This is a genomic window from Prauserella aidingensis, assembly GCF_024171865.1.
Classification (GTDB): Bacteria; Actinomycetota; Actinomycetes; order Mycobacteriales; family Pseudonocardiaceae; genus Prauserella; species Prauserella aidingensis.
Map to the genome: position 1 here is coordinate 1 of NZ_JAMTCN010000003.1, position 114,067 is coordinate 114,067.

General features: G+C 71.7%; 110 protein-coding genes, 2 tRNA genes and 1 riboswitch (1 of these 113 cut by a window edge). Of the genes, 53 read left to right on the forward strand and 59 right to left on the reverse strand.

Going from position 1 to position 114,067, the window contains the following annotated elements:
* The first annotated feature begins 27 nt into the window (after window positions 1–27).
* Together LY13_RS26130 and LY13_RS04100 are read left to right on the forward strand one after the other, a co-directional pair.
* Window positions 28–1,047, forward strand: a complete 1,020-nt coding sequence (locus LY13_RS26130) for a DUF222 domain-containing protein (protein ID WP_372493759.1) — start codon at window positions 28–30, stop codon at window positions 1,045–1,047.
* A 70-nt stretch (window positions 1,048–1,117) separates the two neighbouring features.
* Window positions 1,118–2,173 (forward strand): class I mannose-6-phosphate isomerase, encoded by a 1,056-nt coding sequence (locus tag LY13_RS04100; RefSeq protein WP_253826806.1) that lies wholly within the window; start codon window positions 1,118–1,120, stop codon window positions 2,171–2,173.
* Between the two features lie 40 nt (window positions 2,174–2,213).
* Here the strand turns inward: LY13_RS04100 and LY13_RS04105 are convergent, their stop codons facing one another.
* Window positions 2,214–3,662: an MFS transporter gene (locus tag LY13_RS04105; RefSeq protein ID WP_253826807.1), complete on the reverse strand. Its 1,449-nt coding sequence runs from the start codon at window positions 3,660–3,662 to the stop codon at window positions 2,214–2,216.
* An 81-nt stretch (window positions 3,663–3,743) separates the two neighbouring features.
* On the opposite strand from LY13_RS04105, the gene LY13_RS04110 reads away from it, so the two are divergent.
* The gene (locus LY13_RS04110) at window positions 3,744–4,673 is read left to right on the forward strand and encodes a LysR family transcriptional regulator (protein ID WP_253826808.1); all 930 of its coding nucleotides are present in this window, start codon (window positions 3,744–3,746) and stop codon (window positions 4,671–4,673) included.
* 98 nt (window positions 4,674–4,771) lie between these two features.
* Here LY13_RS04110 and LY13_RS04115 read toward each other — a convergent pair whose 3' ends face one another.
* Window positions 4,772–5,956, reverse strand: a complete 1,185-nt coding sequence (locus LY13_RS04115) for an acetyl-CoA C-acetyltransferase (RefSeq protein ID WP_253826809.1) — start codon at window positions 5,954–5,956, stop codon at window positions 4,772–4,774.
* A gap of 189 nt (window positions 5,957–6,145) precedes the next feature.
* On the opposite strand from LY13_RS04115, the gene mce reads away from it, so the two are divergent.
* Entirely contained in the window at window positions 6,146–6,592 is a 447-nt protein-coding gene (gene mce / locus LY13_RS04120; protein WP_253826810.1) for a methylmalonyl-CoA epimerase, read from the forward strand.
* Between the two features lie 65 nt (window positions 6,593–6,657).
* On the opposite strand, the gene LY13_RS04125 is transcribed toward mce, so the two are convergent.
* On the reverse strand, window positions 6,658–7,035 hold the full coding sequence (locus tag LY13_RS04125; RefSeq protein ID WP_253826811.1) for an SPW repeat protein: 378 nt from the start codon (window positions 7,033–7,035) through the stop codon (window positions 6,658–6,660).
* 332 nt (window positions 7,036–7,367) lie between these two features.
* Between LY13_RS04125 and LY13_RS04130 the strand changes: the two genes are divergently transcribed.
* From LY13_RS04130 to LY13_RS04140, 3 genes are all read left to right on the forward strand, one after another.
* Entirely contained in the window at window positions 7,368–8,486 is a 1,119-nt protein-coding gene (locus LY13_RS04130) for a chromosome segregation protein (protein ID WP_253826812.1), read from the forward strand.
* Between the two features lie 90 nt (window positions 8,487–8,576).
* Window positions 8,577–9,026, forward strand: a complete 450-nt coding sequence (locus LY13_RS04135) for a universal stress protein (RefSeq protein WP_183654502.1) — start codon at window positions 8,577–8,579, stop codon at window positions 9,024–9,026.
* A 7-nt stretch (window positions 9,027–9,033) separates the two neighbouring features.
* The gene (locus LY13_RS04140) at window positions 9,034–10,149 is read left to right on the forward strand and encodes an adenylate/guanylate cyclase domain-containing protein (RefSeq protein WP_253826813.1); all 1,116 of its coding nucleotides are present in this window, start codon (window positions 9,034–9,036) and stop codon (window positions 10,147–10,149) included.
* A gap of 74 nt (window positions 10,150–10,223) precedes the next feature.
* Here LY13_RS04140 and LY13_RS04145 read toward each other — a convergent pair whose 3' ends face one another.
* The 4 genes from LY13_RS04145 to LY13_RS04160 all read right to left on the reverse strand — a co-directional run bounded on the left by LY13_RS04145 (window position 10,224) and on the right by LY13_RS04160 (window position 15,493).
* The gene (locus tag LY13_RS04145) at window positions 10,224–11,945 is read right to left on the reverse strand and encodes a DEAD/DEAH box helicase (protein ID WP_253827235.1); all 1,722 of its coding nucleotides are present in this window, start codon (window positions 11,943–11,945) and stop codon (window positions 10,224–10,226) included.
* Window positions 11,946–12,305: 360 nt separating this feature from the next.
* A complete protein-coding gene (locus LY13_RS04150; RefSeq protein WP_253826814.1) occupies window positions 12,306–13,547 on the reverse strand; it encodes an aldehyde dehydrogenase family protein in 1,242 nt (413 codons plus the stop codon).
* A gap of 141 nt (window positions 13,548–13,688) precedes the next feature.
* The gene (locus LY13_RS04155) at window positions 13,689–14,414 is read right to left on the reverse strand and encodes a M50 family metallopeptidase (RefSeq protein ID WP_253826815.1); all 726 of its coding nucleotides are present in this window, start codon (window positions 14,412–14,414) and stop codon (window positions 13,689–13,691) included.
* Between the two features lie 29 nt (window positions 14,415–14,443).
* The gene (locus LY13_RS04160) at window positions 14,444–15,493 is read right to left on the reverse strand and encodes a DNA-3-methyladenine glycosylase family protein (RefSeq protein ID WP_253826816.1); all 1,050 of its coding nucleotides are present in this window, start codon (window positions 15,491–15,493) and stop codon (window positions 14,444–14,446) included.
* A 275-nt stretch (window positions 15,494–15,768) separates the two neighbouring features.
* On the opposite strand from LY13_RS04160, the gene orn reads away from it, so the two are divergent.
* On the forward strand, window positions 15,769–16,371 hold the full coding sequence (orn, locus tag LY13_RS04165) for an oligoribonuclease (RefSeq protein WP_253826817.1): 603 nt from the start codon (window positions 15,769–15,771) through the stop codon (window positions 16,369–16,371).
* A gap of 97 nt (window positions 16,372–16,468) precedes the next feature.
* Window positions 16,469–16,544: transfer RNA gene (locus tag LY13_RS04170), tRNA-His, on the forward strand.
* Window positions 16,545–16,733: 189 nt separating this feature from the next.
* On the opposite strand, the gene LY13_RS04175 is transcribed toward LY13_RS04170, so the two are convergent.
* Window positions 16,734–17,939 (reverse strand): L,D-transpeptidase, encoded by a 1,206-nt coding sequence (locus tag LY13_RS04175; RefSeq protein ID WP_253826818.1) that lies wholly within the window; start codon window positions 17,937–17,939, stop codon window positions 16,734–16,736.
* A gap of 282 nt (window positions 17,940–18,221) precedes the next feature.
* Here LY13_RS04175 and LY13_RS04180 point away from each other — a divergent pair.
* Window positions 18,222–18,297: transfer RNA gene (locus LY13_RS04180), tRNA-Lys, on the forward strand.
* 345 nt (window positions 18,298–18,642) lie between these two features.
* On the opposite strand, the gene LY13_RS04185 is transcribed toward LY13_RS04180, so the two are convergent.
* Together LY13_RS04185 and LY13_RS04190 are read right to left on the reverse strand one after the other, a co-directional pair.
* Window positions 18,643–20,007: a dicarboxylate/amino acid:cation symporter gene (locus LY13_RS04185; RefSeq protein ID WP_253826819.1), complete on the reverse strand. Its 1,365-nt coding sequence runs from the start codon at window positions 20,005–20,007 to the stop codon at window positions 18,643–18,645.
* A 233-nt stretch (window positions 20,008–20,240) separates the two neighbouring features.
* Window positions 20,241–21,920, reverse strand: coding sequence for a PucR family transcriptional regulator (locus LY13_RS04190; RefSeq protein WP_253826820.1), 1,680 nt, complete (start codon window positions 21,918–21,920; stop codon window positions 20,241–20,243).
* A 183-nt stretch (window positions 21,921–22,103) separates the two neighbouring features.
* On the opposite strand from LY13_RS04190, the gene pruA reads away from it, so the two are divergent.
* From pruA to LY13_RS04205, 3 genes are all read left to right on the forward strand, one after another.
* Window positions 22,104–23,741 (forward strand): L-glutamate gamma-semialdehyde dehydrogenase, encoded by a 1,638-nt coding sequence (pruA, locus tag LY13_RS04195; RefSeq protein ID WP_253826821.1) that lies wholly within the window; start codon window positions 22,104–22,106, stop codon window positions 23,739–23,741.
* Window positions 23,742–23,746: 5 nt separating this feature from the next.
* Window positions 23,747–24,703, forward strand: a complete 957-nt coding sequence (locus tag LY13_RS04200) for a proline dehydrogenase family protein (RefSeq protein WP_253826822.1) — start codon at window positions 23,747–23,749, stop codon at window positions 24,701–24,703.
* Window positions 24,704–24,881: 178 nt separating this feature from the next.
* A complete protein-coding gene (locus tag LY13_RS04205) occupies window positions 24,882–25,853 on the forward strand; it encodes an NADPH:quinone oxidoreductase family protein (RefSeq protein WP_253826823.1) in 972 nt (323 codons plus the stop codon).
* On the opposite strand, the gene LY13_RS04210 is transcribed toward LY13_RS04205, so the two are convergent.
* The 9 genes from LY13_RS04210 to LY13_RS04250 form a co-directional block, all read right to left on the reverse strand.
* Complete coding sequence (locus LY13_RS04210; RefSeq protein ID WP_253826824.1) at window positions 25,766–26,950, reverse strand: MSMEG_0565 family glycosyltransferase; 1,185 nt, start codon at window positions 26,948–26,950, stop codon at window positions 25,766–25,768. The two genes, LY13_RS04205 and LY13_RS04210, sit on opposite strands and share 88 nt — an antisense overlap.
* A complete protein-coding gene (locus LY13_RS04215; protein WP_253826825.1) occupies window positions 26,947–27,780 on the reverse strand; it encodes a carbon-nitrogen hydrolase family protein in 834 nt (277 codons plus the stop codon). Before LY13_RS04215 ends, LY13_RS04210 begins: the two co-directional genes overlap by 4 nt.
* Before the next feature lie 7 nt (window positions 27,781–27,787).
* On the reverse strand, window positions 27,788–28,627 hold the full coding sequence (locus tag LY13_RS04220; protein ID WP_253826826.1) for a carbon-nitrogen hydrolase family protein: 840 nt from the start codon (window positions 28,625–28,627) through the stop codon (window positions 27,788–27,790).
* Window positions 28,624–30,012 (reverse strand): MSMEG_0567/sll0787 family protein, encoded by a 1,389-nt coding sequence (locus LY13_RS04225; protein ID WP_253827237.1) that lies wholly within the window; start codon window positions 30,010–30,012, stop codon window positions 28,624–28,626. The genes LY13_RS04220 and LY13_RS04225 overlap by 4 nt, the downstream gene beginning before the upstream one ends.
* Window positions 30,013–30,014: 2 nt before the next feature.
* Window positions 30,015–31,088, reverse strand: a complete 1,074-nt coding sequence (locus LY13_RS04230; protein WP_253826827.1) for an MSMEG_0568 family radical SAM protein — start codon at window positions 31,086–31,088, stop codon at window positions 30,015–30,017.
* Window positions 31,089–31,125: 37 nt separating this feature from the next.
* A complete protein-coding gene (locus LY13_RS04235) occupies window positions 31,126–31,638 on the reverse strand; it encodes an MSMEG_0572/Sll0783 family nitrogen starvation response protein (RefSeq protein ID WP_253826828.1) in 513 nt (170 codons plus the stop codon).
* A 51-nt stretch (window positions 31,639–31,689) separates the two neighbouring features.
* Window positions 31,690–32,517 (reverse strand): amidohydrolase family protein, encoded by an 828-nt coding sequence (locus LY13_RS04240; RefSeq protein ID WP_253826829.1) that lies wholly within the window; start codon window positions 32,515–32,517, stop codon window positions 31,690–31,692.
* Between the two features lie 79 nt (window positions 32,518–32,596).
* Window positions 32,597–33,925 (reverse strand): MSMEG_0569 family flavin-dependent oxidoreductase, encoded by a 1,329-nt coding sequence (locus tag LY13_RS04245; protein ID WP_253826830.1) that lies wholly within the window; start codon window positions 33,923–33,925, stop codon window positions 32,597–32,599.
* Entirely contained in the window at window positions 33,922–34,203 is a 282-nt protein-coding gene (locus LY13_RS04250; RefSeq protein ID WP_253826831.1) for an MSMEG_0570 family nitrogen starvation response protein, read from the reverse strand. Before LY13_RS04250 ends, LY13_RS04245 begins: the two co-directional genes overlap by 4 nt.
* A 250-nt stretch (window positions 34,204–34,453) precedes the next feature.
* Between LY13_RS04250 and LY13_RS04255 the strand changes: the two genes are divergently transcribed.
* The 4 genes from LY13_RS04255 to LY13_RS04270 all read left to right on the forward strand — a co-directional run bounded on the left by LY13_RS04255 (window position 34,454) and on the right by LY13_RS04270 (window position 39,272).
* Window positions 34,454–35,974, forward strand: a complete 1,521-nt coding sequence (locus LY13_RS04255) for a methyltransferase domain-containing protein (protein WP_253826832.1) — start codon at window positions 34,454–34,456, stop codon at window positions 35,972–35,974.
* Between the two features lie 403 nt (window positions 35,975–36,377).
* Window positions 36,378–37,409, forward strand: coding sequence for a sensor histidine kinase (locus LY13_RS04260; protein ID WP_253826833.1), 1,032 nt, complete (start codon window positions 36,378–36,380; stop codon window positions 37,407–37,409).
* On the forward strand, window positions 37,402–38,640 hold the full coding sequence (locus LY13_RS04265) for a hypothetical protein (RefSeq protein WP_253826834.1): 1,239 nt from the start codon (window positions 37,402–37,404) through the stop codon (window positions 38,638–38,640). Before LY13_RS04260 ends, LY13_RS04265 begins: the two co-directional genes overlap by 8 nt.
* Window positions 38,619–39,272 carry a response regulator transcription factor gene (locus LY13_RS04270; protein WP_253826835.1) on the forward strand — a complete coding sequence of 218 codons (654 nt, stop codon included), beginning with the start codon at window positions 38,619–38,621 and terminating at the stop codon, window positions 39,270–39,272. Before LY13_RS04265 ends, LY13_RS04270 begins: the two co-directional genes overlap by 22 nt.
* Window positions 39,273–39,340: 68 nt before the next feature.
* Here LY13_RS04270 and LY13_RS04275 read toward each other — a convergent pair whose 3' ends face one another.
* The 6 genes from LY13_RS04275 to LY13_RS04300 all read right to left on the reverse strand — a co-directional run bounded on the left by LY13_RS04275 (window position 39,341) and on the right by LY13_RS04300 (window position 45,628).
* Window positions 39,341–41,320 carry an AfsR/SARP family transcriptional regulator gene (locus LY13_RS04275; RefSeq protein WP_253826836.1) on the reverse strand — a complete coding sequence of 660 codons (1,980 nt, stop codon included), beginning with the start codon at window positions 41,318–41,320 and terminating at the stop codon, window positions 39,341–39,343.
* Between the two features lie 112 nt (window positions 41,321–41,432).
* A complete protein-coding gene (locus tag LY13_RS04280; protein ID WP_253826837.1) occupies window positions 41,433–41,930 on the reverse strand; it encodes a YbaB/EbfC family nucleoid-associated protein in 498 nt (165 codons plus the stop codon).
* A gap of 137 nt (window positions 41,931–42,067) precedes the next feature.
* Window positions 42,068–42,853, reverse strand: coding sequence for a hypothetical protein (locus LY13_RS04285; protein ID WP_253826838.1), 786 nt, complete (start codon window positions 42,851–42,853; stop codon window positions 42,068–42,070).
* A 2-nt stretch (window positions 42,854–42,855) separates the two neighbouring features.
* Window positions 42,856–44,091, reverse strand: a complete 1,236-nt coding sequence (locus LY13_RS04290; protein ID WP_253826839.1) for a putative T7SS-secreted protein — start codon at window positions 44,089–44,091, stop codon at window positions 42,856–42,858.
* The gene (locus LY13_RS04295) at window positions 44,091–44,486 is read right to left on the reverse strand and encodes a hypothetical protein (protein WP_253826840.1); all 396 of its coding nucleotides are present in this window, start codon (window positions 44,484–44,486) and stop codon (window positions 44,091–44,093) included. The genes LY13_RS04290 and LY13_RS04295 overlap by 1 nt, the downstream gene beginning before the upstream one ends.
* A 131-nt stretch (window positions 44,487–44,617) precedes the next feature.
* Window positions 44,618–45,628 carry a LacI family DNA-binding transcriptional regulator gene (locus LY13_RS04300; RefSeq protein ID WP_253826841.1) on the reverse strand — a complete coding sequence of 337 codons (1,011 nt, stop codon included), beginning with the start codon at window positions 45,626–45,628 and terminating at the stop codon, window positions 44,618–44,620.
* A 262-nt stretch (window positions 45,629–45,890) separates the two neighbouring features.
* On the opposite strand from LY13_RS04300, the gene LY13_RS04305 reads away from it, so the two are divergent.
* The 8 genes from LY13_RS04305 (at window position 45,891) to LY13_RS04340 (ending at window position 52,966) form a co-directional block, all read left to right on the forward strand.
* On the forward strand, window positions 45,891–46,745 hold the full coding sequence (locus LY13_RS04305) for a BtpA/SgcQ family protein (RefSeq protein ID WP_253826842.1): 855 nt from the start codon (window positions 45,891–45,893) through the stop codon (window positions 46,743–46,745).
* Window positions 46,742–47,659 carry a carbohydrate kinase family protein gene (locus tag LY13_RS04310; RefSeq protein ID WP_253826843.1) on the forward strand — a complete coding sequence of 306 codons (918 nt, stop codon included), beginning with the start codon at window positions 46,742–46,744 and terminating at the stop codon, window positions 47,657–47,659. Before LY13_RS04305 ends, LY13_RS04310 begins: the two co-directional genes overlap by 4 nt.
* Window positions 47,644–48,657: a substrate-binding domain-containing protein gene (locus LY13_RS04315; RefSeq protein ID WP_253826844.1), complete on the forward strand. Its 1,014-nt coding sequence runs from the start codon at window positions 47,644–47,646 to the stop codon at window positions 48,655–48,657. The genes LY13_RS04310 and LY13_RS04315 overlap by 16 nt, the downstream gene beginning before the upstream one ends.
* Window positions 48,654–49,445 carry an ATP-binding cassette domain-containing protein gene (locus tag LY13_RS04320; protein ID WP_253826845.1) on the forward strand — a complete coding sequence of 264 codons (792 nt, stop codon included), beginning with the start codon at window positions 48,654–48,656 and terminating at the stop codon, window positions 49,443–49,445. The genes LY13_RS04315 and LY13_RS04320 overlap by 4 nt, the downstream gene beginning before the upstream one ends.
* A complete protein-coding gene (locus LY13_RS04325; protein WP_253826846.1) occupies window positions 49,442–50,467 on the forward strand; it encodes an ABC transporter permease in 1,026 nt (341 codons plus the stop codon). The genes LY13_RS04320 and LY13_RS04325 overlap by 4 nt, the downstream gene beginning before the upstream one ends.
* Window positions 50,464–51,504 (forward strand): phosphotriesterase family protein, encoded by a 1,041-nt coding sequence (locus LY13_RS04330; RefSeq protein WP_253826847.1) that lies wholly within the window; start codon window positions 50,464–50,466, stop codon window positions 51,502–51,504. The genes LY13_RS04325 and LY13_RS04330 overlap by 4 nt, the downstream gene beginning before the upstream one ends.
* Before the next feature lie 89 nt (window positions 51,505–51,593).
* Window positions 51,594–52,337 (forward strand): glutamine amidotransferase, encoded by a 744-nt coding sequence (locus tag LY13_RS04335; RefSeq protein WP_253826848.1) that lies wholly within the window; start codon window positions 51,594–51,596, stop codon window positions 52,335–52,337.
* Window positions 52,334–52,966: a TenA family protein gene (locus tag LY13_RS04340; RefSeq protein ID WP_253826849.1), complete on the forward strand. Its 633-nt coding sequence runs from the start codon at window positions 52,334–52,336 to the stop codon at window positions 52,964–52,966. Before LY13_RS04335 ends, LY13_RS04340 begins: the two co-directional genes overlap by 4 nt.
* 71 nt (window positions 52,967–53,037) lie before the next feature.
* Here the strand turns inward: LY13_RS04340 and LY13_RS04345 are convergent, their stop codons facing one another.
* On the reverse strand, window positions 53,038–53,502 hold the full coding sequence (locus LY13_RS04345; protein ID WP_253826850.1) for a PPOX class F420-dependent oxidoreductase: 465 nt from the start codon (window positions 53,500–53,502) through the stop codon (window positions 53,038–53,040).
* A gap of 926 nt (window positions 53,503–54,428) precedes the next feature.
* Here LY13_RS04345 and LY13_RS04350 point away from each other — a divergent pair.
* The gene (locus LY13_RS04350) at window positions 54,429–55,295 is read left to right on the forward strand and encodes a transglycosylase SLT domain-containing protein (RefSeq protein ID WP_253826851.1); all 867 of its coding nucleotides are present in this window, start codon (window positions 54,429–54,431) and stop codon (window positions 55,293–55,295) included.
* A gap of 150 nt (window positions 55,296–55,445) precedes the next feature.
* Here the strand turns inward: LY13_RS04350 and LY13_RS04355 are convergent, their stop codons facing one another.
* Together LY13_RS04355 and LY13_RS04360 are read right to left on the reverse strand one after the other, a co-directional pair.
* Complete coding sequence (locus LY13_RS04355; RefSeq protein WP_253826852.1) at window positions 55,446–56,294, reverse strand: SAM-dependent methyltransferase; 849 nt, start codon at window positions 56,292–56,294, stop codon at window positions 55,446–55,448.
* A 165-nt stretch (window positions 56,295–56,459) separates the two neighbouring features.
* Entirely contained in the window at window positions 56,460–58,166 is a 1,707-nt protein-coding gene (locus LY13_RS04360) for a CYTH and CHAD domain-containing protein (protein WP_253826853.1), read from the reverse strand.
* Window positions 58,167–58,384: 218 nt separating this feature from the next.
* Between LY13_RS04360 and LY13_RS04365 the strand changes: the two genes are divergently transcribed.
* A complete protein-coding gene (locus LY13_RS04365) occupies window positions 58,385–59,176 on the forward strand; it encodes an aldo/keto reductase (protein WP_253827239.1) in 792 nt (263 codons plus the stop codon).
* On the opposite strand, the gene LY13_RS04370 is transcribed toward LY13_RS04365, so the two are convergent.
* From LY13_RS04370 to LY13_RS04390, 5 genes are read right to left on the reverse strand one after another with little or no spacing between them, the layout of a single operon-like run.
* Window positions 59,163–60,395 carry an acyl-CoA dehydrogenase family protein gene (locus LY13_RS04370; protein WP_253826854.1) on the reverse strand — a complete coding sequence of 411 codons (1,233 nt, stop codon included), beginning with the start codon at window positions 60,393–60,395 and terminating at the stop codon, window positions 59,163–59,165. The two genes, LY13_RS04365 and LY13_RS04370, sit on opposite strands and share 14 nt — an antisense overlap.
* Entirely contained in the window at window positions 60,385–61,401 is a 1,017-nt protein-coding gene (locus LY13_RS04375; RefSeq protein WP_253826855.1) for an acyl-CoA dehydrogenase family protein, read from the reverse strand. The genes LY13_RS04370 and LY13_RS04375 overlap by 11 nt, the downstream gene beginning before the upstream one ends.
* A complete protein-coding gene (locus LY13_RS04380) occupies window positions 61,398–62,534 on the reverse strand; it encodes an acyl-CoA dehydrogenase family protein (RefSeq protein ID WP_253826856.1) in 1,137 nt (378 codons plus the stop codon). Before LY13_RS04380 ends, LY13_RS04375 begins: the two co-directional genes overlap by 4 nt.
* Before the next feature lies 1 nt (window position 62,535).
* Window positions 62,536–63,462, reverse strand: a complete 927-nt coding sequence (locus LY13_RS04385; RefSeq protein WP_301298432.1) for an enoyl-CoA hydratase — start codon at window positions 63,460–63,462, stop codon at window positions 62,536–62,538.
* On the reverse strand, window positions 63,459–65,033 hold the full coding sequence (locus LY13_RS04390) for a FadD3 family acyl-CoA ligase (protein WP_253826857.1): 1,575 nt from the start codon (window positions 65,031–65,033) through the stop codon (window positions 63,459–63,461). The genes LY13_RS04385 and LY13_RS04390 overlap by 4 nt, the downstream gene beginning before the upstream one ends.
* A 72-nt stretch (window positions 65,034–65,105) precedes the next feature.
* Between LY13_RS04390 and LY13_RS04395 the strand changes: the two genes are divergently transcribed.
* From LY13_RS04395 to LY13_RS04415, 5 genes are all read left to right on the forward strand, one after another.
* The gene (locus LY13_RS04395; protein WP_253826858.1) at window positions 65,106–66,290 is read left to right on the forward strand and encodes an acyl-CoA dehydrogenase family protein; all 1,185 of its coding nucleotides are present in this window, start codon (window positions 65,106–65,108) and stop codon (window positions 66,288–66,290) included.
* On the forward strand, window positions 66,287–67,111 hold the full coding sequence (locus LY13_RS04400; RefSeq protein WP_253826859.1) for an SDR family oxidoreductase: 825 nt from the start codon (window positions 66,287–66,289) through the stop codon (window positions 67,109–67,111). The genes LY13_RS04395 and LY13_RS04400 overlap by 4 nt, the downstream gene beginning before the upstream one ends.
* Before the next feature lie 9 nt (window positions 67,112–67,120).
* The gene (locus tag LY13_RS04405) at window positions 67,121–68,275 is read left to right on the forward strand and encodes an acetyl-CoA C-acetyltransferase (protein ID WP_253826860.1); all 1,155 of its coding nucleotides are present in this window, start codon (window positions 67,121–67,123) and stop codon (window positions 68,273–68,275) included.
* Between the two features lie 543 nt (window positions 68,276–68,818).
* Complete coding sequence (locus LY13_RS04410) at window positions 68,819–69,793, forward strand: 2-hydroxyacid dehydrogenase (protein ID WP_253826861.1); 975 nt, start codon at window positions 68,819–68,821, stop codon at window positions 69,791–69,793.
* Window positions 69,790–70,905, forward strand: coding sequence for a glycerate kinase (locus LY13_RS04415; RefSeq protein ID WP_253826862.1), 1,116 nt, complete (start codon window positions 69,790–69,792; stop codon window positions 70,903–70,905). Before LY13_RS04410 ends, LY13_RS04415 begins: the two co-directional genes overlap by 4 nt.
* Window positions 70,906–71,005: 100 nt before the next feature.
* Here the strand turns inward: LY13_RS04415 and LY13_RS04420 are convergent, their stop codons facing one another.
* Together LY13_RS04420 and LY13_RS04425 are read right to left on the reverse strand one after the other, a co-directional pair.
* Window positions 71,006–72,190 (reverse strand): zinc-dependent alcohol dehydrogenase, encoded by a 1,185-nt coding sequence (locus LY13_RS04420; protein ID WP_253826863.1) that lies wholly within the window; start codon window positions 72,188–72,190, stop codon window positions 71,006–71,008.
* A 131-nt stretch (window positions 72,191–72,321) separates the two neighbouring features.
* Window positions 72,322–72,624 (reverse strand): iron-sulfur cluster biosynthesis family protein, encoded by a 303-nt coding sequence (locus LY13_RS04425; RefSeq protein WP_308216269.1) that lies wholly within the window; start codon window positions 72,622–72,624, stop codon window positions 72,322–72,324.
* A gap of 579 nt (window positions 72,625–73,203) precedes the next feature.
* On the opposite strand from LY13_RS04425, the gene LY13_RS04430 reads away from it, so the two are divergent.
* From LY13_RS04430 to LY13_RS04445, 4 genes are all read left to right on the forward strand, one after another.
* Window positions 73,204–73,713 (forward strand): STAS domain-containing protein, encoded by a 510-nt coding sequence (locus tag LY13_RS04430; RefSeq protein ID WP_253826865.1) that lies wholly within the window; start codon window positions 73,204–73,206, stop codon window positions 73,711–73,713.
* Window positions 73,714–73,833: 120 nt separating this feature from the next.
* Window positions 73,834–74,316 (forward strand): GtrA family protein, encoded by a 483-nt coding sequence (locus tag LY13_RS04435; protein ID WP_253826866.1) that lies wholly within the window; start codon window positions 73,834–73,836, stop codon window positions 74,314–74,316.
* On the forward strand, window positions 74,313–74,702 hold the full coding sequence (locus LY13_RS04440) for a YidH family protein (protein ID WP_372493744.1): 390 nt from the start codon (window positions 74,313–74,315) through the stop codon (window positions 74,700–74,702). The genes LY13_RS04435 and LY13_RS04440 overlap by 4 nt, the downstream gene beginning before the upstream one ends.
* A complete protein-coding gene (locus LY13_RS04445; RefSeq protein ID WP_253826867.1) occupies window positions 74,699–75,007 on the forward strand; it encodes a DUF202 domain-containing protein in 309 nt (102 codons plus the stop codon). The genes LY13_RS04440 and LY13_RS04445 overlap by 4 nt, the downstream gene beginning before the upstream one ends.
* Before the next feature lie 5 nt (window positions 75,008–75,012).
* Here LY13_RS04445 and LY13_RS04450 read toward each other — a convergent pair whose 3' ends face one another.
* The 3 genes from LY13_RS04450 to LY13_RS04460 form a co-directional block, all read right to left on the reverse strand.
* Complete coding sequence (locus LY13_RS04450) at window positions 75,013–75,993, reverse strand: TIGR03557 family F420-dependent LLM class oxidoreductase (protein WP_253826868.1); 981 nt, start codon at window positions 75,991–75,993, stop codon at window positions 75,013–75,015.
* 100 nt (window positions 75,994–76,093) lie between these two features.
* Window positions 76,094–76,411, reverse strand: a complete 318-nt coding sequence (locus LY13_RS04455; protein ID WP_253826869.1) for a WhiB family transcriptional regulator — start codon at window positions 76,409–76,411, stop codon at window positions 76,094–76,096.
* A gap of 72 nt (window positions 76,412–76,483) precedes the next feature.
* A complete protein-coding gene (locus tag LY13_RS04460; RefSeq protein WP_253826870.1) occupies window positions 76,484–76,696 on the reverse strand; it encodes a hypothetical protein in 213 nt (70 codons plus the stop codon).
* Between the two features lie 146 nt (window positions 76,697–76,842).
* Here LY13_RS04460 and LY13_RS04465 point away from each other — a divergent pair, with 146 nt between their 5' ends.
* Window positions 76,843–78,015, forward strand: a complete 1,173-nt coding sequence (locus LY13_RS04465) for a saccharopine dehydrogenase family protein (RefSeq protein WP_253826871.1) — start codon at window positions 76,843–76,845, stop codon at window positions 78,013–78,015.
* A 123-nt stretch (window positions 78,016–78,138) separates the two neighbouring features.
* Here the strand turns inward: LY13_RS04465 and hemW are convergent, their stop codons facing one another.
* From hemW to LY13_RS04485, 4 genes are all read right to left on the reverse strand, one after another.
* Complete coding sequence (gene hemW / locus LY13_RS04470; protein WP_253826872.1) at window positions 78,139–79,332, reverse strand: radical SAM family heme chaperone HemW; 1,194 nt, start codon at window positions 79,330–79,332, stop codon at window positions 78,139–78,141.
* A 121-nt stretch (window positions 79,333–79,453) separates the two neighbouring features.
* Complete coding sequence (locus LY13_RS04475) at window positions 79,454–80,434, reverse strand: ArsA family ATPase (protein ID WP_253826873.1); 981 nt, start codon at window positions 80,432–80,434, stop codon at window positions 79,454–79,456.
* Window positions 80,425–80,718, reverse strand: a complete 294-nt coding sequence (locus tag LY13_RS04480) for a cory-CC-star protein (RefSeq protein ID WP_253826874.1) — start codon at window positions 80,716–80,718, stop codon at window positions 80,425–80,427. Before LY13_RS04480 ends, LY13_RS04475 begins: the two co-directional genes overlap by 10 nt.
* Window positions 80,715–82,445: a carbon starvation CstA family protein gene (locus LY13_RS04485; RefSeq protein ID WP_253826875.1), complete on the reverse strand. Its 1,731-nt coding sequence runs from the start codon at window positions 82,443–82,445 to the stop codon at window positions 80,715–80,717. The genes LY13_RS04480 and LY13_RS04485 overlap by 4 nt, the downstream gene beginning before the upstream one ends.
* An 87-nt stretch (window positions 82,446–82,532) precedes the next feature.
* Here LY13_RS04485 and LY13_RS04490 point away from each other — a divergent pair, with 87 nt between their 5' ends.
* The 10 genes from LY13_RS04490 to LY13_RS04535 all read left to right on the forward strand — a co-directional run bounded on the left by LY13_RS04490 (window position 82,533) and on the right by LY13_RS04535 (window position 91,131).
* Entirely contained in the window at window positions 82,533–83,588 is a 1,056-nt protein-coding gene (locus LY13_RS04490; protein ID WP_253826876.1) for a hypothetical protein, read from the forward strand.
* Window positions 83,589–84,032: 444 nt separating this feature from the next.
* The gene (locus LY13_RS04495) at window positions 84,033–85,715 is read left to right on the forward strand and encodes a nitrite/sulfite reductase (protein WP_253826877.1); all 1,683 of its coding nucleotides are present in this window, start codon (window positions 84,033–84,035) and stop codon (window positions 85,713–85,715) included.
* A gap of 29 nt (window positions 85,716–85,744) precedes the next feature.
* Window positions 85,745–85,873, forward strand: a complete 129-nt coding sequence (locus LY13_RS04500; RefSeq protein ID WP_228726678.1) for an Insertion element protein — start codon at window positions 85,745–85,747, stop codon at window positions 85,871–85,873.
* Window positions 85,870–86,574 (forward strand): phosphoadenylyl-sulfate reductase, encoded by a 705-nt coding sequence (locus LY13_RS04505; RefSeq protein WP_253826878.1) that lies wholly within the window; start codon window positions 85,870–85,872, stop codon window positions 86,572–86,574. Before LY13_RS04500 ends, LY13_RS04505 begins: the two co-directional genes overlap by 4 nt.
* Window positions 86,575–86,585: 11 nt before the next feature.
* Entirely contained in the window at window positions 86,586–87,506 is a 921-nt protein-coding gene (cysD, locus tag LY13_RS04510) for a sulfate adenylyltransferase subunit CysD (RefSeq protein WP_253826879.1), read from the forward strand.
* A gap of 2 nt (window positions 87,507–87,508) precedes the next feature.
* On the forward strand, window positions 87,509–88,804 hold the full coding sequence (locus LY13_RS04515) for a sulfate adenylyltransferase subunit 1 (protein WP_253826880.1): 1,296 nt from the start codon (window positions 87,509–87,511) through the stop codon (window positions 88,802–88,804).
* A 65-nt stretch (window positions 88,805–88,869) separates the two neighbouring features.
* Entirely contained in the window at window positions 88,870–89,553 is a 684-nt protein-coding gene (locus LY13_RS04520; RefSeq protein ID WP_372493746.1) for a sirohydrochlorin chelatase, read from the forward strand.
* A gap of 104 nt (window positions 89,554–89,657) precedes the next feature.
* Window positions 89,658–89,921 carry a hypothetical protein gene (locus tag LY13_RS04525; protein WP_253826881.1) on the forward strand — a complete coding sequence of 88 codons (264 nt, stop codon included), beginning with the start codon at window positions 89,658–89,660 and terminating at the stop codon, window positions 89,919–89,921.
* Window positions 89,918–90,322, forward strand: coding sequence for a MerR (locus LY13_RS04530; RefSeq protein WP_253826882.1), 405 nt, complete (start codon window positions 89,918–89,920; stop codon window positions 90,320–90,322). Before LY13_RS04525 ends, LY13_RS04530 begins: the two co-directional genes overlap by 4 nt.
* Window positions 90,323–90,363: 41 nt before the next feature.
* A complete protein-coding gene (locus LY13_RS04535; RefSeq protein WP_253826883.1) occupies window positions 90,364–91,131 on the forward strand; it encodes an enoyl-CoA hydratase-related protein in 768 nt (255 codons plus the stop codon).
* Between the two features lie 105 nt (window positions 91,132–91,236).
* Here LY13_RS04535 and LY13_RS04540 read toward each other — a convergent pair whose 3' ends face one another.
* The 4 genes from LY13_RS04540 to LY13_RS04555 form a co-directional block, all read right to left on the reverse strand.
* A complete protein-coding gene (locus LY13_RS04540; RefSeq protein ID WP_253826884.1) occupies window positions 91,237–92,070 on the reverse strand; it encodes a phosphatidylinositol-specific phospholipase C/glycerophosphodiester phosphodiesterase family protein in 834 nt (277 codons plus the stop codon).
* A 68-nt stretch (window positions 92,071–92,138) separates the two neighbouring features.
* Complete coding sequence (locus LY13_RS04545) at window positions 92,139–92,519, reverse strand: barstar family protein (protein WP_253826885.1); 381 nt, start codon at window positions 92,517–92,519, stop codon at window positions 92,139–92,141.
* Window positions 92,520–92,521: 2 nt separating this feature from the next.
* Entirely contained in the window at window positions 92,522–92,944 is a 423-nt protein-coding gene (locus LY13_RS04550; RefSeq protein ID WP_253826886.1) for a guanyl-specific ribonuclease, read from the reverse strand.
* 10 nt (window positions 92,945–92,954) lie between these two features.
* Window positions 92,955–93,185 carry a hypothetical protein gene (locus LY13_RS04555; protein ID WP_253826887.1) on the reverse strand — a complete coding sequence of 77 codons (231 nt, stop codon included), beginning with the start codon at window positions 93,183–93,185 and terminating at the stop codon, window positions 92,955–92,957.
* Between the two features lie 32 nt (window positions 93,186–93,217).
* On the opposite strand from LY13_RS04555, the gene LY13_RS04560 reads away from it, so the two are divergent.
* Complete coding sequence (locus LY13_RS04560; protein ID WP_253826888.1) at window positions 93,218–94,183, forward strand: quinone oxidoreductase family protein; 966 nt, start codon at window positions 93,218–93,220, stop codon at window positions 94,181–94,183.
* A gap of 111 nt (window positions 94,184–94,294) precedes the next feature.
* The gene (locus LY13_RS04565) at window positions 94,295–95,413 is read left to right on the forward strand and encodes an alpha/beta fold hydrolase (RefSeq protein ID WP_253826889.1); all 1,119 of its coding nucleotides are present in this window, start codon (window positions 94,295–94,297) and stop codon (window positions 95,411–95,413) included.
* 135 nt (window positions 95,414–95,548) lie between these two features.
* Here the strand turns inward: LY13_RS04565 and LY13_RS04570 are convergent, their stop codons facing one another.
* A complete protein-coding gene (locus LY13_RS04570) occupies window positions 95,549–96,601 on the reverse strand; it encodes a nitronate monooxygenase (RefSeq protein WP_253826890.1) in 1,053 nt (350 codons plus the stop codon).
* A gap of 276 nt (window positions 96,602–96,877) precedes the next feature.
* On the opposite strand from LY13_RS04570, the gene LY13_RS04575 reads away from it, so the two are divergent.
* Window positions 96,878–97,090, forward strand: coding sequence for a hypothetical protein (locus tag LY13_RS04575; RefSeq protein ID WP_253826891.1), 213 nt, complete (start codon window positions 96,878–96,880; stop codon window positions 97,088–97,090).
* A gap of 132 nt (window positions 97,091–97,222) precedes the next feature.
* On the opposite strand, the gene lepA is transcribed toward LY13_RS04575, so the two are convergent.
* Together lepA and LY13_RS04585 are read right to left on the reverse strand one after the other, a co-directional pair.
* Complete coding sequence (gene lepA, locus LY13_RS04580; protein ID WP_253826892.1) at window positions 97,223–99,088, reverse strand: translation elongation factor 4; 1,866 nt, start codon at window positions 99,086–99,088, stop codon at window positions 97,223–97,225.
* A gap of 126 nt (window positions 99,089–99,214) precedes the next feature.
* A complete protein-coding gene (locus LY13_RS04585) occupies window positions 99,215–99,601 on the reverse strand; it encodes a VOC family protein (protein ID WP_253826893.1) in 387 nt (128 codons plus the stop codon).
* Between the two features lie 165 nt (window positions 99,602–99,766).
* Here LY13_RS04585 and rpsT point away from each other — a divergent pair, with 165 nt between their 5' ends.
* On the forward strand, window positions 99,767–100,027 hold the full coding sequence (gene rpsT / locus LY13_RS04590; RefSeq protein ID WP_253826894.1) for a 30S ribosomal protein S20: 261 nt from the start codon (window positions 99,767–99,769) through the stop codon (window positions 100,025–100,027).
* A gap of 179 nt (window positions 100,028–100,206) precedes the next feature.
* Here rpsT and holA read toward each other — a convergent pair whose 3' ends face one another.
* On the reverse strand, window positions 100,207–101,187 hold the full coding sequence (gene holA, locus LY13_RS04595; protein ID WP_253826895.1) for a DNA polymerase III subunit delta: 981 nt from the start codon (window positions 101,185–101,187) through the stop codon (window positions 100,207–100,209).
* A 113-nt stretch (window positions 101,188–101,300) separates the two neighbouring features.
* Window positions 101,301–101,433, forward strand: a riboswitch (SAM riboswitch).
* Window positions 101,434–101,446: 13 nt separating this feature from the next.
* Here holA and thrC point away from each other — a divergent pair.
* Window positions 101,447–102,709, forward strand: coding sequence for a threonine synthase (thrC, locus tag LY13_RS04600; RefSeq protein WP_253826896.1), 1,263 nt, complete (start codon window positions 101,447–101,449; stop codon window positions 102,707–102,709).
* 39 nt (window positions 102,710–102,748) lie between these two features.
* Here the strand turns inward: thrC and LY13_RS04605 are convergent, their stop codons facing one another.
* The 7 genes from LY13_RS04605 to nadD all read right to left on the reverse strand — a co-directional run bounded on the left by LY13_RS04605 (window position 102,749) and on the right by nadD (window position 110,022).
* Entirely contained in the window at window positions 102,749–105,250 is a 2,502-nt protein-coding gene (locus LY13_RS04605) for a ComEC/Rec2 family competence protein (RefSeq protein WP_253826897.1), read from the reverse strand.
* Window positions 105,247–106,398 carry a ComEA family DNA-binding protein gene (locus tag LY13_RS25875; RefSeq protein WP_253826898.1) on the reverse strand — a complete coding sequence of 384 codons (1,152 nt, stop codon included), beginning with the start codon at window positions 106,396–106,398 and terminating at the stop codon, window positions 105,247–105,249. The genes LY13_RS04605 and LY13_RS25875 overlap by 4 nt, the downstream gene beginning before the upstream one ends.
* Window positions 106,399–106,686: 288 nt before the next feature.
* Window positions 106,687–107,541: a DegV family protein gene (locus tag LY13_RS04615; protein WP_253826899.1), complete on the reverse strand. Its 855-nt coding sequence runs from the start codon at window positions 107,539–107,541 to the stop codon at window positions 106,687–106,689.
* 9 nt (window positions 107,542–107,550) lie between these two features.
* A complete protein-coding gene (octT, locus tag LY13_RS04620) occupies window positions 107,551–108,330 on the reverse strand; it encodes a diglucosylglycerate octanoyltransferase (protein ID WP_253826900.1) in 780 nt (259 codons plus the stop codon).
* Window positions 108,331–108,337: 7 nt separating this feature from the next.
* Entirely contained in the window at window positions 108,338–108,949 is a 612-nt protein-coding gene (locus tag LY13_RS04625; protein ID WP_253826901.1) for a histidine phosphatase family protein, read from the reverse strand.
* The gene (gene rsfS, locus LY13_RS04630; RefSeq protein ID WP_253826902.1) at window positions 108,946–109,347 is read right to left on the reverse strand and encodes a ribosome silencing factor; all 402 of its coding nucleotides are present in this window, start codon (window positions 109,345–109,347) and stop codon (window positions 108,946–108,948) included. The genes LY13_RS04625 and rsfS overlap by 4 nt, the downstream gene beginning before the upstream one ends.
* A gap of 78 nt (window positions 109,348–109,425) precedes the next feature.
* Window positions 109,426–110,022, reverse strand: a complete 597-nt coding sequence (gene nadD / locus LY13_RS04635; RefSeq protein WP_253826903.1) for a nicotinate-nucleotide adenylyltransferase — start codon at window positions 110,020–110,022, stop codon at window positions 109,426–109,428.
* Between the two features lie 398 nt (window positions 110,023–110,420).
* Between nadD and LY13_RS04640 the strand changes: the two genes are divergently transcribed.
* Window positions 110,421–112,490, forward strand: a complete 2,070-nt coding sequence (locus LY13_RS04640; RefSeq protein ID WP_253827247.1) for a RecQ family ATP-dependent DNA helicase — start codon at window positions 110,421–110,423, stop codon at window positions 112,488–112,490.
* Window positions 112,491–112,521: 31 nt separating this feature from the next.
* On the opposite strand, the gene proB is transcribed toward LY13_RS04640, so the two are convergent.
* The gene (gene proB / locus LY13_RS04645) at window positions 112,522–113,634 is read right to left on the reverse strand and encodes a glutamate 5-kinase (RefSeq protein ID WP_253826904.1); all 1,113 of its coding nucleotides are present in this window, start codon (window positions 113,632–113,634) and stop codon (window positions 112,522–112,524) included.
* Between the two features lie 128 nt (window positions 113,635–113,762).
* Window positions 113,763–114,067 carry the final stretch of a GTPase ObgE gene (gene obgE, locus LY13_RS04650; RefSeq protein WP_253826905.1) on the reverse strand. Its footprint extends 1,180 nt past the window's final position, so only the last 305 of its 1,485 coding nucleotides appear in the window; its start codon lies beyond the right edge, outside the window; it ends in the stop codon at window positions 113,763–113,765.

Below are 114,067 nucleotides of genomic sequence, written 5' to 3' on the forward strand. Positions count from 1 at the left end.
GACGCGGCCCGGGGTGTCGATGCGTTGTTGGCGGAGCGGCTGGTGGAGGCGCCGGAAACGGCGTGGCAAGCCGGGAATCTGGCCCAACGTGTGCGCAGGTTGGTGGAGAAGGTCGATCCGGGCGGGCAGACCGAACGCGCACGACGAGCACGGGCGGAACGCCGGGTCGAACTCACACCGGGCGAGCACGTCATGTCCTCGTTCGAAGCGCACCTGCCTGCCGAGGTGGCCGGCGCCTGCTATACGCGGGTGGATGGAATGGCCCGGTCGCTACGCCGTGACGGCCACGGCCGCACGCTGGATCAGCTGCGGGCGGACGTGACCGCCGATCTGTTGTTGGGCCGCGATCCCGGTGCCGCAGCGCCGGAGGCTGCGGCGATGGTTTACGTACACGTTCCGGCTGATGCGGCTCTGTCGATCTCCGACGAGGGGTGCGAACTGGACGGCTACGGGCCGATACCCGCCCCGATCGCTCGGGAGATCATGACCAACACCCGTAGCAGCTGGCGCGCGGTGTTGTGCGACCCGGGCACTGGCGACCCCGTCGATCTGGGACGAACGCGGAGGCGGCCGAGTGCCACGATCCGCGACCTCGTGCGCGTACGGGACCGCGAATGCATCATGCCGTGGTGTCACCGCCCGGCCCGACACTGCGACCACGACCACGAACACCCCTGGGCCACCACCGGCGCCGGCGGTGGCGGTTCCACCTCGGCCGCCAACGGCGGCCCACGCTGCCGACGCCACCACCGACTGAAAGACCGGCCCGGCTGGAACACCCGCTACGACCCCGTCCACGGGGTCACCCGCGTGACGACACCGCACGGGTCCACCTACACCGCACACCGCCGGCCCGTCCTCACCCCGAAACACCCGACGCCGACACGCGACACCACGGCGCGCACTGCCCCCGCGGACAACGGGACAGCAGGTCACGGGCGAACAGGTCGTCCGCCCGCCCGCGCCGAAGCGAGAACCCACCGACCTGGAACCCCGCAGCAACGACAGCCCACCGTTCAGCCCCTAAGGACGGAACTCTCGGAGTGAACCGCCCCGGAGTTGACGGAGGCGCCGTCCTTCACCCCGCCACCCGGTTCGTGCCCTACAGTGCGGAGCCGTGCCGGAGCCACTGGAACCGATCTTCCTGCCCGCCAACCAGCCGCCGCAGTTCTACCGCGGCGGGGCCGCCATCGCCGCACTCCGTGGCGACGAGGCCCGTGAGTACGGACCCGAGGACTGGGTCGCCTCGACGACCACACGGTTCACGGGCGGCCCCGAGGGACTGACCCGTCTGCCCGACGGCCGGTGGCTGGCCGACGCCGTCACCGCCGACCCGCGAGGCTGGCTCGGCGACGCGCACCTGCGCCGGTTCGGCGATTCGACCGCACTGCTGGTGAAACTGCTCGACGCCGGCCAGCGGCTGCCGGTCCACTTCCACCCCGACGACCGGTTCGCCCGCGCCCACTTCGACTCGCACTTCGGCAAGACCGAGGCGTGGGTCGTCCTCGGCACCAGCGGTGACGACGCGACCGTCTACACCGGATTCCGGGAGACGACGCCTCCCGCGACGGTGCGGGAGTGGGTGCGGGACCAGGACGCGCCGTCGATGCTCGACGCGCTCAACGCCGTCCCCGTGGCACCCGGCGACACGGTCGTGATCCCGGCCGGCCTGCCGCACGCGATCGGCGCGGGCGTGTTCGTCGTCGAACTGCAACAGCCCACCGACTTCTCGCTCACCCTGGAGTGGCGGGACTTCCTCGACTCCCCCGAGCAGGGCCACCTGGGCGTCGGCTTCGACACCGCACTGCAGGTGCTGGACACCTCCGGATGGGACACCGAACGCCTGACCTCACTGATCCGCCGCGGCGACGGCGTCGATGCCGGCGCCGCAGGCCCGCACGCCGGCGACGGTGGGACCACCGAGCTGCTCGCACCGCTCGCCGACGGGTTCTTCCGCGCCGACCGGCTGCGCCCCTCGGCCGCGGAGTCCGCCGCGATCACCCTCACGCCGGGGTTCGCCGTCCTGGTGGCGATCGACGGCGCGGGCACCCTCACGTGCGACCGCGGCGGCCGCGCGATCGCGCGGGGCGACACCGTCGTCGTGCCGTACGGAGCGGGACCGGTGGAACTGTCCGGCGACGTCACCGTCGTGTGCTGCCGCCCACCGGCCTGATCGGCCGGGTCGGCGCGACCGTACCGCGACGGCCGAGTGCTCAGCGGCGGGCGCGGCTGCGCCTGCGCTCCGCCGACCGCGTACGTGGGCGCAGGAACGCAGGCCCCCTGCCGGGACGAGTGGCCGCGGTCCGGAGTCGGCGTTCGCGTGACGGCGCGTCTCCGGAGCGCGGCGGCGCCGTGGCAGGCTGCGACGGCACGGCAGCTCCCCTCCGAATGCCGAGTCCCCTCCGAATGCCGACTCCCCGGCGCCGCAGGCCGCCCGGCCACCACACCCGCACCCGACGGACCGGGTACGCCCGGCGCTGGAAGCCGACGACCGCCGCGGCCACGAGCGGCACCGCCGCCGCGGCGGCGGCCGTGACCCACGTCGTCGCGACGGCGAGCGGATGCGCGAGCGTGATCAGCCCGACCAGTACCGCGGGCGCCCCCGACCCGAGGTAGAACGCCACGTGCAACGCCCCGGTGATCGCGCCCTTGCGTGCGACGGGCGCCACGGCGTCGACCGCCGCCGACGCCCCGCCGTAGGCCAGCCCGTGCCCGGCGCCCGCGATCACCGCGGCCACGAGGGTCACCGTGGTCGACGCGCCCGCGGTGACCGCCAGCAACGCCAGGCTCGTCAGTAGCGCGCCGAGTCCCATGACCTGTGCCCGCCGGTCGCTCAGCCTGCCGACGAGCGGCTGCGTCGCCACCGAGCACACGAGTACCAGTCCGAGGATCGCGCCCGTCACCGCCGGGTTCGCCTGCCCGGCCCGGTCGAGCAGCGTGGGGATGATCGCCAGGAACAGGCCCGCCACCGTCCACGCGAGGAACCCCGCGGCGGCGGCCGAGGCGAACACCCTGCGCATGCCGCGCGGGATCTTCGGTTTCGTGGGGCGCCACCGGGCCAGGCCCGCCGTCACCGTCATCCCGGGCGCACCGGCGCCCAGGCGGGACACCAGCCGCCAGCCGATCGCCAGCAGTGCCAGGTGGAGCGCGAACGGCAGCGTCTCCGGTGCGGGCGCGTGCCGCGCGAGGACGCCGCCGACGACCGGTCCCGCCGCGGTGCCGCCCACGAAGGCGATGCCGGCCAACGCCGCCGGGGCGATCCGCCTGCCGCCGTGCAGCGAGGTCAGTGCGCTCGCGGCCGCCGTCGCCGCGCCGAGTGCGAGGCCCTGTGCCGCACGGCCCGCCAGCAGCCACCCGGTGTCGGTCGCCGCGACGAAACACGCCGAACCCGCCGCCGCGACGACCAGCGCCCCACGCAGCACCGGCCTCGCCCCCAGCGCATCGGTGGCCTGCCCGAACAACAGCAACGCCGGGGCGCTGACCAGGGCGAACGTCGCGTAGACGACCGTCATGGTCAAATCGTCGATCCCGAAGACCCGCTGGTAGGCGGGATAGAGCGTGCTCGGCAGGTACGCACCGAACGTCAGTACGACGAGCACGTACGCACCGGTACCGGCGGGCGAGGTGGAAACGGGGCGACGCAGGGAAGTGAGACGTTCCATCAGCAGCACACGACCAGGATGCCGCCGGTAACCCCTGAGGAGAATCAAACGATTTTCGTCGTGACCGTGCAAAATGACTGCATGATCGATCCGAAGCTGCGCGTGCTCCAGCTGGTGGCCCGGCACGGCACCGTCACGGCCGCCGCGGCGGCCTCGCACTACACGCCCTCGGCGGTCTCCTACCAACTGCGCCAGCTGTCCGAGGAACTCGGCGTCGCGCTGCTGGAGACCCAGGGCCGCGGGATCCGGCTGACCACCGCGGCGCGCACGGTGCTGCGGCACGCCGACGTCCTGGCGGCACAGGCCGAACGTGCCTACGCCGAACTCGCCGCCCTCTCCGACGAGCCCAGCGGTCCGTTCACGGTGTGCGGGTTCTCGACGGCCGCCACGCACCTGCTGCCCCCGGTGGCGGCCACCCTGCGCGACCGGTATCCCCACGTCCGGGTGCGCGTGATCGAGGCCGAACCGGGCCGGTGCTTCGACCTGCTCCTGGCAGGCGACGCGGACCTGGCACTGGTGATCAACACCGAGCACACGCCGCCGACCGGCGACGAACGATTCCACCAGCAGCCCCTGCTGGACGACCCACTCGACCTCGTCGTGCCCGAGGACCACCCGTTCACCACGCGGCGCCGCATCACGTTGGCCGACGCGGCCGACGAGGAGTGGATCGTCGGACGTCCCGGCACCGCGTACCACGACCTGGTGCGCACGGCGTGCACCGCGGCCGGCTTCTCCCCCAACGTCGCGCACTACGCCGACGAGTGGGACACCGGAGCGGCACTGGTCGAGCGACGGTTCGGGGTGATCCTCGTGCCCCGGCTCGCGCGGTTGCACGACGACCGGCCGGTGGCCCGCATCCCGCTCTCCGGCGACCCGGCTCCCGCGCGCAGGGTGCTCGCCGCGACCCGGAGCGGCCACGCGGGCCATCCGCTCGTCACCGAGTCCCTCGAGGCGATCAACGTCGTCGCGGCGGAGCTGCTGCCCACCGAGGCGCCGCAACCCGGGTGAACGCGGTCGGCCGACACACGCCGGCGCCGGGAGCCACGGGGCTCACCGGCGCCGGCTGTGTACGGCACGGGCCGCCGTCGGTCGGGCGGCCGCGTCGGCTACTTCGGCACGTTCAGCAACAGCGCGTCGCCCTGTCCCCCACCACCGCACAGCGAGGCGGCACCGAGGCCGCCGCCGCGGCGGCGCAGCTCGTGGACCAGGTGCACGGCCAGCCGGGCACCGGAGGCGCCGATGGGGTGGCCGAGTGCGATCGCACCGCCGTTGACGTTGACGATCTCCGGGTCGATGCCGAGCTTGTCGGTCGAGACCAGACCCACCGCGGCGAACGCCTCGTTGATCTCCACCAGGTCCAGCGCCGAGGCCTCGAGACCGGCCTTGCGCAGCGCCGCGCCCACGGCGTTCGACGGCTGCTCGTGCAGGCTCGCGTCGGGCCCGGCCACGACACCGTGCGCGCCGATCTCGGCGAGCGGGGTCAGGCCCAGCTTCTCGGCCATCGCCGGGCTCGCGACGACGACCGCCGCGGCACCGTCGGAGATCTGCGACGCCGAACCGGCCGTGATCGTGCCGTCCGCCGCGAACGACGGGCGCAGCTTGCCCAGCGACTCCGCCGTGGTGTCACCGCGCACGCCTTCGTCGGTGTCGAACACGACCGGGTCGCCCTTGCGCTGCGGCACCTCGACGGGCGCCAGTTCGGCGGAGAACACGCCGTCGGCGATGGCCTTCGCAGCGCGCTGGTGCGACCGTGCCGCGAACTCGTCCTGCTGCTCGCGGGTCAGGCCGTAGCGCTCGTTGTACTTCTCCGTCGACACGCCCATCGCGACCTGGTCGAACGCGCAGTGCAGCCCGTCGAAGGCCATGTGGTCGACCAGCGTCGCGTCGCCGTACTTGAACCCGGAACGCGACTTGGGCAACAGGTGCGGCGCCTGGGTCATCGACTCCTGGCCGCCCGCCACGATCAGGTCGAACTCACCGGCGCGCACCAGCTGGTCGGCGAGGGCGATGGCGTCCAGGCCGGACAGGCACACCTTGTTGATCGACAGGGCGGGCACGTCCATCGGGATGCCTGCGTCGACGGCGGCCTGCCGGGCGGGCATCTGCCCCGCGCCCGCGGTCAGCACCTGGCCCATGATCGTGTACTGCACCTTCTCGGGCGCCACGCCCGCCTGTTCGAGAGCGGCCTTGATGGCGACTCCTCCGAGCTGGGCGCCCGAGAAGTCCTTCAGCGAACCGAGCAACCGGCCGATCGGCGTGCGGGCCGCCCCCAGGATCACGGAACCGGACACGTGTCTTCCTCCAAGCGTTGACGAATGCTTCTCGGCGCTGACCAAGCACGCCTCGCGGCCTGTGCGCCAGCGGCGCTTCGCCCCGAAACGATACCGGTCGCCGGGGCGGCACCGGCCGCCGCGGCGGCACAACCCACCGTGTGAACAACCGCACCCCCGCCGCCGCAGCGACGGGCTTATCCTGCGCGTATGCAGCAGCAGGCAACCGCGGCGCTGGCGCCGTTCATCACGACGATCGACCACGTGGGCGTCGCCGTCGCCGACCTGGACGAGGCGATCTCGTTCTACGGCGACAGCTTCGGCCTCGAAGCCACCCACGTCGAGGTCAACGAGGAACAGGGCGTGCGCGAGGCGATGCTCCACGCGCCGGGCGACGAGGGCGGCCCCGCGGTGCAGCTGCTCGCGCCACTGCGGGAGGACTCCACGATCGCGAAGTTCCTCGACACCAAGGGCCCGGGGTTGCAGCAGCTCGCCTACCGGGTCACCGACGTCGAGGCGGCCGCGCAGGCGTTGCGGGACAAGGGGTTGCGGATGCTGTACGCGGAGGCCACACGCGGCACCGCCGACAGCAGGGTCAACTTCGTGCACCCGAAGGACGCGGGCGGCGTGCTCGTGGAACTGGTGCAGCCGGCCTGACCGCCAGGGCCGGTGACCGCTCACGGCGCCGTCACCGAGCGCCGTGAGCGACAGTGCGCCGGCCGCTAGTGCTGGCCCGCCATCCGATGTGCGGCGCTGGCCACCGGTACCGCCGCCGCGCCGACGAGCACGGTCAGCCCACCGATGATCCAGGACGTCCACGCCGCGCCGGTGAAGGCCGTGTAGCCCATCACCCACGGCGACACGAACGCCAGCACACCGAGTACCACCTGGATGCCCTCGCCGACGATCATGCCGGGCATGGCCAGCGACACCAGCCCGTCGACGGCGATGAGCGCACCGAGCAGCGACATGGTCCACGCCGCTCCGGTACCGGTGCTGAGCCACAGCGGGGACAGCGCGAGTACCGCACCGAGAATCACCTCGGCCCAGTCGTGCGGCCGGGTCCACGGACGTGCCGGATGAGTCGATGATCCGGACATCGTGATCACCTCCTGGGGTCGACCCACGGCGGACACCGCTGTGCCCGCCGTCGGGGTCGACCGCCGGTCCACGCGCCGGCAGGTGTGCTGGTGCCCGCCTGCCGATCGAAGTGGTGCCGACGGCGACCCCTCGTGTCAGGATGCGCCTCGCTCCCGCGTCCGGTCAATGCCGTCGACGGTGGTCCGGACGTCGGCGTTTTCCCAGCGCACCCCGGAATCGACGAGGAGCAGGCGCGCACGGCGCGGCCCGGTTGTGAACCTCGCGTGAAGCGCTGCCACGCCACGGCCGCATTCGGCGGCGTGGCGATCACACGTGCGGTTAGGGTGGGGACATGAGCCTTGGCGACGAACGGGATCTCGTGCCGCTGGGGGCCGGCTTCGACTTCGAGAAGCGCGGCTACAGCCGGGCACAGGTCGATGAGCACCTGGAACGGCTGGACGCCGATCTGCGGATGCTCACCTCCGACCGCGACGCGGCGATCTCCCAGGCCGGCGATCTCGCGAAACAGCTGGAGTCGGCCCGCGTCGAGATCGACGACCTGCGCGGACAGGTCGACCGGCTCGCGCAACCGCCGACGACGATCGAAGGGCTCTCCGAACGTCTCCAGCGCATGCTCCGGCTCGCGCAGGAGGAGGCGGCCGACACGCAGGCGCGCGCGGAGGCCGAGGCCGGGCACATCCGTGCGAAGGCCGAGGCCGACGCGAGCGCGATGCGCGCCCGCTACGAACAGCTGCTGACCGAACTGGCCGAGCGGCGCCGCGAGATGGAGGCCGAGCACCGCAAGGTGATCGCCGACGCGCGGGCCGAGGCCGATTCGATCCTCACCAAGGCCAAGGAGGAGCGCGACCGCCTCGACACCGAGGCCGAGCAGCACCGCACCAAGGTCGAGGAGGACTTCGAGATCGCGATGGCCACGCGTCGCACCGAGGCGATGCGTGAGCTGGCCGAGCAGGAGGCGGCGAGCAAGGCCGAGGCCGAGCGCCGGGTCCGCGAGGCCACGGAGGAGGCCACCGCGATCCGCACCGAGGTCGCCGAGGAGGAGGCCAAGGCGAAGGCCGACATCGAGCGGCGGCAGCGCGAGTCCGTCGAGGACGCCAACCGGCGTAAGCAGAACTCGATCAGCGAGGCCAACGCGCGCGTCGCCGAGGCGACCGACGAGGCCAACCGCCGGGTCCGCGAAGCGACGGAGGAAGCCAACCGCCGCGTGCGCGAGGCCACCGAGATCGCCCAGCGCCGCGTCGCCGACGCCAAGGGCAAGGTCGAAGCGCTGCGCACGCTCCGGCACAAGGTCGCCGACCAGGTCGTGTCCGCGAAGTCCATGCTCGCCGAGGTCGACTCCGCCATCGAGGGCAAGCAGGCCGCTGCGGAGACGGCGGCGAAGCGCAACGGGCAGAAGGCCCACGCCGGTGCGTCGGCGGGAGCGTCGGGAGCGGAAGCGACTCGCGAGTAGGTACGGTGTAGCCCCCGGTACGGCGACCGGCTACTGTTCGGCCAGCAGTACCGCCGAGGTTCACCGAGCCCGCTGGAGGATGCGAGAAGCATGGCCGCTTACCAGACCGTCGTCGTGGGCACGGACGGTTCCGACTCGTCCTTTGCCGCCGTGGACCGTGCCGCCGCCGTCGCGGCGGACTCCGGTGCCACGGTGGTGATCGTGTGCGCCTACTTCCCCGCAGGTAAGGACGAGGTGTTGCGCGCGCAGGACGAACTCGGCGACGAGGCGTACCAGGTCGTCGGGTCCGCGCCCGCCGAGGACACGTTGCAGTCGGCGCGGGACCGCGCCGTGAAGGCCGGTGCCCGCGACATCGAGACGGTCGCCGTCAAGGGCGAGGCCGTGGACGCGCTGCGCAGCACGGCCCAGGAACGTCGCGCCGACCTGCTCGTCGTCGGCAACCGCGGGCTCAACACGCTCGCCGGCCGCATCCTCGGTTCGGTGCCGTCCGAAGTGGCGCGGAAGTCCGGCGTCGACGTGCTGATCGTGCACACCACCTAGGCCGCCCGTGGACGACGCGCTCGCGCGCCGGCTGGAGCGGATCCTCCTCGACGGCAAACGCAAATACACGCGATTGCAGGTCGCGGAGAAGGCCGGTGTCCCACCCGAGCGGACGAAGCGGCTGTGGCGCGCGCTCGGCCTGGCGACCGCCGCCGACGACGAGGTCGTGTTCACCGACGCCGACGTCGAGGCGGTGCGCATCGTCGACCGGCTCGTGACGGCCGGGCTGCTCGACGAGGACCTCGAGACGTCCGTGGCCCGCGCCGTGGGACTGCACCTGTCCCGGTTGGCCGAATGGCAGGCGGACCTGCTGTGGTCGCTGGTCGCCGACAACCCGAAGCTGGCGGGCGACGAGCGCCGCATCGGCAAGCTCGTCGAGAGCGTGCTGCCGGAGCTCGAACAGGTGCAGAACTTCGTGTGGCGCCGTCATCTGGCGGCGTACTCGGCCCGGCTGCTCACCGCGGCCGACGAGGAACCGGAGTCGCGCACCGAGGTGGTCGGATTCGCCGACATGGTCGGCTACACGCGCATGACCCGCCGGGTCGACGAGGACGCACTGAGCGCCGTGCTGGAACGGTTCGAAGCGCTCGCCTCGGACATCATCGCCGAACGCCACGGGCGGATCGTGAAGATGATCGGCGACGAGGTGCTGTTCGTCTGCGACGAGCCTGCCGCCGCCGCGGAGATCGCGCTGACCCTGGCCGAACGGGCGGGCGACGACGAGAAGTTGCCGCACGTGCGCGTCGGCATGGCCGCGGGCCGGGTGCTGGGCCGGTTCGGCGACGTGTACGGCTCGGTGGTGAACCTGGCGAGCAGGCTGACGTCGCTGGCCCGGCCCGGCACGGTCCTCGTGGATCGCGAGCTCGGCCGCGACCTGGCCGAGCTCGACGACTACGACGTGCGGTCCCGCCGCGCGACCTCGGTCCGCGGCTACAGCAGGCTCCGGCCCGGCGTGCTGCGGCGTGCGGGCACGTCCCGGCGCATCCCGAGCGGCCAGCAACTCGCGGCCGAACTGCTCGGCCTCAGCAGACCGGAGCACGACACCCGGGGAGGCGACGCTCCGGAAGGCGGCGCGTCGGAGGGCAGTGCCTCGGGCCGCGACACGGCCGAACGCGACGACTGAGGCTCCGCCGACACCGGGGCTGCTGACCGGGGGCGGAGGTGGACCCACCGGCGCAGCAAGCCTGCCGAGCCTCGTTACTTCTTCTGGTGCCGCTCGCGGCGCACCGTGGCCTTGCGCCCCTTGATGCTCGTGCCTTTCAGGGCTGCGATCACGTCGTCGGCGGCGCCGGAGGGCACGTCGACGAGCGAGAACCGATCGGCGATGTCGATGGCGCCGATGTCCCGGCCCCGTAGCCGCGACTCGCCCGCGATCGCACCGACGAGGTCCTGCGGCCGGACCCCGGACGTGCGGCCGACACCCACGAACAGGCGCGTCATGCCGGGTCCGACGGCGCGGCCGGCCTTCTGCTTGCCACCGCCGGGCCCGCCCTGGGCGCCGTCGCGCTTGCCGCCGCGCTTGCCGTCCGCAGGCGGCCACGCCTTCACCTCGGGGATCTCCTCCTCCTCGGTGATCGTGCCGCCCGCCTCGTGCGCCAGTTTGACCGCCGCGAGCGCGATCTCGACGACGTCGTACTCGTCGGCCAGCGGCTCGACGACCGAGCGGAACCTGTCGAGGTCCGCGGTGTCCTGCAGCGCCTCGATCAGCGAGGATCGGGTCTGCTCGAGCCGCTGGGCGCGCAGGTCGGCGATCGTCGGCAGCTTCTTGACGGCGATCTTGTGCCCGGTGACGCGTTCGATCGTCTTGAGCATGCGGTGCTCACGCGGCTCGGCGAGGGTGATGGCCGTGCCCTCGCGGCCCGCGCGGCCCACGCGGCCGATGCGGTGCGTGTACGACTCCGGTGCGCTCGGCACGTTGTAGTTGACGACGTGCGTCAGCTGATCGATGTCCAGTCCCCGCGCGGCGACATCGGTGGCGACCACCAGGTCGGCACTCGACCCGCGGAGACGTTCCACGACCCGGTCCCGCTGCAGCTGGTTCATCCCGCCGTGCAGCGGTTCCGCCCGGTAACCCCGGCCGTTGAGCGTCTCGGTGAGTGTGTCCACCTCGTCGCGAGTACGGCAGAACACGATCGCCGCGGCGGGCGACTCGACGTCCAGCACCCGGCCGAGCGCCGCGGGCTTGTGCCCGCGTGGGACGACGTAGGCGGTCTGCGTGATCGGCGACTCGGCACCGCCCGCGGTGCGTTCCCTGCCGACGCTGATGTGCGCCGGCTCGGTGAGGAACCGCTTGACGAGGCCGTTGATGCGCGGCGGCATCGTCGCGGAGAACAGCATCGTCTGCCGCTGCGTGGGCATCTCCGCGAAGATCGCATCGATGTCCTCGGCGAAGCCCATGTCAAGCATCTCGTCGGCCTCGTCGAGCACCGCCATGCTCAGTTCGCCGAGCGACAGCGTGCCCCGCGACAGGTGGTCCAGCGCCCGGCCCGGCGTCGCGATCACCACGTCGACGCCGCGTTCGAGAGCCTTCAGCTGCCTGCCGATGGGCTGACCACCGTAGATGGGCAGCACCCGCGTGCCGAGTTCGCCGCCGTAGCGGTGCAACGCCTCCGAGACCTGCACGGCGAGTTCACGGGTCGGTGTGAGCACGAGCGCCTTCGGCCCGGGGCCCTTTCCGTGGCCGGTGATGCGCTGCAGGATCGGCAACGCGAACGCCGCCGTCTTGCCCGTACCCGTGGCGGCCTGCCCGACGAGGTCGCGGCCTGCCAGTACCGGCGGGATCGCCTCCCGCTGAATGGGGGTCGGTTCCTCGTACCCGAGCGCCGACAACGTGCTGAGCAGCTCCGGACGCAGGTCCAGGTCGGCGAACGTCACGCCCGCCTCGCCGCCGGTCTCGCCGGTCTCGCCGACCTCGCCGATCGCGTCGTCGCTCTCGGCCGGCGTGTCGAGGGTGTCGGTCTCGGCAGGTGTGTCGGTGTCGTCCGGCTCGGCGGGGTCGTCCCGCTCGGCGGGGGTGTCGACGTCGGTGGTGGAGTCGTCGGTGGCGGTGTCGATGACGTCGGTGTCGGTGTCGTCGGTGGCGGCGGTGGGGCCGCCCGCGATGTCGTCGTGGTCCGGGACCGCCGCGGCGCCGGTGGCGCTATCGATGCTGTCGCCGGAAGCGCTGTCGTTCACTGTGGTGGACCTTCCTGATCCGGGGAGTGTGCGGCGACGCCACAGCCGTGACATCCCCGACAGAGGTGACCACCGGCCGCACGTACTGCGGCGGTGGGAGTGCGTTCACCGCGACGCCGGCAGAACGGCGTACTGGCGGACGTACAGGTCGGTGTAGGTGACCGGACCACGAGGGCCGGGCACGCGGTCCAGGTTGATGCCGGTCTCCGGCACGCCGAGCAGCTTGAAGCCGTCCAGCAGCCGGGTCGGGGCGTTCCAGAACACGCCGGTGCCCTGATAAGCGTCGAAGAAGGCCTCGGCCGTGGCGGCGTCCTCGGTCGCGATCCCCGCGGCGAGGCCGGAGGTCTGCTCGTTGGCGATCATCACGGCCTCGGTGAGCCCGTCGACCGGTGCGACGGTCACCGTGGCCTCGCGGTCCGAGTCCAGTGCCCACTCGTAGCCGATCGCGTGGTCGTGCGGCGGCAGCGACGGGGTCACCTCGCGGCCGGCGAGGGCCTCGGAGACGACCGGCCACAGCCGCTCGTAGACGGCGGAGTGGATCAGCAGCAGGTTGAGGCGGTTGCAGACGCCGAGCCGGTCGAGGCTGCCGCCGACGAGATCGGCGACCGTGTCGGCGTCGGCCGCCTCGTCCACGTACAGCACGCCGCCGCCGTCGGCGTGCGCGAGCGTGCGCACGCCGTGCGTCGCACCCTCGGTCGCGAGCGCCCGGGTGGTCTCGCCGCTCCCCCGCAGGATGACCAACGGCACCAGGTCCGGCAGTCGGACGAGCGCCGCCGCCGCGTCGCGCTCGGTGCGCGGCACGAGCTGGACGACGCCGGCGTCGATACCGGCGGCGGTGAGTGCGGGGGCGACGACGACCTCGATCAGCCGCTGCGCCGAGCCGAGCGCGGCCGAGCCGGTGCGCAGCACACCCGCGTTGCGCGATTTCACGAGCTGCGACGCCACGTCGACCGTGACGTTCGGCCGCGCCTCGTAGTTCGCGCCGATGACGCCGACGGGCCTGCGCCGTTCGACGAGCTTCAGCCCGCCGTCGAGCGCGGACACGTCGACCGAGCGCTCCTGGTGCGGCGCGCCGGCGAGCAGCCGGAGCTGGTCGGCCATCCCGGTCAGGCGGTCCTCGGTGATGGTGAGCCGGTCGAGCAGACCTGCGCTCATCCCCTCGGCACGGGACCGGGTCACGTCCGCCTCGTTGGCGGCGAGGATGTCGGCCCGGTGTTCGACCAGCCTGTCGGCCATCGCGGTCAGAGCGGCGTCGATCGCCTCGTCCGACGCGGTCGCCAGCGACGGCGCCGCGTGCTTGGCCACACGCGCGCACTCCTCGACAGCCTTGGCGACCTCGTCCGTCACAGCCAGAGCCCTTCCCCGCTCACGCGGGCGCCGAGCCCGCAGTCGTCCGCACCGTCATCGTCACGGTGTCGACTCCTCAGTGTGCCCCACGGCCGGTGCGCGCCCACGGCCGGTCCCCGGGTCGGTCGCCTGCTCAGGGGGCTACAGGGGCCCGCCGACGGCCGGGTCGACGAGCAGCATCCCGCCCACGACGGCACATCCTCCGATCAGGACGCCCAGCACGAGCAGCCACAGCGCGGCCGGGAGGCCGGTCAACCGGGCGAGCTGGTCGATGTCCGAGTCGCGGGCGGCCCCGCGACGGCGTTTGCTCTGCAGTTCGAACAGGGGCCGCACCGCACCGAGGACCAGGAACCACGTCACGACGTACACGAACACGGCCTGAACGCCCGGCGGGGCGAACCACGCCACGGCGCCGAGCACGGCGGCCGACGCCAGCACCGAGAAGACCCCGTAGGCGTTGCGCACCAGGACCAGCACGCCGAGCAGCAGCACCGCCGTCACGCCGAGCACCGCCGAGAGCTGCTCGGCCCACACCAGCCACGAGTACAGCAGGCCCAGCAGTGCCGGCGCCGGGTAGCCTGCGAGCGACGTCAGCACCATGCCCGGACCCTCGGGCCGTCCGCGCGACACGGTGACGCCCGAGGTGTCCGAGTGCAGCCGGATGCCCTGGAGTCGCCTGCCCACCACGAGCGCCGCGAGCGCGTGTCCCGCCTCGTGGACGATCGTCAGTACGTTGCGCGCGAGCCGCCACGGCGTTCCGGAGAGCACCACGATCAGCGTGGCGACACCGCTGATGAGGATGATGGTGCCCGCCGTGGTGGCGTCGAGGTCGAACGCGCGGGTGATGTCGTCGATACGGTCCTGCACCGCGCCAGCTCACCACAACCACTGTCGGCTCACCGTGACACCCCGGGGCGAACACCGTGCAGCACCGCGGCGGACCTGATCACGAAGCTCGCCCAACTCCGGTACGGCCGCCAGCGCTCGGCCACGTCGACGAACCGGCCGTCGTAAAGCTCCCGCATCGCCGCGGCCAGGACGCGGTCGTGCGCCGGGAACACGTCGGGATGCCCGGCGCCACGGGCCACGACGAGTTCCGCGGACAGTGGCCCGATTCCCGGCAGCTGGTCCACCAGGTCGACCGCTTCGCCGGGCTCCATCGACCGTAGTGCGGCCGCGTCGAGCAGGCCGGCCTCGGCCGCCTCGGCCACGACCGCCAGACGTTCGCGCTTACGGGCCGACAGTCGTGTCGTGGGCGACACGGCCCGCAACTCCGCGGGTGGTGCGAGCACCACCCGGCTACTGCCGCCCACCGGGACGACCCGGCCGTACCGCGTGACCAGCCGCGAGTACAGGGCGACCGCCTGCTCGGTCCGCAGCCCCTGGCAGACCACGGCCCAGCACGCCGCTTCGTACGGCGACCCGAACAGGATCGGCCGGATTCCGGGGTTCGCCCGGCGGAGCCCGTCGAGAACCGGGTCGCGGCCCGCGGTGGCCGAGAACGACGCGCCGTCCCAGTCCAACGACAACACCCGGCGAGTCTGCGCCACCGCCCGCTCCGCCTCGGGCTGCGGCACCTCCGCCGCTGCCTGCGGTGGCGCGTCCCGCGCTCGCGGACCGATGTCCGCACCGGCCCGGCGAGGTGCCGCCCCGACTCGGAACTCCAGCATCGCGGGTGATCGCCGCCGCACGTGAACCCCGACGGCGCGCCGGTCGCCGACACCGCGGCGGCCCCCGGCACCGCGTCGACCTCCGTCCGTCAGGAACGCCAACCGCAACTCGCCGCCGCGCCACAGGTCGCGACCCACCGCGGGCACCACCACGTGGGCGACACTCCCCGAGGCGCCGAGGTCGATCTCGTCACAGGTCGCCGGTTCGAGTCGCGTCGTCACGGCCTGCACCGGCGTCCCCTCCGCCGGTGCTCTTCCCGCGTCGCCGGTCGTCATACGTCCCCCACTTCCCGCCCCGCCTGCGAGGCACCTCGCTCCTGTCGTGATTCGAACACTAGAGCGATGACTGGTCCGCACACCATCGACGATTCCGCGAAGTCGGGGTTTTCATGGGGAATGTGACACGAGTGTCGAATTCTCGTCGCCGCGCGCCGCCACGAAAGGTCCACTCGTGCCGCCGCCCGCCGCGCCACCCGCTCCACCCGCTCCGATGACACGGCGGGCGACCACTCGTGGCACACGGCGTCGGGGCGGCGCGTTAGTGTGACCGGGTGAACGACCGTCTAGTCTGGATCGACTGCGAAATGACCGGACTCGATCTCGCGACCGACGCGCTGATCGAGATCGCCGTACTCATCACCGACGCCGACCTCAACGTGCTCGACGACGGCCTCGACCTCGTCATCCACGCCGACGACGAGGCGCTGGCGACCATGCCGGACGTCGTGGCCGAGATGCACGCGAAGTCGGGGCTGACCGACGAGGTGCGCCGCTCGACGATCACCCTCGCCGATGCCGAGCAGCAGGTGCTCGACCACATCAAGCGGTATGTGCCCGACGCGCAGACCGCTCCGCTGGCGGGCAACTCGATCGGCACCGACCGCGGCTACATCGCCCGGGACATGCCGGCACTCGACGCCCACCTGCACTACCGCATGGTCGACGTCTCGTCCGTCAAGGAGCTGGTGCGCCGCTGGTATCCGCGGGTGTACTACGCCAAGCCGGAGAAGGGGCTGGCCCACCGCGCGCTGGCCGACATCAAGGAGTCGATCGCCGAACTGCGCTACTACCGCGCGACCGCGTTCGTGCCCCACCCCGGCCCGACCAGCGACGAAGCACGCGCCGCCGCCGAGAAGACCACCGCCACGTCATAACCGCCCGACGCCCGACCCGCCCGTGGTGGACCTCCCCGAAACCGGGCGGGAACGGTGCGCTACGATGTGTCAGCCGAGGCGCTCAGCGGCTCGCATGGTGGATGTAGCTCAGCTGGTAGAGCACCTGGTTGTGGTCCAGGAGGTCGCGGGTTCGAGCCCCGTCATTCACCCCACACAACTGCAGTTGACGCGGTGACAACCCCGGAGGTATCCCCTCCGGGGTTGTTTGTGTCCCATGACACCCGGCACAGAAGCGCCGGTCCTGAGCCGCCCGCGTGACGGCGGGAACGGGACACGGGAGATTCCCGGCGCCCGTTCCCGCCTTTGCAGGGAGACCGGCGCTCAGCGCGGCCGGCGCAGCGTCAGGCTTCCTCCGAGGTCCACTCGTCCCACGACATCTGCCACACGCTCCAGCCGTCGGTCCAGTCGAGCGGCTGCCCGCCGGAGTTGCGCACCCTGATCACGTCGCCCGGCTTCGAGTTCTTCATCAACCACGCGGCGTCGTCGGGGGCCAGGTTGATGCAGCCGTGACTGGTGTTGGTGTTGCCCTGATAGCCCACCGACCACGGCGCCGAGTGATAGAAGATGCCCGAGTACGACATGCGCGTGGCGTAGTCGACCGTCAACCGGTAGCCGTCGCTGCTGTCGGTCGGCACCCCGTAGGTGCTGGAGTCCATCGTGTAGCCGTGGTGCTCGCTCATCACCGTGTACGCACCGTTCGGCGTGGGCGAGGAGGGCTTGCCCATCGAGATCGGCATCCGCCTGACGCGCTCGTCGTCCACGAACACGGACATGTGGTGCGACTTCCCGTCCGCGATCGCCGTGACCTTCCGGCCGATCTCCAGGGAGACCTTCCGGTCCTGCGCTCCGTACAGCCCGCCACCGAGCGGCTTGCCGTAGACGGCCGCGTCCACCGTGATCTTCGTGCCGGGTTCCCAGTACTCCTTCGGCCGCCACAGGACCTCGGAGTCGCTGCGCCAGCGGAACGCGCCCTCGGTGTCGTTGTCGGTGCGCACGCGCAGCGCCTTCTCCGCCAGCTCGCGGTCGGGCACGTCGGTGCTGAACGTGAACATCAGCGGCATGCCGACGCCGACCTTCTGCCCGTCCTGCACGTTGAGCGACACCTCGGCCTGCCCCTGCGGAACGACCGTCGTGAACGTCGCCTTCTCCGTGACGGTCTCGCCGTCCCGCCCCTCGGCGGTCGCCTTCAACGTGTAGGTCTTGCCGTACCCCAGCGCCTCGGACGCCCGCCACGCGGTGTCCTGCAACGTCGTCCCGCCCTCGACGACGGTGCCGTCCTCGCCCACGAGCGAGGCCTCGGTGATCGTGCCGTGCTGCACCGTCGCCGTGAACGCGCCGCCGGGTGCGACGTCGCTCTCACCCGGTTCCACCGACAGGTCCAGCTCGGCGGGTTGCGGCGGCCGCGTCGTGTCCGCGGAACCGCCCCCGCCTCCCGAGCCCTGCTCCTGCGTCGCCGAGGAGCACCCTGCGACGAGCGCGCCCCCGACGACCATGATCGTTGCCAGCCGAACCCACCTACCGGTGCCGGCCATCCCCCAACGCCCCATCGACAACCTTTCAGTTGACGTTGTCCGTCCTTGCGCGAATGCCGCCAGTCTGCCGGAGCACTCCCCCGATCGGGGCGGCTTTAACACGAGTGAGACGCGCGAGCACCCCGATTCGTTGTCTCCGGCCCTCGGGCACTCCCACGCCGCGACGTGCGGCGACGCGAAACGGGAGGGGGGTCGTTCGGGCCCCTCACGCACCGTGCTAATCTTTTTCCCGTCGCAAGGGAGACCGAGGACGCCGGGCCGGGCAGGCCAGAGCGACCGGGTTTTCATTCGAGTGACGCGCCGTTAGCTCAATAGGCAGAGCAGCTGGCTCTTAACCAGCGGGTTCGGGGTTCGAGTCCCTGACGGCGCACCACAGCCCCAGGCCATCGGTCTGGGGCTCTTCTCGTTTCGGACCATGTGGTGATCATGGTGCCGTTCGTCCACCGTGGTTGCCACGGCTCCTCCACCGTCGTTGCCACGGTGTCGAGCGCGGCCGCCGCATGCCGTGACCCGCCGGCTCCGGCCGACCCACGCCGACAAGTGGTACGGACCACTTGCTGTGCACGGACGGGCGCCCGCGATCGCCACGGTGTCGTCGTGGCGATCGCGGGCGCGCACTCCGGATCCACACGGGCACTGGATCCACACGGGCACTGGATCCACACAGGATCGCGCCGGAGTTCTCCCCCTGAGGATTCGCGGTCGGTGAGACGCGGCGTCAGACCGCCGCGGTCGCCTTGGCGCCGCTGCCGTCGCTCGCCCTGGCGCCCGTGTCGGTCAACAGTGGCGGAGCGCTCGGAGTACGCAGCACGTCATCGTCGAGCAGCCCCTCGGTACGGGCGACCACGGTCGGGACCACGATCTGGCCCGCGACGTTGGTCGCGGTGCGCATCATGTCCATGATCGGGTTGACCGAGTAGATCAGGGCGATACCCGTGGCGACCTGCGCCGGGTCGAGCCCGATGACCGTGCCCGTGAGCGTCAGCGCCGTGAGCCAGCCGGTGGTGCCCGCCGTCGCGAGTGCACCGAACACGGCCACGACGACGATGCCGAGGTACTGCCCGACACTCAGCGACACCCCGGAGATGTTCGCGATGAAGATCGCGCCGATCGCCGGGAACACCGCCGCGCAGCCGTCCATTTTGGTCGCGCTCGCGAGCGGTGTGGCGAACGCCGCGTAGCCGGGATCCACGCCGAGGTTCACCGTCGTCTGCCGCGTCAGTGGCAGGGTCGCACCCGAGGACTGCGACACGAACGCGAACTGGATCGCGGTCCACGCCTTGCCGAAGAACCGCCCCGGGCTCACCCGCGCCACGAGGCGCAACAACGTCGGGTAGACGACGAACATGACCAGTCCGCTGCCGACGTAGACCGCCGCCGTGATCGACAGCAACGGGCGGAACAGCGAGTCGCCGTACTCGGCCACGGCGGAACCGATGAGACCCAGGATGCCCAGCGGGGCGAGCCGCACGATCCAGCCCAGGTACCGCTGGATGATCTCGAACACGCTCGTGACGACGTCGATGAACGGCGCGGCGCGCTCCCCCAGACTGTAGGCCGCGGCGCCGATCACCAGCGCCAGGAACAGCACCTGCAGCGTCTGCCCCTCGGCGAACGCGGCGACGAAGTTGTCCGGCACGATGCCGTCGAGGAACGCCGTCCACGACCCCCACTCGCCGACGCTTCCCGCGGCCTTCTCGGCGTTCTCGGCCGTCGCCTGCACCCCGCCGAGACCGCCACTTCCCGGGTCGAACAGCAGGCCGACACCGATGCCGATCAGCACGGCGATCAACGACGTCGTCGCGAACCACGCGACGGTCTTCCCGCCGAGCCGCGCCGCGGTGCGCCCGCCGCCCAGGCCGCGCAGGCTGTTGATGCCGACGATGATGGCGGTGAACACCAGCGGCACGACCGCGATCTGCAGCAGCGTCGTGAACACCGAACCGACCTGGTCCAGCACCTCGGCGAGCCAGGTCGTGTCGGTGACACGGGCCAGTGCGCCGAGTCCGGCACCGAGGAGAAGAGAACCGATGACCGCGGACGCGAAGACCGCGGGTTTCGTATACACGCGCAGCAAGGACACGAAGTCGCTCCGAAGACGGGGGTTACCGATAGATCCGGTAGCCACAACACGATGCGAGCGCCTCGTCTTCCGCGTCCCAGATCGTGGAACCCGGTTCGTCGAGGCCCCGACGAACCGGCGGCTGAGACCATGTCGACCGTGCCGACCGCCGACCCGCCCACCGGCGGGTCCAGCGCTCCGGCGACGGGAACCCCGGCACCCTGCCCTGAGCACCCTCCGGCGGCGGGCCGTCCTCAGTCGCGGCGGGACCGCATCGCCAGCTGGAGTTCCAGCAACAGCCGGTCGGACGGATCCCGAAGATCGAGGCCCGTCACCTGTTCGACGCGGCGCAGGCGGTAGCGCAACGTGTTCGGATGCACCCGCACGCGCTCGGCCGCGCTGCGGACGTCGCCGTGGTCGGCCAGGAACGCCGCGGCGCTCGCGCGCAGCTCGGTGCCGTGCCGGTCGTCGTAGCTGCGCAGCGCCTCCACCCGCGGGTCGTGCAGCTCCTCCCGTGCGCCGACCAGGTCGAGGATCTCGCCCAACAACACGGCTGTCCGGGACTCGGCGAGCGTCGTGACCCGGCTTTCCGGCGGATGCTCGGCGGTGCCGTCCAGCACCCGGTCGACCTCGGCGCGCGCGGCCGCGACGTCTCCGAGGTGCGCCACCCCCGCCGCGATGGCCGCGCGCAGCACCACCGACCGGCTCTCCTCGAGCGCACCGACCAGTTGCCGCGCCCACGCGGCGACCGCCTGCTCCGAGGCGTATCCCGGCAGCAGCACGTAGGCACGGTCGCCGAACATCGTCGTCACCGAGTCGCGGCGGAACGCGCTCGCGTGCAGGCGCAGCACGCTGCCCGCCCGGCCGAGCCTGCCGCGGGCCGACGCCGCGAACCCGATGACCGCGACCGGCCCGGCCGACGGCAGGTTCAGCGCGCCCGCCAACGACGGCACGTCCACTCCCTCGCCGTGCAGGCCGAACAACCGCCGGATGAGCAGTTCCTCCGTGGACGGCGCGTTGTGGGTGCGCACGATGATCCGCGCCGCGATCGCCGCGGCCCCGCGCAGCACCTCGGCGGCGTCCGCGGCGAACGGCTGCTCCCCCTGCTGCAGCCAGATCGAGCCCAGTGTGCGCCCCGTCTCGCCGTCGTCGGCCGGTTCGCGGATGCCGACGACCAGGCGTCGTTTCGTGCCGAGTTCGGCGTGTTCGGGCACGTCGACGACCTCGTCGCCGGTGCGCAACCGGTCGTAGACGCCCCACCGGTGCAGCACCCGCAGGTAGTCGCGCGGACCTTCCCTGCCCAGGATCGACAGCGTGCGGAGTTCGTCGGCGGTCTCGTCGGACGGCGAATGCGCCAACACGCGGGACGCGGCGTCCTCGATCGACACCATGCCACCCGCGTTGCGGGCCACGCTCTGGGCCAGGTCGAACAGGTCCGTGTCGGCGGCGAGCAGGTCCGGGTCGGCGGGCGCGGTGTGCCGGTGGCTGCGGTCGAGCATCCGCTGCACCCGGGGCAGGACGTGGTCCCAGCGCGCCCGCGGATGCACTTCGACGAGCGCCACGTCGGCGCCGCGCGCCGCCGCACACACCTCCGGGGACGTGGTCTTCGACAGCACCGCGCGGGGACGCAGGCTCGGCGGACGGCCCGCGAGCGACGTGAAGTACGCCAGCGCCTCCTCGTCGCGGACGCCGACGTGCAGGCACACGTCGGGCGGAGCGGACATCGCGTCGCCCGGTTCGGAGGCGGCTCCCACGTCGGCGGCTCCGGCGTCGGCGGTCAGTTCCGCACCGTCGACCAGCGCCACCGAGGCGACCACCGCGGACGGATCACCCACGGCCGTACCCACGACGGCGGTGTCGAGCGCCTCGACGAGTTCACGCAGCGTGATCGTCCGGCCGTCGCCCTCCACCCGCGCCACCCTCTCCGCCGTCATTGCCCAACTGCGTTGTCCGATGCGTTGCCTGATCGCGCGCTGCCCGGTCGCGCGTTGTCCGATCGAACAAGGGCGTCCCGATTTCTTCGTTCGATCGGCCCAGTTTACGGGCACTCACGTCCTGCTTCACTTCCGGCGTGCGGCGAACCCGCTCGCATCGCCCCGAAGGAGGTCACGAGGTCCATGGACGGCATCACCAACGTTCCGCAGCCCGCGAACGAACCGGTCAACTCGTACGCGCCCGGCACGCCCGAACGCGCCCGGCTGGAGGCGAAGCTGGCCGAACTGGACGCGAACCCCACCGAGGTGCACCACGTCATCGACGGGCAGCACCGGCGGAGTGCGACGACCGTGCAGAACGTCGTCCAGCCGCACAAGCACGCCTCCGTGCTCGGCACGTTCACCCACGCCACGCAGCAGGACGTCCGTGACGCCGTGGAGGCCGCGAACGCGGCGGCCCCGGCCTGGGCCGCCATGCCGTTCGACGAGCGCGCCGCGATCTTCCTGCGCGCCGCCGACCTGCTGTCCGGTCCGTGGCGCGAGACGATCGCCGCGGCGACGATGCTCGGCCAGTCGAAGACCGCCTACCAGGCCGAGATCGACGCCCCGTGCGAACTGATCGACTTCTGGCGGTTCAACGTCCACTTCGCCCGCCAGCTGATGACCGAACAGCCGCTGTCGGTGCCCGGGGTGTGGAACCGCGTCGAGTACCGCCCGCTCGAAGGGTTCGTCTACGCGGTCACGCCGTTCAACTTCACCGCCATCGCGGGCAACCTCCCGACCGCGCCCGCGCTGATGGGGAACACGGTCGTGTGGAAGCCGTCGGACACCCAGGCCGTGTCGGCGTACCTGACGATGCAGCTGCTCGAGGCGGCGGGCCTGCCCAAGGGCGTCATCAACCTCGTCACCGGACCGGGCCCCGACATCTCCGACGTCGTGCTGGCCGACCCGCGGCTGTCCGGTATCCACTTCACCGGCTCCACGCAGACGTTCCAGACCCTCTGGGCCGAGGTCGGCACGAACATCTCGCGCTACCGCTCCTACCCGCGCCTGGTCGGCGAGACCGGCGGCAAGGACTTCGTCGTCGCGCACGGTTCGGCCGACCCCGACGTCCTCACCACGGCCCTCATCCGCGGGGCGTTCGACTACCAGGGGCAGAAGTGCTCGGCGGCCTCGCGCGCATTCATCCCGAAGTCGGTGTGGGCGACGATGGGCGAGGACCTCATCGCCAAGACCGAGGCGCTCTCCTACGGAGACGTGGCGGACCTGTCCCACTACGGCGGGGCCGTCATCGACAAGCGCTCGTTCGACCGCAACGCCGCAGCGTTGCAGCGTGCCAAGTCGACGCCCGGCCTGACGATCGCCGCGGGCGGCGGCGCCGACGACAGCGTCGGCTACTTCATCGAGCCCACGATCCTGCTCGGCGACGACCCGACCGACGAGGCGTTCAGCAAGGAGTACTTCGGCCCGATCCTGGCGATCCACGTCTACGACGACTCGAAGCCGGGCGCGTTCGATGAGATCCTGGACACGGTGGACTCCGGCTCCGCGTACGCCCTGACCGGCGCGGTGATCGCGAACGACCGCGACGCCGTGGCCAGGGCGTCCGAGAAGCTGCGGTTCGCCGCCGGCAACTTCTACATCAACGACAAGCCGACCGGTTCGATCGTGGGCCAGCAGCCGTTCGGCGGCGCCCGCGCCTCGGGCACCAACGACAAGGCCGGGTCGCCGCAGAACCTGCTGCGGTGGGCCTCGGCACGCTCGGTCAAGGAGACGTTCGTGGCCCCGACCGATCACCGCTACCCGCACCAGGGGGTGTGATCACCATGCCGTCTCCGCTGCGCACGGGCCTGCTGGCCGCGGCGAGGTCGAAGCGCCTCGAACGGACGGCCTCGCGGCTGCAGCTCACGCGCAAGGTCGTGGACCGGTTCGTGGCGGGCGAGACCGAGCAGCAAGCGCTCGCCACGTCCCGCGACATCCTCGCGTCGGGCCGCTTCATCACGATCGATCACCTCGGCGAGGACACCACCGATGCCTCGCAGGCCACGGCGACCGTGTCGGCGTACCTGTCGCTGCTGTCGGCCCTCGCCCCGCTGACGGGCAGGCAGGTCGAGGCCGAGGGTCCGCGCCCGGTGGAGGTGTCGGTGAAGCTGTCGGCGCTCGGGCAGTTCGTGGGCGCGGACGGGGACCGGATCGCGCTGGAGAACGCGCACAAGATCGTCGCCGCGGCCGAGGAGGCGGGCGTGTGGGTCACGGTGGACGCCGAGGACCACACGACGACCGACTCGACGCTGGCCATCGTCCGTGAGCTGCGCAGCGACTTTCCGCACCTGGGAACGGTGCTGCAGGCCTACCTCAAACGGACCGAGGCCGACTGCGCCGACCTGTCCGGGCCGGGATCGCGCATCCGGCTGTGCAAAGGCGCCTACGCCGAACCGCCGAGCGTGGCGCATCAGGGCGACGCGGTGGACGAGGCGTACGTCCGGTGTCTGCGCGTGCTGATGCACGGCCGGGGTTATCCGATGGTGGCCACGCACGACCCGGCGATGGTCGAGGCCGGACTGCGGCTCGCGGCCGAAGCGGGGCGCAGCGCCGACGAGTACGAGCTGCAGATGCTCTACGGCGTCCGCGACACCGAGCAGGTGCGGCTCGTCGGCCAGGCGCGTCACCTGCGCGTGTACCTGCCGTACGGCACCGAGTGGTACGGCTACTTCATGCGCAGACTGGCCGAGAAACCCGCCAACCTGGCGCTGTTCCTCCGTGCGCTGACGTCGACGAAGTAGGCGCCCGCCGAACGACTCCCCCGGGGGCACCCTGGTTGCATTCAACGCAACCAGGGTGCCCCTGGGGTTGTTGGCCGTGTCACGCCGGCCTGCGGACCGTCGAGGGCTGTCCCACGGCAGGTCGCGGCCATAGACTCGCCTCACGGTTCATGATCAACGGCGAAAGGCGCGCACGACGATGTACGCAGCTACGGTGACTCGCACCGACGGTCCCGCGGCCCTCGAGGTCGCCGACACACCCGCGCCGAAGCCCGGCGACGGCCAGGTGTTGATCGACGTCAAGGCGGCCGGGGTGAACTTCCCGGACCTGCTGCTGACGAAGAACATGTACCAGTACAAGCCCGAGCCGCCGTTCACCCTCGGTGGCGAGCTGGCGGGCGTCGTGCGCGAGGCCCCGGCCGGTTCGGGTTTCTCCGCCGGTGACCGTGTCGCCGCGAGCACCACGACGGGCGCCTTCGCCGAACAGGTCCTCGCACCTGTCACGAACGTGTTCCCCCTGCCGGACGCGATGAGTTTCGCCGCGGGCGCCTGTCTGCCGATGAACTACCTGACCATGACGTTCGCCCTGCTCAAGCGCGGACAACTGCAGCGGGGCGAGACGGTGCTCGTCCACGGCGCCGCGGGCGGGATCGGCACGGCCACCATCCAGCTCGCGGCGGCGATGGGCGCACACGTCGTGTCCGTGGTGTCCACGGAGGACAAGGCGCGGTTCGTCTCGTCGGTCGGTTCCCACGACGTCGTGCTCGCCGACGGGTTCAAGGACTCGGTCGCCGAACTCACCGGTGGCCGCGGGGTCGACGTCGTGGTCGACCCGGTCGGCGGCGACCGCTTCACCGACTCGCTGCGCAGTCTCGCACCGCTCGGCCGACTGCTGGTCATCGGTTTCACCGCGGGCGACATCCCGACGGTGAAGGTCAACCGCCTGCTGCTGAACAACATCGACGTGCGCGGAGTCGCGTGGGGCGCGTACGTCATGGCCGACCCGACCCGTCTCCGCACGGAGTGGGACGTGCTGGTGCCCTACCTCGAGTCCGGTGTGGTCGACCCGCCGATCGCGGCGACCTACCCGCTGTCCCGCGCGGGCGAAGCGGTGGCACAGCTGGAGGACCGCGCGGTGCTCGGCAAGGTGGTGGTCGACCCGACGGCGTGACCGTGCCGCTCGTCGGCGAGACCGGCCAGGCGGCGATACAGCTCGCGGTGCCGTTCGGCGGCACTCGCCCAGCTGTATCGCCGCGCCAGCGCCCGCCCGCGCTCCCGGTGGCAGTCCGGTTCGGACAGTGCGTCGGCCAGCGCGTCGGCGAAGCCGTAGGAGTCACGTGCGAAGCGGACAGCGGAGCCGAACACCTCACGCAGCACCGGCAGATCCCTCGTGACGACCGGAACCCCCGCGGCCAGGGCCTCCATCGCCGCGAGCCCGAATCCCTCCTTCGTGGACGGAAAGCCGAAGGCCTCCGCCGCGGCGACGGCGAGCGGCAACTCCTCGTGCTCGACCGCGCCGAGCACGACCGGTTCCACGCCCAGCTCGGCGGCACGGGCGTCGAAGCGCGCGCGGTAGTCGTGGTAGTCGAACAACGTCTCCCCGCCGACGATCACCAGTCGGAGTTCCGGATCCCGCTTCCGCAGCAACGCGACCGCCTCGAGCAGGTCGAGGGTTCCTTTCCGCGGTTCGATACCTCCCACCGCGACGACGTAGCGGCCGAGTTCGCCGCGCCACCGGCGCGTGCCCTCGGAGTCGGCCGCCGCACGCTCGAACCGGTCCGCATCGACGGCGTTCGGGATCACGGTGGCGTCGATCCCCCAGCCGTCGCGCAGTTCGGCCGCGACGGCTCCGGACACGCACACGTGTGCGAAGGGATCCGTGATCGCACGTTCGTGGCAGGCCGCCAATTCGGGCGTGGTGAACCGGTCGATGTGGTGCACGGTGCGCACGCACTCGCCCGCCGCGTTGGCGCTGATGCAGTCCTGGGCGTGCACGATGTCGTATGCGCGGGGGTCGAAGGCGTCGCGCAGCGTCTCGATCGACCGCAGGATCCGCGGGCCGACGGCCTCGCCGTCGCGTGACACGAACGGCACGACCCGGACCGTGACACGGGGGTCCACGCGGCGGAAGAACCCGGTGTCGCCATCGCGTCCGAGGGTCCACACCGTGACGTCCTCCCCCGCGTGCGCCAGCGCCTCGGCGAGCGCCAGCGTGTGGACCACCCCGCCTCGGGGTTTCGTGGAGTAGCTCAGCAACGCGATCCTCACGGTGTCCCTCCGTACGCTTCGGGTTTGCGCTCGCCGAGGTGGTGCAGCACCCGCCGGGCGTTGGCGAGCTCGCCCGCCACGTCCACCTCGGCCACGGCGATTCCCGCCTTGCTCCACGTGCGCGCCAGGATGTCCCCGCCGGGGCCGACGATCTTGGCCTGCCCGAGGAAACGCATGCCGCCCAGCGCACCGGTCTGGTTGGCGGAGGCGAGCACCACCTGGTTCTCGGCGGCGCGCGCCTGGTCGTAGAGGTCGAACAGCCGCGCCTGGCGGTCCTGGGACATGCGGGGTGCGCGGTTGGTGATGCTGGTCGGCCACGCGGACAGGCACGCGATGATCTCGGCCCCGTCGACGGCGAGGCTGCGCGCCGATTCGGGGAACGTCTTGTCGTAGTCGATCAGCATGCCGACCCTGCCCACGGGCGTGTCGAACGCCGCGAACCGGTCGCCCGCGGCGTACACGGCCCGCTCGCCGGGCGGCTGGTGCACCTTGCGATGCCTGCCGAGCACACCGTCACCCGTGACGGCCAGCGCCGCGTTGTAACGGACGTCGCCGTCCGCCTCGCAGTAGCCGACGCACACGACCATGTCCCGTGCCAGCGAGCCGATCCGCGCCAGGTGCGGATCGTCGGGCGGCAGCGCGGGAGGCAGGTTCCCGGCGTCCGGCTCGCGCAGGTCCGGCAGATACCCGCCGACGGCGGCGTCCGGCAGCACCAGCAACTGAGCGCCGGATCCGCGGGCGTGCTCGATCAGGGTGGCGATGCGGTCGAGATCGAACTCGAGATCGCGGCCGAAGTGGGCGGCGACCGCGGCGATGCCGGTCAGAGCCATGCCGTGATCATCCCGCAGGCGCCCCGGCGGGAGCGTACGCCTCGGGCCTGCGGTCGCGCAGGTGCGCCATCGAGCGGCGTGCCGTCGCCAGCGCCTCGACCACGTCTACGTCGGCGACCGCCAGCCCGTCACCCACGCCCGTGTCCGCGACCACCTCGCCACCCGGGTCCACGATCTTCGCGCTCGCCACGAACCGTAGGTCGCCGAACGTGCCCGACTGATTGGCCGACACCCACACCATCTGGTTCTCCAGCGCCCGCGCGCGGTCGAACAGGTCGAAGCGGCGTTTCCACCGGTCGCGGGCGAGGTCGGCCGCCGCGTGGGTGCGGCTGCCCGGCCACGCCGACAGGCACACCCCTATCTCCGCACCATCGAGCGCCAGGGCACGCGCCGATTCGGGAAACGCCTTGTCGTAGCAGATCATCATGCCGAGCCTGCCGACCGGAGTGTCGAACGCGGTGAACCCGTTGCCGGCCTGGTACGTGGCGTCCTCCGACAGCGGCTGGTGCACCTTGCGATGGCTGCCGAGCACGACGCCGTCGGAAACGCACACGGCGCTGTTGTAGAGCGCCCCGCCGTCGGATTCGCAGTAGCCGGCCGTGACGACCAACTCGCCCGCGAGCTCGGCGAGCCTGCGGATCTCCGGGCCGTCGGCGTCCAGGGCGGGCGGGCCGTCGGCGCCGCCGTCGAGGTTCGCCAGGTACCCGCCCAGACACGCCTCGGGCAGTGCCAGGAGGCGCACTTCGTCGGCGCGGGCGCGGTCGATCAGCGCGGCGATGCGCGCGAAGTCCTCGTCGAGGTCGCGGCCGAACGGGGCGGCCGCCGCCGCGATACGTACCCCGGTCATGCCGCCGTGCCCAGGCCGGTCACCACAGTGTCGAGCACGGGGATCTCCTCTCCGTCGGGCCACCGCAGCCGGACACCGCCGGTCGCGGTCAACTCGCCGCATTCGACCGACACCGCGGGCCCTGCCGCCGCTTCCCGGTCGCCCACGGTGATCATCGCGAAGCCCGGGAAGCACGTCAGCCAGTCGCCCACCGTCACGTTCGCCGGACGTGGCACGTCCGCGACATCCAGTACGGCGCCACACCCGCTCGCCTCCGCCAGCATGCCGAGGGTCCCGGCGATACCCGCCATGGACACGTCCTTGGCGGCCCGCGGGCGCGCCGCGGCCACCGAGCTCTGCATCGCGCGCAGCTCGCCCGTCCGCCGGGTGGACGTGGAGTCCCACTGCGCACCGGTGTAGCCGGGCCGCCACGACCCGCCGAGATCGGCGGTCAGCCGCACCCGTTGTCCCGGCACACCGCCACCTCCCGGCACCGGGTCGGGCGTCCTTCCGAGCGCCGTCACCGCCAACGACGCAGGCACCCCGAGTTGCGTGTGGCCGCCGAGCACGGGAACGTCCCACGCCCGGCTCGCGGCCCGCAGCCCGGACAGCACCCGCGAGGCGAACGACGCGTCCCGCGCGCCCAGCGCGTCGAGGAGCCCGACCGGGCTCGCACCCATCGCGGTCAGGTCGTTGACGTTGACCAGCACCGAACACCAGCCCGCCCACTCCGGGTCACGTTCGACCATGGACGGCAGGATCGCGTCGCACGCGGCGACCGTGTCGCCGCCCGGTACGGGCACACCGTCGTCGCCGACGAATCCGGGCACGCCCGGCATGCCCTCCAGCAGGGAGCCGAGGGCGGTCTTGGTGGACCGCACCAGCGCCGCCACCCGGCCGATGGGATACCGCATCAGCACGTGCGGTCTGCCGGACACGTTCGTCTCCCGGACGCGCTGCCAGCCGAGGTGGCGGAACATGCGTTCGTTGGCGGGCTGCACCCTCGCCTCGAACCGCACCACGCCCGCGTTCTCCGCGTACGCCTGCGCCGCTCTGACGAGCGCGGCACCGACACGGGTGCGCTCGCGGCGGTGTGCCGGCTCCACCACGAGCCTGCCGCCGTACCACCACCCGAGATCGACCCCGTCGGTCGCCGGATGCAGCCGCACGCCTCCGAGCACGGTTCCACCCTGGTCCCTGGCGAGAAGTACCACGGTGCGCGGATCACCGTCGTGGCCGTCCATGTCGTCGTTGTCGAAGATCCGTTGCTCGTCGACGAACACCGCGCGCCGCAACGCCCGGTACTCCGCGAGTGCGGCATCGTCGGCCGCGGGCTCGATACGGAACCGCGGCTGCCGCGCCACGCTGACCGGATCGCCGAGACCCGCCAGTACGTCGGGATACATGCTCACGCTCCCGCCGCGCTCAGCGCACCGCAGGCGCCACAGGCGGCGCAGCCCGCCTGCTGATCGGCGCCGGTCATGCCCGCGGCGCGCAGGAGGGACGCGACGCGCTCGGTCACGTCACGGACCAACGACGCCGGGGGCGGCTGCGCGCCGTCGGCACGCGCCAGCGTGCCCGCCATCGGGCGCATCGGGACGACGAACGGATAGACCCCGTGGTCGACGAGCTCGGCGGCGCCCGCCACCAGCTCGTCCGGGTCCTCACCGAGGCCGACGAGCAGGTACGTCGAGACGCGGTTGCGGCCGAACACCCGTACCGACTCGTCCCACGCCTCCCAGTACTCGCTCAGCGGCACGGTCGCCTTGCCCGGCATCCAGCGCGCCCGCACGGCGTCGTCGAGCGATTCGACATGGATGCCGATCGACGTCGCGCCCGCCTCACGCAGCTCCGTCAGTACGCCGAGGTCGCCGGGCGGTTCGATCTGTACCTGGATCGGCAGTCCCGGCACGGCCCGGAGAACGGCCCGGACGCAGCGCACGAGGTGCCGTGCTCCCCTGTCCGGCCCCGCCGTGGTCCCGGTGGTGAGCACCAGCTGCCGCACCCCGTCGAGACGCACGGCGGCCTCGGCGACCTCGGCCAGCTGGGCGGGCGTCTTCGCGGCGATCGTCGACCCCGCCCGCAGCGACTCCTCGATGGTGCAAAAACGACACCGCTGGTCCTCGACGTAGCGGATGCACGTCTGCACCACTGTGGAGGCGAGCACGTCCCTGCCGTGCAGCAGGGCGATCTGGTGGTACGGCACGCCGTCCGCAGTGGACAGCTCGTAGAACCTCGGCCTGGCGACGGGTTCCACCGACAGGCCGAGGTCCAGAGTCCCGTCGAAAACCCTGCCGTCGCGGACGGTGTAGGGACTCTCCGGATTCAACGGCACGGTCGCGGCGGCGCCGCCCACCACGAGATGGCCGTCGTCGCTCGGCCCGGCGCCCTTGGAGCGCCGCACGGGTGTCTCCGTCCGGACGCCCTGCACCGCCAGATCGACACGCGTCGACACGACCACGCTCTCGGCATCAGTTGTCACGACGTACCTCCGAACTCGCCGACGGGCCCGATCACGGTCACCACATGTAGGTCGAATTGATGATCGCGCCCTTGCGCGCGTAGTGGATGAGCGCGTCCTGCACGTCGAGGGGATGGGTGGGGATCACGCCCTCGATGAGGTCCTCCTCGCGCAGACCGTGCAGCGACAGTCCGAACCGGCAGCAGTACACCTTGCCACCTTCGGCGATGAACGTCTTGAGCTGTTCGTTGATGTTGTGCTCGCCGGGGAACGCCGAACTGCCCGTCGTCGGGAATCCCCGCGTGGCCATGCAGTTCATCGAACCGGGTCCGTAGAAGTAGACGGCGGCCTCGAAACCCTTCCGCAGCGCGCGGGTCGCCTGCAGGATCGCGACGAAGCTCACCGACGACTCGTGCGCGATCCCGTGCACCAGCGTGAAGTAGGACTGCCCGGGTTCGGCCTGGTAGTCGGGGAAGACCTTGGTGCCGCCGTAGATGTTGGAACCGTCCGGAAGTGACGGGTGCGGGATCTCGTTCAGGCTCTGCTGTTCGGTGTCGGTCAGTTCGGGCACTGTTGCTCCTTCGTCGGTGTCGCGGATTTCCTGACTACGGCCGACCGGATGTCAGCCGTAGAGCTTGTCGAAGTTCTCGCGGAACGCGAGGCGTGCGAGTTCCCCGTCGCCCGCGGCACCCCTGAGGGCCGCGAGTTCGGCGCCGTGGTCTCCCCACGGCTCGTCGCTGGCGAACAGCACTCGGTCGGCACCGATGCCTCGCCGGGAGATCTCCTCGGCGAGCCAGTGCGGCGCGAAGCCGATCGCCCACGACAGGTCGGTGTAGACGTGTTTGCCCGCCTCGATCCAGGAGAAGAAGCGGGAGCCGATCAGCTTGATGTGGCCGCTCATGCCACCGCCGAAGTGCACCAGGTGGATCTTCACGTGGTGGCCGTAGTCGTCGACGAGCGCACCGACGTTGTCGATGTCCGAGGCGGCGCCCGGCGAGGTGTGCACGTGGACGACGAGGTCGAGCGCCTCGGCGGTCGCGAAGATCTCGTCCAGCATCGGGCGGCATTCCGGATCCGTGGGATCGCCGCCGAGCAGGAAACTGAGCTTGAGTGCGCGTACCCCCGGCTCGTCGGCGAGTGCCAGCGCCGCGCGGGTGCGCTCCTCGTCGCGTGGCAACGGGGACACCCACAACGCGGCACGGATCCGATCGTCGGAGGCTGCCGCCTCCACGCAGAGTTCGTTGAACGAGAACGAGACCGCCGGATCGGGCACGCCGTAGTTCGGGATCACCAGCGCGCGCTCGGTCCCCTCCGCGTCCAGGTCCGCGATCAGTTCGGCGATCGTCGCCCGTGCCCGCGAGTCGGGTTTGACCGCGGGACCGCCGTAGAACGGGAAGGCCGGCATCGAACCGAGGTGCCGGTGCGCATCACAGAAGTCGAACCGTGTCACTGGTGTCCTCCCACATCGCTGCGCCGCTGCGACCGCATCGTGGCGGCGGTGGCGGTGGCGCCGCCGTCTCCATGGCCGGTCATGCGACCGTGCGCGGTGACGTCCGGACGGCGCCGGCCGGGCAGGTGTCCCTGCGGGTGCCCGCGATCCACGGCACGTCGAGCCCCGTTCCGCGGGCCGTGTCGGTGATCCGTCGCGCGAGGTGCTCCGCGTCGCGGCCGACCCCGCTGAAACGCCCCGAACCCCAGGTGTGCTGCCACGGCAGCCCCAGGAAGTACAGGCCGGGGCAACCGGTGACGCCTCGTTGGTGTGCCGGGTATCCGCGCCCGTCGAAGACCGGCACGTCGATCCAGCGGTGGTCCGTGTCGAAGCCGGTGGCCCATACCACGGATGTGATGGCCGTGCTGTCGAGCGGGAGCTCCGCGGACTCGTCCGCGGGTTCCCACACCGGGACGTACCGCCGCTCGGCGGGCGCGTCGAGCCCGTGCAGTGCCACGTACGCGTCGATCGAGTCCTTGATTCCCTCGGACACGGCGTCGGCGGCATCGAGGTTCTCGCGCAGATCCGGGAGGAACCGCACGACTCCGGACTCCACGTCGGACAACCGGCCGTACAGCCGCATCCCCTCGAGCGCGAAGGACCGCAGATCGATGTCGCGGCCCCCGCCCCGTCCGGTGACGTAGTGATTGGCCCGGAACCGCACGGCATCGACGTCGGAGAACTCGTCGATCGCCCGGCGGTAGTGGCCCATGTCCTCGAGCCAGTCGACGACGTCCCTCCCGCGGTAACGGCGCGCGACCCTCGGCGCACCGCCCACGGACAGGTGCACCACGCGCCCGGCCAGATGCAGGTCCTCGGCGATCTGACACCCGGACTGCCCCGACCCGACCACGAGCACGTCGCCGCCGGGCAGCTGCCGCGGATTCCGGTACGCCGACGAGTGCAGCTGCGTCAGTCCCGGCGGGAACCGCTCCGCCAGTCGCGGGGTCCGCGGAACCTGATACGGCCCGGTGGCCACCACGACCTGGTCGGCGGTCACCGTTCCGTGCGATGTGGACAGTACGAACGTCGTGCCGTCGCGCCGCAGTCGTGTCACGTCCACCCCGGTGACGAGCGGACACGGGAAGGACCGCGCGTAATCCTCGACGTAGGTCGCGACCTCGTCCCGGGACATGAACCCGGTGGGTTCGCCTCCCTGGTAGGGAAAACCGGGGAGATCGCACTGCCGGTTCGGGGTGACGAGGCAGAACGAATCCCAACGCCGACTGCGCCATTCGAATCCCGGACTCTCGCGCTCCAGCACGACGTGATCGACCCCGTCACGGGCCAGGCAGTAGCTCATCGACAACCCCGCCTGCCCTCCGCCGACGATCGCGACCGTCCGGTGCAGTCCGTCCACAGTGGTCATCGGTCGAACCTTTCGACGAGCACGGCGGCGTCGGCAGGCATGCGTGCGGCGAGATCGTCGAGCGCCGCGGCCGTGGCTGTCGCCCTGCCGCACGGGAATCCGTACACCGCGGCCACCCGATCCGAGGCGACGTCCAGCGCCGTCCTGCTCCGTTCCAGGAAATCGCCGAGCCCGTACTCACCACCGACTCGCAAGTAGTCCTCGATCACGGTCGACGGGGAGTAGAACCGACGCGACACACCGTCCGGCCAGCGCACGTGGAAATACACTTCGGGCACGAACACTCCTCTCACGGGGTGGTTCTGCAACGGACGGACCGGATACGATCGATTCGCGGCCACGACTTCGTTGTCGTGTCGGGTCGTGCCGTCACTCGACGACCCGTGCATGTCCGAGCACCCACGGCGATCGAATGTGACGGGAACCAGTAGAGCCGCCGACGATTGCCGATCGATGTCACCCGGACTACCCGTGCGTTACCGACAACGCGCGTTGTTACGAGAAGACGTCGGATAGCCTCGGGCGGTGATGAGCACGCCCGGAGCCACCGCATCCCACCCGGACACCGCGACCGACCCGGAGGCCGCGGCCGCCCTCGTGGACCGCGCCTACCGGCTGATCCTCGGCCGGGCACCCGACCCCGACGGTCTGGCGTACTACACGCACCAACTGCGCTCCGGTGAACTGTCGGACCGGCAACTGTGTGCGGCACTGGCGAGTTCGGACGAGTTCGCAGGCCGCCTCAGCCCCGGCGAGGATGCGGCGTCCGGAGGCACCGCATCCTCCGAAGCGATGTCCGACGTCCGGGAGGCGGCCGCCCGGGAACCCGGCTTCGTCGACGCCGCCGAACTCGCCCGCGCCGCGACGGTCGAGGACCTCGCCGCCACCGCCGAGGCGTACTTCTCCTCGCTCGACGACACCGAACTGCTGCTGACCAAGCCGTTCAAGGAACCCGGCGAGGCGGCCGATCTGCTGGTGACGTTCGGCCAGGTGCTGCGTGGGCTGCAGCCCGCGGCGGGCATGACGGTGCTCGACTTCGGCGCCGGAACCTGCTGGACGAGCCGCATGCTGACGCAGCTCGGCTGCCGCGTGATCGCCGCGGACGTCGCGCCGTCGGCGCTCGAACTCGGCCGCGTGCTGTTCCGGCGTCAGCCCGTGCTCGGCGACCGGCCGGAGCCGGAGTTCCTGACGTTCGACGGCCACCACCTCGACCTGCCGGACGGCAGCGTCGACCGGATCCTGTCGTACGACGCACTGCACCACGTGCCGAATCCGGACCAGGTGCTCGGCGAGTTCGCGAGGGTGTTGCGCCCCGGCGGGCTCGCCGCGTTCGCCGAACCGGGGCCGGAGCATTCGCTGCAGCCGCAGTCGCAGTACGAGATGCGGCACTTCGGCGTGCTCGAAAGCGACGTGGTGATCGAGCGCGTGTGGGACAGGGCGCGCGAGGTCGGGTTCGCCGACCTGCGGCTCTGCCTGCTCGAGTCGTCGCCGCAGTGGGTCGACCTGCCGACGTTCCAGGACGTGCTGTCCGGCCGGGCCGACGGCTCGGTGTTCCCGGAGCCCACGCGCGCGGCGATCGGCGACCGGCGCATGTTCGTGCTGCACCGCGAGGGTGTCGAGACGCCCGACAGTCGCGCCGCCGACGGGCTCGCCGCCGACGTGGTGCTCTCCGACGTCGACGTCACGGCTGGCGACGACGCCGCGGTCGCCGCGACCGTCCGCGGGACGTGCCTGCTGCGCAACACCGGCACCCGCACGTGGTTGCCCTCCGACGCGCGGTACGGCCCCGTGTTCCTCGGCGCCCGCGTGCGCACCGCCGACGGCTCGCTCAGCGACCGCCTCGCCGACTCCGGTGGCCGCATCGCCCTGCCGGGGCGGGGCGTCGCACCCGGCGAGGAGGTGACCGTCGCCGTGCACCTCGACGTGCCCGCGCGGCTCGGCGACGGCACGGGCGCCGCCCCGGTCGCCGTCGAATTCGACCCCGTCAGCGAGTTCGTGTGCTGGTTCTCCGTCAACGGGTCGACACCGGCGACGGTGCCACTCCCCTGACGCCACTCGCCTGACCCCGCGCGCCCTGACCCCGCGCTCCCTGACACACCACACTCACCATCGGGACAACTCGCCCGTTTGCCGGGTTCGTCGGCGTTACCGACCGGTCACCCATGCGTTTTCTCCCCGTTGTACGACTTCCCGGACGTCGCGTCCCATACGGGTGAATCGCTGTCTGCGGGGAGCGGTAGCCTCCGCTCGCACATTCGGGGCAGACCTGGGACGCAGGGACCGCGGCGCGGCACACGCGCAGACGGCGCAAACGAGGTGAACACCGATCCAGCAGGCGACCACGGCGGGTCCGGCAGGCGCGGGCCCCACGGAGGCGAAGCTGTACGCCGCGTTCCGCCGCTACGCGGTCGGCGTACGGCTCACCGTCGTGCTCGCGTGCATCGTCCTCGCCATGATCGGCGTGCCGCAGCGGTACGAGCCGGCCGTGCTGGTCGCCGTGGTGACCATCGGGTGGTGCGGCCTGTCGGCGTGGTGGACGTGGCGAGCCCCCGACCGCGCCACGCCCGCACTCGTCGTGACTGCCGCGGTCGTCGCGCTACTCGCCGTCGAACTGCCCCAGGCATGGACCGCGATGGGCCCGTACAACGGCTGGGCGTTCGCGGTCGCGAGCATCACCGGCATCGCCGTCCAGTTCGAACTGCCCACCCGGCCGCGGCTCGCGCTGTTGGTCACGGTCGTCGCCGCCGTGTCCTACGTGTTCGGGGCGGCGATGGCCCGCCCGCTGCCGGACGCCGTGTGGTTCGGCGGCAGGGTGCTGCTCGACGCCCTGCTGTCCCGGTGCGCGTTCCTGCTCATCCGTTCGCGTGCCCGCGCCGCGGACCGGGCACGTGAACGCGCGGCCGCGGGGCGGCGCGCGGCCCGGGTCGCCGCCGCCCGCCGCAGCACCGAACGCGAGTACCTCGCCACGCTCCACGACACCGCCAGCGCCACGCTGCTGATGGTGTCACTCGGTGCCGGCGCACCCCAGCACTCGTGGCTGCCCGAGCGCGCCCGTAGCGACCTCGACGCGATCACGACCGTGCCCGCCCCGCCCGGCGCCCGGCAGGGCACCGTCGACCTGCCCGTCCTGCTCCGGCAGGCCGTCGCGCACCCGCTCGTCGAGGTCACCGCCGACACGCCGGAGACGCTTCCGCTACCCGCGCGGCCCGCACTGGCGATCTCCCACGGCGTGCGCGAAGCCGTGGAGAACGTCGCCCGGCACGCCGGGATGACCGAGGCGCGGCTCCGAGTCCGCCCCACCGCGGGCGGGGCCGAGGTCACCCTGGCCGACGACGGCCACGGGTTCGACCCCGCGACGATCGGCGAACACCACCACGGCATCAGCGAATCGATCTCCCGCCGCATGACCGATGCCGGCGGTGCCGTCGCCATCGACTCCGCCCCCGGTCGGGGCACGACGGTGCAGTGGAGCTGGCATGGCTGACCACGCCACCGCCACCCGACCGGGTGCCACCACGGCGACGCCCACGCCCGTGCCGGACCCACACCGGCCCGCGGCGGCACCCGCGCCGGGCCCACAGCCGGCACCGCCGCCCGGGCAGACCGCCGAACAGGTACGGGACCGGCTCGTCCGGGGAGCCCAGTTGGCCGTGCTGCTCGTGGGCGTCACCACCCAGCTCACCAGCTGCCTGCCGCAGTTGCTGGCCAACCGCGATCGGTTCGGCGCGTGGTGGACGGAGGTGGTGGGCTTCGCCGTGCTGGCGGGCGTGGCCGCGACGATCGCGACCCGGCTGCTGCGGAACCGATCCGTGTCCCGACCGCTCGCGTTCACGCTGTGCGGCGCGTGCGTGGCCGCCGCGGCGCTGGCGTCGATACCGATTCCGGCTCGCCTGCTCCTCGTGGCCGACGACTGGTCGTTCGGCATCGCGGGCTGGTACATCCTGGCGATCCTGCTGCGCACGCGGATGCGAACCATCGCGGCGGTCTTCGCGGTCCACGCGCTCGTCACCGTCGCCGAGGTGCTGCTCAAAGGCGTGCACGACCGGTACGTCACGGTGCAGATGGGCATGGTGGCGGTGTCGGTGTTCGGTCTCGAACTCGCCGTGGCACTGCTCGCGGTCGTGCTGCACCACACGGCGTCCGACGCGGGCGAGGCGGCCGAGCGCGAGGAACGCACCCGCACCGCGGAGGCGATCGCCGAAGCCACCCACCGCGACCATCGGGCCCGCTACACCCGGCTGCTCGACACCACCGTCCCGCTCCTCGCCGGCCTGGCCTACGGCGCACTCGACCCCTCCGACGAGCAGGTACGCAGGCGCGCGGCCGTCGAAACGGCCCGTATGCGCCAGCTGTTCGCCGAGACCGACGACGTGTCCGACCCGCTGCTGCACGAACTGCGCGCGGGCATCGACGTGGCCGAACGGCAGGGCGTCTCGGTGCAGCTGGCGGTACGCGGCGAGATCCGGCCCGTGCCGCAGCCGGTGCGCCAGGAACTGGTCGAGACCGCGGCGGCGGTGCTCGCCTCGGCGCGGACCACGGCCCGTGCCACCGTCCTGCGCACCCCGGCGGCGATCCGCGTGAGCGTCGTGGCCGACGCCCCGGCCGAGGTCGCCGCCACGGTCGAGCGGCAACGGCGGTCGCGCACGGAGACCACGACCACCACGAAGAACGACAGACTCTGGGTAGAGGCGGTATGGCGGACGAAATCACCGTGACGGTCGTGGACGACCATCCTGCGATGCTGGTCGGCATCGAACAGTGGTACGCCGACGCGCCGGAACCGGTACGCGTCGTCGCGGGCGGGGCGACCTCGAAGACGGCGTGGCTACCGCCCGGCGACACCGCGGACGTCGTGGTGTTCGACCTGCAGTTGGCGGGTCAGGCGACCCCGGCCTTCGGCGAGCTGCGCCGACTCGTCGACGCGGGCCGCAACGTCATCGTCTACACCATGCGCGACGACGAGCAGACCGCGCTGACCTGTCTCGACCTGGGCGCGGTGACGTTCCTGACCAAGACCGAGGGCGCCGACCACCTCGTGTCCGCGACACTCGCCGCCGCGCGGGACCGGCCGTACACGCCGCCGGCACTGGCGGGCGCCCTGTCCGCCAACACCAGCTCCGACCGGCCGAAACTGTCGATCCGCGAGGAGGAGGTGCTCGTCGAGTGGTTCCAATCCGAGTCACGGGACCTCGTGGCCGAGCGCCTGGGACTGTCCCCGAAGACGGTCACGACCTATCTCGACCGGGTGCGGCTGAAGTACGCCAACGCCGGCAGACCCGCGCGCAGCAAGGCCGCCCTCGTCGCGCGGGCCATCCAGGACGGACTGATCAGCGTCGACGACCTCTGACGCCGCGGGCCCGGGTCGCACGGGAGGGTCGGGAACGTCCGGTGATCGTGCCACCCCCAGACGCACGATCACCGGACGTTCGCCGGTCGCCACTCCAGAGCGGCGAGCCGTTGCAGGTCACCGAGCCGGAAGGTGTCGGGGCCGCGCTGGGCCACGAGACTGACCATGACCAGCCCGCGCACCAGCGTCCGCGCCTCGTTCCGGTCGCGACCGGTGAGCCCTGCGACGTCGTCGACGTCGAAATCCAGCTTCCCCGCGACCGCCAGTGCGTGCAGCAGTTCGGCCTGTGCCGGGGTGAGCCGGTCGTGGGCCCGGGCCAGTACCGCCCGCATGCCGGTCTCCGCGTCCCCGGTGTCCAGCAGGCCGAGCCGGGTGGCTTCGGCGCCCAGCCTGCTCGCGAGCCACGCCGGGTCCGGATCCCCGCCGTGGGTGAGTTCCTCGGCGGCGATGCGCAGCGCCAGCGGCAGGCCGTCGCACAGGTCGACCAGCTCGTAGACATCGGCGGGGTCGGCCTCGTCGGTCGCGGTGAGGGCGGCGAGAACACGTGCGCCGTCCCGCACCGGCAACGGCGCAACCGTCACGCGCACCGCACCCTCCCGGGCGCCCAATCCGCGCAACTGGTTCCGGCTGGTCACGACGGCCGCCGAGGTGCCACCGGGCAGCAGCGGCCGGACCTGGGCCGCGTCCCGGGCGTTGTCGAGCACGACGGCCGTGCGGCTCCGCGCCGTCACCCGGCGCAGCATCGCGCCGAGCGCGACCGGGTCCGCGGGCAGCCGCTCGGGCTCGTAGCCGGCTTGGATGAGCAGGTCGGTCAGCGCCTGCACGGTCGTCAACGGCGGCTCCGGGTGGAAACCACGCAGGTTGACGTGCAACACGCCGCCCGGGAACCGTGACCGGTCCCCTGCCTCGGCCGACAGTGCCCAGTGCGACACCAGCGCGGTTTTGCCGGCCCCGGCCGGGCCGTCGACGACGACGAGCCTGCCGCGGCCCGCGCCGAGCGCACCGCCGAGCGCCGCCAGCTCCCGCTGCCGACCCGGCAACGGCTCCGCCGGTTCCTCCTCCGCTGTCGCCGCGTTCGACGGGCCGGTTCTCGGGGACTGCGCCGCGGCGGCCGTGGCGGCCGTGGCCTCCACGGCGGGCTCGTCGGCGACACCTCCACCGGCGCCGGCACCTCCACCGGCTCCGCCCACCGTCGCGTGGCGACGGGAGGCCCCGGCCCGCTCGCCGCCGACGGCCGGGGCCCGTTGCGGGCCGTCCTCGCGCAGCAGCCGTTCGTGTACGGCGCGCAGACTCGCGCACGGCCCGACGCCGAGTCCCTCGGCCAACATGCGCCGCACCTCGTCGTAGGTGAGCAGGGCCTCGGCCGTCCGCCCGCTGTGGTGCAGGGCCAGCAGCAACCGGGTCCACAGGCTCTCCCGATTCGGATGGGCGGTGACGAGGGGGCGCAGCTCGGACACGGCACGTTCGGCCTGGCCGAGTTCGAGTCGCAGTTCGGCGCGCCGTTCGCAGACCTGGAGGTACTCCTCCTCGGCCGCGTCGGCCGCACTGGTGACCCACGGCATCGGCTCGAGTCCGCTGAGGGCGCGGCCGCGCCACCGCGACAGCGCGTCCTGCAACCGCTGCAGTTCGCCGGCATGGCCGTGCGTGCCCGTGACCTCCCGCTCGCCGGAGCCGTCGCGGCCGGCCCCCGCGGGCGCGGACGCTCCGGCCGCCTCGCGCCGCAACGTCCGGAAACGCTCCAGGTCGACGTCCTCGGACTCGACGCAGAGCCGGTACCCGCCGGAGACCGCTTCGATCGCCGCGTCCGCGCCGGCGCAGGCGAAGCCGGTCCGCAACCGCTTGACATAACCGCGCAGGGTCGTGCGCGCCGTCTCGGGCGGCTGCTCGCCCCACACCCGGTCGATGAGTTCCTCGGTGGTCAGCAGGCGACCCGCGCGCAGGGCGAGTGCCGCGAGAAGGAGGCGTTGCTTGCCTCCCGGGATGGCCACCGGCGCGCCGGCCACGCGCACATCCAGCTCCCCGAGCATGCCGATCTCGATCGACGTCATCGTGTCCCCCACCTGAACGTGATGGCACCGGCCGGTCGCCCGGTGCGTCGCCGACGCTAACGACACGCGCAGGAAGGGGATGTCGGCAGAACGACCCACAAAATAGGCCGAATCAGCGACCTCGATGCAGATAGGAGAACTGTGAGTAGTCAGCCGGTTCCGTATCGGCGTGATGACGCCCCCTCGTCACAGATCGCGGTACGGGCGGCGGTGCCTGCGACGTCCGGGCCGGTTCGGGCGGCGGGCCGGGATCGGCGGGCCTCCGGTCCCCGAACACCCGGGCGTCGGCGTCGAGGACGCGGTCGAGCAGTTCGCTGTCGCCGAGCCCGCGCCGCACCACCTCGGCCTGCTCCCGTGCCGCCGCGTACCGGGCTTGCGCGATCGTGTGCGTCACCGACGCCGACAGTGCCTCGGGCGCGACGTCGCGGACACCCCCGGTGAAGCTCACCCGGGAGACGCCGCCGTCGGCGGTCGCCACCACCGTCACGATCCCGTCCGGCGAGGTCGCCGTGCCGGTCACCTCGGCCAGCTCCTCGGTCATCCGCCGGTACGCCTCGGCAGCCCGAGCGTTGTCGGCCGCGGCCGTGTCGATCGCCTCGATCCGCCGCATCAGCTCCTGACCGGGTCGGTCACCTGTCCCTCCTTCCTCGCCGCGCGCGGGTCGCGGATGCTGTCGGCGTTGCGGCCCGTCGGTTCGTGGGGCGGCCACCGCTCCGTCGGATGCCGGTTGTCATCCCGCCCCGCCGGTCACGGTTCCCTCCGATGCCTGCCCTGCCGCCGTGGCGGCGAGTGCGGCGGCAGCCGCGGCGTGGGAGAGGGACCCGGCGGCGGAGACGGTGGTCGTCCCGGGAATGCGTCGGTCCTCGGCGCCGGCCGGTGCCCGGAGGGGAGTGGGCCCGGCGGGCGCTGTTCCGGCGGGCGCTGAACCGGGGGCCGGGGCGCCGGGGGTCGCGGTGGCCGCGCCTGTGGATCCGGGGGCTGCGCCTGGGGATCCGGGGGCTGCGCCTGCGGTGTCCCTGTCGGCGGCCGGGGCGGAGCGGGACGCCGCCCCGGGCCGGACAGGTCCGGGCGGATGCCGCCGACGAACTCCTGGAAGTCGGCGATCAGTTCGGTCAGCTGCACCGGTGTGGCCGTCAGCACGGCGTCGACGACGAGCAGTCGGCCGCTGCCGGTGCGTTCGGGGACCGTGAGGAACGTCCGCAGCTGCGCCAGATCGGTGAGCTCGGCACCGGTGCGTACCCGCAGGCCGAGGGCTTGGGTCAGGCTGCCGGTCGTCCCGTCACCGGACCGTTCGCGCCTGCCGATCTTCACGGCCACGGCGTGTTCGGCCAGGCGTCGCGCGGACTCGTCGGCGAGTTCGTCGAGCCCCGCACCGTCCTCGCGCACCCGCCCGGTCACGGCGATCGTCGCGGTGAAGCCCGCGCTCGACCCCGGGTGCACCGCGAGGAACTCCACGTCCGGTGCGCCGGCGCGTTCCGGTGGCACGGAGCGCCAACCGTCGGGGAGCGTGAACTCGATGGGTACGGGCAGCATCGTCACCAGCCCAGATCGCGCACCATCGAGCCGACGGTGTCGGCCGCTCCGGTGACGGAATCGGTGAGCCGGCCCGGATCGACCGTGATTCCGCCACCGAGTTTGCCGCCGAGTCCGGCTCCGAGGCCGAGATCACCTCCGACGTGGAACTTGCCGTCCTCGCCCATGCCGAACTGCAGCCCGGCCTCGGCACCCGCGCCCGCCCAGCCCTCGGCGTTGACACCCGCCCCGATACCGGCGATCTCGACACCGGCCCCGACGTCCGCCCGTGCTCCGGCGAACGCGTCGGCGGCCGCGTCGATGCCGGTCAGCCCGATGTCGACGTTCGCGTTCGCCGTGGCCTCGACCGCGGCGTCGGCCTGGCCGTTCACGCCGAGCGGACCGAAGTCGAGTCCGCCCTCGGCGCTGCCGCGGGCCAAGTGCGCCTCGGCACCCGCGCCCGCCGACACGCCGGTGGGATCGGCCGACGCCTCGGCGCCCGCGCTCGCCCCGAGCACGGATCCGCCGAGTGTTCCCCGCCCCGCGAACGGTCCGTGGTCGAACTCGCCGCCGAGCTCGCCCTCGGCGACACTCACACCGGCTTCCGCCTGCGCGCTCGCGCCGGGCAGTCCGATGCCGAGCGTGTCGACCAGCCGCGCGACGGGGTCCTCCTTGAGCCCCTGCGACCCGCCCCAGGACCGGTCCGTCCGCCGTTCGTGGATGCGTTCGTGTTCGCGGCCGTAGCCGCCCTGCCCGTCGGGGTGCAGGCCGAGTGTCGACGCCAGCTGAGCACCGACCGCGTCGACCCGCTGCCGGGCGTTGTCGAGGACGGCCTGCGCCTCCGCCAGCAGTCCGCCGCCCGGGTCGGCCTGCGCGGGCGCACCCGCCGCGGCCTGCGCCTGCTGCTGTGCCATCGCCGCCCGCTGCACGGCCTGCGCCTGGGTGTGCAGTTCGATCGCCCTGAGCGCCTCGCCCTGCCTCCAGGCCAGGACGTCGGCGAAGTCCGCGAGCGTCTGCCCACCCCTGGCGACGGTGTCGACCAGTTCCGTCCACTTCGGAGGCTCGGCGGAGAACACGTCCCGGAACGCGGTACTCGCATCGCCGGTCCAGTCACCGGGATCGATCTGCCCCAGCAGTCCGCCGACCTCGCCGACGGTGCCGAGGTTGCCGACGATGCCCCGCAGGTCCGCGGCGATCTGCTCCGGCTCGCCCGGAATGAGCTGTTTCGGGTCGGTCGTCTGCCCGAGCTGCGCGGCCATCAGGCGCCCCCGTCCAGTACGCTCGCGATCCGCCCCGGCGCCGCACCGAGTGCGGGCATCTGCGGGGATCGCTCGACCGCTTCGTGGAGTTCGGAGACGACACCCAGCCCCTCCTGCTCCTGCTCCAGGTACCGGTCGGCCGCCGCACGCAGCCCACTGCCGTGTTCGCCGGCTCGTTCCCGGAGCGAGCGCAGTTGCCGGTCGACGTCGTCCATGAACCGGCCCCACGCCGACTGGACGTCGCCGTGCCCGTAGTTCCCACCGGGCCCCTGCCACGCGACCTCCGCGGCCCGCGCCACCGTCTCGGCGATGCGCCCGGCCGTCTGTCGCAGTTCGTCGGGTACCGCATCGAAACCCGCCATGCCGCTCCCCGTCGCCTCCTCGGCTTCGCTCACCGGGTCTCACCCGGCCCTCCACCCCTCGCCTGCGAGCGATACTGCCGAGTAGCTGTGGTTCTCCGGTGGTACGGCCGTGGCATCGGGGCGCGGCGGCGGGACGGCCCCGGGCACCCGGCGCGGGGCCCAGGTCAGCCCGTGCGGGTGCTGTCCCGGACGACGAGCTTCGGCACGAGGGCGACGTGTGCGGCATCGCGCGCCGCGGGCCCACCGGCGGCGTCGCCCAGCAGGCGCACCGCCTCGTCCGCGATCCGCCGGGTCGGCTGGTCCACGGTGGTCAGCGGCGGCTCGGCGAGCCGGGTGAACTCGATGTTGTCGAAACCGGTGACCTGTATCCGGTCGGGCACTGTGATGCCACGGGTGCGGCAGGCGCGCACCGCGCCGAGCGCGATCAGGTCGTCGGCACACACGAGCGCGTCCGGCAACCGCCCGGAGTCGGCGAGCAGGCCCACCGCACGTTCGCCCCATTCCACGCTGTAGTCGCCGAGGAGTGTCCACTGTGGGCCGGTTTCGACGCCGATCTCGTCGGCGTGTCGGAGGAATCCGGCATGACGCAGTTCGCTCGACGAATTGGTGAGCCGGGCGCCGAGGTACGCCGCCGACCGTGCACCGCCGTCACGGACGTGTTCCACGACCGCGCGCATCGCGGCGATGTCGTCCACGCCGACCCAGTCCGTGCTCGTGCCGCCGACGAACCGGTCGAGCTGGACCAGCGGAAGTCGCTCGGCCGTTCGCTGCACCGCGGGAGTGCTGTCGGTGCCGTGGCACGGACTGACGATGATGCCGTCCACGTTGCGGGTCACGAGGGCGTCCAGTCGCTTGGCCTCGGTGGCGGGATCGGACTGGGCGTCACAGAGCAGCAATTCCTTGCCGTCGGCGCCGAGTGCGTGTTCGACGCTCTCGACGAGCGCGGTGAAGAACGGGTTCCGGATGCTCGGCACGACCATGCCGACCGTGTCCGTCCGGCTGACGCGCAGCGCCCGCGCGATCGGGTTCACCTCGTACCCGAGCTCACGGGCCGCCTCCCGGACCCGCTCGGCGACGTCCGAGGAGACCTTGCGCCCGCCCGACAGTGCGCGGGAGACCGTGGCCGTCGAGACTCCCGCGTGGCGTGCGACGTCGGCAATGGTGACCCGCTGCAATCGTTTACCTCTCCGTAGTGGGCGAAACCGGAACTTAATCGGTTCCCCTGACACTGGTCCAGGCTAGACCATTGACCTTCCGCCACAAGTCTCTCTAACGTACTCCGCAATTCACGGGCAATCGATTACACCGACGTCCCGGGGATCACCGTCCGGACTCTCGACACCGTCGCGATCGAGCACCCGTCGCCGACGAGACCCGCCCCGGGCGGACCCCGAACCTCCGACGCCCGTCCGTCGCCCCCGAGCACAGAGAGCACTGATGACCACTCTCGGAGTCTTCCCTCCCAAACCGAACGCCCTGCGCGAACTGTTCGGCACCGACAAGGTCGTGATCGGCGTCGTGCACCTACCCGCACTCCCCGGCAGTCCGCACTACACCGGGACTCCCCTCGCCGACATCCGCACGTTCGCCGTCGAGGAGGCCCGTGCCTACCTCGACGGCGGGTGCCACGGCGTCGTCGTCGAGAACCACTGGGACATCCCGTTCCCGAAACCGGGCGAACACGGCTACGAGACCGCCGCGGCGATGGGTGTCGTCACCGCCGCCGTGCGCGACGCGACCGACGGCGGCGTCGGCGTCAGCGTGCTGTCCAACGCGGCCGAATGTGCGATCGCCTCCGCGTGGTCCGGTGGCGGCGGGTTCGTGCGGGTCAACCAGTGGGCCAACGCCTACGTCGCCAACGAAGGCATCATCGAGGGGCAGGCGGCCGCCGCGACGCGCTACCGCAGCCGCATCGGCGCGGGCCCGGTGAAGGTGTTCGCCGACGTCCACGTCAAGCACGGTGCGCACGCGATCGTCGCCGACCGCACGCTGGCCGAACAGACCGAGGACGCCGAGTTCTTCGACGCCGACGTGCTCATCGCCACCGGCTCCCGCACCGGGGACGCCGCCGCGGTCGACGAGGTGGCGGGCATCAAGGAGCACACGAGCCTGCCCGTCGTCATCGGCTCCGGCATCACCTCCGGCAACATCGGCGAGCTGCTGCCCGCCTGCGACGGCGTCATCGTCGCCTCGTCGGTGAAGGACAACGGCCGCTGGTGGGGCCGCGTGGACCCGGCCAAGGTCCGCGAGCTCACCACCGCCGCCGAACGAGCGGGCGCGGTCCTGCCGTGATCGTGTTCTGCGGGTACGCCAACAACGACGTCACCGCGTCGGTTCCCGAGCTGCCCACGACCGGGCAGCGGGTGCAGGCCGTCGCGGTCGACAGGGGTGACGGCGGGATGGCCGCCAACGCCGCTGCGGCCGCCGCCCGGCTCGGCGCCCACGCCGCGTTCGCGGGTGCGGTCGGCACGGACCCGCTGTCGACCGCCTTCCTCGAGGCCCTCGCCGCCGACGGCGTCGACGTGTCACTCACCCGCCGGGATGCACAACTGACCACCGCGCTCGTGCTGCTCACCCCGGACGGGGAACGGGCGATCATCAGTCAGGACGACGACCTCACCGGCGCCGACATCGCGGCGGCTGCCGGGCACGCCGACGGCGGCTGGCTCTACCTGGACGGGTACCGCTTCCCGGAGGCGGCGGCCGCGCTGGCCGACACCGCGCGCGTGGTGGTTGACCTCGACGGCTGCGAATCCCGGGAGGCTGCACTCGCGGCACTCGAGGTCGCCGAACACGTCGTGCTGGGCCGTGGCCAGGCGGCGGCGTTGCTGGGCGACGACGAGGTGTGCGCCTCGCTGGCCGGCCGGCACGGCACTCACCTGGTGATCACCGACGGGGGTCGTGGCGCGCTGCTGCTACCGCCGGACGGGAGCAGCACCCGGATTCCGACGATCGAGGTGTCCGCCGTGGACACCACCGGTGCGGGCGACTGTTTCGTCGGCGCCTACTGCACCGAACTCGCCCGCGGCGCGGCACCGACGAGCGCCGCCCGGTTCGCAGCCGTCGCTGCGGGCCTGTCCTGCACGAGCCCCGGCGCGCGCGCCGGACTTCCGCACCGCGCCGCGGTGCTGTCCGGTCTCGACACCGCATCAGGCGCGGACACCGGTTCCCCCGGAGAGGAGCGAACATCATGCGACGCAAGCTGATCGCGCTCGCCGCACTGGGCCTGCTGCTCGTGGTGACGGCGTGCGACACCGCCGCGCGCCGCGAAATGGCGGCCGAGGCCCGGGCCCAGCAGCAGGGCCCGCCACCGCCCTCCGACGTCGCCGAGTCGTGCGAGGTCGACGGCGACCGGCCCAAGATCGGCATCGTGCCGATCAACCTGCAGGCACTGTTCTTCAACCAGATCATCACCGGCGCCGAGCACATCGCACGGGAGGCCGGCGTCGAGGTGCAGGTCGTCAACGGCGACGACGACTCGCAGAAGCAGGCGAACGCGATCGACAACCTCGTCGCGAACGACTTCGACGCGATCATCGTGGACGCGGTCGACACCGACGGCATCCGGCCCGCGATCCGCAGGGCCGACGCAGCGGGCGTACCGGTGGTCGCGGTCGACGCCGTCGTCGACGACAAAGCCGTCTCCGCGCAGGTGGGCACGGCTAACGTCGAGGGAGGCAGGCAGCTCGGTGACGAGCTGCTGGACCTCAGCGGCGGCGAGGGCGACGTCGGCATCGTGGGCGCGCTCAACAGCACCGTGCAGCTGCAGCGGCAGAAGGGCTTCTCCGACCGGGTGACCGACGGCGGCATGACGATCCGGCACGTCGTGGACGGACGCAACATCCAGGAGGAGGCGCAGACGGTCGCCGAGAACCTCCTCACCGGCAACCCGGACCTGCCGTACGCCTACGCGACCGGGGAACCGGCGCTGATCGGACTGGCCGCCGCCGTCACGAGCCAGCAGCGCAGCGACGAGATCGAGGTCGTCGGCTGGGACCTGTCGACGCAGGCGGTCGACGGGTTGCGCGCCGGCTGGATCAAGGGCGTCGTGCAGCAGAACACGTTCGAGTTCGGCTACCAGTCGATGAACGCGGCGATCGACCTGGTCTGCGGTCGTGACGTACCGGCCGACATTCCGGTGCCGACCCAGATCGTCACGCCGGACAACGTGTCCGAGTACCTCTACTACCTGGAGCGGGAATGAGTCACGAGAGCACCGACCCCCAGGGCGGCGACGGGCAGGGCGGCGACACGCTCGTCACCCTCGAGGGCATTACGAAATCGTTCGGCGCGGTGCAGTCGCTCCGCGGCGTGGACCTGCGGCTCGGGCCGGGCGAGGTGCTCGGCCTCGTCGGCGACAACGGCGCGGGCAAGTCGACCCTGATGAAGGTCCTGTCCGGGGCGATCCGGCACGACACGGGGTCGATCACCGTCGGGGGCAAACAGGTCCGGTTCCACAGTCCGGCCGACGCCCGCGCCGAGCACATCGGCATCGTCTACCAGGACCTCGCCCTGTGCGACACGCTCGACGTCGCGAGCAACCTGTTCCTCGGCCGTGAACCGCGGAAGGGCCCGTTCGTCGACCGCGCCGAGATGCACCGTCAGGCCGCCGAGATGCTGTCCACGCTGCACGTGCGGGTGCGTTCGACGTACCAGGAGATCGGCGAACTGTCCGGCGGGCAGCGGCAGGCGGTCGCGATCGCACGCGCCGTCTCGTTCCAGCCGAAGGTGCTGATCCTGGACGAACCGACGGCCGCACTGGCGGTCGCCGAGGTCCGGCAGGTGCTGCGCATGATCCGCGAGGTTGCTCAGCAGGGCGTCGGCGTCATCCTCATCACCCACCGACTACAGGACCTGTTCGAGGTGTGCGACCGCATCACGGTGATGTACGAGGGGCAGAGCGTCGACGACGCCGCGACCGCCGACCTCGACATCGAGACGCTCGTCGGGATGATCACCCGCTCGAACACGACGACCGAGGAGGCGGCATGACGACGCAGGTGGCGTCCCCGCAGCAGCAGCGGGATCTGGCGGCCCAGCCGTCGTGGTGGGAGCGCGTGAACAAGGCGACCGTGGCGATGCTCGGTGTCACGGTGGCTCTGTTCATCGGGTTCGGCATGGCCTCGCCGAACTTCCTCACGTTCGGCAACATGTCGAACCTGGCGACCCAGGTGGCGATCACGCTGATCGTGGCGATCGCGATGACGTTCGTGATAACGACGGGCCAGATCGACCTGTCGGTGGGCTCGACGGTCGCGTTCGTCGCGGCGATGACGGCCGAGCTGCTGCAACTCGGCCTCGACTCGTCCCTCGTCATCGTGGCGGGCCTGCTGGCGGGGCTGTTCTGGGGCTCGGTGAACGGCTGGCTGTCGGCGTACCAGAACATCCCTCCGTTCATCGTCACGCTCGCGGCGATGTCGATCATCCGCGGGTTCGCTCTGTTGTGGACGGAGGGCTTCTCGGTCCCGATCGACCGCCGACTGTTCGTGGCGAAGATCGGCGAGGCCGAGTTCCTCGGCTTCTCCGCGCTGGCGTGGATCGCGCTCGGAACCGCGGTCATCGGCGGAATCCTGTTGTCGCGCATGCGGTTCGGCCGCTACGTCAACGGCATCGGCGCACAGGAGGAATCGGTACGCCGTGCCGGCGTGAACACCCGCCGCATCAAGATGATCACGCTGATGCTGACGGGACTCGCGGCGGGCGCTGCCGGCATTCTCACCGCAGCGCGCCTGGGATCCGGGTCCGCCAACTCGGCGGAGGGCTTCGAGCTCACCGTGATCGCGGCGGTCGTCCTGGGCGGCACGAACCTGTTCGGCGGCCGCGGCACGATCGTCGGGACGGTGATCGGCGCGCTGATCACCGGCATGATCGCCAACGGCCTGACGCTCATGGGCGTGAGCCCGTTCCTCACCCCGATCGTGACGGGCCTGGTGCTGATCGCGGCGATCTGGATCAACCTGCGCGGCCGGTCGCTCGCCCAGCTGGTCTCCCACCTGACGAAACGACCGACATGACCGCCGTCACCACCGTCACCGGGGCGGTGCCTACCGCCGAGCTCGGACTGACCCTCACCCACGAGCACCTGCACAACGACGTGCGCAGGGCGGTCGGCCCACCGGCCGATCCGGAACTGGCGTGGCTGCGGGACGCCCCGACCGGTCCGGAGATCGCGTGGCTGCTGCGCGAACAGCCCTACGCGTGCCTGGACCACTGCACCCTCGACGACCCGGGGCCGGTCGCCGACGACCTGGCCGCGTTCGCCGCTGCGGGCGGCGGAACGGTCGTCGACGTCACGCCGCCGGGACTGGGCCGGGATCCGTCGGTGCTGCGGGACCTGGCCGAACGAACCGGGGTGCGGATCGTCATGGGCTCGGGCTGGTACCTGGAGGACTTCCACCCGCCCGAGCTGTCCAGCACCGACGACCACGTCCTGGCGACCGCACTGGTCGACGAGTTCCGCCTCGGTGCGGGTGCGACGGGCATCGCGCCCGGCGTGATCGGCGAGATCGGCGTCTCCCCCGCATTCACCGACGCCGAGCACCGCACGCTGCGGGCGGCGGCCGTGGCGCAACGCGAAGTGGGCGTCCCGCTGTACGTGCACCTGCCCGGTTGGCAACGCCGGGCGCACGAGGTGCTCGACATCGTCGTCGACGAGGTCGGGGTCGCGCCGGGCGCCGTCGTGCTGTGCCACATGGACCCGTCGGGCCAGGACGTCGCCTACCAGCGCTCCGTGGCCCGGCGGGGCGTGTGGCTCGAGTTCGACATGATCGGCATGCCGTTCCGCTACCCCGGCGAGGGTCAGTCGCCCGCACCCGCCGACACGGCGGGTGCGATCGCCGGGCTGATCGAGGACGGCTTCGCCGACCGGCTGCTGCTCAGCCACGACCTGTTCCTCAAGAGCATGCTCACCGTCCACGGCGGCAACGGACTCGGCTACGTGCCGACCCTGTTCACCTCCCGGCTTCGGGATCTCGGAGTACCCGGCGAGATCACCTCCGGACTGCTGCGCACCAATCCGACGCGGCTGTTCGAGGCGGCCGCCCACGACTGATGCCCGCGCACCCCGAGTCCCCGACATCCGCACCCATCGACCGCGCCCCGGTGACGACCGGGAAACTCAACCAGAAAGGGACCACCTCCGTGGCACGAGTACTGATCGCCGGTGAAAGCTGGATCACCCAGTCGACGCACATCAAGGGCGTCGACTCGTTCGTGACGAGTTCGTACGTGGAAGGCGTCGCTCCCCTGCGGACGGCGTTGACCTCGCGCGGGCACGAGGTCGTGCACCTGCCCGCACACCTCGTACCGTCCGATTTTCCCGAGGACCGGGCGGGCCTGGAAGCCTACGACGTCGTCGTCCTGTCCGACATCGGCGCGAACTCGGTGCAGCTCGCACCGTCGGTGTTCGACGGCGCCCGCCCCGGTGCCGACCGACTCGCCGCACTGCGGGACTGGGTCGACGCGGGCGGCGGCCTGCTGATGGTGGGCGGCTACCTGTCGTTCACCGGGTTCGAGGCCAAGGCGGCCTACCGCAACACGGTGCTGCACGAGGTGCTGCCCGTCGACCTGTTGCCCGAGGACGACCGGGTCGAACTGCCCGCAGGCGCCCGCGGCCGGGTCACCGCCGACCACCCCGCGCTCGGCGGCGTCAACGGCGAGTGGCCGCGGCTGCTCGGCTACAACCGCGTGCGCCCGCGGCCCGCCACCGAGGTGCTCGCGACGATCGGCGACGACCCGCTGGTCGCGGTCGGCACCTACGGCGAGGGCCGCAGCGCGGTCTTCACCTCGGACTGCTCGCCGCACTGGGCACCGCCCGAGTTCTGCGAGCAGTGGCCGGGCTACGCGGACGTGTTCGGCGGTCTGATCGACTGGCTCGCGGCGTGAGCCGGTCCGAACAGCTCCTCCGCGCAGGCGGTCCCGCACTGGAACGGGCCACGGCGATGCGGTTCGCCTCCGACGTCCACGACGGCACGATCGGCGACCGGGAGTACGCGCGCTACCTCGAGTTCGAGGCCGGGTTCGTCGACACCGCGGCCCGGCTGCACGGACTCGCGGCCTGGCGGGCGCCGCACTGGCGGGCCGTCACCCGCAACGCCGTGGCGCTGCACGGGCTCGTCACCGAGCAGACGGAGTACTTCGCCACCGCGCGCGCCGCGTGGCCGGTCCGGGCCGAGACGTCCGAGGCTGCGCGCCGCGCGGCGGCGGCGCTGTCGGACTACGCGCTCACGGCCGCCGAGGAGGGCGGGTACGCCGCCGTCACCACGGTCATGTTCGCCGCCGAGACGCTGTACCTGTCCTGGTGCACCCGCGCCCTCCAGGACGGGACACCGCCGGCCGGGCCCGTCGCCGACTGGGTCGAACTGCACACCCGCGAGCCGTTCACCTCGGGCGTCGCCGCACTCGGCGCCGCGGTCGACGAACTGCCCTCCGACATCGCCGACGACCGTCTCACCGCCTGGTTCACCGGCATGCTCGACGCGGAGATCACCTTCCACGACGCGGTGTATCTGTAGTGGCGCACCTGTGGCCCCTCGCGAATCGTCTCGCGAGGGGCCACAGGCGTACGGACGCGACGGGGCGTGGCTCAGTCGTCGGCGAGCTCGGGCGGGAACCCGCCGGTGGCGATCGGGCCCCAGTCGTCGATCGTGATGCGCAGCAGGGACTTGCCCTGCCGCTGCATCGCCTCGCGGTACTCGTCCCAGTCGGGGTGTTCGCCGGAGATGCAGCGGAAGTACTCGACCAGGCCGTCGAGCGCGTCGGGCATGTCAAGCACCTCGGCGGTGCCGTCGAGCTGCACCCACGCGTCGTCCCACTCCTCGGAGAGCACGCACAACGACACGGCCGGGTTCCGCCGCGCGTTGCGGGTCTTCGCCCGGCTCGGGTACGTGGAGACGACGATCCGGCCGCTCTCGTCGACGCCGCAGGTCACGGGCGACAGCTGGGGCCTGCCGTCGGCCCGGGTGGTCATGAGCACGGTGCGGTGCCGGGGCCGCACGAACTCCAGGAGTTCGTCCCGGCCGACCCGTTCGGCGGTGGCGATGCGTGGCAATCTGGCGACCTCCCGGTCTGCTGGCTGTGCTGGGTCTGCTGGCTGTGCTGGGTCTGCTGGCTGTGCTGGGTCTGCTGGCTGTGCTGTCTCCCGTCCGGCGGCAGGCGCTCGGGCGACCGCGGCCGCGTCACCGCGCCGGGTCACTGCGCCGCGTCACTGTGCCGCCCCGGCGACCCGTTCCGGCTGCCTGCCGCTCCGCCGGTGATCGCGGTCGCACTCTAACCGGCCTCACCGCCTGCCCGCCGCGTGCTCCACCCGCGTCCCGTCGCAGCGCACCGGCCCGAAGCAGGGCGGCGGGGCCGACCACCACGTCCCTCGGACCTCCGAGGGGAGCGATTCCCGATCTTTCGTGTGGAGCGAACACGTCAGGCGATTCACCATCGGGTGGCGTTCACCCCGCAGCCGTGTGATCATTTCCTCGCGTGATCGATTTTCGAAACCGTGAAATGTCTCTACCAATACTTTTTTGCGAATGACACCCGAGTGGTGTTCACGTTACGTGTCCGGTTATCACATAGCGTATTTGACCCGACACGCCGGGTGTCTGACACGTTCGAGTGATACTGACAAGCTGTGACCGAATGTCCACACAATGCCCTCGGTCTCGCTTTACCTCACTCACACGTGGCACAGTATCCGCTGGTCAAGGCGTTTCACGCGGCACTCTTGGCCAATCGGGACGTCTTTCTGATACGTTCTCCGGGTTGTCTGGCGCGAGTCAAAGAAAGCCGACTCCTGTACGCCTAAACCTTCTTTCGGAAAACGATCTGTGTTCCACGACACCGATACGTGACTTCTCCGTTGCCGTTTCGTAATATCTCGGAAGGTGTTCGCGACAACCCCGCGTGTTCCCCAGCACGGTCGCGACCCAGCCGACTCGGAACCCCGACCGGTCGGCACGCGAAACCAAAAAGGAGAACCACCCCGTGGAGTGGAACGACATCCCCCGGAACGCGAAGAACATCTTCGCGCGAAAGACCCTGACCCCGAGCTCCCCGAAACTGAACTCCTCCTTGAAGGAGAGTGTCCGCGGCTACGCCGCCGTGGGACTGCTCGCGACGGCGCTCGCCGGTGTCGTCGGCCAGGCCGCGTTCGCCGACGAGGAGGTCAACGCCGCCGCGTCCCAGCGCACCGCCGACTCCGCCGCCCAGAATGCGGGCGTGGTCCGTGCGCACAGTCACTTCGGTGTCGCCCAGCTCGGTGAGAAGGCCTCCGAGTCCGAGAAGCCGGAGCAGGGCGGCGCGTCCGGCGGCCAGGCCCGGCAGGCCGCCCCGGCCGAGGGCGGCAAGCAGACCGACCAGAAGCAGCAGTCGCAGCCGCAGCAGAAGCAGCAGACCGAGGCGAAGGCCCAGCAGGCGAAGGCGCAGGAGGCGAAGCAGAACAAGCCCGCCCCGAAGGCACAGCCCAAGCCGAAGCCCGCGCCGAAGCCGCAGTTCGACCAGGTCGACCGCTGGATCAACCGCGCGATCGACATTCTGCGGCAGAACAACGTGGAGATCACGCACGAGAAGCGTGACGAGATCCGCACGATCATCGAGAAGGAGTCGAGCGGTGACCCGCGGGCCATCAACCTGTGGGACAGCAACGCGGCCAAGGGCATCCCGTCGAAGGGCCTGATGCAGACCATCGACCCGACGTTCGACGCCCACAAGCTGTCGGGTCACGACGACATCTACAACCCGGTCGACAACATCATCGCCGGTGTCCGCTACACGCTGGACCGCTACGGCAGCTTCGACGAGCACCCCGGCCTCGCCTCGATGGCCGGTGGCGGTGACTACCAGGGCTACTGAGCACGCGGTTCGCGCGCCGACAGCCTCGCTCGGTTCTCACAGGCCGCTCGGAGATCCTTCCCGACCTCCGAGCGGCCTGCTCGCGTCGCCTGCCCCGCCGATCACGAGACGCCGCAGGCCAGGATGCGCCGGGGCAGGCGACGCCGGCGGTCAGGGTTTGCGGCCGAGGCCGACGAAACCGCTGGCGGCCGAAGGGTTGGCCCGGAACTCCTCCGAGGCCGGGGACTCGCGCAGCTCCGGCCTCCACTCGGGCGTCCACGTGATACCGGGTTCGACGAGCTCGAGGCCGTCGAAGAACCGCTCGAACTCCTCGCGGGAACGGAGGAACAGCGGCGAACTCGAGCGGGCGTACTGCTCCCTGATCGCCTCGCGTTCGTTCTGGCCCTCGTCCGGCACGCCGTCGAACGTCAGGTGCGAGGTCAGCAGGTACGAGCCGGCCGGGAGCCGCTCCACGTAGTCGCGCACGACGCCGTACGGATCGTCGTCCGGGCCGAAGAAGTACAGCACGTTGACGACGATGAGGCCGATGGGCTTCGTCGGGTCGAGGACGCCCGTGTCGAGGGCCGCCTCCCACACCTCGTCGACGTCGAGCAGGTCGGCCTGGATCACGGCGTGACGGGTCGGATCGCCCTCCCGCTCGAGCAGTACCCGGGAGTGGGCCACGGCGACCGATTCGTTGTCGACGTACACACACCGACTGTCGGGGTCGACCGAGTCGGCGATCTCGTGGACGTTGCCGACCGTCGGAACGCCGGATCCGAGGTCGAGGAACTGGGTGATGCCCTGATCGGCGAGGTACTGGACGCCGCGGCCCAGGAACTCACGGCCGACCCGGGCCATGGTGCGCACGATCGGGAAGGTCTCGACGGCCTTCGCGCCGAACTCGCGGTCGATGGCCCAGTTGTTGTTCCCGCCGAGGAACCAGTCGTAGATCCGGGCTGGGTTGGGGCGTTCCAGATCCACACCCTCCGGTACGGAGCCCTGGTCGTTCGGCGCCATCGTTCCTCCTCGTCGTCCCGCGGACCCGCGTTGTTGATCAACCGCCTGTTGTCACCCTACCGGGGGAATGCCCGGGATCCCACCCGGCGTCGTTCCGGGCCTGACCGCGGCCGAACGCCGCTCCCGTCACCGGATCCGCCGGCACGGCCCGTCGAGCCGGACGACTCAACGCACCAGCGACGTGATCCGGGCCCGCATGTCGTCGCCGAGGAACCGGCGCAACGCGGCTGTCAGGTCACGGCGGGCCTGCTGCTGATCCGCCGCGTACGCACCCGCCAGCTCCCCCATGGCCAGCAACGTGCCCACGGGTGCGCGCCCCGCCTCGTGCATCCGTCCCGCGTGCTCCCGCAGCGCCTCGCTCTGCACCTCGCCGTCCTGGAACGCGCCGAGGATGTCCTGGAGCTTCTTGAGCCGCTTCAACACCGCCGCATATTCCGCGTCCGGGCACAACGGCCGCGCGAACTCCAGCAGGTAGCGCAGCTCCTTGCACCGTTTCCGCAGGTCGTGCACATCTTCGGCCGGCGATTCCGGGGTGATGGCCGCCGCCTTGCGCGTCACCTTCTTCGCCGTGCGCGCGAGCCGATCGCGCACGAACGTCCGGACGTCCGGCACGGCGTCGCCGCCCGCAGTCCCCGTTCCCCCGTGGCCGTCCCGCCCGTCGGTGTGCGTGTCCTGGCCGCCGGCCGGGTCCCCGTCGTCGCCCGTGCCGCCCTCGTCCGCGCCGCCCTCGTCCGGGTCGCCATCACCGATGACGTCCGTCAGCGCGGCGGGCCATTCCTCGAGCAATCGGGTGAACTTGCGGGTGCGCAGCGCGCGGACGAGCGCGCGCCGGGCCGCGTCCCGCTCGCGGTGCAGGTGCTCGCGGAACGGTGCGAGGTCGTCGGCGCCGGCCGCGGTGAGCCTGCTCGTGAGTTCGTCGAAGCCGAGCAGATGCACGTCGAGGTCGCGCGTCGGGCCGGTGACGTCGCCGAGCCACTTCAGCGTCGGGGTGTGCCGGTCGACCGGCCGCGACGGCAGCACGTCGCCCGCGAGTTTCAGCAACGAACGGCTGCGCCGCACCGCGACGCGCAGATCGTGGAGGTACTCGGTGTCGACGTCGCCGAGCGTGCCGTCGACGTTGGCGGCGACCGACCGGGCGTGCGCCCGCAGCGCCAGGGCCACGGCGACGTCGGCCGGCGTGTCGGCCGTGAACTCGGGCGGTTCGGGCCGGTCCGGCAGTCCGGCCTCCGCGAGCAGCTCCTCGTAGAGGTCACCGGAGTCCTTGCGGAAGCGCCTGCCCACACCGTCGTCGGACCCGGAACCGGATGCGCACAGCGCCTTCCGGATCCGCTTCGCGTGTTTCCCCGTCCCCGTGGTGAGCACGTCCACCCGGATGAAGGGTGCCGTGCGCACCGGTTCCTGCACCGTCGTCTCCCGCCAGACGAGACCGGCGACCACGGCTCCGTCGTCGTCGCGCACCCGCACCTCCCGGGTCACCGTGCGCGCCCGCAGCACGGGTCCGACGGCACGCACCCACATGGGCCCGGCGACGAGGTCCCGGACGTCTCCCTCGGGCAGCTCGTCGGCGAGCGCGGGCCACTCCGGTGGTCCGGACAACGGCGTGCTGACCGTGTCGCCGTCGCGAAGGGCCGTCAACGTACCTGCGCCGGAACCGCGATCGTGGGTCAACCGCACGCCTTTGCGCCGCAGGCGACCGTCGGCCGTGTCGAGGTAGGTGCGATTGCGGATGCGGCGCGGGCCCGCCTCGAGGCTGTAGCGCTGCGCGCGGGCCGGGTCGAGTGCCGCGAGAACCGCATCGGCATCACCACGCGTCGCCTCGCCCTCGCCCCGCACGGTCGCGAAGACCGTCGACGGTTCCCCGTCCTCTCGCACAGCAGCCTCCTCGTGCCCGTCGCTTCTGTGCCGGGCCGGGAATTGTACGTCACCGGCGCCGAATCGGCATTGCCGACGATCGGCCCCCACGCCGTGCCGCCCGCCTCCGGATGGGCGAGACTCGCCCCTGCATCCCCAGTGACACGACCACAGCGAAAGGGCTCAGCGACGTGACCGAGAACGACATTCCGGTAGTGGAGCTCAACAACGGCGTGACCATGCCCCAGGTGGGGTACGGCGTGTTCCAGGTCCCACCGGACGAGACCGCGGTCGCGGTGACGGCCGCACTCGAGGCCGGCTACCGCAGCATCGACACCGCCACCCTGTACGGCAACGAATCGGGCGTCGGCCGGGCCGTCCGCGACTCCGGCATCCCCCGCGAGGACCTGTTCCTCACCACCAAACTGTGGAACGACGCGCACGGCTACGACGCGGCGCTGAAGGCGTTCGACGCGAGCCTGGAGGCCCTGGGCACCGACTACGTCGACCTGTACCTGATCCACTGGCCCGTTCCCGCGGCCGGGCTGTACCCGGAGACGTGGCGGGCGCTGGAGAAGATCAACGCCGAGGGCCGGGCGCGGGCCGTCGGCGTGTCCAACTTCCAGCCGCACCACCTCGACACCCTCGCCGAGAACTCCGACCTCGTGCCCGCGGTCAACCAGATCGAGGAGCACCCGTTCCTGCAGCAGTCCACGGTCCGCGAGTACGACGCGGCCCACGGCATCGTCACCGAGGCGTGGAGCCCGCTGGCCAAGGGCGGAGAGCTGCTGTCCGACCCGGCCGTCACCGCGCTCGCCGACAAGCACGGCCACACCCCCGCGCAGATCGTGCTGCGGTGGCATCTGCAGCTCGGGAACGTGATCATCCCGAAGTCCGTGACGCCCTCGCGCATGGCGGCGAACCTGAAGCTGTTCGACTTCACCCTCGACGACAGCGACATGGCCCGGCTGGCCGAACTCGACCGCGGCGAGCGGACCGGCCCGGACCCGGACACGCTCAACCGCCGCTGACGGAGCCCGCACCCGCCGCAGCGGCGCCGTCGGCGACGGCCCCGCCGACACCCGGTCCACCGGGGTCCGGGTCGCCGACACCCAGCTCGTCGACGTACCGCTGCGGTGGGCCGAACAACGCGGCACTGCCGTGCGCCCGCTTGAAGTACAGGTGGGCGTCGTGTTCCCACGTGATGGCGATACCGCCGTGCAACTGGATCATCTCCGCCGCGATGTGCTGCAGGCTCTCCGAGCAGACGACCTTCGCCACCGCCGCGTCCTCCCCCGCCGGGTCCGAGCCGCCTGCCGCGGACTCGACCGCCGCACGGCAGGCCGACCGCGCGGTCTCCAACCGGACGAACGCATCGGCCAGCCGGTGTTTGACCGCCTGGAAACTCCCGATCGGCCTGCCGAACTGGCGGCGCTGCAGCGTGTACTCGACCGTCCGTTCCAGGCCGCGCTCCGCCGCCCCGGTCTGCTCGGCGGCCAGCACGACGACCGCCTCGTTGCGCGCCCGCCGCAACACGTCCGCCGACACCTCCCCGAGCCGCCTCCCCACGACGTCGGACAACGTGACCGTGGCGAGGCGCCGCAGCGGATCGAGCGCCTCGGCGTCACGGCGGCTCACCCCGGGCGCTGCGCCGTCCACCTCGTACAGCGCCACCCCGCCGGCGCGGCCCGCCTCGCTCCCGCCGTCGCACGCCAGAACCAGCAACGTGCCCACCTCGTCACCGTCCAGCACGTACGACGCTGTGCCTTCCAGCGCGTACGACGCGGCGTCGCCGGCCGCGTTCGACGCGGTGCCGCCGAGACCACCCGGGACGGCGGTGACGGCGGGCCGGTCCGACCACGTGCCGTCCTCGCCGGTCCACACCACGGCGGCCGGCCCGCTGCCGTCGGCGATGCCCGGCAGCAGCCGCGCACACGCCGCCTCGTCCGCCACCTCCCGCAGCAGTCGCGCGGCCAGCACCGACGAGCCGAGCAACGGGCTCGGCGTCAACGTGCGGCCCAGCTCGTGAGCCACGACGGCCATCTCCGCGAGCCCCGCGCCCGCGCCCCCGTAGTCCTCGGGAATCGCCAGGCCCGCGACGCCGATCTGCTCGCACAGCACCGACCACACCGCCGGATCGTGGCCGCCGGGCGAGGCCATCACGGCGCGGACGTCGGACCGCTTCTCCACCAACCCGCGCACGGCGTCCCGCAGCGCCGCCCGTTCCTCCTCACGCCCGTCAGCCGTCATGACCACCCCGCACGGCCCGCAACACCCGCGCGCGGTGTTCGTCCGCGGTACCCCACGCGCCCGCCAGCGCGCGGACCTTCGTCAGCCACAGGCCGAGGTCGTGCTCGGCCGTGTAACCGATCGCACCGTGCACCTGCAGCGACGTGCGGGCCGCGAGGATCGCCGCGCGCGTGGCGGCGACCTTCGCGGCCGACGTGTCCCGCACGACCGCCCTCGCCTGCGCACCCGGCACATCGGCACCCGGCACGTCGGCAACGGACGCGAGCGTCACCGCCGCCCCGTCGACGAGCGGCCGCGCCGTCTCCAGCCGCACCGTGACGTCGGCCAGCAGATGTTTGACCGCCTGGTACTGCCCCACCGGCCTGCCGTACTGCCGCCGCTGCATCGCGTACTCGGTCGCCATGCCCAACATCCGCCGTGCCGCGCCGACCAGTTGGGCCGACACCCCGAGCACGCCGAACTCGACGGCGTGCGGCCGCGCGGCACCGACCGGCACGCCGTGGCCGGGTACGGGGAACAGGCCCCGCACCGCGTCGATCGACGGCACCCTGCCGTCCGGGTCCACATCGGACGGAACGCGCGTGACGGTCTCCTCGTCGAGGCGCAGCACGATGTCCGCCACGTCGGCGTCGAGAGCCCTCGGCACCTCCGGCGGGATCGCCACGGTCGTCATCGCTTCGCCCGCGGCGACGGCGGCGAGCTCGTCACCACCCAGCAGTCGCGGCGCCACCACGGCCGTCTCCACGACGGGCCCCGGCACCGCGTGATAGCCGCACGCCTCGAGCGCCACGACCGCGTCGGCGGGTTCGGCGCCCGCTCCCCCGTGTTCCTCCGGCACCAGCAGTCCCCACACCCCGAGGTCGGCCAGCTCCCGCCACAGCTTCCGCCCCGGCTCGCACCGCCGCTCCGCCCACTCGCGGGCGGCACCGGGGGTGTCGGACCCGGCCAGCAGTTCGTCCAGTGCCGCGGCGAAATCCCGCTGCTCGGGCGACAACGCGAACCTCATCGGCGCTCCTCCCGGGGCAGGCCGAGCACGCGCTCGGCGATCGTGTTGCGCTGGATCTGGTCGGTCCCGCCGTAGATCGGGCCCGCCAGCGAGAACAGGTAGCCGTCGACCCACGGCGAGGCGACCTCCCCGTCCGCGCCCAGCACGTCGAGTGCGGTCTCGTGCAGTTCGACGTCGACGCCCGACCAGGCCAGCTTGTTCACGCTCGACTCCGGCCCGAGCCGCTCCCCCTCGGCCAACCGGGTCGCGGTGCCGTAGGTGTAGAGCTGGTACGCGCGGGTGTCGATCCACGCGTCGGCCACACGCTCCGCCGTCGCCGCGGGTTCACCGCGCTCGCCCCACAGACGCACGAGGCGGTCGGCCGAGGCGAGGAACCGGCCGGGGCTGCGCAGCGACAGGCCGCGTTCGTTGTTGGCGGTGGTCATCGCCACGCGCCAGCCGTCGCCGGGGTTCCCGATCACGTCCTCGTCGGGCACGAACACCTCGTCGAATAACAGTTCGGCGAACCCCGGCTCGCCGTCCAGCTGCGGGATCGGGCGCACCGTGACGCCGTCGGCGCGCAGGTCGAGCATCAGGTACGTCAGCCCGCGGTGGCGCTCCGAATCCGGGTCACTGCGGAAGAGACCGAACGCCCGGTCCGCGAACGCCGCCCGCGAGCTCCACGTCTTCTGTCCCGACACGAGCCAACCCCCGTCGGTACGGACCGCCCGACTCCGCAGTGCGGCGATGTCGCTGCCCGCCTCCGGTTCGGACCACGCCTGCGCCCACACCTGCTCACCTCGCGCCATCGCGGGCAGAATCCGGTCGCGCTGCTGCGCGGTGCCGTGGGCGAACAGCGTCGGGGCAAGCATGAAGATGCCGTTCTGCCCCACGCGCCCGGGTGCGCCCGCCGCGTAGTACTCCTCCTCGAACAACAGCCACTGCAGCAGCGAAGCGTCCCTGCCGGTGTACTCGGCGGGCCAGGTGACGACCGACAGCCGCGCGTCGGCCAGCCGCGCCTCCCACTCGCGATGGGCCGCGAACCCCTCGGCCGTGTCCATCGACGGCAGGGCGGGCCGGGGCACGTTGTCGGCGAGCCACGCCCGGACCTCGTCGCGGAAGGCCGCCGACTCCGCATCGATGTCGAGGTCCATGTCAGCTCCCCGCGTCGCGCATCGACGTCGCCGTCTGCCCCGCCAGCGGGTCCTCCTGCGTCTCGGCGTTGTGGGCGTGGGCGAAGTGGTGCAGGCCGAACACCGAGTCCATACCGGAGCGCATGCCCATCAGGTCCTGCGCCTGGTTCACGGCCTTCTTCGCCAGTGTGAGCCCGAACGCGGGCATCTCGGCGATCGTGTCGGTGAGGCCCGTCGTCGTGTCCTGCAGCTCGTCCCGGGGCACGACGCGGCTGACCATGCCCCACTCCTTCGCCCGGTGCGCGTCGAACCGCTGCCCGGTCAGCAGCACCTCCTTGGCGGCGGCGGGTCCGAGCACCCACGGGTGGGCGAAGTACTCGACGCCGGGGATGCCCATGCGCACCACCGGGTCGGCGAAGAACGCGTCCTCGGAGGCGACGATCAGGTCGCACACCCACGCCAGCATCAGCCCGCCCGCGATGCACGCGCCCTGGACCGACGCGATCATCGGTTTGGGAATCTCCCGCCAGCGCCGGCACATGCCGAGATACACCTCCGACTCGCGGGCGAACCGTCGATCGCCACCCTCCCGATCGGTGTGGTCCCACCACAGCACGGCCTTGCGGTCGTAGCTGACGTCCACGTCACGCCCCGGCGAGCTGATGTCGTGTCCCGCGGAGAAGTGTTTGCCCTCGCCGGCCAACACGATCACCTTCACCTCGGGATCGTCGACGGCACGCGTGAACGCGGCGTCGAGTGCGTAGGTCATCACCGAGTTCTGGGCGTTGCGGTACTCCGGCCGGTTCATCGTCACCACGGCGACGGCGCCGCGGCGCTCGTAGCGCACGATCTCCTCGCCGGTTCCCCCGGTGCCGTTCCCGTCGGCCCTGTTCTCGTCGGCCCTGTTCTCGTCGGTCCTGCTCTCGTCGGTCCTGTTCTCGTCGGTCATGCCACTTTCTCCTTGCCCAGCAGGCGTTTGAGGACCTTCCCCGACGCGTTCCGCGGCAGCTCGCCGACGAACTCCACCGAGCGGGGACGTTTGTAGTTGGCGAGCCGCTGCCGGCAGTGTTCGAGCAGCGTCTCCTCGGACGGCGGTCCGGACGGCGCCGTGTCGGTCGTGACGACGAACGCCTTGCCGACCTCGCCGAGACGCGGGTCGGGCACGCCGACGACCGCGACCTCCGCAACACCGTCCACACGGGACAGTTCTTGTTCGATCTCTGCCGGGTAGACGTTGAACCCGCCGCAGATGTACATGTCCTTGAGCCGGTCGGTGATCGACAGGTTGCCCGCTTCGTCGAGCCGCCCGACGTCGCCGGTGTGCAGCCAGCCGTCGGCGTCGATCGCCTGCGCGGTCGCCTCCGGGTCGTCGAGGTAGCCGCGCATCACGTTCGGACCGCGCAGCAACACCTCGTCACGGTCACCGATGCGAACCTCGAACCCGGCGGCTGCGCGGCCGCACGTGCGCGCGATGGTGGCGGGGTCGTCGCCCGGTTCGCACATCGTCGCGACAACGGCCTCGGTGAGGCCGTACGCGGTCAGTACGACGTCGAATCCGAGCTCGGCGCCCATCCGTTCGACGAGCGTGACCGGCACGGTGGCCGCGCCGGTGACCGCCAGTCGCAGCGACGAGAGGTCCGCCGTCGCGCGGTCCGGATGGTCGAGCAGGGTCCGGAACACGGTCGGCGCCGCGGGCAGGATCGAGACCCGCTCGCGCTCGATCAGTTCGAGCGCTGCCGCCGCGTCGAAGGCGGCCTGCGGCACGAGCGTGGCCCCGGTCAACAACCCGACGAGAACACCCGCCTTGTAGCCGAAGCTGTGGAAGAACGGGTTGACCACGAGGTATCGGTCGTCGGAGGTGACGTCGCCGCGGCCTGCCCATGCGGCGGCGACGTCGAGCGACTGCCGGTGCGCCGACAGCACCCCCTTGCTGCGGCCCGTGGTACCCGAGGTGAACAGGATGTCGGCGATGTCGTCGGCGCCGACCGCCGCGGCGCGCGCGTCGGCCTCGGCCGGGTCGACGGCCGAGGCCACCTCGCCGAGTGCCTCCCAGTCGACGGCGACCGGATCGGGCCGGAGCGGCCCCGGCAGCGGCACCCGCACGACGAGCCGGAGCGTGTCGAGGTCGCCGTCGCCCGCGGCCGCCCTGAGGTCGGCGAGCCGGTCGGTGCCCAGGAAGTCCCCGGCGACGACCAGCGCCACCGCCCCGCTGCGACGGATCAGGTCGGCCGCCTCGGCACCGGTGAACCGGGTGTTGATCGGCACCAGCGTCGCCCCGGCGTAGTGCGCGCCGAGCGCGGCGATCACCCAGTGGTGCGTGTTGGGCGAGTTCACGGCCACCCGGTCGCCGCTGCGGACGCCGCGCGCCGCCAACGCCCGCGCCATGACGCGAACGTGTTCCAGAAGCTGTTCGAACGTGATCCGCACCGATCCGTCGACGATCGCTTCCCGGTCTCCGAACCGTTCCGAAGCAGCGTGCAACGCCTTCGGGATCGTCACCGGATTCCCTGTCTCGCTCATCCCGCTCCCTTGTTGGACGAGAAATCTAGAACGTGTTCTTATTATGCTAGCGCACGGTAGCAGGAGGTGTGAGTGGAGAACCACGAGCGATTCCGGCGAGAGGTGGCCACCTGGCTCGCCGACAACCTCACCGGCGAGTTCGCCGGCGTGCGCGGACTCGGCGGCCCCGGCCGGGAACACGAGGCGTTCGAGGCACGACTCGCGTGGGAACGCCACCTCGCGGCCGCGGGATGGACGTGCGTCGGCTGGCCCACCGAGTTCGGCGGCCGCGGCCTGTCACTGGCCGAACAGGTGATCTTCCACGAGGAGTACGCCGCCTCCGGCGCACCCGCACGCGTGAGCCACCTCGGGGAGCAACTGCTGGGGCCGACGCTCATCGCGTTCGGCACCCCGGAGCAGCAGCGGCGGTTCCTGCCCCCGATCCGCGCGGTCGAGCAGCTGTGGTGCCAGGGCTACTCCGAACCGGGTGCCGGGTCGGACCTCGCCGCGGTGTCGACCACGGCCCGCCTCGAACCCGGCGCAGGCGGCGACGGTGGCCCGGGCTGGATCCTCAACGGGCAGAAGATCTGGACGTCCCTGGCACACGTCGCGGACTGGTGTTTCGTCGTCGCGCGCACCGAACCCGGGTCGACGCGACACCACGGACTCTCCTACCTGCTCGTGCCGATGGACCAGCCCGGCGTCACGGTCCGCCCGATCACGCAGCTCACCGGGACGTCCGAGTTCAACGAGGTGTTCTTCGACGACGCCCGCACCGAGGCGGGACTGGTCGTCGGCGAGCCGGGTGACGGCTGGCGCGTCGCGATGGGCACGCTCGGTTTCGAACGCGGCGTGTCGACGCTGGGCCAGCAGATCGGGTTCCGCCGCGAGCTGGACGGCATCGTCGCGCAGGCGCGCGCGACGGGCACGATCGACGACCCGGTGCTCCGCGACGACCTCGCCCGCGCCCGGATCGACCTGCGGATACTGCGCGCGCACGCACTCCGCACGCTGGAACGCGAGCCGGGACCCGACGTCGCCGTGGGCAAGCTGCTGTGGGCCGGCTGGCACCGGCGGCTCGGCGAACTGGCGGTGCGCGCCCGCGGCGCCCGCGCCCTCACGACCGACGGCGACCTCGACGAGTGGCAGCGCCTGCTGCTGTTCAGCCGCGCGGACACGATCTACGGCGGCTCCGACGAGATCCAGCGCAACATCATCGCCGAGCGGGTACTCGGACTTCCCAAGGAACCCAGGAACACGACGGAGGAACGCCGATGACCGAACCGGCAGTGACCGGGCCGCAGCGCTCGACGGCACCGGAACACGCACGGCCACCGGCGTGTCCGACACCGCACGACCTGCTCGTGGGCGAGGTCGTGGTGGTCACCGCGGCGGCGGGAACGGGCATCGGCTCGGCGACGGCCAGGCGCTGCCTCGAGGAGGGCGCCCGCGTTGTCGTCAGCGACTGGCACGAGCGCAGGTTGACCGAACGGGCCGAGGAACTCGCCGAGTTCGGCGAGGTGCACGCCGTTCCCTGCGACGTGACCGACGACGACCAGGTCGTGGCCCTGATCGACGCCGCGTGCGAGCACTTCGGCCGGATCGACGTGATGGTCAACAACGCGGGCCTCGGCGGTACGCAGTCCATTCTGGACATGTCCGACGAGGAATGGTCCCGTGTCCTCGACATCACGTTGAATGGCACGTTCCGCTGCACGCGTGCGGCGACGCGGCGGTTCGTCGCGCAGGGCGGCGGCGGGGTCGTCGTGAACAACGCGTCCGTCGTCGGCTGGCGGGCGCAACAGGGCCAGGCGCACTACGCGGCCGCGAAGGCCGGGGTGATGGCACTGACTCGCTGCGCTGCGATGGACGTCGCCGAGCACGGCATCCGCATCAACGCCGTCGCACCGAGCCTGGCCGCACACCCCTTCCTCGCCAAGGTGACGAGCGAGGAACTGCTGACCGAGCTCGCGGGCCGCGAGGCGTTCGGCCGGGCGGCCGAACCCTGGGAGATCGCGAACGTCATGGTGTGGCTCGCGTCCGGCTACGCCACCTATCTCACGGGCGAGACCGTGTCCGTGTCGAGCCAGCACCCGTAGGAGGAATCCATGGCCGAGGCCTACCTCGTCGACGCCGTCCGCACGCCCGTGGGCAAACGCGGCGGCGCACTGTCCACTGTGCACTCCGGGGATCTGGGCGGGCACGTGCTCGGCGCGCTCGTGGAACGGACGGGTATCGATCCGGCGACCGTCGACGACGTCATCCTGGGGTGCACCGACACGCTCGGCCCGCAGTCCGGCAACATCGCGCGCACGGCGTGGCTGGCCGCGGGCATGCCGGACCACGTGCCGGGCGTGACCGTGGACCGGCAGTGCGGATCGAGCCAGCAGGCGGTCCACTTCGCAGCGCAGGCGGTGCTGTCCGGCACGGCCGGCGCGGTGATCGCGGGCGGGGTGCAGAACATGAGCGCGATCCCGATCAGCGCCGCCATGCTGGCCGGCCGCGAGTACGGATTCGACGACCCGTTCTCCGGCTCGACGGGCTGGCACAAGCGTTACGGCGACGTCGAGGTCTCCCAGTTCCGCAGCGCCGACATGATCGCCCGGCACTGGGACATCACCCGCGAGCAGATGGAGGCCTACGCCTACCGCAGCCACCAGCGCGCCCTGCGCGCCGCCGACGACGGCGTCTTCGACGCCGAACTCGCCGGGCTCGCCGAGCTGACCGCGGACGAGGGACCGCGCCGCGGGACCACGCCGGAGGAGATGGCCGGGCTGCCGCCGTTGGCGGAGGACTCGCTGATCACGGCGGCCACGGCCAGTCAGATCTCCGACGGCGCGAGCGCCGCGCTCGTCGTGTCGGAGGACTACGTTCGCGACCACGGCCTGACCCCGCGCGCCCGGATCCACCACCTGTCGGTCTCGGCCGCCGACCCGGTGTGGATGCTCACCGGTCCCATCCCCGCGACGTCGCGGGCGCTGCGCCGGACCGGCCTGGCGGTCGACGACATCGACCTGTTCGAGGTCAACGAGGCGTTCGCCGGCGTGGTGCTGGCGTGGCTCGACGAGACCGGCGCCGACCCGGAGCGCGTCAACGTCAACGGCGGTGCGATCGCGCTCGGCCACCCGATCGGCGCCAGCGGCACGAAGCTCCTGGCCACGTTGTTGCACGAACTGGAACGTCGCGGCGGCCGCTACGGGCTGCAGACCATGTGCGAAGGCGGCGGCACGGCCAACGTCACGATCATCGAACGCCTCGCGTAGGCCGAGCCGCCCCCTCGAGCCCGTGTTGCTCCCACCCGTCACCCGGCCACCACCCCTCACCGACGCGCTGCCGCGCGGCTGCGCTATCGGGCCCGTGTTGCACCTCCAGGGGACCGTGTTGCAGATCCAGGGGACCGTGTTGCAGGTCTCGGAGCCCGTGTTGCAGGTCCAGGCGGCTGTGTTGCTGGCCTAGGACGCCGTGTTGCCGGTCCGGGGGACCGTGTTGCGGATCCGGGCACCGCGGTGAGTCGCGGGGTGACGTCACATCGCCATGTCGACACACGGCGCCGTCCCGATACGCCGGCGACCGCACCGCCCGGCTGTCCGCACCCTCGTCCCGCGTCGCGGCACCACGGCCCCGCGAATCGACAACACCAGCCCCCGAACGTGCAACACGAGGCCCGGAACCTGCAACACGAGCCCGCGAGGACGCAACACGGGCCCCGGAACCTGCAACACGGCGGGTCCGGATCACACCGGCGGCACGGTGCCGTCGCTCCTCGATAGAGTGCCGTCGGGCGCGTGCGACGAAGGAGCGATGCGATGACCGGCACGAGACCACGGATCGTGGTCAGCAGGTGGATCCCCGACGACGCCGTGGCGATGCTGCGCGAAGCCGGCGAGGTGTGGCTTCCCGAGCCCGACCGGGCGCTGCCCACGGCGGAACTGCACCAACGACTCGCCGGGGCCGACGCCGCCGTGGTCACCCTCAGCGAACGGGCGGACGCCGACTTCGCGGACGCCGCCGGACCGCAGCTGAAGGTCGTCGCGAACGTCGCGGTCGGCTACGACAACATCGACGTCCCCGCACTCGCCGAGCGCGGCGTCACGGTCACCAACACGCCCGGCGTGCTGACCGACGCCACCGCCGACATCGCGTTCGGCCTCCTGCTGTCGGTCACGCGCAGACTCGGTGAGGGTGAGCGCCTGCTGCGCGCGGGCACTCCGTGGTCGTTCCACCTCGGCTTCATGCTCGGCTCCGGACTGCAGGGCAAGACGCTCGGCATCATCGGACTCGGGCAGATCGGCACAGCGATGGCGGAGCGGGCCCGGGCCTTCGGCATGTCGATCGTCTACACGGGACGCCGCCGCGCCCCTGCGGAGGTCGAGTCGGCCCTCGATGCGACGTATCTGCCGCAGGACGAGCTGCTGGCCACCGCGGACGTCGTCTCGCTGCACTGCCCGCTCACCCCACAGACCCGTCACCTGATCGACGCCGACGCGCTCGCGGCGATGAAACCGACGGCGTTCCTGGTCAACACCACGCGCGGACCGGTGGTCGACGAGGCCGCACTCGCCGCGGCCCTGCGCGAGGGCACGATCGCAGGCGCCGGACTCGACGTCTTCGAGAACGAACCCGACGTCCACCCGGACCTGCTCGACCTCGACAACGTCGCACTCGCCCCGCACCTCGGGTCGGCGACCGTCGAGACCCGCACCGCCATGGCGACGCTCGCCGCCCGCAACGTGCTCGCCGTCCTGGCGGGCGAGCCCCCGCTGACCGAGGTGACACCGTGACCGCACCGGCTCCGCGGCGTGTGGTCGTCGCGCCCGACAAGTTCAAAGGCAGCCTCACCGCGGTCGAGGCGGCCGACGCCATCGGCGCGGGCGTCCGCGACGTACTGCCGGACGCCGACGTCACGCTGTGCCCGGTCGCCGACGGCGGCGAAGGCACCCTCGACGTGCTGCTCGCGGCGGGCGGCACCCGCGTCGACCTGCGCGTGTCCGGCCCGCTGTCCGAACCGGTCGACGCCTGGTACGTGATGCTCGACGGCACGGCCTACGTCGAATCGGCGCGGGCCTGCGGGATCGAGCACGTCACGCCGTCGACCGACGTGGCGCCGGCCGCGCACACGTACGGCGTCGGCGAGCTGATCGCCGACGCGCTGGGCCGGGGCGCCCGGCAGATCGTACTCACCGTGGGCGGCACCGCGAGCACCGACGGCGGCAGCGGCATGCTGCAGGCCCTCGGCGCCCGGCTCACCGACGGCGACGGCCGTCCCGTGGGGCTCGGCGGCGGCGCACTCGGCGACGTCGCCGCCGTCGACCTGACCGAGGTACGCGCACTGCTGGGCGAGGCCAGGGTGCGCGTGGCGACCGACGTGACCAATCCACTGCACGGCACCGACGGCGCCGCGGCCGTGTTCGGCCCGCAGAAGGGTGCGGGCCCCGCCGAGGTCGCGACGCTGCGGACCAACCTCGAACGCTGGGCGCAGGTTCTGGGCTTCGCGGACCGCACGGGCGCGGGCGCGGGCGGCGGCATCTCCGGCGGGGCGATGGCCGCGCTCGGAGCGACCGCCGAATCGGGTTTCGACCTCGTCGTCGAACTCACCGGCGTGGCCGACGCGATCGCAGGCGCCGACCTGGTCATCACCGGTGAGGGATCGCTCGACGCGCAGAGCCTCGCGGGCAAGGCGCCGGCAGGCATCGCCGCCATCGCGCGGCGGCACGGCGCGCGGGTCGCCGCGATCGCGGGCCGGATCGCGCTGTCGGCCGACGACCTGGCCGAGGCGGGAATCACGGCCGCGATCGCGATCGCCGACCACGCTCCCTCGGTGGAGGTCGCCGTCCGCGACGCCGCCGCGCTGCTGCGGCGGCACGCCGCGGACCTCGTCCACACCGGACCATGAGGCGCGGAACGGGACGGCCCGACCCCCGACACCGCACGGTTCGACACAGCCGGAAGTCCACAACGGACCGCCGTGGCCGAGCAGGCGGGCTGCGCGAGTTCTAGGGCTGCAGCACGACCTTGACGGCACCGTCGCGTTTGGCCTGGAACATCGCGTACGCGTCGGACGCCTCGTCGAGCGGGACGTGGTGGGTGACGAGGTCGTCCACACCGAGCGGATCGTCGTCCCCGGTCAGGAGCGGCAGGATGTCGTCGGTCCACGCGCGCACGTTGGCCTGCCCCATGCGCAACTGGATCTGCTTGTCGAACAGCGTCATCATCGGCATCGGATCGGCCATGCCGCCGTAGACGCCCGACAACGAGACCGTGCCACCCCGGCGCACGGCGTCGATGGCCGTGTACAGCGCGCTCATCCGGTCGATCCCGGCCGTGGTGAACGCCTTCTCGGCCAGCCGGTCCGGCAGCAACGTCGCGAGTTGCTGCACGACCGTGCTCACCGGCGCTCCGTGGGCCTCCATGCCGACGGCGTCGATCACCGAGTCGGCGCCTCGGCCGTCGGTGCGCTCGCGCACGGCGGCGCCGACGTCCTTGACGGTTCGCAGGTCGAGGGTGTCGACGCCGTGGCGCTGCGCCATCTCGAGGCGCTCGTCGACCAGGTCGACGCCGAGCACCGTGCCCGCGCCGCGATACCGGGCGATACGGGCCGTGAGTTGGCCGATCGGCCCGAGGCCGAGCACGACGCAGCTGCCACCCTCAGGGACGTCCGCGTACTCCACGGCCTGCCACGCCGTCGGCAGGACGTCCGACAGGAACAGGAAACGTTCGTCCGGCCCCGCCTCGGGCACCTTCACGGGGCCGAAGTGTGCCTGCGGCACCCGCAGCAGCTCGGCCTGTCCACCGGGAACCTGTCCGTAGAGCTTCGTGTAGCCGAACAGCGAGGCGCCCTTGTCCTGCCCGGGCGCGCGGGTCCGCTCGCACTGCGTGTAGAGCTGCTGCGAGCAGTAGTAACACTGGCCGCACGCGATGTTGAACGGCACGACGACGCGGTCACCGGGGATCAGGTCGGGAACGGCGTTGCCCGTCTCCCTGACGATGCCCATCGGTTCGTGACCGAGGACGTCGCCCGGGGCCATGAACGGGCCGAGCACCTCGTAGAGATGCAGATCCGAACCGCAGATCGCCGTGGACGTGACCTCCACGATCGCGTCGGTCGGTTCCTCGATGCGCGGATCGGGAACGTCCTGCACACGCACGTCACGCTTGCCCTGCCAGGTCACAGCCTTCATCGCGGATGTCCTTCCGTCGCTCGTCGACTCGGTACCGTCGGCTGCGACTACCCGCGATCATCGGGTCCGAACACACCGGTGCCGGCGCCCCCGAGGGAGACGCCGGCACCGCAAGACCGTTTCCGGGTGCGTCAGCCTTCGCCTTCCGGCTGCTGCATCACCGCGAAGTTCAGCTGGCCCTGATCGTCCTGCTGGACGTCCAGCACCTTGTCGTCGAGGAACGACGACGCCTTCTCCTCGAGGAAGACCCGCGCACCGCTCTCGGTACCCAGCACCTGGTCGCCCTCCTCGGGCCCCGGAGCGACCGAAAGCGCGAGCTGAGCGCCCTCTTCCGTCTCCTCCCGGACCGCGAACCGGAGACCGGCGGCATCCTGACCGTCCTGGGCGGTCAGCGCGCTGATCGCCTCCACGGCAGCGTCAGTCATCGCAAGCATGGTCGCTATTTCCCTTCGGTTGCTTGGGGCTGCCATTCCCACCGTAAACGTCGCCCACATCCGCCGCCCTACCGGCACGCCCATTTCGGCCCGGCAACTGGCTCCTCAGGAAATTCCACGAAATCGCCTGGTACCGCCGAATTCGGACGCGTATTTCCACCGCGACGTCCCGGCGATCCGCGCCGCACTCGCCGGCGTGTCCGCGCCGTAGCGAATCAGGCGCCGTGCCCACCGAAGATCCTTACACCGTCAGAACGAACCGCCTTCCGGTCACCGGACCGAGGGCCGACAGCGCCGGGGCTCACCGTCTATTCGAACACCCCGCCCCGAATACTTTCCGAAAGTTCAGCACAGGAACTCTTCCGGCAGAGCGGCGCTTACCCGGGGCCTGCCGCACTAAACACACGAGCCTCACGGGGAACGTCACACATGGGGCGCCGACTCGCAGTTGAAAGCCCACGCAGGTGTTCCTACGGTGGGAAAGGCAGGACGGGCGCAGATTTTCCGTCCGGGTAGATCCACAGCACCGAGATATCCGCAGACATCCCGCGCTCGCCGATTCGACGGAGGGATACCGCAGTGCTACCCAGCCACTCCCACGACAGCGGCTCGCGTACCGGCAGCAGCGACCCGGTCGGGACCGGTGACCCGGCGTTCGGGCCGGCGCTCACCCCGGCGGCCAAGCCGCAGGAGCCCACCGGGCCCGTGGACACCGTCGGTACCTCCGGCATGCGCATCGACGCCGAACGGCGCCCCGACGGCGTGGTGCACGCCCGCGTCGCCGGCGAGGTCGACCTGCTGTCCGCACCGGACCTGCGCAAATGGATCCACGAGGAGCTGAGCGCTCCGGCGCGGCTCGTGCTCGACCTGGACGGGGTCGAGTTCCTCGGTTCGGCCGGGCTCTCCGTGCTCGCCGAGCTGTCCGAACAGGCCACGGGCTCGCGAGCGAACTGGGCGGTCGTCGCGGCCACGCGGGTCGTCCTGCGTCCGCTCGAGGCCACCGGACTCGCCGAGCAGATCCCGGTCCATCCGGACGTCGACTCGGCGGTGCTCGCCGTCCACCCGCCACAGGAGCCCGCCTCGTCGTGACCCGGCTGCGGCTCCCCCGCGGGTGCGGCCCGCCGGGCCGGCGCTCGGCCGCTGTCACCGTCGGCACGACCGGCGCGGCTGCGGGCGTGACCGGCACCAATACGACGTATCGTGCAGGACATGAGCTGTGTACGGAGCCGGACGCGCGCGACGGCGCCGGAACCCGCGGTCCGGACGGGTTCCGGGCATCTGCCGGAGCTCGTCCGGCACCTGCCGCTGTACGTGCTGGGCGGAGCGATCAGTACCGGGTTGCAGGCCCTGCTGTTCCTACTGCTGCGCGATCCGCTGACTCCCGCGGCGGCCAACCCCGTCGCCATCGGCGTCTCGACGGTGCTCAACACGGAATTCCACCGGCGGATCACCTTCCGCGACGTCACCGGGCCGCGGACACGCCGGCACGTGCAGTCCGCAGGCACGTTCCTGTTCTACGCGTGCGCAGGCACGGCGGCGCTCGGCCTGCTGCACCTGTTGGCCGACGACCCGTCACCGATGACCGAGACGGCCGTGCTGGTCGCGACCAGCCTCGTCGGCGGCATTCTGCGCTTCCTGGTGCTGCGCTCGTGGGTGTTCGTCTGGAGTCGGGACGCCGGGACGGCCCGGTGACCCCACGGAACCCGCCACCCGACGACGCCGATACCGGCGACGAGGGCGAGCGCGACGCCCGTCCGACCACCGACTACCGGTTCACGCTGGCCAACGAACGCACGTTCCTCGCGTGGCTCCGCACCGCGCTCGGCCTGGTCGCCGGGGGCGTCGCGCTCCAACAGCTCGTGCCGGGCCTGGCCCCCGAAGGTCCGCGCACCCTGCTCGCAGCACTGTGCATCGGCCTGGCACTGGTGATCGCGGCGGCCTCCTACCCACGGTGGCGGGCGGTGCAGCGGGCGATGGCCCGCGGCGGCCCGCTCCCCCGCAACATCCTGCTGGCCACCCTCGGCGCGGGCATCGCCGCGATCACAGCGCTCGCATTCGTGCTGGTGGTCACGACGTGAGCGAAGGCCAGCCGGAGCGCACCGGGCTCGCGTGGCAGCGCACCGCGCTGGCCTCGGCCGCGTGCAGCGGCCTGCTGCTGCACGCCGCGGCGACCACGAGTCACGCCGCGCCCCTGATCGCCGCGCCGATATCGATCGCCACGACGGTCGTCCTCGCCGCGGCGGGAGCGGGGCGGGGCCGGCGGCTGCGCCGGAGCACCGCCGGCCTGTCACCCGCGCTCGCCGCCACAGCCACCGTCCTCGTCACCGCCACCGCCGTGGCAAGCCTCGGAGCGCTGCTCGCCACTCTCGCGAGCGGCCACTGAACGGGTCAGCCCAGCTGCTTCCGCAGTTCCGGCAGCAACTCGGACTCGGCGGCCTCGAGGAACTCCTCCTGGTGGTCTCCGCCGACCTGCACGAGCGCCAGGTCGGTGAACCCCGCCTCCCGGAAGGGGCGGGCGGCGTCGACGACCGCCTGTGCCGACCCGCCGCACGGGATCGCCGCGGCCACGTCCTCCTCGCGCACATACTGTGTCGCGGCCGCGAACGCCTGCGTACCGGGCAGTTCGGCGTTGACCTTCCAACCACCCGCGAACCACCGGAACTGCTCCCGCGCCCGGCGGGCGGCCTCGTCGGTGTCGCGCCCCCACGACACCGGAAGCTGGCCGACCTTTCGGGACGACCCCAGCCCGAGCCGGCCGCGCATGTCGTCCCACCGGCGGCACAGTCCCCCTGCCGGTTCCACCGCGATCATCGCCTCCGACGCCGCCGCGAACCGGTCGACCGACTGGTCTCCCGACACCGCGACCCCGATCGGCACCCGCTGCTGCGGCAGGTCCCACAGCTTCGCCGAGTCGACCCGGAAATGCTCCCCGTCGTGGTTGGTGTATCCGCCGTCGAAGAGGTCGTTGATGATCTGCAGCGCCTCGCCGAGCATGTCGTGCCGCACGTTGACCGGAGGCCAGCCCCGGCCGACCACGTGCTCGTTGAGGTTCTCGCCGGCTCCCAGCCCGAGCAGGAACCGCCCACCCGACAGCTCCTGGACGGTCGCCGCATGCTGCGCCACCACAGTCGGGTGATAGCGCATCGTCGGGCAGGTCACGAACGACATCAGGTCGACGTCGCCGGTGACCTCCGCGACCGCGCCGAGCACCGACCACGCCTGCGGCGAGTGCCCTTGCTCGTCCAGCCACGGCGAGAAATGGTCACTCATCACCTCGAACTCGAATCCGGCACGTTCCGCGCGCGCCGCGTCGGCGACGAGCCGGCGCGGACCGGCCTGTTCGGTCAGCAACGTATAGCCGAAACGCACACGTCTCCCCTGCGGCCGGCCACCGCCGGCCTCTCGTCGTCACAACGTTCGGCGCCGGCACCGGGCGGCTGCCGGTGCGTCGGCGACGGTCGGGCGGGTGTCAGTGCAACGCGGGCTCGGGTTCGGATTCGACACCGATCCGCTTGCGGCGGGCGATCGCCTCACGCCGCTCGGTCTCGTCGAGGCCTCCCCACACCCCGAACGGCTCCTGCACCGTCAGCGCGTGGTGTCGGCATTGGACGATCACCGGGCACGTGCGGCAGACCTCCTTCGCCCGTGCCACGCGGTCGGCTCGCGCGAACCCTCGTTCGCCGTCAGGATGGAAGAACACCGAGCTGTCCAGATTGCGGCAGTTGCCGTGCCGCTGCCATTCCCAGATCTCAGCCACCGGGGTCGGCAGCCGGGACGTGTCGGCCATGGTGATCACCTCCGTGAAGATGTGCGATGCGCGGTGTACCCGGCGGGTGCGGAACTCACACCTGCCGTGTCGTCAGCGGTACTCGTCGTCGTCGATCTCCACCGGCTCCGCCTGCTCGGCGACATCGGCGGGGTCGGCGTCCATCGGGACGGAGACCCCCGCCGGTCCGGGCTCGTACCCGGTTTCGGCGTCGCCGGTGAACTCGCCGTGTTCGACGTCGTCGACGGCCGGTCGCCGCTGCTCGTCGACATCGGGGGCCGGCGCGAGATCGTGGTTCTCCGTCATGATCGACGTGATACCCCGCCTGCGCGCGGTTCAATCACGGTTCGATCATCCGAATCCCTCGGCGCGGCTCACGGGCCCGGACCGAGCGGACATACCTCCGGTACGCTCCGCCCACACCGCAGCAGCGACGACGCCGGAGGATGCGCATGAGCGAACGGCAGTACGACATCGTGGTGTTCGGCGCCACGGGTTTCACCGGAGGACTGACCGCCGAATACCTCGCCGCCCATGTGCCGGAGGGTTGCCGCTGGGCGCTCGCGGGCCGCAGCACCGCCAAGCTGGAGGCCGTCCGCGAACGGCTCGCCGCCATCGACCCCGCCTGTGCCGACCTGCCGTTGCTGCAGGCCGACGTCACCGACGCCGCCTCCCTGCGCACCGTCGCCGAGTCGACCCGGGTGGTCGTCACGACCGTCGGCCCGTACCTGCAGTACGGCGAACCGCTGGTCGCGGCGTGTGCCGAGGCGGGCACCGACTACGTCGACCTGTGCGGCGAGCCCGAGTTCGTCGACCGCATGTACCTCGCCCACCACGAGACCGCCCTGCGTACCGGCGCCCGCCTGGTCCACGCCTGCGGGCTGGACTCGATCCCGTACGACCTGGGCGCCTACTTCACGGTCGGCCGGCTGCCCGCGGACGGTCCGATCACGGTGGACGCCCAGATCCGCGCCGACGCCGAGTTCTCCGGCGGCACGTTCTCGTCCGCCCTGACGGCGTTCTCGCGTGCCCGGCACATGACGGCGGTCGCCAAGCGCCGCCGCGCCGCCGACCCCCGGCCCGCCGACCGGACCATCCGCACGCCCTCGGGACCGCCCACCCGGGACGCCGAGACCGGCCGGTGGCTCGTGCCGATGCCGACACTCGACCCGCAGATCGTGGCGCGCTCCGCCGCCGCGCTGCCGCGGTACGGCACCTCGTTCACCTACCGGCAGGCCGCGGCGATGAAGCGACTGACGACGCTCGTCGCGACCGGCGCGGGCCTGGGCGTGCTGGCGGTCGCGGCGCAGATCCCGCCCGTCCGGAACGCACTGGGCAAGGTCCGCAAACCGGGCGACGGGCCGAGCGCGCAGCGACGGGCTCGGTCGTGGTTCCAGGTGCGGTTCACCGGTGAGGCGGCCGGGCAGCGGGTCGTCACCGAGTTCGCGGGCGGCGACCCCGGTTACGACGAGACCGCGAAGATGATGTCCGAATCGGCGATGTGCCTGGCGTTCGACGACCTGCCGGAGACGGCGGGCCAGGTGACGACCGCCGTCGCGATGGGCGACCCGCTCGTCGCGCGGCTGCAGAACGCAGGGCTGCGCATCCGCGTACTCGACGAGTGAGGACTGCGTTGAGCGCCCCCAGTCGTGAGTGCCCCAGTCGAGTGCCCCCAGGGGCACCTTGGTTGCACTCAACGCAACCAAGGTGCCCTTGGGGCGCGATGCAGGCCCGCTCGCGGGTGGGCCTCAGGTGACGAGGCGGCGGACGACGGCGTCGGCGAGGAGGCGGCCGCGGTCGGTGAGCACGGCCCGGCCGCCGTCGAGGTCGCGTGTGGACAGCAGCCCGTCGGCGGCGGCGCGCCGGGCCTCCCGCGCGCCGCCGTCGTCGAGCGCGTCGAGCGGAAGTCCCTCGGCGAGGCGGAGTTCGAGCATGACGCGCTCGAGGTGCCGGTCCTCGGGCGTCAACGTCTCCTGTCCGCCGACGGGCAGCGCGCCCTCGGTGAGCGTGGCCGTGTAGCGCGCCGGGTGCTTGACGTTCCACCACCGCACACCGCCGACGTGCGAATGGGCGCCGGGGCCCGCGCCCCACCAGTCGCCGCCGAGCCAGTAGCCGAGGTTGTGCCGGCAGCGCGCCTCGTCGGAGGCGGCCCAGTTGGACACCTCGTACCAGCGCAGACCCGCCTTCTCGAGCATCGCGTCGAGCAGTTCGTAGTCGGCGGCCAGCACGTCGTCGTCGGGCATCGGGATCTCGCCCTTGCGGACCCGCCGGGCCAGCGCGGTGCCGTCCTCGACGATCAGCGCGTAGGCGGACACGTGGTCCACACCCGCCTCCAGCACGGCGTCGAGCGACGCCTGCAGGTCCTCGGTGCGCTCACCGGGCGTGCCGTAGATGAGGTCCAGGTTGACGTGATCGAACCCGGCGCCGCGTGCCTCCGCCGCGGCCTCGACGGGACGTCCCGGGGTGTGTGTGCGGTCGAGCACCCGCAGCACGTGCGGAGCCACCGACTGCATGCCGAGCGACACCCGCGTGTACCCGGCGTCCCGGATCCCTGCGAACAGTGCCGGCGAGGTCGACTCCGGATTGGACTCGGTCGTGACTTCGGCGTCGGCGGCGAGGCCGAATGACTGCCGCACGGCGTCCAGCACCGCCGCCAGCCCGTCGGGCCCCAACAGCGACGGCGTGCCGCCGCCGACGAACACCGTGTCGGCGGCGGGAGGCGTCCCGAGCCGCTGCGCCGCGAGGTCCAGTTCCCTGCGGAGGCCGTCGAGCCAGTCCTCCGGTGCCGCGCCGGAACCGAGTTCGCCCGCCGTGTAGGTGTTGAAGTCGCAGTAGCCGCAGCGGGTCGCGCAGAACGGCACGTGCACGTACACGCCGAACGGCCTCGTACCGAGCCCCTGCAGGGCCGTGTCGGGCAGGTGAAGATCGTCCGGGGTGCTCACCTCTCCAGTGTCCCACCGGCGGAGCGGCCGTCGTGCGGCACCGGCCTTCGCGGCTGCGCAGCGGCCTCACTCCGCGGAAAGGATCGGCAGCTACGGGTTCACGGATGGGCGGCTCCAGGGGTTACGGGTCCCCGGGTGGCGGGTCCAGGGATTGCGGGGCCGGCGGTTGCGGGTCCAGGGGTTGCAGCCACGCGCCCGCCTCGTCGAGGCCGGCCACGCCGGTCAGTTCGCCGGGCAGCAGCGGCACGGTCAGCACGCCGCTCGCCCCGTCGCCGCCGAACCGTTCCCGGACGCGGGCCAGCACGGTGTGCTCCTGGTCCCGGCGACGGGCCAGCACGCCGGCCTCCTCGCCGGAGGCGACCCGGTTCACCAGCACGGCCGCGAGCGGCACACCGGCCTCGGTGAGCTGGTCGGCGGCCCGTTCGGTCTCGGCCAGCGGCAGCCGTTCCGGCACGAGCACGAGGTGCACTCCGGCGTCGGCACGCAGTCGGGTCTGCAGGGCCTCGAGCCGCCGCCTGCGGGACTGCAGTCGCTCCAGCAGCGGATCACGCTGCGCACCGGCCTGGCCGAGCAGTCCGTCGGCGAACCGGTCGACGTCGCGGGCCTGCTTCCGGTTGTGCGCCAGACCTTCGATCCACGGGGTGAGCAGCTCCGGTAGGCTGAGCAACCGCAGCATGTGCCCGGTCGGGGCACTGTCGACGACCAGCAGGTCCCAGTCCTTTCCGGTGCGCTCGACGAGGTCGGTGAGCCGGTCCAGCAACGCCGACTCGACGGTCCCCGGGCTCTCGACCGCGCGACGCAGGTGTCGCTCCACGGCGGGCAGCACCTCGCGCGGCACCGCGTGCCGGGCGTCCTCGAGCACCTCGGCCACCCGCCTGCCCGCCTGTCGCTCCCCGCTGATCTCCGCGGCCAGCAGGGACTCGCCGACCGGTCGCGGCTCGTCCGACAGCGTCGCGCCGAGCACGTCGCCCAGCGAGTGCGCCGGGTCGGTCGACACGACGAGTGTGCGCACACCGCGCCGGGCCTGCCGGACGGCGAACGCCGCGGCGAGCGTCGTCTTGCCGACCCCGCCCTTGCCGCCGAAGAACCGGATCAACAGCACATCCCGGCGTCGCCGAACTCGTCCCGTCCCATGCGCCGGTGCCACTCGTGGAAGTCCGCAACGAGGTACGGCACGGCGTCCAGCGTTTCGTAGGCGACCGGATTGTCGACGCCCAGCGATTCGAGCAGCAGCAGCGTCCGGAGGGTGTCGTCCCTGCGGCGCGCCTCCCTGCGCAGGCCCTGCCGCCAGCGGGAGACGAGCAGCAGCTCGTGACCACGTTCGAACCGGCGCCAGCACCGGGCGAGCCGGTCGCCGAGCCGCCGCAGTCCCCCGCCCGCGGTCACCGTTCGGTCAGCTCCGTCGGCTCCGGATCGCCCGCGTCGTCCCGGGCGACACCGCGCGCCCGGCGCAGCGCGAGCGCAGCCTCGACGATGAGCCACACGGCGAGCACGAAGATGATCGCATCGAGCGGCGCGAGGACCCATTCGCTCTCGGCGACGAACGTGATGAGGTTGTCGATGAGCGCCCACGTCGTCATCACGACGAGGAACACCAGCGGCACCAGCACGGCGATCGGGTTGCGCCGGTTCTTGGTGACCCACACCGCGATCACCGACAGGGCCAGGCCCGCGGTGAGCTGGTTCGTGGTGCCGAACAGCTGCCACAGCACGCCGAAGGTGTAGCCCGCGTCGCCGCCACCGGGCAGCAACGCCAGCACGAGGGGGATCAGCACGGCGATCAGCCCCGACAACGTCAGACTGCGCGAGACCGCGCGGATGCGGACGATCTCGGCGATCTCCTGCACGATGTAGCGCTGCAGGCGCACGCCGGTGTCCATCGTGGTCGCGGCGAAGCTGATGACGACCACGGCGGCGAACACGACGGCCGTCGCCTCGGGCACGCCGAGGTTGGCCGCGAAGTGTCCGACGCCGTTGACGAAGTTCGACGTCGCGCCGTCCGAGGCGGTGGCGAAGTCGGAGTACGCGGCGTGCCAGTCGGCGGTGGTGGCCACGATGCCCGCGGTGCACGCGAGGATCGACCCGAGCGCCAGCGACCCCTCGCCGACCGCACCGAAGTAGCCGACGTACCGGGCGTCGCTCTCCTTGTCGAGCTGCTTCGACGTCGTACCCGACGACACGAGGCTGTGGAACCCGGAGATCGCGCCGCACGCGATGGTCACGAACAGCAGCGGGAACCAGCTCGGCGAATCGGCGGGGGCCTGGTCGTTGACCACGGGAGCCACGATCGTGTCCCAGCCGACGAGCACGCCGAGGCCGATCACGCCCAGCGCGATGAACAGCTGGTGGGAGTTGATGTAGTCGCGTGGCTGCAGCAGCACCCACACCGGGATGCGCGAGGCGACGAAGGTGTAGACGAACAGCAGCACGACCCAGATGTTGCGCTCGGTGAAGAGGCCGTCCTCGGTGGCGATGCCCGCCAGCGAGATGGGCAGCGCCTGGCCGAGCAGGATCGTCACGTACAGCACGACCACGCCGACGAGCGACGGGACCAGCGCGGCGCTACGGGTGCGGTAGATGTACTGGCCGATGCCGATGGCCAGCGGGATCTCCAGCAGGATCGGCAGCACGGCCTCGGGGTTGGCCACGAACAGGTTCCCGATCACCACGGCGAACACGGCGTTCACGAGTGTCAGCAGGAAGAAGATGATCAGGAGGAACAGCACGCGGGCGCGAGTGCCCACCACCTCGCGCGTGAGCGTGCCGATGCTCTGCGCCTTGTGCCGCACCGACACCACGATCGCGCCGAAGTCGTGCACACCCGCGGCGAAGATCGTGCCCGCCACGACCCAGATCAGCGCCGGACCCCAGCCCCAGAACACCGCGATGGCGGGACCGACGATCGGCGCGGCGCCCGCGACCGACGTGAAGTGGTGTCCGAAGAGGACGTGCCGGTTCGTGGGAATGAAGTCCACGCCGTCGCGCATCGTGTGCGCGGGTGTCGGCCGATCGTCGTCGAGTGCGTACACCCGACGCGCCAGGTACCCCGAGTAGTAGCGGTAGCCGAGGTAGAACAACACCCCGACGATCAGGACCATCACGATGGCCGGCATGGACGTTCCTTCCCGTGAGCGACGTTGACACGGTGGTCAGGCGACGTGGGACGGTAACAGCAGTGCGACCGGCAAGGTAAGAGCGACGTGAATCCCGCGCTCGGAGACTGTGGAGGCGAGGTGACGGTGGACCGGCTGCGGGAGGCTTGGCGGCGTGCCGTCACGGCGGAGTTGTGCTGGACGAACCCCGACGGCACTCCCGCCGCGATCGCCGTGACGCCCGTGGTGCGCGGCGCCGGTTCCGCCGTGCCGACGCTCTGCGCCGCCCTGCCCTACGCGCGGGCGGACGAGGTCGCGGGCCTGCGCGAGGCCGACGCCGCCGTGTTCGCCGTGACCGACTCCCGCTCACTGCCCGGTGATGCGGGCGTCCCCGAGGCCGCAGGCACCGGGTTCGCCGGCTCCGCCGACGGGGCTCCCGTTCGGACCGGGGTCGCCGCGAGCGCCGCCGTGCGGATCGTCGACGACCTCGACGGTGAACTGTTCACCGACGAACTGCTCGACCAGGAACTGGTCAAGTACCCGCCGTCGCGCGCCCTCGCCGACAGCGTGCTGCTGCGCCGCGAGAACTGGTGGTGGCTGCCCCGCATCGTCGTGGAGCTCACCGGTCCCGCCGCGGATGCCGGCAGCGCCGGGACGATGCCGCTGCCCGCGCGCACCGACCCCACCCGGCACGCGCTGCTCGTCGGCCCGGCAGCCTGCGCCCCCGAGCAGCCCGACACCCCGGAACTGCGCAGCTCCCCGGAGCTGCGCCGTGTCCCCGAACTGCGCAGTGTCCCCGACCTGCGCCGTGTCCCGGAACTGCGCAGTGTCGACGTCGGTGCCGATGCCGCGCCGCACCCCGCGATGCCGTCCGGGGTGGCGACGGTGCGGGAGCTGACCGGTGAACCGCTGCCGCCGGCGCCCGGCGGCGCGCTGGTGTTCGGCTACGACTACACGATGCCGGATCTCGAACGGTGGGAAGCGTGGTCGCTGACGGGGACGGTCGACGGCGAGCGGCTGGCCGTCGACGCCCGCACCGGAGCACCCGGCGCGGACCTGCGCACCCTCGGCCTGCTGGCACGCACCCGGCGGCACCGCGCTCTCGCGAAGGCGTGCCGGGCCGGCGTCCGCGCCGCGGAAGGCCGCCCCCAGCCCGCTCCCTGAGCCGGCCTCGTCGCAGGTGACGTTGCTCCCACGATGCGGACGTCCCTGGACCACCCTGTGAACACCGTGGCAAGGTAATCGTCGTGACTGTGACGACCGCCGGTGTGGCCCTCGTGGTACGACGCCACGTGGACTACCTGCGTGTCTCCAGCAGTCTGTGCCGGCCCTGACCGCGACGCGCCGCTCCCTGCTCAACCGCAGCCGCACGTCGAGCGCGCACCGGGCCGCACCCGGTCCGCCTGCCGGCGCAGGCCGATGCCACCGCACATCGCCCCGCCCACCAGGACGGTCCCCTGGTCACCGACGCCCACTTGGCCCCACCGCGCGCACGTCCCGGCACCGGTCACGAGCGGCAGCACCGCGCCCGGTCGTCCCGCACGACCCCGGCCCCGAACGCCCAGCCCGAACCGCCGCCGAACACACACCGCCCTGGAGGACACCGCCATGGCCGCCGAGACAGGCCGACCCGCCCGCCCGAAGAAGCGCCGCGGGGAGGGCCAGTGGGCCCTGGGTTACCGCGAGCCGCTGAACCCCAACGAACGTTCGAAGAAGGACGACGCGCCCCTGAACGTGCGGGCGCGTATCGAGAACATCTACGCCCACACCGGTTTCGACGGCATCGACCCGGGTGACCTGCGCGGCCGGTTCCGCTGGTTCGGCCTCTACACCCAGCGCAAGCCCGGGATCGACGGCGGCCGCACCGCCACGCTCGAGCCCGAGGACCTCGACGACAAGTACTTCATGCTGCGAGTTCGGCTCGACGGCGGCGCGCTGACGACCCGCCAGCTCGCCGTCCTGGGTGAGATCTCGCAGACCTACGCCCGCGACACCGCCGACATCACCGACCGGCAGAACATCCAGTACCACTGGATCCGCGTCGAGGACATGCCCACGATCTGGCAGAAGCTGGAGGACGCGGGCATGACGACCATGGAGGCCTGCGGCGACAGCCCGCGCGTCATCCTCGGCTCCCCCGTGGCGGGTATCTCCGCCGACGAGGTCATCGACGGCACGCCCGCGATCGACGAGATCAAGCGCCGGTTCGTCGGCGACCCGACCTTCGCGAACCTGCCGCGGAAGTTCAAGACGGCCGTCTCCGGCCAGCAGGACGTGGCGCACGAGATCCACGACGTCGCGTTCGTGGGTGTCGAGCATCCCGAGCACGGCCCCGGGTTCGACGTGTGGGTCGGCGGGGGTCTGTCGACCAACCCGATGATCGCCAAGCGCCTCGGCGTGTGGGTGCCGCGCGACGAGGTGCCGGACGTGTGGGAAGGCGTCATCAGCATCTTCCGTGACTACGGGTACCGGCGGCTGCGCTCGCGTGCCCGCATCAAGTTCCTGGTCAAGGACTGGGGTCCGGAGAAGTTCCGCGAGGTGCTCGAGACCGAGTACCTGAAGCGCACGCTCATCGACGGCCCCGCCCCGGAGGTCCCGGCGCGGCCGATCGACCACATCGGCGTGCACGAGCAGACCGACGGCCTGCGTTACGTCGGCGGGGCGCCGGTCGCTGGCCGCGCGTCCGGGTCGCTGCTGTTGTCGGCCGCGAAGGCCGCCGAGCGCGCCGGTTCGGGCCGGGTACGGCTGACACCGCAGCAGAAGCTGGTCGTGCTGGACGTGCCGGAGTCCGAGGTCGCCACGCTGCAGGCCGAGCTGGCCGAGGCGGGCCTGGACACGACGCCGTCGCCGTGGCGGCGCAACGTGATGGCCTGCACCGGCATCGAGTTCTGCAAGCTGGCGATCGTCGAGACGAAGAAGCGCGCCTCGGACCTGGTGGCCGAACTGGAGCAGCGGCTGGCCGACCTGCAGGACGGCCTCGACGACCCCGTGTCCGTGCACCTGAACGGCTGCCCGAACTCGTGCGCGCGGATCCAGGTGGCCGACATCGGCCTCAAGGGCCAGATCGTCACCGACGCCGACGGCAACCAGGTCGAGGGCTTTCAGGTGCATCTCGGCGGAGGCCTCGGGCTGGACGCGGGATTCGGCCGTAAACTGCGTGGTCATAAGGTCACGAGCGACGAGCTCACCGACTATGTGGAGCGGGTCGTGAGGAACTATCTGAACCAGCGCGACGAGGGCGAGCGGTTCGCCCAGTGGGTCGTGCGCGCAGAGGAAGCCGATCTCACGTGAGTGAGGCCACTCCCTCGAGGGCGACGCCCATGCACTGCCCGTACTGTGCCGACGAGGATCTCCGTCCGGAAGACGACGGTGCATGGCTGTGCACGTCCTGTCGGCGGGTGTTCACAGTGACCTTCATCGGACTGCGCATTCCGGAGGTAAAGCGATGACCGCGACAAGGACGGCCGAGGAGCTGCAGGCCCTCGCCGAACGAGCGTCCGGCGAACTGGCGGAGGCCACCACCGAGGAGGCGATCCGGTGGGCGGTCGAGCAATTCGGCGACGATCTGATCGTCGCGTCGAATATGCAGGACGCCGTTCTGGTCGACGTCGTCACCAAGGTCAAATCGGACATCGACGTGCTTTTTCTCGAAACGGGCTACCATTTCGCGGAAACACTCGGCGTGCGTGACGCGGTGGCGACGATCTATCCCGATGTGCGCATCGTCAACGCACAGGCCGAGCAGAGCGTGGCCGAACAGGACGCGGAATACGGTCCGAAATTGCACGACCGGGACCCCACCCAGTGCTGCCACCTGCGGAAAGTCGTTCCGCTGCGTAACACGCTGGCCGACTATTCCTGCTGGATCACCGGCGTCCGCCGCGTGGATGCACCCACCAGAGCGAACACGCCGATCGTGACATGGGACGATCGGAATGGCCTGGTGAAGGTGAACCCGATCGCGGCCTGGACCGACGACGAGTTCAACGGCTACATCGACGAGCACGGGATTCTGCAGAATCCGCTGGTCCACGAGGGGTACCTCTCGATCGGCTGCGCCCCGTGCACCGCGAAGGTCGCGCCGGGCGCCGACCCACGCAGTGGTCGCTGGGCCGGCAAGTCCAAGACTGAGTGCGGGCTGCACGCCTGAGGAAGGATGTCATGACCACACTTGAGGCCGCGGCCGATGCGGCGCGCGACAATCTCGCGGCGCTGGAATCGGAAGCCATTCACATCTTCCGTGAGGTGGCGGGCGAATTCGATCGTCCCGTGATCCTCTTCTCCGGTGGCAAGGACTCCACGCTGCTGCTGCACCTGGCGATCAAGGCGTTCTGGCCCGCGCCGGTGCCGTTCCCGCTGTTGCACGTCGACACCGGCCACAACTTCGACGAGGTCATCGCCTTCCGTGACCACGTCGTCGAGAAGTACGGGCTGCGCCTGGTCGTGGCCAGCGTGCAGGACTACATCGACGACGGCAGGCTGGCCGAGCGGGCCGACGGCACCCGCAACCCGCTGCAGACGCAGCCGCTGCTGGACGCGATCGCCGACAACAAGTTCGACGCCGTGTTCGGCGGCGGCCGCCGGGACGAGGAGCGGGCCCGCGCCAAGGAGCGCATCTTCAGCCTCCGCAGCGCCTTCGGCCAGTGGGACCCGCGCAGGCAGCGCCCTGAGCTGTGGAACCTCTACAACGGCAGGCACCGCCCCGGCGAGCACGTCCGGGTGTTCCCGCTGTCGAACTTCACCGAGGCCGACGTCTGGAACTACATCGCGCGTGAGCAGGTCGAGCTGCCGTCGATCTACTACGCACACAAGCGCAAGGTCTACAGCCGCGACGGCATGTGGCTGACCGAGGGCCCGTGGGGCGGTCCGCGGGAGGACGAGGAGGTCCACGAGCTGATGGTGCGCTACCGCACCGTCGGTGACGGCTCGTGCACCGGCGCCGTCGAATCGACCGCGTCGACGGTCGAGGAGGTCATCGCCGAGGTCCAGGCGAGCCGCCTCACCGAGCGTGGCGCGACCCGTGCCGACGACCGCATGTCCGAGGCCGCCATGGAGGACCGCAAGCGGGAGGGGTACTTCTAACCATGAGCTCGTTGCTGAGGCTCGCCACGGCGGGCAGCGTCGACGACGGCAAGTCGACCCTGGTCGGCAGGCTGCTGTACGACACCAAGTCCGTACTCGCCGATCAGCTGGACGCCATCGAGCGCGCCAGCGTCGACAAGGGGATGACGACCCCGGACCTGTCACTGCTGGTCGACGGCCTGCGCTCCGAGAGGGAGCAGGGCATCACCATCGACGTGGCGTACCGCTACTTCGCCACGCCGAATCGCAGCTTCGTGCTCGCGGACACGCCGGGGCACGTGCAGTACACCCGCAACACGGTCACCGGTGCGTCGACCGCGCAGCTCGGTGTGCTGCTGGTGGACGCCCGTAACGGCGTCGTCGAGCAGACCCGCAGGCACGCGGCCGTGCTCGCGATGCTCGGGGTGCCGCGGCTGGTGCTGGCGGTGAACAAGGTCGACCTCATCGACTACGACGAGGCCGCGTTCACCGTGATCGCCAAGGAGTTCGCCGCGCACGCGACGTCGCTCGGCTACGCCGAGGGCACGGTGCTGGCCATCCCGGTGTCGGCCCTGCAGGGCGACAACGTGGCGACCAAGTCGGAGAACACGCCGTGGTACTCCGGCCCGACGCTGCTCGAGCACCTCGAGGAGGTGCCGGTCGCGCCGGACCCGCACGAGGCACCGTTCCGGATGCCGGTGCAGTACGTCATCCGTCCGCGCACGCCGGAGTACCTCGACTACCGGGGGTACGCGGGTCAGATCGCGGCGGGCACGGTCCGGCCGGGCGACGAGGTCGTCGTGCTGCCGCAGGGCCTGAAGTCGACGGTCGAGAGCGTCGACACCGCCGACGGCTCGCTGGACGAGGCCGGCACCGGCAAGTCGATCACCGTGGTGCTGTCCGACGACCTCGACATCACGCGCGGCGACGTGATCGCCGCGGCCGACAACGCGCCGAAGGTCACCGACGAGTTCACCGCGGCCCTGTGCTGGCTGTCGAGCAAGCAGCTCGACCCCGGCGCCCGCGTCCTGGTCAAGCAGGGCACGCGCACGGTGCAGGCGATCGTCGAGGAGCTCAACGCCCGGTTCGACGAGCAGACGCTGTCCATCGTGGACGCTCCGGAGAAGCTGGAGCTCAACGAGATCGGCAACGTCAGCCTGCGACTGGCCGAGCAGCTGCCCGTGGACGACTACACGGTGAGCCCCCGCACGGGTGCGTTCATCGTGATCGACCCCAAGGACGGCGACACGCTCGCCGCGGGCCTGGTCGGGCACCGGTTCAGCCAGCTCAAGGGTGTGACGGAGCCCGAGGGCGCGTGACGGTGGCGCCTCCGCCTCTGCTGATCGTCGCGCACGGTAGCCGGGACCCCAGGTCCGCGGCTACCGTGCGCGCGCTCGCGGAGGTGGTGCGCACCCGCTCCGACGGTCCGGACGTCCACGTGGCGTTCCTGGACCTGTCCGAACCGTCGGTCGGCGACGCGCTCGCCGACCTGCACGCCGAGGGCCACCGCCACGTCGTGGCCGTGCCACTGCTCCTCGGCCACGCCTATCACGCGCGGGTGGATCTGCCCGCGCTCGTCGACGAGGTCACCACCCGGCTGCCGCGGTTGTCGGTGACCGTCTCCGACGTCCTCGGGCCCGACCCGCTGCTGGAGGACGTCGCACTCGACCGACTCGCCGACGCGGGTGCCGACCTGTCGGACCCGGACCTCGGCGTGGTACTCGCCGCCGTCGGCTCGTCACACGCGCCGGCCAACGAGGTCGTCGCCCGCATCGCCCGCGGCTGGGACGGGCGCCACCCCGCGCGCGTCGCCGCCGCGTTCGCCAGTGCCGCACGACCCGACGTTCCGGCGGCGATCGCCAAGCTCCGCGCCCACGGCACGCGCCGGTTCGCCGTCGCGTCGTGGTTCTTCGCGCCGGGCCTGCTGCCCGACCGCATCGCGGAGTTGACGGCCGAATCCGCCCCCGGCGCAGTCGTCGCCGCGCCGCTGGGAACCGATCCCCGCGTCGCCGCGGTCGTCCTCCACCGCTACGCCGACGCGCTCACCGGCGCCGTCCGCACCGCCTGAGCCGGGGCCGCCCGCAGAAGAGCCGCAGCCCGCCCCGAACGGCGTGTGCCACATGGCGTGTCTATCCGACTAGACGATTGCCTGTCTAGGACAATAGACTTACCATGGTGGTGACGACGAGCCTCAAGCCGGCCAAGGTACTCGGCCTGACGAGAAGGGCCGCCCGTAAGCACGGGCTGCTGGTCGAGCAGATCCCCAACCGCGGAAAGGGGTCCCATCAGGTCTACGTCGTCACGGATACCGCCGGCGTGGAAGTCGGACGATTCGCCATCACCGGCCATAACCGAGCGCTGTCCTGGACCGTCCTCCGCAGCATCGAGGACGCCCTCGCACACCTTTTCGGCACGAAATGGATGGAGGAGACGTGACGAACGAGCGGACGTACTACGACGTTGTCGTCACTCGTGAGGACGGCCTGTGGGTCGCCGTGGTCGACGGACTGCCGGGCGGCGCGACCGATGTCGACCGCATGCGCGATCTCGAATCCGACGTGCGCGACCTCATCGCGGGCCTTCGTGATCTCGACCCCGAGGATTTCGAGATCAGGTGGCACTATCGGCAGGGCGAGCACGACCTGACGCCTGCCGTCGCCCTGCTCCAGGAACGCGAGCAGTCGGCCGAAGAGGCCGTGCGCAAACGCGACGAAGCGCGCTATTCGGCGATAGTTGAGATGCACGAGGCCGGACTGAGTTACCGGACCATCGCCGACCTCGTCGGCATTTCGCACCAGCGCGTCCAGCAGCTTGCGAGCGCCGGCACCTCGGCCTGAGCCGGAGCCCGCCCCGAACCGCGTGTGCCAGAGTGTTCGGCATGGCTGACGAACTCGTCCACTACGACCTCGACGGCGGGGTCGCGACGATCACGCTGGATTCTCCGCACAACCGCAACGCACTGTCCGCCCAGCTGCGCGGCGAACTCACCGACGCGCTGACCCGGGCCGCCGGCGACGAACGGGCGCGGGTGATCGTGCTGACCCACACGGGCACGGTCTTCTGCGCAGGCATGGACCTCAAAGAAGCCAAGGGCACGGGCTCCGACGACCAGGGGGTCAACGGTTTCCCCGCGATCCTCGAGCAGCTCTGGACGAGCCCGAAACCGGTCGTCGCCAAGCTCGCCGGGCCTGCCCGCGCCGGCGGGGTCGGTATGGTCGCCGCCGCCGACATCGCGGTGGCCTCGACCGACGCGACGTTCGCGTTCACCGAGGTCCGCATCGGCGTCGTGCCCGCACTGATCTCGGTCACCGTGCTGCCGCGGCTCTCCCCGCGTGCCGCACACGAGCTGTTCCTCACCGGCGACACGTTCGACGCCACGCGTGCCGCCGAGGTGGGCCTGCTCAACGCCGCCGTCGCGCCCGACGAACTGGACACGAAGGTCGCCTCCTACGTCGACTCGCTCGTACGCGGCGGGCCGACCGCGCTGACCGCGACCAAGGAGCTGCTGCAGGGCGAGCGTGGCCGCACCATGGGCGCCGAGCTCGAGAAGATGCAGGCGTTGTCGGCACACCACTTCGCGAGCGAGGAGGGCCAGGAGGGCATCGCCGCGTTCGGCGAGAAGCGTCCGCCCCGCTGGGTTCCCTGACCCGCCTCGAACGCGAATGCCGCCCTCCCCGCATCCGGGAAGGGCGGCATTGCGCTGTCACGCCTCCGACCGGGGCGGCATCCCGCCGCGATCTCGGGAACGTCCTCAGGAGCGCAGGAAGTCCCGCAGCCCCGCGAGATCGTCGGTGTTGATGTGGTCGACGCCCGCGTCGCGGAGTTCGGTCCACACCGCGGCGCGCTCCTCGCCCGCGGCGTCCGGGGTCGCCCAGAACCGCAGTCGCTGACCGGCGTCGTGAGCACGGGCGACCATGTCGCGCAGCCGCGCCCGCTCGTCCGCGGGCATCGGGCCCTCGCCGTTCCAGTCGAAGACGTTCGTCCAGTTGTCGCTCACCAGCGGCATCAGCTCGGCGGGCAGGTCGCCGCCCAGGTCGCCGGAGCGGCCGTCGTAGAACGAGCGCCGTTCGGTGGCCGCCGCCATGTCGTCGAGGGGCCGGTTGCCGCTCACGACGACCTGGATCGCCCCCGGTTCGACCTTTCCGTCGCGGTAGCGGGTGAGCATCCCCTCGTACTCGGCGAGCTGCTCCTCCAGCAGCCGCCACGTGCGCGGCCCGTCGCTCTTGATGTCGACGAGCAGCTGGAACTGCCCCTTCCACCCGGGGTAGACGCCGGACTTGCCACGCACGGCGTCGCGGAGCGGGTCGAGGTACAGGCTGCGCAGCGTGCGGTCCGGGTCGAGTTCCCACGAGTCGTGGGCGACCTGCAGTTCGTCGCCGACCGCCCAGACGTCGGCCTCGACACTGGTGAAGCCGTGCTCCAGTGCGTCGAGCAACGGCCGGTCGTGCTCGTAGTCGTTGTGCGCGTGCGCCTGCGCCAGTGGCTTGCCGAGGTCCGGCCGTGGGTCGGCACCGGCCGCGGCGGGCGCGACGAGGGCGAGCACCGCGGCCAGGGCGGCCGTCACGGTGACGCGGATCGGGCGCATGGGGGACTCCTTCACGTCGGCTGTGTCGGAGCCCATCGAAGCGGGTGATCGTGGCCGCCCGGCGAACCTCAGGAATCGGCCAGCAGAACAGTAAACCGGCGGCTGCTCACCCGGTCACCGCCGGCGGCAAGGGCGCGTTGGGCGTCCGAGAGCGTGCCGTGCACGGCGACGTAGGTCCGCGGATCGGCCTGCTTCAGCGCCTCGGCACCGACCCAGACGAGCACGTGCTCCCCCGCGGGCAGCCACGACAGGTCGGTCAGGCAGTCGTACAGCGCGTCCAGGTTCCGGCCGAAGTACGACGGGAACCGCAGCAGCTCGGCGATGGCGTCGAGGGTCGCGGCCTTGTCGGTCAGGCCGGCGCCGTCGAGCACGTAGGTGAACGCGCCGCGCGCCTTGGCGTCGGCGACGAGAGCGCTGCTGTCGGGGTTCTGTGCAGGTGTGGATGTCACGGTCAGGTCCGGGTATCGACGACGACGAACGATTCGTAATGGTCTCCGGTGTAGTACAGCTCGTCCTCACTGCCGGTGACGAGCCGTCTGGCACCCCGGTCCGGGCTGCCGGGCGTGGCCACCGTGTACTCGTGGTAGTAGCCGTCGGGCTGATCGGGCAACAGCCCTTCCCGATTGCCGAAGACCGTGCCGTCCCGCTCGGGGTACGGGAAGGGCCCACCGCGTTCGATGAGTTCCCATGTCTCCTCGGCCTCCGGGGGCAGGTCGGCGAGGGCCACCACCTCGAAACCGGATTCCGCGCCCGGCAGGCTACCGCCTCCACCGGAGGCGTCACCGCCCCCGGTGAGCTCCCCCACCAGCCAGCCGCCGAGCGCGAGCAGGATGAGCCCGGCCAACGCCACACTGATACGCCTGCGCGAGAACACGCGCGCCTCCCTAGGAACGACCGCGGCCGCGGTCCGGCCTCGCCGCCTGCTCGTCCGCCCGCCCCGGCCGCAGCCGGCCTGCGACGTTCATGGCGAGATCCACACCACGGCGGAGCAGCCAGGTCGCGGCGGCGCAGATCGGCAGCAGTACGGCCACGACCAGCACGAACTGCAACGGGAACCACTGCTGCGCGAGCCAGAGCTCGAACCCGTCCCACCAGCGGGCAACTCCGTCGAACACAACCGCGAGCCTACTGCAGGTACGTTGACGCCATGTTCGCCGTCTATGCCAACGAAGCCAATGCCGACGACCCCCTCGCCTCCCTCGTCGTGGGCGAGCGCCCCGACCCGGAGGTGCCCGAGGGCTGGGTCACGGTGAATGTCAGAGCCGCAAGTTTGAACATGCACGACATCTGGACCCTGCGCGGGGTCGGGATCAAGAGCGAGCAGTTCCCCATGATCCTGGGCTGCGACGGTGCCGGCGTGCTCGACGACGGCACCGAGGTCGTCATCCACTCGGTCGTCAACGACGAGTCGTGGCAGGGCGACGACACGCTGGACCCGAAACGCACCCTGTTGACCGAGAAGCACCAGGGCACGTTCGCCGACGCGGTCGTGGTGCCGTCCCGCAACATCGTCCCGAAGCCCGCGGGCCTGTCGATGGCCGAGGCCGCGACGATGGGCACCGCCTGGCTCACCGCGTACCGCATGCTGTTCGTCAAGTCGGGTCTGCGGCCCGGGCAGACGATGCTCGTGCAGGGCGCGTCCGGTGGGGTGTCGACCGCACTGGTGCAGCTCGGCCGCGCTGCGGGTCTGCGCGTGTGGGTCACCGGTCGCTCCGAGGACAAGCGCGCCCTGGCCGAACGACTCGGCGCGCACGCGACGTTCGAATCGGGTGCCCGCCTGCCCGAGCGCGTGGACGGCGTGTTCGAGACAGTGGGCAAGGCCACGTGGTCGCACTCGATGAAGTCGCTCAAACCGGGCGGGATCATCGTCGTGTCGGGGTCGACGAGCGGCCCGGACGCGAGCGCCGAGCTGCAGCGCCTCTTCTTCCTGCAGCTGCGGGTCGCCGGTTCGACGATGGGAACCCGTGACGAGCTGGCCGACCTGCTCTCCTACACCGAGCTCGCGGGCATCCGGCCGCAGATCGGCGCCGAGCTGCCGTTCGACGACGCCCGGAAGGGCTTCGAGGACATGCTCGAAGGTCGGACATCGGGCAAGATCGTTTTCACACGCTGAGCCCAGAAAACACCGCTGACCAGGGGAAACCGCAAACACGGAGAGTTACGATATCGTTTCGTGACCTTCGTTACGGAGATCGAACCGGCGTTCTGTGTTTAGCCTGGTGCCATGATCGCATCCCGGCGGGAGGCATCCGGCTCCCCGGCAGCAGCCGAGGTTCCGGGGACTCCGGACGCGTCCGACGCTCCGGAGCCCCCGGAACCTCCGGATACCGCGGCCCGCACCGGCGACCCCGGCGCGGGCCATGACCAGGACGTCGACGTCGAGATCCGCTCCGGCTACCGCCGGTTCGGTGGCTTCTCGACCCGAGTCCTCGAAGCCGGCCCCCGGCCCGTGGAACGCCCCGCCGGACGGCGGTTCCGCAGGCGCTCGGACGAACGCCGCCGGCCCGCACCCCGGCTCGTGTTGCTGCACGGCTACTGCGACAGCGCCGACACCTGGCGTCCGGTGCTGACCGAACTCGCACGCGCGGGCGTGGCCGCGATCGCGGTCGACCTCCCCGGCTCCGGTGAGGCCTCGGCCCTGCGCTCCGGGGCGATGCTGCCGCAGCTCGACGTGTTCACCGCCGCCGTGGTGCAGGACCAGTCCGCCCTCGGAGGCGTCGTGCTGGCGGGCAACTCGCTGGGCGGCACGATGGCACTGCGGGCCGCGCAGAACCCGTCCCTGCCGCTGTCGGGCGTCGCCTCGATCGCGGCACCCGGGCTCTCCGACTCGTGGCTCGTCCGCGGCGTCGCGCGCAACCCCCTCGCCCGGCTGGCCACGTCGCTGCCCGTACCCGTCCCGCGCTTCCTCGTCCGGGGCATCGCCGAGCAGGTCGTCCCGCGGCTGCTGTACGCCGACTCGAAGCAGGCGGCGGCCGAGCACGTCGCTCGGTTCGTCGAGCTGTTCCCTGACTTCAAGGCGACGGGCGAACGCCTGGAGCAGGCCACTCGCCTCATCGCCGAGCTCGACGACGCCTACGAACTCGAGCGGATCACGCTGCCGCTGCTCGTCGTCGCGTGCGGCCGGGACCGGCTGGTCAACGCCGACGCGGGCCATCGGCTGCATTCGCTCGTGCCGCACAGCCGGTTGCTGGTCCGCGAGGACTGGGGACACTGCCCGCAGCTCGACGATCCGCACGGGCTCACGGAGGCGCTGCACTACTTCGCGGGCAGCGCACTGGCCGAACGGCCGCCGTCCGGGCGGCGGAACACGCGGGCGGGCCTGTTGTCGGGCGCGGTGGGCTGACCTCCCGACGAAAGACCACGGCGACCGCGCGACCACGGCGGTTCGGAACACCACGGCGGCTCGGAACATCATGGCGGCAGGCAGACCAGGGCGGCAGCGCGGCGTTCCGGCAGTGGCACCGCGGCCGGAACGACCTCAGCCGAGGCGGCGCGCGGCCGCGGAGGCGGCCTCCCGTGCCTCGTCGACGAGCTGCGCGACGATCCCCTCCGCGGGGCCCGACCCCGTCAGCGGGTAGGTCTGCCCCGCCCAGAGGGACACGGCCTCGGGATCGCCCGCGGCCGTCGCGGCGGCCCGCACCGGCTTGGTGATGTTGTTCAGCTGCGGATACGCCGCGGGCGCGCCCGCCGAGTTCTCCCGCAGGAAGCGGTTCTCCAGCCCGCGCGCGGGCCTGCCACTGAACGCGCGCGTGATCGCCGTCGGCCGCCCGCCCGCGTCGAGGGCCGCGCGATGGGTTCCGTTGGTGCCCGCCTCGTCGGCCCGCAGGAACGCCGTGCCCAGTTGGGCGGCGACCGCACCGGCCGACAGCACCGCGGCGACGTCCGCGCCGTGCACGAGCCCGCCTGCCGCCACGAGGGGCAGGTCGGTCTCGTCTCCGATGAGGCGGAGCGCCGAGAGCAGGCCGAGCAGTGGCCCACCGCTGTCGGTGCCGGCGTCGTCGGTGAACACGGCCCGATGCCCGCCGGCCTCGAAGCCCTGGACGCACAGCACGTCCGCGCCCGCCGTGGCCGCTTCCCGCGCCTCGTCGGGCGTCGTGACGGTCACCACGACCGTCGCACCCGCCTCGTGGAGCCGCTCGATGTCGGCGACGAGCGGCGTGCCGAAGGTGAACGAGACGACCGGCACCCGCCGTTCGACGACGAGGTCCAGTTTCGCCGCGTAGCCGTCGTCGTCCCACCGGCCCGCACCGGGTGTGACCCCGTAACGGTCGGCTTCGCCGCGTAGCCGGTCGGCGTACGACGTGACGTCGACCAACGACCGCACGCCGGGGACGAACAGGTTCACCCCGAAGGTCTCCCCCGCGAGTTCACGGGTCTTGTGGATCTGGTCGGCCAGCGTCGCGGCCGTGAGGTAGCCCCCGGCGAGGAACCCGAAGCCACCTGCCCGCACGACCGAGGTGACCAGTTCCGGAGTGGACGGACCGCCGGCCATCGGCGCCGCGATCACCGGGACGCGCAAGGACTCGAACATGCCCCTCATCGTACGAACGGGTACCGCCGGGGCTCGATGCGGCATCGGGGTGTCACCGGCATGCGGCGCGGTGGACCGCGGACGGGAGATCGCGATCAACTGACATCCGAACCGGCAACGTAACGCCACGATGACCCGGCGTCACCCACCTGAGCTACACCTCGTTTCGGGCCTGCTAATCCTGTCCGCCGAATCTTGAGTGGGCTGTTCGGAGCAGTGCAGGCTCCCGGCCATACGCGAGATCCCTTCGCGTACGACCCGAGAGGAAGAGAACCTATGACCGAGAAGCAGCAGACCCCGTCCGCCGCGAAGCGCTGGACCATGCGCGGCCTCGCCGTGAGCGCGCTCGCCGTCCCGATGGTGGCGGTGCTCGGCGGGACGGCCTCGGCGGCGGAGCTGACGCCGATCGCCGAGTATCTCGACGAGACGATCGCCGCCACGTCCGCCTCGCTGGTCGAGGCTCTGGGCGTGCTGCTCGGCGTGAGCTGATCCCGCCTCGGACCACGAAGGCCGCGCGGTCCCGGGGGATCGCGCGGCCCTCGGCTGTCACGAGATGTCGGCCACGACCGGCGTCACGACCACGAGTGTCGTGATCGGACGGTCCGATCCGGAGGCGAGTCGTTACTTCTTGCCCTTGCCCTTGTCACTGCTCTCGCCGTCCTCGGTGGACAGTGCGGCGACGAACGCCTCCTGGGGCACTTCCACCCGGCCGACGGTCTTCATCTTCTTCTTGCCTTCCTTCTGCTTCTCCAGCAGCTTGCGCTTCCGCGAGATGTCACCGCCGTAGCACTTGGCGAGGACGTCCTTACGGATCGCGCGAATCGTCTCGCGCGCGATGATGCGCGAGCCCACGGCGGCCTGGATCGGCACCTCGAACTGCTGCCGCGGGATCAGCTCGCGCAATCGCTTGGTCATCTTGTTGCCGTAGCTGTAGGCGAAATCCTTGTGCACGATCGCCGAGAACGCGTCGACGGCCTCGCCCTGCAACAGGATGTCCACCTTCACCAGCTCGGCGGTCTGCTCACCGGCATCCTCGTAGTCGAGTGAGGCGTAACCACGCGTGCGGGACTTCAGCGAGTCGAAGAAGTCGAAGATGATCTCGGCGAGCGGCAGCTGGTACCGCAGCTCGACCCGATCCTCCGACAGGTAGTCCATGCCGAGCATCGTGCCGCGCTTGCCCTGGCACAACTCCATGATCGCGCCCACGAACTCCGACGGAGCGATGATCGTCACCTTGCTGATCGGCTCGTGGGTCTCGGCGATCTTGCCCTCGGTCGGCCAGTCCGACGGGTTGGTGACGACGTGCTCGGTGCCGTCGTCGAGGAAGACGTCGTAGACGACGTTCGGCGCCGTGGAGATCAGGTTCAGGCCGAACTCACGCTCCAGCCGGGCCCGGGTGATCTCGAGGTGCAGCAGCCCGAGGAAGCCGCAGCGGAATCCGAAGCCCAGCGCCACGGACGTCTCGGGCTCGTAGGACAGCGCGGCGTCGTTGAGCAGCAGCTTGTCGAGCGCGTCACGCAGCACCGGGTAGTCCGAGCCGTCGACCGGGTAGAGCCCGGAGAACACCATCGGCTGCGGTTCGCGGTACCCGGCGAGCGGCTTCTCGGCACCGCGCCGTTCCGACGTGACCGTGTCACCGACCTTCGACTGCCGAACGTCCTTCACGCCCGTGATGAGGTAGCCGACCTCACCGACGCCGAGCCCCTCGGACGGTTTCGGATCGGGCGAGATGATGCCGACCTCGAGCAGCTCGTGCGTCGCGCCGGTCGACATCATGCGGATCTTCTCGCGCGGCGTGATCCTGCCGTCCACGACGCGGATGTAGGTCACGACGCCGCGGTAGGTGTCGTACACCGAGTCGAAGATCATCGCGCGGGCCGGCGCGTCCGCGTCGCCCTCCGGCGGCGGCACCTGGCGCACGACCTCGTTCAGCACCTCCTCGACGCCCTCGCCGGTCTTCGCCGACACCTTCAGCACGTCCGACGGGTCGCACCCGATGATGTTCGCCAGCTCGGCGGCGTACTTCTCGGGTTCGGCCGCGGGCAGGTCGATCTTGTTCAGCACCGGGATGATCTGCAGATCGTTCTCGAGCGCGAGGTACAGATTGGCCAGCGTCTGCGCCTCGATGCCCTGGGCCGCGTCCACGAGCAGGATCGCACCCTCGCACGCCTCGAGCGCACGTGAGACCTCGTAGGTGAAGTCGACGTGGCCCGGGGTGTCGATCAGGTGCATGACGTGGTCCTGGCCGTCGACGTGCCACGGCAGCCGCACGTTCTGCGCCTTGATCGTGATGCCGCGTTCCCGCTCGATGTCCATGCGGTCGAGGTACTGGTCGCGCATGACCCGCTGCTCGATCACGCCGGTGAGCTGCAGCATCCGGTCGGCCAACGTCGACTTGCCGTGGTCGATGTGGGCGATGATGCAGAAGTTGCGGATGAACTCCGGCGGCGTGAACGTCTTTTCGGCGGACGGGCGGTTCTTTGTCACTCGTTTCCTCGGATCGCTCGTGGACGGCCTGCCCCATGGTCCCATGCCCTCGCCCGTGGGGTTCCTCCGGAGGCCGCCGCGTCCGGCGAGGTCAACGGCGGAGCCGCGGCCGTCCGGCGGCCGGCCTCAGCCGTCGGACGGCCGGACGTCGGTCCGCAGCGGGTGGTCCGACGGCACTTGCACCAGCACGATCCGCACGCCGTCCGGGTCCCGCAACCACGCCTCGTCGAGGCCCCAAGGTTCGCGCCGCGGGCCCCGTTCGGGCTCCACTCCCCGCTCCCGGAGGGTCGCCAGTTCGGCGTGCAGGTCGCGAACCTGCAGCCACAGCGCCATGTCCTCGCTCGGCCCGGAGCTCGCACGGCCGACGATCTCCAGCAGGCCGCCGCCGAGGAAGAACACCGTTCCACCGGGGAACTCGCGGTAGATCGCCAACCCGAGAGTGTCGCGGTAGAACGCGGTCGTGACCTCCGGGTCCCGCGGCTGCAGCAGGATGCGGCTGTTCAGCACGTCCATGGCCGCAGGGTCTCACACGTCGCCCGCACCCTGCGCTGGTAAGCTGTGCCATCGCTGCCGTGCGGCATTCCGCCAGGGAGGAAACCCGGCTCAGCCGGGGCCGAGACGAGCGCGGCAGCGAATCGAACCGCCGTAGGACACGGCCGAACGTGAAGGAGTCACCTCGTGGCCAACATCAAGTCCCAGATGAAGCGCATCCAGACGAACGAGAAGCGCCGTCAGCGCAACCAGTCGGTCAAGTCCGCGGTGAAGACCTCGATCCGCAAGTTCCGCGAGGCCGCCGACGCCGGCGACAAGGACAAGGCCGTCGAGCTGCAGCGCGCCGCCGGCCGTCAGCTGGACAAGGCCGCCACCAAGGGCGTCATCCACAAGAACCAGGCCGCCAACAAGAAGTCGGCCATGGCCCAGCGCGTGAACAAGCTCTGAGCTTTCACTCGTCGACGCAGGCGAAGCCCCGGTTCCGTCAGTCACGGAGCCGGGGCTTCGTCATGCGCCCACCCGTCGCCGCCGTGTTGCGGGTTCCGGGGCTCGTGTTGCGGATCCCGGGGAGCGTGTTGCAGGTTCCGGGGTGCAGCGCCCGCTACCGAGGCGCCGTCGTCCCCCGGTCAGCGGCTCTGCTTCGCGCCCACGACATCGAGGACGGCGCGTTCGAGGGCGTAGTCGGGGTCGGCCGCCGCGCCTTTGACCTCGGCGTTCACGCGGGCGACGGTACGCATGGCTTCGGCGAGCCCGGCCGCGTTCCAACCGCGGGTCTGGCCCTGGGCCTTGCGGATCTTCCACGGCGGCATCCCGAGCTCACCCGCCAGCTGGTTGGGGTTCCCCCTGCCCGCGGCGGAGACCCGGGCGACGGTACGTACCGCGTCGGCGAGCGCGTCGGCGATGAGCACGTGGGGGACGCCGATCTGCTGCGCCCACCGCAGAGTCTCCAAGGCCGCCGCCCGGTCCCCGCCGACCGCCTTCTCGGCGACCAGGAACCCGGTGACGTCGGCCTTGCCCCGGTGGTAGCGGCGCACGGCGTCCTCGTCGACCTTGCCGCCCGAGTCGGCCACGAGCTGGGTCGCCGCGGACGAGAGCTCCCGCAGGTCCGAGCCGACGGCATCGACCAGGGCGGACACGCCCGCCGCATCGATCCGGCCACCCGCCCGTTTGACCTCCGCGCGCACGAAAGCCTCGCGCTCGGCGGGCTTGGTGATCTTGGCGCATTCGGTGACCTCGGCGCCGGCCTTCTTCAACGCCGTGGGCAGCGACTTCGCGGCCTTGCTCCGACCGCCCCCGGAATGCACGACGACGAGGGTCACGCCGTCGGCGGGATCCTTGAGATACGTCAGCACGGCGTCGGCGAGCTCCTGGCCGATGTCCTGCGCCTGTTCGAGCACGATCACGCGGGCCTCGCTGAACAGCGACGGGCTGACCAGCTCGGCCAGTTCCGGAGGAGTGAGCTCGGACACCTTCGTTCGCGTCAGTTCCGCGGTCTCGTCCACGGTCCTGGCCGCACCGACGGCGGCGTGCACGGCCCGGTCTACGAGCAGTTCTTCGTCGCCCAGCACGAGGTGCAGGGGCGCGGGAGCGGCGGAGGACGCGGTCACACCCAGATCCTGCCACGGTGACATGGATTGCAACGGCATGGCCGGGACTGATCGCCATGCCCTAGTGTGGACTCCGAACACGCCGCGCAGGCATACGGCGGATAAACGAATACCGCTCATCAAGAGGGGCAGAGGGAACGGCCCGTAGAAGCCCCGGCAACCGGCGTCAGCCTGTCATCTCGATTCCGCGAGGTAGCTGACGACAACGGTGCTAATTCCGACCCGTGCCAGCGGGGCAGATGAGGAAAGGAACCTCGCGATGACCGCAGCCCTGACCCCCTCCACCAACACCGCCGTCGACCTCGGTCCGGCCGTCGAACTGGTGTCGAAGGAAGAGGGGCACCGCCAGCCGCTCGCCCCGGAGTTCGTCTCCGCCGAGGACTTCTCGCCGCTCGAGGTCGGTTACGACTTCGGCAGGGTCCGCAGGGAGGACATCGAGTCCGGGCCGCGCAACATCTGGCGCTACAAGAAGCTGCTCCCCGTGCCGTCCAACGTCGAGGAGATCCCGAACACCGAGCCCGGCTGTACGCGGCTGGTGCGGGCCGACAACCTGGCGAAGGCGCTCGGCGTGAAGCGCCTCTGGGTGAAGGACGACACCGGCAACCCGACGCACTCGTTCAAGGACCGCGTGGTCGCCGTGGCGCTCGCCGCGGCGCGTGAGTTCGGGTTCGACACGCTGGCCTGTCCGTCGACGGGCAACCTGGCCAACGCCGTGGCGGCGGCCGCGGCGCGTGCGGGCTGGCAGTCGGTCGTGCTCGTGCCGTCGTCGCTCGAACAGGCCAAGATCCTCACCACGGCGGTCTACGACGGCGCGTTGCTCGCCGTCGACGGCAACTACGACGACGTCAACCGCCTGGCCACGGAGCTGGCCGCCGAGCACGAGTCGTGGGCGTTCGTCAACGTCAACGTGCGGCCGTACTACTCCGAAGGGTCGAAGACCCTCGGCTTCGAGGTCGCCGAGCAACTCGGCTGGCGGCTGCCGGAGCAGATCGTGGTGCCGATCGCGTCCGGTTCGCAGTTGACCAAGGTCGACAAGGGCTTCAAGGAGCTGGCTCAGCTGGGCCTCGTCGAGGACTCGCCGTACACGATCTTCGGTGCCCAGGCCAGCGGCTGCTCCCCCGTCTCGTCCGCGTTCCGCAACGGCCACGACGTCGTCCAGCCGGTGAAGCCGGACACCATCGCCCGGTCGCTCGCGATCGGCAACCCGGCCGACGGTCCGTACGTCCTCGACACCGTGAACCGCACCGGCGGTGCGATCGAGGACGTCACCGACGACGAGGTGGTCGAGGGCATCCGGCTGCTCGCCCGCACCGAGGGCATCTTCACCGAGACCGCGGGCGGCGTGACCGTCGCGACGGCGAAGAAGCTCATCGAAGCCGGCAAGATCGACCCGGACGCCGAGACCGTCCTGCTGATCACCGGTGACGGCCTGAAGACGCTCGACGCGGTCGAGGACAAGATCGGCCCGAAGGCGACCGTCGCGCCGTCGGCCGCCGCCGTGAACGAGATCCTCGGCAGCTGAGCCCGACCCCGCGTCCGCGCACGGGGCCCCCGCCGGTGGTCAGCGCCGGTCAGGGCCCCGTCGCACGACGTGGGGGTCCCGGTTCGCGTCGTCGGCGGGGCCCGGCACGACCGCGATGTCACCTCCTTCGTCGGTGCGAGCGACCAGTGCGCCGTCACCGCGGAGGGTGCGGACGATCTCGTCGTGGGGATGGCCGTGGGTGTTGTCGACCCCCACGCTGACCAGCGCGGCCCGCGCACGCACCGCCGTCACGAACTCGTGGTGGGTGTGCCTGCTGCCGTGGTGCGGAACCTTCAGGATCTCCGCCTCCACGTCGACGCCACGGGCCAACAGGTCGCTCTGTGCGGCCAGCTCGATGTCCCCGGTCAACAGCACCCGCCCGGCAGGGGTCGAGGCCCGCGCGACCACCGACGCGTCGTTGACCGCCGTGCCGTCGGCACTCGACTCCGTGTGCTCGGTCCCGTCGTCCGCCTCCTCGCGTGCCGCGGGCGCGACGTAATGCGGGCCGAGCACGTCCAACGTCAGCTCGTCCCAGCGCACCTGCTCGCCGACCGTGAGCTCGACGACCGGCACCTGGTTCGCACGGGCCTCGTCGGCGACCTTGCGCAACGCCCACGAGGGAGTCCGCCCCTGCCCCACCCCGACCGCGCCGACGGCTCGGCCGTCGAACACGGCCGCCAGCCCACCGAAGTGGTCGGCGTGCAGGTGACTGATCAGCACGAGCGGCACGCGCTCGATGTCCAGCCGGTCGAGACAGCGGTCGATGGCCCGGGGATCCGGTCCGGTGTCGACGACCACCGCGCGGCCCGGACTGCCGGTCGCCAGCACGATTCCGTCCCCCTGTCCGACGTCGCACGCCACGACCGCCCAGTTCGCGGGCGGCCACCCGGGCTGCCACCACCGCGGCGGCACCGTGACCACGAGCACGCCGGTCACCACGACGGCCACGGCCACCCGCGTCCTCCGATACCGCAGAACCAGCACGCCGGCGACGATGACGACGCCGGCCGCGATCCCGCCCCACCACCCCTCGGGCCACGAAACGACCGCGCCGGGCACGGCGGCCGCCTCGCGCGCGACGATCACCAGCCAGCTCACCCCGGGACCGGCGACGTGCACCAGGATCTCCGCCGCTGCGGGCAGGGGTACGGCCAATGCGGCCGCCGCCACACCGAGGACCGTGACCGGAGCGACCACGGGCGCGGCGAGCAGGTTCGCGACGACGGACACCAGGCTGACCTCGCCCGCCATGCCGGCGATGACCGGCGCAGTGGCGACGAAGGCGGCCACCGGAACGGCGAGCGCCTCGGCGACACCCGGCGGTACCCGGCGGGCGGCGAGCGCCGCGGCCCACCCGGGTGCCAGGAACACGAGTCCGCCGGTCGCGACGACCGACAGCGCGAATCCCATGCTCGTGGCCATCGCCGGGTCGACGAGGATCAACCCGCAGACGGCGACGGCCAGCGCCGGCACCACCGACCGGTGGCGGCCGAGCACCAGGGCCGCCAGGCCCAGCGCACCCATCACCGCGGCGCGCAGCACGCTCGGCTCGTACCCGACGAGTACCACGAACGCGGCCAGTGCCAGCCCGGCCACGCCCGCCGCGGTGCGCGGGCCGAGCCGAACCGCACGGGCCAGGAGGAGAACGGCTCCGCACACGATGGCCACGTTGGACCCGGACACCGCCGTGAGGTGGGACAGTCCCGCGTCGAGGAACTCCTCCTCGACACGCGTCGACTGCGCACCGGTGTCGCCGACGACCAGTCCCGGCAGGAGGCCCGCCTCGTCGTCGCCGAGCACGGCCGCGGCGTCGCGCAGCGCGGTGCGCACGGCGTCGGCCGACCGCTGCCACCAGGACGCCTCGCCGATGTGCTCCGGCGGGCCGCGCACGTAACCCACCGCCACGGTCATGTCGCCGGGACGGGCGGGCGCCAACGAGGCCGACGTGCCGAACCGCTGGCCCGGCAGGAGGTCCGCCCACGCGTCGGCAGGTGCGATGAGGAGCACGCGGCCCGTCGAGGAGACGCCGTTCCTGTCGCGCTTCGCCGACCCGAGGCGGTCGTCGCCTGCAGCGTCCACGTCCACGACCCGCACGACGTCGACCGGCACCAGCACGGACCGGACACCGCCCCGACGGCCGCCGTACCCCTCGTCCCGGAGCGGACGCGGCCGTTCCCGCACCTCGGCACGCAGGCGCACGTCCCCGCCGTCTGCGGCCACCGCGCGCAGGGAATCCTCGGCCACATCGTGCACCCGGACGCCGACCGGAACCAGCACCAGCGGCCCGCACACCCCCAGGGCCACCGCCGCCGCGGCGACCCTGGGCGACCCGCGACGCCTCGCATGCACTGCGACGAGGAAGCCCGCCACGGCGGCGAGGCCACCGGCCGTGACCGCCGCCTGCCAGCCCCACTGCAGCCCCGCGAGGGCACCGGCCCACACGACCGTCGCAGCGGGCACCAACCGCAGGTCCCGCCGCGCACGGCGCGACGGATCCGCGGTGACCTGGGAGGCCGCGCCGAGGCCGGCGGTGAGGGTCATGCGACGCTCACCGCGTCGCGCAGCGAGTCGAAACGTTTGGTCCCGATGCCGTCGACCTCGCGCAACTGTTCCACCGCGGTGAACCCGCCGTGCTCGTCCCGCCACTCCAGGATCCGCCGGGCCGTGACCTCACCGACGCCGGGCAGGCTCTCCAGCTGCTCCTGATCCGCCGAGTTCAGCGGCACGGGTTCGTCGGCGGCCTCGCCGTCCGCGCCTGCCGACTCGGCAGTCCCGCCACGGTCGGCGCCGGTGCTCACTCCCGGCGGCACCGGCACCCCGACGTAGATCTGCTCGCCGTCCACGAGCTCGCGAGCCAGGTTGACCGACAACAGGTCGGCGCGGCGCGGCGCACCGCCCGCTGATTCGACCGCGTCGGCCACCCGCGCGCCTGCGCGCAACCGCACCAGGCCGGGTTTGCGCACCTTGCCGACGACGCTGACCACCAACCGGTCCGGTGAGTCCCCCGCCGCTCCCGGCGACGCCGCCCCGGGACCGGAAGTGGCCGGGTTCGTCGACGACTGCGGGCTCGGCTGCGACGACCCGGACGGTGACTCCGTGTGGGCCGCGGGCAACGGTGGCGGAGCCTCGGCCGCGGGTTCGTCGGCGAACACGAACCCGACCAGTCCGAGGGCTGTTACGACGCCCGCCGCCACCGACGCGATCACCCGGCGCGACGGGCCCCGGCGCGCCCCGGCGGGCACCCATCGTTCGACGAGCCGTCCGCCACGGGCACGCAGCGCCGCAGGAAGCCGGCCTTCGTTTCGAACCACGGTGTCGTCCGGCTCGGTGCCTGGGTCGTCCGGCTCGGTGCCGGACGGCGGGTGGCCTGCGGCCTCGTCCGACCGCACGCCCTCGTCCGGCGCAGTGTCGACCGGTTGCGCGGTATCGATCGGTTGCGTGGTGTCGTCACCAGTGCGCGCGGACGGGCCTGCCCGCGACGATGCTGCGTCGCGGGCTCGCGCGGGGATCACACGGCGGCGTGTGGTCTCGTCGCCCGGTGGCGGACAGGCCTGCGCGCGGTCGCGCCACTCCTCGGGAGCGTCGTCGAGGGGCGCGAGCGCGGCCAGGTCCGCCAGTCGTCGATGCGGTCCGCGCGGGGCGGTCGTGGCGGAGCGACCGGCCCGGACCTGCGTTGTTTCGTCGAACACGCGCTCGACGTTAGGAAGCCGGCGAACGAGGCGGCAGAGGGAATCTCGCGTTCTGTGGACAGGCGGGGTCGTGTGGACAACTTCCCGGCCGGGGACCGGATCCGCCGGTCGGCGTCGGTGGGGTGTACTACGATGCCGCGCCGCCCGACGGCTGCTCCCCCACCCTGCGTCGACAGCGGCCGCCCGTCATCACCTGCTGCCGGTCGTCACACGCTGGACCGTCATCATCTGCTGCCGGTCATCACGGCTGCCCGTCGTCCCGACTCTCGGGTCACCGCTGCCCGCGTGTCACGGCTCGGGCGCCGGCGGCTGCACGACGACGCCGAGCACACCGGGACCGGTGTGTGCGCCGATCACGGCGCCGAGTTCGCTGACGACGCACCCCCGCGAGCTGGGAAGACGTTCGTCGAGTCGCGTGGCCAGCTCCGCAGCACGGTCCGGCGCGGCCAGGTGGTGCACGGCGACCTCCACGTCCGGCTCGTCCGCGGCGGCCTCCGCCGCCAACTCGACCAACCGTGTCATGGCCCTGGTCGTGGTACGCACCTTCTCGAGGGGCGTGATCTCGCCGTCGGCCATGTGCAGCACCGGTTTGACCATCAGTGCGGTGCCGAGCAACGCCGCGGCGTGGCCGATGCGCCCACCGCGGCGCAGGTGTTCGAGGGTCTCGACCACGAACAGGGTCCGCGACCGTGTCGCGGCCGCCGTCGCGGCGTCCTCGACCTCCGCTCCCGTCGCACCGGAGCGTGCCGCGGTCGCCGCGTGACCCGCCGCGAAACCGAGTCCCATGGCCGTCGTCCGCGAGTCCACGACCCGCACGCGATCGGGCCCGACCTCCTGCGCCGCCAGCACCGCGGCCTCCCACGTGCCGGACAGGCGTTTCGACAGGTGTACCGACACGACCGAGTCGGCGCCCGCGTCGAGGGCCGCCCGGAACTCCGCCGCGAACTCGGCAGGCGTCGGCCGCGAGGTGGTCACGATCCGTTTGCGCCGCAGTGCGCCGGTCAGCTCGTCGGGTCCGAACTCGCCGGACGGCACGGCCATCCCTTCGACGAGCACGTGCAACGGGACCACCCGGATACCGGCACGTTCGGCGAAGCCTTCCGGGAGATGGGCGGTGGAATCGGTGACGACGGCGACCGGCACGCCGCCACCCTACGTTCCGCGGGCCTCGCCGCCGACGACCGGCGCGGCCGCCACGCCGGGCAGGATCGCCGCGATCCGTTCCGCCATGGCGTGTCCCACGGCGGCGTGGCCTTCCCAACCCCAGTGCATGCCGTCGGGATTGCCGTGCCCGCCGAGGACGTGCTCGCCGACGACGGCCGCCACGTCGAGCATCGGGACGTCGGTGCGTTCGGCCCACGCGTCCAGCCTCGCCGCGGTCGCCGCACGTTCGCCGTGCACCCGGCCGTAGTCGGCCGACCGGTGCACCGACGGCAGCCAACCCACGATCGGCAGGTCCGAACGCAGCACACGTAGCGCGCCGACAGCGGTGTCGAGATAGCGGACGGTCAGCCGCGACGGCAGCACGGCCGGCCTGCCCCGCGTGAGGCGTGCCAGCGCGGGCTGCGCGCGACGATAGGCGCCGCGGGCGAACCGGCGCAGCCCGTCGGGACGCAGGTAGCGCAGTCCGGTGCGCAGGTACGTCGGCAACGGTGACGGCAACGTGTCCATGCTGCCGACGGCCAGTACGACGACGTCGGCGCGATGCAGCTCGGCCCACAACTGCGGATCGCCGATCAGCGCCCACCACGCGTCGCGGGCCGTCCATCCGAAGCCCGCGAACAGGACTGCCCGGCCGCCGAGCTCGCGGGCGCACACGTTCGGCCACAGGCGGGGTTCGTCGGCCGGATGTCCGCTGTCCGGTCCGTGGAAGCTCAGCGAATCGCCGAGCACCAGAATCCGGGGCGCGGTCGCCGGTGCCTGATCCGCCACGCCGGTGCTATCCCGTCATGCCCGCGTTGTAGGCCTGCAGGCGCCAGCGGTCGTCGCGACGGCTCAGGTCCACCCAGTGGCAGTTGCCGATGCCGCCGAGCGACGGCCACAGAGCCACCGGCAGGTCCACCAGGTAGGCGGTCAGCGCGAGGATCAGGCCACCGTGGGCCGCGAGCAGTACGGTGCCGTACTCCTCGTCGTCACGCACCAGGTCGGCGACGACCTCCCCGGCGCGTTCGGCGACGTCGACGCGGGATTCGCCGCCGGGCGGGGCCCACGTCGCGTCGAGCCGCCACCGGTCCCGTTCACCGGGCGCCTGCGTGTCCACCTCGGCACCGGTCATGCCCTGCCACTCGCCGAGATGCGTCTCCCGCAACCGCTTGTCGAGCCGCAGCGGAACGCCGATGGCATCGGTCAGCACCGTCGCGGTGTCGGTGGCGCGACGCAGGTCGGACGCGATCACCAGGTCCGGTTCGAACCGCGCGAGGGCGGCCACGGCGAACCGCGCCTGGTTCCAGCCCACCTCGGTGAGCGCCGAGTCGAGGTGACCCTGCATGCGGCCCGCGGCGTTGTAGTCGGTCTCGCCGTGCCGCCAGAGCACGATCCGTTCGACGCTCACTGGGAATCCGATTCCTCGGCGGCGCGGGCCACGGCCTCGTCGAGACCCTCGACCTCGAGTTGCGGGCAGTCCTTCCACAGCCGCTCGAGGCCGTAGAAGGAGCGTTCCTCGTCGTGCTGGACGTGGACCACGACGTCGACGAAGTCGAGCAGCACCCAGCGGCCTTCCCGCTCGCCCTCCCGGCGGACGGGCTTGTGCCCCGCCTTGCGCATCTTCTCCTCGACGTTGTCGACGATCGCGCCGACCTGCCGTTCGTTCGGCGCTGACGCGATGACGAAGGCGTCGGTGATGACGAGTTGGTCGGAGACGTCGAGCACGACGATGTCGGTCGCTTTCTTGTCCGCGGCCGCGTGCGCGGCCACGTTCGCGAGGTCTCGTGCTTCGGCCGTCGCTGCCACGGTGGTGCCCTCCGGATTAGTACGTACGCCGGATGCAGGGTACCCGGAAGGGCCGACGGGTCCGTCGCCTCCGCCCGGTCAGTCGTGATCCGCGCGATACAGCCCGCGTTTGTGGATGTAGCGGACGACGCCGTCGGGCACGAGGTACCACACCGGTTCGCCGCCGGCGACACGTCCACGCAGCGCGGTCGACGAGATCGCCATCGCCGTGACCTCGACGAGGCTGGCCTTGCCGGGTGGCAGGTGGTCGTCGTCGAGGCGGTATCCGGGCCGCGTGACGCCGATGAAGTGGGCGTTGGCGAAGACCTCGTCGGCGGCGCGCCACGTGAGGATCTGCTGGAGTGCGTCGGCGCCGGTGATGAAGAACAGGTCGTCGTCGGGGTACTGCACGCGCAGGTCGCGCAGCGTGTCGACGGTGTAGGTCTGGCCACCGCGGTCGATGTCGACCCTGCTGACGGAGAACACCGGGTTGGACGCCGTGGCGATGACGGTCATGAGGTAGCGGTCCTCGGCGGGAGTCACCACCCGATCGGCCTTCTGCCACGGCTGGCCCGTCGGGACGAACACGACCTCGTCGAGTCCGAACCGGGCCTGGACTTCACTGGCGGCGACGAGATGGCCATGGTGCACGGGGTCGAAGGTTCCCCCCATGACCCCGATGCGGCGCGACGACATGAGCACCCACCCTATACGGCTTCCGATGCGGACATCGATCCGCGCCGGTGATGATCCGTGTGGTGCGGGCCGGCCCTCCCCTGCCGGGTCGGCCCGCACCACACGGGGGCGGCGTGGCGATCTGGGGGACGCACCACGCCGGCGACCGGGTCCCCGTTTCGATCGCGGATGAGACCTCGACGCCGCAGCCTCATGACGCCGATAATGCGTGTCCTGGGTCACATTCCGGCACGAGGGGACCCTTCGCGGCGGAAAACCGCCCCGCGGCGCGGACAGTGTCGGCACGGGGGTGTAGAGCTGGACCCGTGACTACCGAGGAACACGGCTCCGGCGAACACGACACCGGCACGACACCCGGCGCGGATTCCGGCGCGGGCCTCCGGGACCGGGCCGCGACACTGCTGCGCTCGCTGGCAGGTGAGCAGGCGCGGCTGCGCGACGACCAGTGGACGGCGATCGAGGCCCTCGTCGCGCAGCACCGGCGCGCACTCGTCGTGCAACGCACCGGCTGGGGCAAGTCGGCCGTGTACTTCCTGGCGACGGCGCTGCTCCGCGAGCGGGGCGCCGGGCCGACGGTGATCATCTCGCCGCTGCTCGCACTGATGCGGAACCAGATCGCGGCGGCTTCCCGCGCGGGGATCCGCGCCGCCACGATGAACTCGGCCAACCAGCAGGAATGGGATGAGGTGCGGACCGGTGTCGACGCGGGCGAGATCGACGTGTTGCTGGTCAGTCCCGAACGGCTCAACAACCCGGACTTCCGCGACACGGTGCTGCCCGAGCTGGCGGCGTCCGCGGGCCTGCTCGTGGTGGACGAGGCCCACTGCATCTCGGACTGGGGCCACGACTTCCGCCCGGACTACCGCAGGCTCCGCACCCTGCTGGCCGAACTTCCCGGCGGTGTCCCCGTGCTGGCCACGACGGCGACCGCGAACGACCGGGTCGTCACCGACGTGGCCGATCAGCTCGGCATCGGCAGGCAGTCCGACACGCTCGTGCTGCGCGGCCCGCTGGACCGCGAGAGCCTGCGCCTGTCGGTGGTCGACACCCCGACGGAAACGGCGAGGCTGGCATGGCTCGCCGAGCACCTTGAGCAGCTGCCGGGTTCGGGCATCGTCTACACCCTCACCGTCGCCGCCGCCCACGACACCGCTGCCCTGCTCGCCCAGCGCGGCTACGAGGTCGCCGCCTACACCGGCAAGACCGAACCCGCCGACCGGCAGGCCATCGAGGACGATCTCCTCGCGAGCAAGGTCAAAGCTGTCATCGCCACCTCCGCACTCGGCATGGGCTTCGACAAGCCCGACCTGGGATTCGTCGTCCACCTGGGAGCCCCGTCGTCGCCGATCGCCTACTACCAACAGGTGGGCCGCGCCGGCCGCGGTGTGGAGCGCGCCGAGATGGTGCTCCTGCCCGGCGCCGGTGACAAGGCGATCTGGGACTACTTCGGATCGTTGGCGTTCCCCGACGAGCACCGCGTCAATCAGGTGCTCGACGCGCTGGCGTACGCCGACCGTCCACTCTCGACCGCGGCACTCGAGCCACGCGTGGAGCTGTCCCGTTCGCGCCTGGAGATGGTGCTGAAGGTGCTCGACGTCGACGGCGCGGTCCGACGGGTCAAGGGCGGTTGGATCGGCACCGGCGCACCGTGGAGTTACGACGTCGAGCGCTACGACCGGGTACGCACCGCCCGTGAGGCCGAACAACAGGCCATGGTCGACTACGCAGCCACCGACGGCTGCCGTATGGGGTTCCTGCGCAGGCAGCTCGACGATCCGCACGCACAGCCGTGCGGCCGGTGCGACAACTGCACCGGCGAGAGGTGGCCGTCCCTCGTCACCGAGGAGGTCGTGGACGAGACCGCCGACGCGCTGGCCAAGCCCGGCGTCGAGCTCGCCCCGCGGAAGCAGTGGCCGACCGGCCTGGCGGCGCTGGACGTCCCGCTGTCCGGCCGCATCGGCGCCGACGACCAGGCTTCCCCCGGACGGGCCGTCGGCAGGCTCACCGACGTCGGGTGGGGCGGCCGGTTGCGCGATCTGCTCGGCCCGGAGTCCCCCGACGGGCCGGTGCCGGACGAACTGGTCCAGGCCTGTATCGCCGTGTTGGCGTCCTGGAACTGGGAAGCCCGGCCGGTGGGCATCGTCGCGATGGACTCGCAACGGCGTCCCCGGTTGACGACGGATCTCGCCGGCAGGATCGCCTCGGTCGGCAGGCTGCCACTGCTCGGCACGCTCGAGGCCGACGGACCGCCGCCACGCCGTGCCAACAGCGCGGTCCGCCTCGCGGACCTGTGGCAGCGGCTCCGCGTTCCCGTGGACCTCCACGCGGCGCTGGCCGAGCTGACCGGACCGGTACTGCTCGTGGACGATCTCGTCGACACCGGGTGGACGATGACGGTCGGCACCCGGCTGCTGCGGCGGGCCGGGGCGGACGCCGTCCTACCTCTCGCCTTGGCGTCGACGAGCTGACGCGCCTCGGAACCGCGCTGACGCGCAGGAGTCAGTGCCGGCCGATCGGCACGAGGTCGTCGGCGTGCACGACCTCGCGGCGATGGTCGTCAGGAAGTTCGTGGGTGGAGCGGCCGATCATCTCGGGCAGCTCGGTGACGTCGTAGGCCACCACTCCCCTGGCGACCACCTGCTGCGCAGGGTCGACGAGATCGACGACGTCGCCGGCGCGGAAGTCGCCGTCCACGCCGACGATCCCTGCCGCGAGCAGCGACCGGCGTTTGCCGACGACCGCGGCCACCGCGCCGTCGTCGAGTTGCAGTCTGCCTTCGGTCCCCGCGGCGTAGCCGAGCCAGAACCTGCGCGCCGAGAGCCGCTTGTCCGCGGCGTGGAACGCCGTGCCCACGTCCGCACCGGTCAGCGCGCGACGGGCGTCCGCGGCGGCCGCGACGAGCACCGGGATTCCGCTGGAGGCGGCCATTCTCGCCGCGGCGACCTTCGACATCATGCCGCCGGTGCCGAGGCCCGAACTGGACATGCCCACCTTCAGGCCATCCAAATCGGACTCGCCCGTGACCTCGGCGATCTTCCGCGTGCCGCCCGCCCGCGGATCACCGTCGTACAGCGCGTCCACATCGGACAGCAGGATCAGGCCGTCCGCTTGAACGAGGTGGGCCACGAGCGCCGCCAGCCTGTCGTTGTCGCCGAACCGGATCTCCTCGGTGGCCACGGTGTCGTTCTCGTTGACCACGGGAACGGCGTCGAGGGCCAGCAACCGCGCCAGCGTCCGTTCGGCGTTGCGGTAGTGCGCGCGGCGGACGACGTCGTTGGACGTCAGCAGCACCTGCCCGACCGTGAGGTCGTAGCGGCCGAACGACGCGGCGTAGGCGTGCGCCAGCGTGAGCTGGCCGACGCTGGCCGCGGCCTGCTGCGTGGCCAGGTCGCGGGGACGGGTGTCGAGCGAAAGCGGGGCGAGCCCCGCGCCGATCGCACCGGACGAGACGAGCACGACCTGACCGTCGCGGCCGACGCGGCCCGCGACGGCGTCGACAAGGGCATCGAGGCGGGCGACGTCGAGGCCGTCGTCGGCGGTCGTCAGCGACGACGATCCGACCTTGACGACGACCCGACTTCCACCCGCGATGGCCGCACGTGCCTCACTCACCGGCGCCCTCACTCACCGCAACACTCCGTTTCCCTCGCCGCCGTCACGTCGGCATCGTCACGCCGGCATCGTCACGTCGACGTCGCCACGCCGGCGGTGTCCTCCGCTGCGGACACCGCCGACGGTCCTCATTCGTCGTCGCCGGCGTCCCGGTCCAGGTCGTCCAACTCGTCCGGGACGCCGTCCTCGTCTCCCGCGACCCGGCGAGCGCGACGCGCCTGCTTCCGGTCGGCGGCCGACACGCGGTCACTGCGTTCCAGCCGCGGGTCCGTACCGCGCCCGGCCAGCTGCGTCGCGACGCTCGGTGTCGACGGTTCCCACTCGAACGTGTAGCCGCCGATGGTCACCGGGCAGCCCGGCTCGGCGCCCATGCGGGCCAGCTCCTCCTCGACGCCGAGGCGGTTGAGGCGATCACCGAGATAGCCGACCGCCT

Excerpts from the sequence above, each read along its gene's own strand:
- LY13_RS04105 (WP_253826807.1), bottom strand. The coding sequence starts at position 3,662 with ATGGAACGTCTCACTTCCCTGCGTCGCCCCGTTTCCACCTCGCCCGCC.
- LY13_RS04110 (WP_253826808.1), top strand. The coding sequence starts at position 3,744 with ATGATCGATCCGAAGCTGCGCGTGCTCCAGCTGGTGGCCCGGCACGGC.
- mce (WP_253826810.1), top strand. The coding sequence starts at position 6,146 with ATGCAGCAGCAGGCAACCGCGGCGCTGGCGCCGTTCATCACGACGATC.
- LY13_RS04125 (WP_253826811.1), bottom strand. The coding sequence starts at position 7,035 with ATGTCCGGATCATCGACTCATCCGGCACGTCCGTGGACCCGGCCGCAC.
- LY13_RS04130 (WP_253826812.1), top strand. The coding sequence starts at position 7,368 with ATGAGCCTTGGCGACGAACGGGATCTCGTGCCGCTGGGGGCCGGCTTC.
- LY13_RS04135 (WP_183654502.1), top strand. The coding sequence starts at position 8,577 with ATGGCCGCTTACCAGACCGTCGTCGTGGGCACGGACGGTTCCGACTCG.
- LY13_RS04160 (WP_253826816.1), bottom strand. The coding sequence starts at position 15,493 with ATGACGACCGGCGACGCGGGAAGAGCACCGGCGGAGGGGACGCCGGTG.
- LY13_RS04175 (WP_253826818.1), bottom strand. The coding sequence starts at position 17,939 with ATGGGGCGTTGGGGGATGGCCGGCACCGGTAGGTGGGTTCGGCTGGCA.
- LY13_RS04190 (WP_253826820.1), bottom strand. The coding sequence starts at position 21,920 with ATGACGGCGGAGAGGGTGGCGCGGGTGGAGGGCGACGGCCGGACGATC.
- pruA (WP_253826821.1), top strand. The coding sequence starts at position 22,104 with ATGGACGGCATCACCAACGTTCCGCAGCCCGCGAACGAACCGGTCAAC.
- LY13_RS04200 (WP_253826822.1), top strand. The coding sequence starts at position 23,747 with ATGCCGTCTCCGCTGCGCACGGGCCTGCTGGCCGCGGCGAGGTCGAAG.
- LY13_RS04205 (WP_253826823.1), top strand. The coding sequence starts at position 24,882 with ATGTACGCAGCTACGGTGACTCGCACCGACGGTCCCGCGGCCCTCGAG.
- LY13_RS04215 (WP_253826825.1), bottom strand. The coding sequence starts at position 27,780 with ATGGCTCTGACCGGCATCGCCGCGGTCGCCGCCCACTTCGGCCGCGAT.
- LY13_RS04220 (WP_253826826.1), bottom strand. The coding sequence starts at position 28,627 with ATGACCGGGGTACGTATCGCGGCGGCGGCCGCCCCGTTCGGCCGCGAC.
- LY13_RS04225 (WP_253827237.1), bottom strand. The coding sequence starts at position 30,012 with ATGTATCCCGACGTACTGGCGGGTCTCGGCGATCCGGTCAGCGTGGCG.
- LY13_RS04245 (WP_253826830.1), bottom strand. The coding sequence starts at position 33,925 with ATGACCACTGTGGACGGACTGCACCGGACGGTCGCGATCGTCGGCGGA.
- LY13_RS04255 (WP_253826832.1), top strand. The coding sequence starts at position 34,454 with ATGAGCACGCCCGGAGCCACCGCATCCCACCCGGACACCGCGACCGAC.
- LY13_RS04260 (WP_253826833.1), top strand. The coding sequence starts at position 36,378 with ATGATCGGCGTGCCGCAGCGGTACGAGCCGGCCGTGCTGGTCGCCGTG.
- LY13_RS04265 (WP_253826834.1), top strand. The coding sequence starts at position 37,402 with ATGGCTGACCACGCCACCGCCACCCGACCGGGTGCCACCACGGCGACG.
- LY13_RS04270 (WP_253826835.1), top strand. The coding sequence starts at position 38,619 with ATGGCGGACGAAATCACCGTGACGGTCGTGGACGACCATCCTGCGATG.
- LY13_RS04275 (WP_253826836.1), bottom strand. The coding sequence starts at position 41,320 with ATGACGTCGATCGAGATCGGCATGCTCGGGGAGCTGGATGTGCGCGTG.
- LY13_RS04280 (WP_253826837.1), bottom strand. The coding sequence starts at position 41,930 with ATGCGGCGGATCGAGGCGATCGACACGGCCGCGGCCGACAACGCTCGG.
- LY13_RS04285 (WP_253826838.1), bottom strand. The coding sequence starts at position 42,853 with ATGCTGCCCGTACCCATCGAGTTCACGCTCCCCGACGGTTGGCGCTCC.
- LY13_RS04290 (WP_253826839.1), bottom strand. The coding sequence starts at position 44,091 with ATGGCCGCGCAGCTCGGGCAGACGACCGACCCGAAACAGCTCATTCCG.
- LY13_RS04305 (WP_253826842.1), top strand. The coding sequence starts at position 45,891 with ATGACCACTCTCGGAGTCTTCCCTCCCAAACCGAACGCCCTGCGCGAA.
- LY13_RS04315 (WP_253826844.1), top strand. The coding sequence starts at position 47,644 with ATGCGACGCAAGCTGATCGCGCTCGCCGCACTGGGCCTGCTGCTCGTG.
- LY13_RS04320 (WP_253826845.1), top strand. The coding sequence starts at position 48,654 with ATGAGTCACGAGAGCACCGACCCCCAGGGCGGCGACGGGCAGGGCGGC.
- LY13_RS04325 (WP_253826846.1), top strand. The coding sequence starts at position 49,442 with ATGACGACGCAGGTGGCGTCCCCGCAGCAGCAGCGGGATCTGGCGGCC.
- LY13_RS04330 (WP_253826847.1), top strand. The coding sequence starts at position 50,464 with ATGACCGCCGTCACCACCGTCACCGGGGCGGTGCCTACCGCCGAGCTC.
- LY13_RS04355 (WP_253826852.1), bottom strand. The coding sequence starts at position 56,294 with ATGGCGCCGAACGACCAGGGCTCCGTACCGGAGGGTGTGGATCTGGAA.
- LY13_RS04365 (WP_253827239.1), top strand. The coding sequence starts at position 58,385 with ATGCCCCAGGTGGGGTACGGCGTGTTCCAGGTCCCACCGGACGAGACC.
- LY13_RS04370 (WP_253826854.1), bottom strand. The coding sequence starts at position 60,395 with ATGACGGCTGACGGGCGTGAGGAGGAACGGGCGGCGCTGCGGGACGCC.
- LY13_RS04375 (WP_253826855.1), bottom strand. The coding sequence starts at position 61,401 with ATGAGGTTCGCGTTGTCGCCCGAGCAGCGGGATTTCGCCGCGGCACTG.
- LY13_RS04380 (WP_253826856.1), bottom strand. The coding sequence starts at position 62,534 with ATGGACCTCGACATCGATGCGGAGTCGGCGGCCTTCCGCGACGAGGTC.
- LY13_RS04385 (WP_301298432.1), bottom strand. The coding sequence starts at position 63,462 with ATGACCGACGAGAACAGGACCGACGAGAGCAGGACCGACGAGAACAGG.
- LY13_RS04390 (WP_253826857.1), bottom strand. The coding sequence starts at position 65,033 with ATGAGCGAGACAGGGAATCCGGTGACGATCCCGAAGGCGTTGCACGCT.
- LY13_RS04400 (WP_253826859.1), top strand. The coding sequence starts at position 66,287 with ATGACCGAACCGGCAGTGACCGGGCCGCAGCGCTCGACGGCACCGGAA.
- LY13_RS04405 (WP_253826860.1), top strand. The coding sequence starts at position 67,121 with ATGGCCGAGGCCTACCTCGTCGACGCCGTCCGCACGCCCGTGGGCAAA.
- LY13_RS04410 (WP_253826861.1), top strand. The coding sequence starts at position 68,819 with ATGACCGGCACGAGACCACGGATCGTGGTCAGCAGGTGGATCCCCGAC.
- LY13_RS04420 (WP_253826863.1), bottom strand. The coding sequence starts at position 72,190 with ATGAAGGCTGTGACCTGGCAGGGCAAGCGTGACGTGCGTGTGCAGGAC.
- LY13_RS04425 (WP_308216269.1), bottom strand. The coding sequence starts at position 72,624 with ATGCTTGCGATGACTGACGCTGCCGTGGAGGCGATCAGCGCGCTGACC.
- LY13_RS04435 (WP_253826866.1), top strand. The coding sequence starts at position 73,834 with ATGAGCTGTGTACGGAGCCGGACGCGCGCGACGGCGCCGGAACCCGCG.
- LY13_RS04455 (WP_253826869.1), bottom strand. The coding sequence starts at position 76,411 with ATGGCCGACACGTCCCGGCTGCCGACCCCGGTGGCTGAGATCTGGGAA.
- LY13_RS04460 (WP_253826870.1), bottom strand. The coding sequence starts at position 76,696 with ATGACGGAGAACCACGATCTCGCGCCGGCCCCCGATGTCGACGAGCAG.
- LY13_RS04465 (WP_253826871.1), top strand. The coding sequence starts at position 76,843 with ATGAGCGAACGGCAGTACGACATCGTGGTGTTCGGCGCCACGGGTTTC.
- LY13_RS04485 (WP_253826875.1), bottom strand. The coding sequence starts at position 82,445 with ATGCCGGCCATCGTGATGGTCCTGATCGTCGGGGTGTTGTTCTACCTC.
- LY13_RS04495 (WP_253826877.1), top strand. The coding sequence starts at position 84,033 with ATGGCCGCCGAGACAGGCCGACCCGCCCGCCCGAAGAAGCGCCGCGGG.
- LY13_RS04500 (WP_228726678.1), top strand. The coding sequence starts at position 85,745 with ATGCACTGCCCGTACTGTGCCGACGAGGATCTCCGTCCGGAAGACGAC.
- LY13_RS04505 (WP_253826878.1), top strand. The coding sequence starts at position 85,870 with ATGACCGCGACAAGGACGGCCGAGGAGCTGCAGGCCCTCGCCGAACGA.
- cysD (WP_253826879.1), top strand. The coding sequence starts at position 86,586 with ATGACCACACTTGAGGCCGCGGCCGATGCGGCGCGCGACAATCTCGCG.
- LY13_RS04515 (WP_253826880.1), top strand. The coding sequence starts at position 87,509 with ATGAGCTCGTTGCTGAGGCTCGCCACGGCGGGCAGCGTCGACGACGGC.
- LY13_RS04525 (WP_253826881.1), top strand. The coding sequence starts at position 89,658 with ATGGTGGTGACGACGAGCCTCAAGCCGGCCAAGGTACTCGGCCTGACG.
- LY13_RS04535 (WP_253826883.1), top strand. The coding sequence starts at position 90,364 with ATGGCTGACGAACTCGTCCACTACGACCTCGACGGCGGGGTCGCGACG.
- LY13_RS04540 (WP_253826884.1), bottom strand. The coding sequence starts at position 92,070 with ATGCGCCCGATCCGCGTCACCGTGACGGCCGCCCTGGCCGCGGTGCTC.
- LY13_RS04560 (WP_253826888.1), top strand. The coding sequence starts at position 93,218 with ATGTTCGCCGTCTATGCCAACGAAGCCAATGCCGACGACCCCCTCGCC.
- LY13_RS04565 (WP_253826889.1), top strand. The coding sequence starts at position 94,295 with ATGATCGCATCCCGGCGGGAGGCATCCGGCTCCCCGGCAGCAGCCGAG.
- LY13_RS04570 (WP_253826890.1), bottom strand. The coding sequence starts at position 96,601 with ATGTTCGAGTCCTTGCGCGTCCCGGTGATCGCGGCGCCGATGGCCGGC.
- LY13_RS04575 (WP_253826891.1), top strand. The coding sequence starts at position 96,878 with ATGACCGAGAAGCAGCAGACCCCGTCCGCCGCGAAGCGCTGGACCATG.
- LY13_RS04585 (WP_253826893.1), bottom strand. The coding sequence starts at position 99,601 with ATGGACGTGCTGAACAGCCGCATCCTGCTGCAGCCGCGGGACCCGGAG.
- thrC (WP_253826896.1), top strand. The coding sequence starts at position 101,447 with ATGACCGCAGCCCTGACCCCCTCCACCAACACCGCCGTCGACCTCGGT.
- LY13_RS04605 (WP_253826897.1), bottom strand. The coding sequence starts at position 105,250 with ATGACCCTCACCGCCGGCCTCGGCGCGGCCTCCCAGGTCACCGCGGAT.
- nadD (WP_253826903.1), bottom strand. The coding sequence starts at position 110,022 with ATGTCGTCGCGCCGCATCGGGGTCATGGGGGGAACCTTCGACCCCGTG.